This window comes from Corynebacterium sp. HMSC072D12 (assembly GCF_001813925.1).
GTDB classification, from domain to species: domain Bacteria; phylum Actinomycetota; class Actinomycetes; order Mycobacteriales; family Mycobacteriaceae; genus Corynebacterium; species Corynebacterium aurimucosum.
On the sequence record NZ_KV814380.1, the window covers coordinates 1 to 104,759 of the forward strand.

Below are 104,759 nucleotides of genomic sequence, written 5' to 3' on the forward strand. Positions count from 1 at the left end.
TAGGGTGTCCACTAAACGAGGGTAACCTCACTTTGAGCTCATACGTCGAAGAGGCGGTCCGCGCTGCCCTCAAGAAGGAATCCCGCATCAGTACCGAAGACACCCCCGTTAACCTGCCCTCCTTCGATTGCGGCGGACCGGCTCTAGTTGATCTCAGCGACAAAGAAGCTGTGTGGGCGGTGCTCGATGATCATTCCTGATGTCAACATTCTCGTTTATGCCTTCCACTCCGCTGCACCGCAACATAAACCCGCTCAACAATGGTTAAGTAGTGCTCTAAATCGACATGAAACAATTGGACTCCTGGATGTTGTGGCAACGGGCTTTCTTCGAGTCATGACGAACCACAAGCTTTTTCACAAACCACTTACCGCCCAGCAAGCGCTGACTGCACTCAATACCATTTTAGAAGCCCCAAACGGCACCCTTTTAAGCTCCAGCCCAGGAACCTGGACAACCTTCACTGAATTGGCGCGCTTGCACAAACTTAAAGCCAGCGACATCCCCGATGCCTGGATAGCTGCGGCCGTAATAGAAGAAGAAGCAACCCTACTGAGCCAAGATCAGGGCTTTGCCCGCTACCGAGATCTGCGCTGGCACCCGCTTCCAGAATGACAACAACAAAACGCAGAACCCGAGCCACCGGTGAAACGATGACTCGGGTTCTGTAGTTTGCGGAGACGAGAGGATTTGAACCTCCGGACCTACGCAAGTAAGTCAACTCCTTAGCAGGGAGCCCCATTCGGCCGCTCTGGCACGTCTCCAGCGATTCGCAATGAACCGTCCATCACTCTACCTGAGCGCTTCCCCTATGGACAAAATCGGGCTTCCCTATTCTTTCCCTGAAGCGCCGCATGCAGCTTGAGGGCCACGTAGAGAGCCGCGCAACGCCAGCCGTCATCCAGCACGCCGGGCCCGAGAATCTCACGCACGCGGTCTAGGCGGTAGTGCAGCGTGGCGCGGTGGATGTAGAGCGCATTAGCGGTCGCAGAAACGTTGCGGGAATGCTCAAAATAGGTCAGCAGGGTGTGCCAGTAGGAGTTGCGGGGGTCGTCGAGAAGCACCGCGGCATCCGGGCTCATCGCCACCACCGTCGCGGGGGTCAGCTCCCACCCGCGCAGCAGGCGCCACGCGCCGGCCTCCTCCCAGCGCAGTGAATCCTGGCCGCAGAGCTTGGCCACGTCCGCCATGAGTCGCGCCTGCGGGGCCGTCGGCGCCGAGCCGCGCGCCACTACCTCGGCGCCGGCGACAAGCGCGGCACTCTGTAGCTCCTCCATGAGGGCCTCGGTGTCCTTGTCATCGCGCCGGCACTCAACGAGCACGAGGGAATCATGAGAGTCCGCGACCAAGAAGGGCCGGCGCACCAACGGGCGGGCAAGTTCCACGGCCACCGCGCGCTGATCCCCCTCCACCAGCACGCGATGCACGGTCAGCTCGCCATCAGAGGGCAAAAGATCGCGCTCCCGCGCACCCGCCAGCGCGGCAGGATCACCGGTGAGCACCTCGCGAGCCAGCTCGCCGAGCTGTTGGGCGCGGGCGGCGAGGGGCGCATCGCGTTCGTCGATAAGCCTGGCTAGCGGAGCCGTTAAAGAACCGAGGCGGACCAGGGAAGCATCACCCAGCGCGGGCTCATCAATAATCCACAGGTAGCCCACGAGCCGATCCTCATGACGCAGGGGGATGACTACGCGGGCCAGCATGTCATAGCGCGGGTTGGCGGGCAGGCGAACCGGCAGCACAGCCTCTTGAATACCGAAGCTCAACATCCACGGGATCGGCTCTGGGGGCGGGGTGCGGTTAAGAATAGAGGCCGCACGGTTCTTATCGATGGCACCAATCTGGGCACTGGCGACAATCACCGCGATGGCGGGGGTAGTCACCTCGACGGAGCGCTGCAGGATCTGGGCGCATTCGTCGACGATATCCTGAATGCTCGTCAGCTGCGGGGGTGTCACTTTTGACATATGTCAAAGATACTTCCGAATATTGTCTAGTGACAAACAAAACTGTGGTGCGCAATAATCTCCTACAGTTCAATGACTCACGTCACAGATATACGTTCATGAAGGGCGTCTACATGACCACAACCAACAATTCCGTCAGGGCACAGGACGTTGTCGCCAGCGACAACGCCAGTACAGACGACGGCCTGCAGCGCGGCATGAAGTCGCGCCATCTGCAGATGATCGCTTTTGGCTCGTGCATCGGCACGGGCCTCTTCTTAGGCTCCGGCGCCTCCATCCAGGAGGCCGGTCCGGGTGTTATCGCCGCCTATGCCATCGGCGGTTTCATCATCTTCCTCATCATGCGCATGCTCGGTGAGATGGCCGTGGAGCACCCCGTCGCCGGCTCTTTTAGCGCCTACGCCCGCGAATACATCGGCCCCATCGCCGGCTTTGTCACTGGTTGGAACTGGTGGTTTACCACCATCGTTGTCGGCATGGTGGAGCTTACCGCCGCTGGCACCATCATGGATTTCTGGTTCCCCGGCATCCCGCACTGGCTCACCGCCCTCGTCGCTCTCGTCATCGTCACCGCCATCAACCTGGTGCACGTCGGCGCCTTCGCCGAGGCAGAATTCTGGCTTTCGCTCATCAAGGTTGCCGCGCTCATCCTCATGATCGTCGTCGGCGCGGCCATCATCTTTGGCCTCACCCCGGAGCCGGCCCTGGGCTTAAGCAATATCACCGAGCACGGCGGTTTCTTCCCCAACGGTGCCTCCGGTGTGCTCTTTTCCCTCGTCGCTGTTATTTTCTCCTTCGGCGGCATCATCTCCATCGGCACCGCCGCGGGCGAGGCGCAGGATCCCGCTAAAAGCCTGCCCAAGGCCATCAACAACGTGATCTGGCGCATCCTCATCTTCTACGTCGGCGGCATCGGCATCATCGTGCTGCTCGCTCCGTGGAACGAACTCGATACTTCCACCTCACCCTTCGTACGCGCGCTGAGCACCCTAGGTATCACGGCTGCCGCCACGGGCCTCAACCTCATCGTGCTCGTCGCCGCCGTCTCCGTGTTCAACACCATGACCTTCTCCGGCGCGCGCATGTTGCGGGATCTCTCCCGCGGCGGCCAAGCTCCGCCCTTCTTCAACTCCGTCAGCGCTAAGGGCGTGCCGGTTCGCGCCCTGCTCTTCAACTCCCTGCTCATGGGTTCTGCCGTGCTGCTTAATTTCCTCTTCGAGGGCAAAATCCTGATTGTTCTCCTCGCCATCATCGTGGGCGCGGAGCTCATCTCCTGGTCCGCCATCGCCGTAGCTCACCTGAACTTCCGCAAACGCTGCCCGGATGCTGCTTTCCGCGCGCCCCTCTACCCCATCGCTAACTACCTGTGCTTGGCCTTCTTCGCCCTCGTCATCGCTTTGATGTTCATGCTGCCGGACTACCGCACCGGTGCCATTGTCCTACCCTGTTGGATTGTGACCTTGGCACTCATCTGGCTGGGGAAGAAGCGCCACGACGCACGAAACACATAGAAAGGACCCTCTCATGCAGACCACCATTGGTGATTTCATCCTGGACCGCCTCAAGGCCATCGGTATTACTGAAATCATCGGCGTGCCCGGTGATTTCAACCTGAGCTTCCTCGAGCAGATCGAGGCCTCCGAGGGCATCCGCTTCGTCGGCGCCTGCAACGAGCTCAACGCCGCCTATGCCGCTGACGGCTACGCCCGCCAACGCGGCGTGGGCTGCCTGCTCACCACCTATGGCGTGGGCGAGCTTTCCGCGCTCAACGGCATTGCGGGCGCACGTGCCGAGCACGTCCCGCTGGTGTCGTTGGCAGGCGCGCCGCCGCAGTATGCGACCGAATTCCGCTGGAACCTGCACCACTCGCTTGCCGACGGCGACTTTGCCAACATGCTCGATTCCTTCGCGCCCTTCACCGAAGTGGCCACGCGCGTGTCCCCCATGAACGTGGTCGAGGAATTCGACCGCGCCCTGCATACCTGCCTGCGCGAGAAGCGCCCGGTCCACATCCAGATTCCTTCCGATATCACGCACCTGACCATCGAGGTCCCCGACGAGCCTTTCTCCACCAAGCTGGCACCGTCCGATCCGGAGCGCCTGAACACTGCCGCGGACTACGTGCTGGAGCACTTGGCGAAGGCCAAAGACCCGATCATCCTCATCGATCAGGACACCAACCGCCACGGTTTCACGGAGAAGCTCCGCGCCATCATCGACAAGGCCCAGCTGCCTTACTCCCAGCTTTCCTCCGGCAAGGCCATCCTGTCTGAGCGCCACCCGCTGTTCATCGGCACCTATAACGGTGCGGCCTCCGCACCAGGCGTGCAGGAACGCATCGAAAAATCCGACTTCCTGGTCACCACGAACCCGCGCTTCATCGAGGTCAACTCCGGCTCCTTCACCCACAACCTGGCCGACGCCCGCGTCTATAACTTCGGCGACCAGCACCTCAACGCCGACGGCGAGTTCTTCGTGGGCATCAATACGCTGGAGCTTCTCGACGTCCTCCTCGACCGCATCCAGGAAGCCGAGGCGTCGCCAAGCGCGGCCTTCGAACCCGAGCCCTTCGAGCCGAACCCGGATGCCCCGCTGACCCAGGAGCGCATCTGGCCGCAGATGCTCGGCTTCATCCAGGACGATGACGTGGTCATCGCCGAAGCCGGCACCTCCAACATTGGCTTGGGCCAGCAGCGCATGCCCGAGGGCGTGCAGTACATCAACTCCACCATCTGGGGATCCATCGGCTTTACCCTGCCGTGCGTCCTCGGCTCCCAGCTGGCCAACCCGGAGCGCCGCCATGTTCTCTTCATCGGTGATGGCTCCTTCCAGCTCACCGCCCAGGAGCTGTCCACCATCCTGCGCCAGAACTTGAAGCCCATCATCGTGTTGGTGAACAACGATGGATACACCATCGAGCGCTACATCCTGGGCATGGAACGCGAATACAACGAGATCCAGATGTGGGATTACACGGCTCTGCCGAAGGCCTTCATGAAGGACACCACGATGGAGTCCTACGTGGCCTCAACCGAAGGCGAGCTGGCGAAGGCCCTAGACGACATCGCTGCTCACCCAGAGCGCGGCGCCTTCCTTGAGGTGCGCCTTGATGCTTTCGACGCGCCGAAGGGCCTTCAGGCCTTCGGGCCGCAGACCGCTGACTTCGACTTCGGGCCTCGTGGGCCCCGCAACGCCTAAGGTAGAAAACATGATTCGACCAGACCTTTCCTCCCTGCCCGCCTACGTTCCCGGAAAGAACGCCGAGCACGCCTTGAAGCTCTCCTCCAATGAGGCAACTCAGGAGCCGCTGCCCGGCGCGCTCAAGGCCATGGAAGCTGCAGCCGCGCACGTCAACCGCTACCCGGATATGGGCGCGGTGGAAATCCGCAAGGCGCTCGCCGAAAACCTCGGCGTCACACCGGAGCAGGTCACCTGCGGCGCGGGTTCCTCCGCCATCTGCCAGCAGCTGGTGCAGATCACCTCGGTGCCCGGTGATGAGATTGTCTTCCCCTGGCGCTCCTTCGAGGCTTATCCCATCTTCGCGCAGGTCGTGGGCGCTACCCCGGTCAAGGTCCCGCTCACCGCGGATCACCGCGTGGACTTGGAGGCCATGGCGGCTGCCATCACGGACAAGACCCGCCTGATCTTCGTGTGCAACCCGAATAACCCCACCGGCTCCATCATCACCAAGGAGGAGCTCGACGCCTTCCTGGCCAAGGTCCCGAAGGACGTCATCGTGGCGCTCGATGAGGCCTACATCGAGTACAACCGCAACGACGCCGTCCCGCTGGCCACCGACTACGTCCACACTCACGACAACGTCATTGGCCTGCGCACCTTCTCCAAGGCCTATGGCCTGGCCGGCATCCGTTTAGGCTATGCCTTCGGCAACGCCGAGATCATCGAGGCGCTAAGCAAGGTGGCCATCCCGTTCTCCGTGAACTCGGTGGCACAAGCTGGCGCTGTGGCCTCGCTGGCCGCCCAGAAGGAGCTGCGTGAGCGCACCGACGAGACCGTGGAGCAGCGCGACCGCCTGGTGGAGCACTTCGCCGACTTTGGTGTGCCGGAATCCCAGGCCAACCACATCTGGCTCGCCGCCGACTCCATTGCGAAGCTGGGCTCCCCGCAGGACGTTGCTGCACAGCTTGCCGAGAATGACGTTCTCGTCCGCGCCTTCCCTGAGGGCGTGCGCATTTCCGTCACCACAGCTGAGGAAACCGACATCCTGCTTAAAGCCTGGGACGCTGCCTTCGCTGCAGAGGAGTAGTTTCCGCGTTAGAGTGCAGTTGTGAAGACATTTATCAATTTTGCACTCAACGTCATTGCCGTCGCGGTGGCCTTCTGGGCCGTGGTGGCGATTGTCCCCGGAATCGACATCGTCCCCGCTAGCACCCAGAATTTCCTGCTCATCGCGGCGGTCTTCATCATCGTCAATGAGGTCGTCACCCCGGTGCTCCGCTTCCTCGGCGCCCCGCTGACCTGCCTCACCCTGGGCCTCTTCGCGCTCGTCATCAACGGCGCGGTCCTGCTCCTCGTCAGCGCGCTGATGGATTCACTCGTCATCGACGGCTGGGGCGCCGCCATCATCGGCGCGATTGTTCTCGCGATCGTTTCCGGCGTGGTGAACTTCTTCACCAGCCCGCTGCGAACTCGACACTAACCCCCAGCGAAAGGCGGGAGGACGTCGACGCGGGAGGCGTCGGCAAGCACGGCGTCCTCGGTAGCGCTCGCACCATCCACCAGGAAGGTGCAGCGCTCCAGCACCTCCGCGAAGCTCATTCCGGCCTCGGTGCTGCCGGTATGCCGAGCACGCAACACGTCGAGCAACTCCCCCAGCGTCGCTGCCTGCGCTGTGTCCTGCGCGCGCCCCGCGGCGGCGCGGGCTGCGGCAAAGTAGCGTATGTCAACCATGGTTGCCACTATGCCAGCCTCCGTGACAGGAAGGAACCTGATGCGCACCTATGAGGAACACCTCGCCGCCGTTCGCGCGGCCCTTCCGCAACCCCGGGTGGTGTCCACTCCCCTGAACAGCGCCTTCGGCCGACGCGCCGCCGCGACGTACCGCGCCGAACACAACCTGCCGCCTTTCGATAATTCACAGATGGATGGCTATGCGCTGCCCACCACAGACGGTGGAACCTTCACCGTCGGCCGCACTATCGCGGCGGGGGATCCCCCGGGCTCGCTCGAGCAAGGCACCGCCCTGCCCATCATGACCGGCGCGAAAATCCCCGAGGGCACCGTCACCATCGTCCCCGTCGAGCACTGCGAGCCCCCACGCTTCCCGGAGGAAGGCGCCACGGTCACGGTGCCGGCAGCCCCTGAGCAGTTCATCCGCCGCGCGGGCTCCGACGTCAAGGCAGGCACAACGCTCATCAACGAGCACGCGCTTCTCGACGCCCCCTCCATCGCCACCCTCGCCTCCCAGGGCCTGACCGAGGTCCTCACCGTCGCGCCCGCCCGCATCCTCATCTGTACCGGTGGCGCTGAAATAGGTGGCGAAGGTGGGGCCACCATCCCCGATTCCAATGCGCCAATGCTCGCAGCTTTGGCCAGGCAGTATGGCATCGACGTGGCTGGCTTCGTGCGCACGAACGACGATCCTTCTGCCCTGCGCGCGGACCTCGCCGAAGCAGTCATTACCCACCGCCCCGATGTCATCGTCACCTCCGGTGGCATCTCCCATGGAAAATTCGAGGTCATCCGCCAAATCTTCGAAGAAGACGGCTGGTTCGGCCACGTGGCGCAACAGCCGGGTGGCCCGCAGGGCCTGTCCCGCCTTGGCGACGTCCCCGTAGTCTGCTTTCCCGGCAACCCCATCTCCACGCTGGTGAGCTTCCGCCTCTATTTGGCACCCGTCCTTGGCCATGCCTCAGAGCCGGTTCGCGCGCACCTTGTTGAATCCGCAGACGGACTCAACAACCGCGAGCAGTTCCGCCGTGGAACTATCAGTATTTCCGATGGCACAGCCCACGCCTCCTTCCTCGGCGGCACCAGCTCCCACCTAATGTCCCAGGCCATCGGCGCTAACGCCCTCATCCGTATCCCGGCTAACACGCAGCTTTCAGCCGGCGACCTCGTGGAGGTGTTCCCGCTCTCATGACCCGCCGCGCACTCGTTATTGTTGCCTCAACCCGCGCCGCCGCCGGCGAGTACGAGGACCGTTCCGGACCCATCTTGGTGAACTTCCTGCGTGAACAGGGCTTCGATACCCCGGAGCCTGTCGTCGTCGCGGACGCCGACATCGACTCCGCCCTGGCCACTGCCTTCACCGAATCTCCCTCCGTCATCCTCACTTCCGGCGGCACCGGCATCACACCGGATGACCGCACCGTCGAAGCACTCGCCCCACACCTCGAGCGCGAGCTCCCCGGCCTGGCCCACGCCTTCTACGCGCACTCGACCACCATTCCCACCGCGGCACTCTCGCGTACCGTTGCTGGCGTATCGCACAAAACCTTCGCCATGGCCCTGCCCGGCTCGACGGGCGCTGCCAAGGACGGCTGCGCGGTCCTCGAACCGGTACTTAACCACATCATCAACCAGCTGGAAGGCATCAATGAGCACTAACTTCGGCTTACTCGGCGCCCACATCAGCGCTGAGCCTATCTCAGCCCCCGACATCGCCACCGCTGAAACCGGCGCCGTCGTTTTATTCGACGGCATCGTGCGCAACCACGACTCCGGCCGGGGTGTGAAACTCCTGACCTACACCGCGCATCCCTCAGCCCAGCAGGAAATCGAGCGCGTGGCCGCTGAAGTCGCTGCTGCCTTCCCCACCGTGCGCCTCTGGTGCGCACACCGTACTGGCCCACTAGAAATTGGCGAGTCCGCCTTCCTCGTCGCCGCCGCCTCCGCGCACCGCAAGGACGCCTTCGAGGCTGCTTCGACCTGCGCCGACCGCGTCAAGGCGGAAGTCCCCATCTGGAAGGAACAGCTGCATACCGATGACACCACCACGTGGGTAGGCCTGGAATAAACAGTTGTATGCACTGTCGGAATTCGGTACGGACGGGAAATGGGCTTAGATCCAGAAAGTGAAAGCGCAATGCTCATAGCACTACTTCGAAAACTCCTAGCGGTTTGCGCTCTAGGCGTCTGTGCACTTGTCGTTTCTTCGTGCGCGCAAGAGCGTTCACAGACATCGAAATCTTTTGCCACTTGGGAATGGGGCGGGATCGCTAGGGCTGTCTCTGTGACTCCTTCCGTAAATAATCACAATTATGTTTTTGGAACGAGCACTGATGAGGTGGACTCTCTCGCTGAACTTGCATCGGTGTATAACCCTTCGATGGAGAGGCTCGGTGAAGGGTATGTGGCTCCAGATAAGGATCAATTGGTTGTCTTTGATTCAGATTTTCGCAAACAATCTGAGAAACCTCTCGCAGGTTTAGGTCTACCGACCCAAACAGCTTCTGCTGGTTCTGTGGACAATAAAGCAGCAGTGTTTGTTTTTAACGAAGGCATGAGCGATAGTCCGTATGCGAGCCGCATAGTGCTCGCAACTAAGGAATCTACAAGCACGGTAACTCGCGATAGGAGACCAGTCGCGTTAAGGGCTTGTACTGATGAAAAAGCTGTCTGGATAGAACGTGATGAAGATGACGGAAGCGGTTTAACGCTTGTGCGTATGGGAGTCGACGGGTTGTTGTCTGAATCTCGCCTTGATATACCTGCCGGAACAGTCGCATCCGAATACTTCTCTGCTCTTGGGTGCGGGAAAGAAAAATCATATATTTCTTTTCCTGACGATACTGGTGGTGCGTATGTTGTCTCGGTTGGTACCTCGAATGAAAAACCAACTTTAAAACACGAAGGAAATATCGAAAGGCTGCCGATACCAGGCGTAAATAGGTCCTCTCGCTACGAAGAAGGAAGCGTGTCGTACTTTACGAGTCGAGGAACGATCGTGGCACTTGATCTCGAGCGTCAGGAAGTTAAAGAAACTGAACCGCTAATCGGCGCAGATCGCCGTCCTGTATCTGCAACTATCGACGGCGGAAATCTATATATCGTGACTCAGCCGATTGAAGGTGCTGAGGAGCTTCGCGTACATTCTTTTACATTCAAAGACCCAGCTGCGGATAAGGATGGCGCGCATATCGCGAAGCTTAGCCAGCTTATGCAAGGTGGTACTGCAAAAGGTGCATACACAATTCCGATGTCTATTTACCCTTTCGATAAACGGACGGAATAATGCCTAGAAGAGCTTTATTTTCTGCTCTTTACCTCGCATGGAAATCGCAAGTCCACTGCCTGGCTGATGCGCCTAGCCGACATTTCTGACAAAGATGAACTCGTCATCAAGGTCAACACACTGGTGGCCATCAAGGGCGTGCATGACGTTCGAGTGAGCGTCGAGGTAGGACGAAGCACGATTCCGCCAGAGCTTAGAATATCGACACCAACCGGGATTGAAACCGAATTCTTTAATCAGAATCCACTGCAGGAAACAATAGAAATCAAGGCAAAAGTCTAGGAAAACTCGGAGCACTTCAGAATGAGTTCACGCTACGCACGTCAGGAAGCTCTCTGGGGAACCTCCACTCAGCAACGGCTTCACGCTTCAACCGTCGCCGTCATCGGCGCCGGTGGCTTGGGCTCGCCTGCCCTTCTCTACCTGGCAGGCGCAGGCGTGGGGCGCATCCTGCTTTTCGACGACGACACCGTCTCCCTCTCCAACCTGCACCGCCAAGTCATCCACAGCACAGCAACCGTAGGCCAGCCCAAAACCGAATCCGCCGCCGCGGCCTTGAACGCCCTCAACCCAGAGTGCACCGTCGAGCAGTTCTCACGCCTCACACCCGATACCGCCTTGGAGCAACTGCGCGGCGCTGACCTCATCATCGACGGCACCGATAACTTCTACTCCCGCCACCTGGCCTCCTGGGCCGCCCATGAGCTGGGCATTCCGCACGTGTGGGCATCGCTGCTGGGATACGACGCGCAGCTCACCGTCTTCCACTCCGGCCACGGCCCGGTCTACGAGGACCTCTTCCCCACCGACCCGCAGGTACCCTCCTGCTCACAGGCCGGCGTGATGGGACCGGTCGTCGGCGTGGCCGGCTCCGCCCTAGCCGTGGAGGCGCTTAAGCTCCTCACCGGCATCGGCACCCCGCTCATCGGTACGCTGGGCTACTACGATTCCCTCGTCGGGACCTGGGAATACATCCCCGTGCGCGCGAACGGCGCCACCCCGGCGCGCCCCGACAACCCCACCGACGTCCGCGAGATCCCTGAGGACGCCACGCTTATCGACGTCCGCACCGCCCCCGAACGCGCTCCCTCCCTCATCCCCGGCTCGCAGCATCTTCCGCTCGATGACATCCTCGCCGGCCACAACCCGCCCCTAGACCCCGCCGACCTCGCCGTCCTCTACTGCGCCAGCGGCCTGCGCTCCTCCCAAGCAGTCGAGGCCCTGCGCGCCCGTGGCTTCAGCAACGTCTACTCGCTGCGCGGCGGCATCGATGCCTGGCAAGAACACATTTCTGAGCTTGAGTCCGAAGCCGCTACCGCGCATCGCGGCGAAGTGGAGACCATCTCTCTGGATGACCTAGAGGCCGAGCAGGACCTGGACGACTAGCTTCGCGCCGCTCGCTATGAGATTTTCTAACCCCGTAGCCGGCAGCGTCACCTTCTCGACACCCCTGCCACATGGTCCCTTTAGTTTGGTCCCCATACTCTGGTCCCTACTCACCGCAAAGGGACCTTTTACCGTCAGTTTCCTGCGCCCAGATGGTCCTTTTGCTCAGTGAAAGGACCAAAGTAAAGAGACCAATTTGAAGGGACCATTTACAGCTCCCCTTCATCGACCAATCAGCCCCAAGAGTCCGCACTACTTGCCCCACAAAAGGTTCCCTTCACCAGGTTCTAGTCAGCTGGTTTGTTTGCACCCAAACGAACCATCTACCTAGGCGCAGATGGTTTACTTGCCCCCAAGCGAACCTTATGACTGGAACCATGTAAGAATCCGACTCCCGCAGCGCAACCAACAACAGGCAACCTTGTAAGCTCACTGCCATGAGAAGCCGCCAGTATTACGTCGCCACCGCTATCGTATGTGCTCTCACGCTGGTGTACATGCTGCTGCGCTGGGATTCGGTGCCTGATCCCATCCCGGTCCACTTCGATGGCTCGGGCAACCCGGACCGCTTCGAACCCAAGTCTTTCTTCAACGCCACCGCCTTGGTGTGGATCGGCGTTGTCTTCGCCATTGCACTGCCGCTGTGCGTGCCACCGGTCTCGCTGGCGCGAAAGACAACACGGGTTCCGGCGGAGTCAGCGCTTCCTTTCTCCGAGGCCACCGCACAGCGCGCGGAGCTGCTCGCTGAAAAGACCGCCACGTTCATCGCTCAGACAGTCCTCTCCATGACGACCTGCGTGTGCCTCACCGCGGTCTGCACGGTTGTACCGGACATCCCCTTCTCGGGCTTTCTCCTCGTGGCCGCGTGGATAGCCTTCACCCTGTTCATCATGATTCAAGGCGTCCGATTGACGCTGACATCTGCGAAGGCCGTGAAAGCCATACCAACCGACGATGATGAACAGGTTCGCAACGAAGCACTCCGCTTTGCCGGTGGCATGGGAGTCTACAAAGAACCTAAAGACCCGATGTGCATGGCAGTCTTTTCCACGAATCCTTCGAAGCTGCAGATCAACACCGCCCACGAACCGGGACGGCGCTACCTGTGGCGCATGGGCATTGCCCTTCTCGTATCCATAGCATTCTGCGTGCTCATCGCCGTACTCTAGATGCATGGAGCACCTGTTTGAGCGCGCACACTCGATTCTTTCTGATGCCACCCACGTTGAGGTGTTCACCGGCGCGGGTATGAGTGCGGATAGCGGCATCGCCACATACCGCGATGCGCAGACGGGCATCTGGGAGAACGTGGATCCGGTCGCGATGGCGTCGATAAGCGCATGGCGTAATGAACCAAAGCCCATGTTCGCCTGGTACCTGTGGCGCGCCCAGCTGGCGCAGCGGGCCGAACCCAACGCCGGGCACCGCGCGATTGCTGCCGCACGCGGCATGACGGTGACCACGCAAAATATCGATAACCTGCACGAGCGCGCCGGAAGCCAGGACGTGGTCCACCTACACGGCTCCCTATTCGCCTTCCGCTGCACCGACTGCGATACACCGTACGACGAGGACATTGCGCTGCCGAAGGAACCGGTCGAGAGCATCACTCCACCCGAGTGCCCCGTGTGCGGCGGGCTCGTACGCCCAGGCGTGGTGTGGTTCGGTGAGGCTTTGCCCAACGACGAATGGGCCGAGGCCGAACGCCGCATGTCCACCGCGGACGCGCTGCTCATTGTGGGCACCTCCGGCGTGGTCTACCCCGCTGCCGGCCTGCCGCAGATTGCCCACGCACGCGGCATCCCCATCGTGGAAGTCACCCCGCAGCCCACGGATCTCTCGCCGCTTGCCAGCGTGGTGGTCACCGCCACCGCAGCGGAGGCGCTGCCTCGCATTTTGGCGGGGCGGATCGATGGCAAAGACGAGTAGCAACCAGAAATCCCGCGACCCTTGCCCACCAAAATGTACAAGATGTACATTCGTTGTATGAAAACGATGTCAGTGGCATCCAGCCAGTTTCGCCAATCCCAAAGCCAAATTCTTGAAGAGGCACAGCACACGCCCGTCGCCATCACTAGTCGTGGAAGCCGGATTCGCGCTTTTGTCGTCTCTCCTTCATTTTTCGCCCGCGCAGTCGAAGCACTGGAAGATCGTGAGGATGTTCAGGCCGCTGAGATTGCCCGAGGAGAAGCCGCAGAGATTTCACACGAAGACCTCAAAAAAGAACTCGGACTCACCTAATCGCCTTCTATGGCTAACTCCACTTATCGAATCACCTATAAAGCATCCGCAGCCAAGGAATTACGCAAGCTCGACAGACCGACACAGAGGCGACTACTTGCTGCAATCGAAGACTTGGCCGTTACCCCTCGCCCTGATGGAGTAAAGAAGCTAAGAGCCTCAGACGACCTGTACAGAATTCGAGTCGGACACTATCGCGTAGTTTATGAAATCTTAGACGGAAAACTCGTGGTGCTCGTCCTGCGCATTGCTCACCGACGAGATGTTTACCGGAAATAGGTAAAATTCCTCTCAGATAAACAAAACCGGTTCCACCCTGCCAGAAGGTGAATACTCCACTTCGATCGGAAGATAGTTCTTACACAGCTAGATCGATGTCGTGCTCCTTAGCCTTTCCGTCTAGCACTTGCTCGTAAGACTCCAATAGCCGGCGAGCATTGACTGGGGAGCCGAAAAGATAATCAGTCTCTACCCACGCCGAATAGTTATCCTCTGACATCACGAAACCGCCTTCCTTACCACAACCATTATTCCCCCCGAGAGGAGATGAATCCATGCTCTACCTAGTTCCAGGAGCCTTAGCGGGAATCGTCTTTTATGTCATTCTCGCAGCAGTGAGCTGGGCTATCGAGAAAGCTTGGCCGCAATGCCACCTTGGAGCGCATAGCCGGTTGGTCATCCACTGCCTTGTCGCGATTGCATTTTCGATTTTCCTCGTCGTGGCTGGCGGCGGCGGAAACTCGGCCACCCACCTGCAAATTAGCGGATTCCTACTGGCAGGATGCGTTCTGAGCTTCGTTACAGCCGCATGGGACAGAAGCAAAGCCGCTACAAATGACCCCCAAAACAATTGGCGGAGGCGGCGGGATTTGAACCCGCGGTGAGTTTCCCCACGCTGGTTTTCAAGACCAGTGCATTCGGCCGCTCTGCCACGCCTCCTCGTCACGCGTCAGCATGCACCGCGCGCAACACGTTCAGAGTACTAGACTCCGCCGCGGGAGAAGAATTCGCCTCATCACGTTGTGCAAAGCGCAACCTACTGAAAGCCATTGCCGCATATACCTTGCTCTGGTTTACTCGGGCCTATGCAGACAGTCGATACCCTCATCATCGGCAGTGGCGCGGCCGGCCTTCAGGCAGCACTGGTCATGGTCCGCGCCCGCCGCAGTGTCCTCGTTGTTGATTCCACCACTCCCCGCAATCGCTTCGCCCACGAAATCCATGGTGTCATCGCCCTCGAGGGCACACCACCACTCGAGTTCCAGGAGCGCGGTAAGGAGCAGCTGCGCAACTACGGCGTACAGATCGTCAACACCACCGTGGATTCCGTCACCGATAATGACCGAACACTCACCGCCACATTGAGTAATGGAGATACCGTCGCGGCCCGCTCCATCATCGTCGCCAGCGGTGTGGACGACGTACATCCAAACATCCCGGGACTCGAAGAAAACTGGGCAGATACAGTCCTCCACTGCCCTTACTGCCACGGGTTCGAGGTCGCCGACAAGAAGCTCGGTGTTCTCTGCATCGGCGAGTTCTCCCTGCACCATGCAGCGCTCCTGCGCCAGTGGTCCAAGGACATCACCTTCTTCACCAACGGCATGAAGCTCACCGAGGAACAGCGCGCTGACCTGACCCGGCGGGGCATTGCGCTTGTCGACGGCCCCGTCACCGCCTTCCAGGACGGAAAAGTCCTGGTTGGGAGCACAACCCATGCCGTCGATGCACTGTTCTACATGCCTGTCCCTCACCCGCACGATGAGTTTCTCGCTGACCTCAACCTTGACCGCCACAGCCCGCCGTCGGGCATGGGCGGCAGCCTGATCAAAACGGGCCTCGCCGGTGCCACCAGCCACCCGCGCATCTGGGCGGTGGGCAACGTGGTCAACCCACCGGCACAGGTCGCGGTAGCGATGGGCGAAGCCAACGCCGCAGCCATCGCGGTCAATGCCTTCCTGGTCGAGGATGATTGGATTTAAGTACGGTGGTGTGGCATGAAAGCCATCATTCAGACCAATCTGGACGACCCGCACTCGCTGGAGTTGGGGGATGTCGCCACACCAGAACTAGCTGCCGGCGAAGTCCTCGTTAAAGTCAAAGCCGCCGGCGTAAACCGCGCCGACCTGCTCCAGGCCCGCGGGCACTACCCGCCGCCGCCGGGTGCTTCGGAGATTATCGGCCTCGAAGTCGCCGGTGAAGTCGTCGACGCAGGCGACACCGACGTCGCGGTTGGCTCCAAGGTCGGCGCGCTACTGGCCGGCGGCGGCTATGCCGAATACGTCGCCGTACCCAAGGGCCAACTGCTGCCCATCCCCAACGGCTATTCCTTTGCCGAGGCCGCCTCCGTCATCGAAGTGGCCTGCACCGTGTGGTCCAATATCGCGATGGAGGCGAAACTAAACAAGGGCCAAACCATCCTCATCCACGGCGGCGCGGGAGGTATCGGCACCTTCGCCATCCAGGTGGCGAAAAACCTCGGCGCCACCGTCGCGGTGACGGCTGGCTCGGACGAAAAACTCGAGACCTGCAAGGAACTCGGCGCGGACATCCTCATCAACTACAACGAACAGGACTTCGCCGAGGAACTGAAGAACCAGTGCGATGTCATCCTCGACATCATGGGCGCGAAGTACCTCAAGAAGAACCTCATCGCGCTGGCTAAGGGCGGCCACATGGTCACCATCGGAATGCAGGGTGGCACGAAGGCCGAGCTCAACATGGCCATCCTCCTCAACAAGCGCCTGACCCTGCAGGGCACCACGCTGCGCTCCCGCTCGTTGGAGGGCAAGGCCGCCATCGTTGCGGACACCGTCAAAAATGTCTGGCCCTGGCTAGAGAACGGCAGCGTCAAGCACCACCTGCACGCGACGTATGCGCTTGCTCGCGCCGCCGAAGCCCACAAAGCCCTCGACTCCGGCGAGGTCACGGGCAAGCTCGTCCTCGAGGTCTAAGCCAAAGACGCGACCACGCGGGTGAGGTGCTCGACGTCGTGATAGGTGCTAAACGGACTCAGCGAAACCGTAACGGCACCGCCAACCTCCTCCACACCCATCTCCGTAAGCAGTGGGGTGTGCGGGGCGATGGTAGTCACCAACCCATTATCGAAGAGGCGGCGGTGGATCACGTCCGCAGGCACATCGCGCACGGCGAAGGTCAGGCGCGGGAGGCGGTCATCGGAGGCGTCGGCTGCCGCTTCCCCCGTCACACCAAGGATGTGGACGGCCGGCAGCGTGCCCAACAGACTGTAGAGGTCCCCGGTGAGATCCTCCATATATCCCGCGAGGGCTTGCATCGAACGCGTCAGGCGCACGCGGCGCGAACCGCGCTCCCCGCCGGCGAGTTCCGCCACATGATCCACTAGGGGGCCAACGCCACCCGCCAAGCCCGCGGAAACCGGGCCAACGACAAGCTCATCGAGGCGACGGAACATCGCGGTATCGCGGAAGACCAGCGCTGCCATCTGCGGGCCACCGAGAGCACCCACATCCACGCCGAGGATATCCGCCCCAATCGCATCAAAGTCGAGGAGACGGTAGGGGGCGATCGAGGAGACGTCGACAAGCACCCAGGCGCGCGAACGCTCATGGACCGCATCGATGATCTCCGCGGCCGGTGTTACAGTGCCCAGCAGCTCGTGGGCGGCAGAAAAGGCGACAAAACGTGTAGAGCCATCCACCAGATCAGCGTATTGGAATGCCGGAAGCTCGCCAGTTCCCAAATCCGGCTGCGCCCACCGAATATCAGTACCCAGGTGTGCGAACGCGCTCGTAAACTCCGGAGAATCAAAACGGGAGAGCACCACCGAAGACTGTCGGCGCAACAGCGGGCGCAGTGCAACGCCCAAAGCCTGATACAGCACCGGCAGCGACGGGCCCAGGATGACCCGTTCCGCCGTCGCCCCCGTGAGATCCGCCACTGCCCGGCGCGCGGAAGCATACATGTCCGCCGCGTGGAGCTCTCCGGGGTCGTGGTGCGCCGAGTGCGCGCCCACGGCATCCTCCAGCGGTTTCACCGTGGCGGACATACGGAAAGAACGGGCAACGCCAGAGGCCACGCGTTCTGCAATCTGCGACGCGGCGTGCGCGTTCAGGTAGGTCCAACCATCGGACAGACCAGTGTAAAGACCTCGCACGCTGGCGACGTCATACTGTTCCGTCATGCTTCAACCCTTCCTCGAATCGTCCGATCGACTCCCTACTCTATACGCCCCACGTAAATCTTTCCTAACCCTCGATTTTCCCAGCTCGCTCGTGTTTTCCCAGGTTAAGGGCGTGTGTGTAGGTGTTTGGCGGAGGTGCGCGCTAGGGTGAAGGACGTGCAAGACAAGAAAAACCTGCGTGACGACGTCGCCCGCATGACCTCCGCGCCTGCACCCGGCGAGGAGCCGGCCTCGCGTTCCATGACCATGTCGGCGGCTTTCGCCGATCTGTTGCAAGGCGCGCGCCAGCGCGAGCTGTGGTTCAAGCTGGGCATCCAAGACATCAAGCAGCGCTACCGCCGTTCGGTGCTGGGTCCTTTCTGGATCACCATCGCAACCGGCGTGATGGCCGCGGCCCTGGGCCTGCTGTATTCCATGCTCTTCCAGATCCCGGTTGCAGAATTCCTGCCCCACGTGACCGTGGGCTTGATTATGTGGAACTTCATTTCGGGCGCCATTAAGGAAGGCTCGACAGTCTTCATCGACAACGAGGGCCTGATCAAACAGCTGCCCGCACCACTGTCGGTGCACGTCTACCGCCTAGTCTGGCGGCAAACCCTCTTCTTGGGCCACAACCTCATCATCTGGCTGCTGCTCATTCTTATCTTCCCGCGCCACTTGGGCTGGGAGTTCTTCCTGTTCATCCCGGCGCTAGGACTCTTCCTGGTTAACGGCGTGTGGGTAGCCATGTTCTTCGGCATCATCGCCACCCGCTTCCGTGACGTTGCCCCGCTGCTGGAGGCTCTGACCCAGCTGCTTTTCTACGTCACGCCGATCGTGTGGATGACCAACACCCTGAAGGAGCAGGGAGGTGCCGTGGCCAGCCGCGCGCGCATCGCTGAGATCAACCCGCTCTACCACTACATGGAGATCATCCGCGCCCCTATGATCGGCGAGCCCGTCGCCGGTTATCACTGGCTCATCGTCATCGGCTGTACCGTCGCCGGCCTGCTCATCGCCGGCCTGGCCATGCGCCAGTGGCGCTTCCGCGTCTCCTACTGGGTCTAGAAAGGATCGTCCATGGTTTCCATTGATACGTATAACGCTTGCGTGGACTTTCCCATCTTTGATGCCAAGTCCCGTTCTCTCAAGAAGGCGATGCTCTCCACGGCCGGTGGCTCCATTGGCAAGAATGACCAGAACGTGGTCATGGTGGAAGCGCTCAAAGACATCAACCTCCACCTGCGCGAAGGTGACCGGGTGGGCCTCGTCGGCCACAACGGCGCGGGCAAAACCACTCTGCTGCGCCTGCTCTCCGGCATCTACGAACCCACGCGCGGTGCTGCCGACGTCCGTGGGCGCGTCGCCCCCGTCTTCGACCTCGGCGTGGGCATGGACCCAGAGGTCTCCGGCTACGACAACATCATCATCCGCGGCCTCTTCTTGGGCCAGACCATCAAGCAGATGAAGGCCAAGATGGATGAGATCGCGGAGTTCTCTGAGCTGGGTGATTACCTCTCCATGCCGCTGCGCACCTACTCCACTGGTATGCGCGTGCGCCTAGCGCTGGGCGTGGTGACCTCCATTGAGCCAGAGATCCTGCTTCTCGACGAAGGCATCGGCGCCGTCGACGCTGCTTTCATGGCCAAGGCCCGCGTCCGCCTTCAGGACCTGGTGAAGCGCTCCGGCATCCTGGTCTTTGCTTCCCACTCCAATGACTTCCTGGCCCAGCTGTGCGATACCGCCCTATGGATCGACCACGGCCAGATCCGCTCGGTGGGCGAGGTCTCCGACGTCGTCGGCGAGTACGAAGGCCCTAAGGTGGGCCAGTACGTGCGGGATCTGCGTAAGCGCTTCGATAACGAGGAGAACGTTTAGCCCCTGCTACCTGCCTCGTTGACATATTGCGCGTCAATCATCCACGTTCCACGCTGTCGGAAGGCCGGAATGGTACCCCGCGCCGCCTTATTGGCGGCGACGGACCCAGAGACACCGTTAACCTTTGCCCATTCCGACAGGCGAATTACCCTCGGCGCGGTCAGCAGCGTGATGCGCTTGTGCAAGGACTCGACGAGTTGCCGCGCGATAAGTGTGCTCAATGCAGAAAAGTCCCCACTCACCGGGTAGCCACGGAACACTGGGTAGTAGTGGCGCTCTTTTCCCTTGTTCGGAATGATGATGGGCGGCGCCCCTAGCTCTAAGAGTTGTTGATTGATAATGACGCGCCCGATGCGCCCATTGCCGTCTGAAAAAGGATGGATGGTTTCAAATTCCGCGTGGAACCGCGCGATTCGGTCAACAAAGAAGTTAGTGTCCTCGTAGTATTCGGCAATGGCTGTGTCCACCAGCCTGTCCACGTATTCAGGGTTGGCTCCCATATGAGCGCCCACGCGAACCCACTCCCCCCTTCGACGAAAGCGCCCCGCCCAGTCGTCATTGATGCCGCGAAGCAACATACGATGCAGTCGCAGAATGAGGTTTGCATCGAGCTTACCGACGCCCCGAATAAGTTCCTCAGTCACGTCCGCCAGGTTTTTGGCTTCAAAAACTTCTCGTAAATCGTGCGGCCTAGCGGTAAACCCCGCCAAGATGTTCTCGGTCTCCTCCAAAGTCAGCGTGGAATTCTCAATGGCGTTCGAGTTATACACCGACTCCGCCACTTCTGCGCGTGCTATCTCCGCGACGGCCTCGGGGGCGTCCTCCCGCAACGCCGCATACCGATCAAGAAGAGCGTCGATTTTTGAGGCGGACCGCGCGTTAAGCATGCCAACATTCTACAAGTTTCCGTGAAATTGAGTGGAAACTCTCCCATTTTCACGATTTATTCCTCAAACTGCGAAGTTGGCTCCCAACATCGCGCGCAGTTCCTCACTCATCCCGGCCACAGCTACTTCAGGCCCCGGCTGGTAATCCTCCTTGCGCAACACGGCCTTGTTGCCTTCGATGGTGTAGCCCAGCTTGCGCGATACAGCCTGGGAAGCCGCGTTCCCCGGCTCCCACTCCGAGCGCAACCGGCGTGCGCCCAGGTAATCAAAACAGAAGACCGCAGCGGCGTGACGAACCTGCGTACCCATCCCGCGGCCCTGAAGGCGGTGGTAAATCCACGACCCCGTTTCCACCTCACCATTGTCAGCAAAGCTCTTGGCCCGCAGATCCACTGAGCCAATGACTTCACCATCAAGATGTACGCCGAAGTCGAGCGACCATTCTTCCGGGGACATCTGTGCGCGATGCGCCCACCGGAAACTCGGATCAGGCTTCTGCTTCAACCACGGGAACGTGTACTCCGGAAGCGGCTCGCCGAAAATCTCAGCGGCGCTAACCCCATGAATGGCGGCGATGTCACTATCGCGCAGCACCCGCAGACTCAGCTCACCCACGTGGATGGAAACCCGAAAAGGAGCCCACATTTCTTCAACGCTTCTCACGGTCATGAGATAACTGTACTTTGCGTAGAACTCACCTTTAGTCTCATGCACTGGAAATATGCATACCCCCTGTATGGGTGAATCACGAAAGAAACTTTTTCTATTTGCTTCTTTTCTCAGATCCTTTCAAGTTAAAATCGTCGCGAGCCTGAATCACAGGCACTGTTCTCTCTTAACCCTAAGGAGCCCTATCATGAAGCGTTTCGCCGCTGGCGTTGTAGCCGCTGCTACCGCACTGTCCCTGTCCACTGGTGTTGCCTCTGCACAGACCGAAGGCGATTGGGAAGACCTCGGCACCCTCGTCGGCGCTGGCATCGTCGCAGGCGTAAACGGCGTCTCCGAACCCCACGAGGGATCTGCCAAGATCAGCTCGGATGCCATCAAGGATATGGACTCTGACGCAGCTCGCGGCTCTGCTAAGGCTCATGTTGACTTCAACAAGTCTTCTTGGGAGAACGACGCCAAGAACGGCTACGCTCTGGGCACCACCGCTGACATCCTCTGGGGCGTTGGCATCGCCGCTGCCGTCCTCGGCGCTGCTTACACCGCAGTTCAGAACGGCCTCATCCCGGGCGTTTCCCTTCCGTTCTAATCTGAACGTATCAAGCTTTTAGCTTTGAACTTCTAGCTCCAGTCCTTTGAGGGCTGGAGCTTTTCGCTATCGCCTACTTTTGCATGGGCACTTTCTACACTTTCACTACCTCTTCACTTTCTCTACCTTTCTTCCAAGGAGAACCTCCATGAAGCGTTTCCCCGCCGCTGCCGTTGCTGCCGCTACCGCACTGTCCCTGTCCATCGCCCCGGCTACCGCCGCTGATAAGGGTTCTTCTGAGGTCTCCGAGGCCGAGGTCCTTGGCTACATCTTTACGCAAGGACTCAAGGAAGCCGTCGGTGGCGATGGCTTCGCCTCCTCCGTGGATTACGGCATCGAGAAGGGCGCTGAGGCTATCAGCAGCAAGGAAGGCAGCAGCACCCCTGAAGAAATCAAGGAAGGCCTAGAGACTGCCGGCTCCGCCAAGGATGTTGCCATGTCTTCCCTGAAAAATGACACCGCCAAGGAATACCCGGTGGGCACCACCGCTGAGATCCTCGTTGGCACCTCCATCGCCGCGATTGTGCTCGGCCTCATTGCTGGAGTGGTCAACGCTGTGAACTCCGGATTCATCAAGGTTCCGGGCTTCAACGCCTAAACCTTTGCCACCTCCATGTCACGCACCTGAGCGCCACAGGCGGGTGGCACAATAGAACCCATGACTGCCACCTTGTCCCAGGCCGGTACGACGGCCGCTGTGATCGTCACCCACCAGCGCGTGGAGCTGCTGCGCGCCTCCCTTGAGCAGGTGGTGAACCAAACGCACCCAGTGCAGTGGGTGATCGTGGTGGATAACGGTGCGGAGGCAGCAGTAGAGGAGCTCCTCCACGAACTGGCCGGCGAGCGCGGCGTCTACGTGCCTTCTGAAACCAACCTTGGCGGTGCGGGAGGCTTCGCGTTGGGCTTCCTGACGGCGTTGGCCCTCGGCGCGGACGCGGTGTGGTGCGCGGATGATGATGGCCGCCCAGCCGACCACCACGTGCTAGAGGAGCTCTACCGAGTTGCGGAAAACAACGCACTCCACGAAGTCTCCCCCGCCGTGTGCAATATCGATGAGCCTGCCAAGCTGGCTTTCCCACTGCGCCAGGGCCTGGTGTGGCGGCGCTACATGAGCGAGCTGGAGGGTGACTTTCTGCCCGGCATTGCCTCCCTCTTCAACGGCGCACTCATCTCCGCCGAGGCCATGGAGATCATCGGCGTCCCAGACTACCGCCTGTTCATCCGTGGTGATGAGGTGGAATATCACCGCCGCCTGGTCAACTCGGGTTTAAACTTCGGCACTGCGCTGACCACCAGCTACCTGCATCCGGATGGCTCCGATGAGTTCAAGCCCATCCTCGGCGGAAAAATGCACACGCAATACCCGGAAGGCGAGTTCAAGCGCTTCTTTACCTACCGCAACCGCGGCTACCTTCTGTGGCAGCGCGGCATGCGCAAGTTGCTACCACAGGAATTCGCACGTTTCGGCTGGTTCTTCCTAGTCCAGCAGCATGACGTCAAGGGATTCATGGAATGGCTGCGCCTGCACAACCGCGGACGCAAAGAAGACTTCCGCCGGCCCTAAAACTCAAAGGACTTGCGCGTGCTGCGGAAAATCAGCCACCGCTGCACAAAGAAATTAATCAGCGTTGCCGTGCCCTGGGCAATGACGAAAGCCACCGCCAGTGCCCAGGACGAAGGCCAGTCCAGCGTGTGGTCAAAGAAGGGAAAGGCCCAGCGATACAACAAAATGTTGATCGCATAGGTCATGGCGTAGGTGGCAAAGACCGCAACAAAGCGGCGCTTCGAGGCCCGCGCGTTGAAGGTCCACCGTCGATTCAACAAGTAAGCCACCAAAGTACCGACGGCAAAACCGACGGTCCGCGAGGCTACTTCGCCGAATAACGCTAAACCAATTTGAAAAAGCCAGGTCAGAGAGACGTCGATAAGCGCGGCAATGGCCCCCGTGATCGCAAACTTCGTGCCCTGCGCCTGCAGGGAATTCGACCGTGAGAGGCGTTCGGGCATGATTACTTTCCTTTGAAGATGAAGGCGCGCTGAATGGCGAAGTTAGTCACCGTGGCCACGCCCTGTGCAATGACGAAGGCAATGGTGTCCTTGAGCGCGCCGTCGAAGCCCAAGCTGATCAGCGGGGCGTTAAGCACCCAGTACAGGAAGTTTTGCACGGCGAAGGTGGACAAATACAGCAATCCCACGGCACCGGCTGTACGACCAGAAACTTGAGCACCAAAAGTCCAGCGTGCGTTGGCGATGTACGCCGCAATCGTTCCGAAGACCCAGCCAATCGCCTTCGCCAGGGAACGGTGTAGGCCTAGGTACGTCAGAAAGAGGGTAAGGCCATAATCGATCGCCGCTGTGAAAACACCGACGGATACGAAGCGCACGAGTTGGGTCTTCATGCTAGAAGTAGGTTCAGTCACGGCGAAATACTCTACCCGCGGACAAGGGCGCGGTAAATGTCCAGACGGTCCACGGGTGCGACGGCGTTTTCACCATAGGCGCCGAGAGACGAAAGCACCTTAAGCGAAGCCGAGCACAGCTCCCGAATTTCCGGGCCGCGTAGCTCCTCGCCATCATCGTCAACCCACCCCAGCGCGGCCATGGACGTCTCCGCTACGGAATCGGTTAATTCGCGCCCGCCCATGCAGGACAGTGCTAGAGCCATAGACCAAAAGGCGTCCTTGCCTTCGTTTGTTACTTCTCGCGGCAGAGTACGCAGCTGGCGGTACGCCCGAGCATCAATGCTGACTTCGCGATGCAAGTCCAAAGCTTGGAGGAGCGGAACGAAGTCATAGAGCCGGGTTCTTTCAATGAGCGCGCGGACGGGACTAACCACAAGATCCAGAACTTCATCAATCGTTTCCTGGCCTGTGAGCTCAGCATTCACGGCGGTGAGATCAAAGGGTGTGTGGAAAGAACCGGAACCGCCCACGCACAGGGCCTCCGGCGTGCCGTTATCGCGCGGATAGGTCTCCACCACGACTATCTCGAAATCCCACAGCCCCCAGGCATAATCAATCTGCTCGCCTTCGCGGCTTAAGAATTCGCGCACGGTATGGCTCGGATCGATTCGTTGGCCGCGGGCATCGGTATGTTCAAAAAAGTGCCACGGCGAATCCTCTTGAGGCAGTCCGAAGCAGACCTCGAGAATATGATGAAGCTCTTCCAGCGTGAGTGCGTCCGAGAAACCAATCTGACGGTGCACCTCGGCTTCCGCGCGGACGTTGGACACCTGACACAACAGGGTTCGAGCAGAATCACCACGTTTGGCGCGGACCTGCGCCAAATCTGTGACCTGTGAGCTCATGTGCCCCACCATACGCACTTTTAGTTGCGGGCGGTGAGCTCGCGCGCTTCGAGCTCGCTGAGAATGAAGACGATGGCAGCACTGATTCCACCCCAGACGGTCCACGGCTTTTCCACGCCGCGGCGGCGAATAAATCGGACCACGCTGTGCTCAGTCTTTATTGTGAGCCATCCGCCAAGCAGCAGAATGCCGAAGGCAACCGGGATCGCCCACGCGGGGACATCGGGAGTCTCCGGCTCCGGTTGCCCCTCGTGGCTCTCGGCATTAGTAATTGCCACGAGTGCACCAAAGCCTAAGAAAGACAGGACATAGGCGGACACGAGCGCAGTCTTATTCTTAATCCAGTCGGGGAAGGCAGTCATAATGCCCACAGCCGCGGCTTGGGTGATGCGTCCGGCGAGGGTGTCATCCAGCGCATAATTATCTTGCTTGGGAGAGGTCATACCGCCCCACCTTAGGCGGGCGGTAGGCTACCGTGCATGTACTCCTCTAAAAAAGAGCACCTCACCCCGGCACAGCGAGCAGCGCAAGATGAGCGCGCCGAGGAAGACAAGCGTCACGGTCACTTTCTGGCGACGGAACACACCTCGCTGCCGCTTAATGGTTTTATGACGCGGCTCATCGCCGAGGAACTGCCCATCCTCGATTCCACGTCGCGCGGCCGCGTCTATGAGATCCTGCGCGCCTATGAAGGCCCAGAAATTAGCTCCCAAGAAGAACTGCCGGAAGAAATCCGCGAGATCATGGATCTGTACTAATTCCGAACTAAACCCACACAACCGGACAGTACAAATGTTCCGTTTGCTTGGCTTTTGTACCTAATCTCACGTTTTCACTGCCGCCACAGGCACGACCGCCTAGGTAGTGTAGGAAACCGACCCATCACATCGAATCAAAGAGTAAGAGATGGAACTGCATACTACTGAGAAGTCCCTCCACGGTTGGGGCCGCACGGCGGCAACAACCGCCCACGTTTTGTCCACCCCGGACATCGACGTCATCAAGGCTGCCGTCGCCCAGGTGGCTGAGGACAATGCTGATAAGCCTTCCCACCTGCGCCGTGGCGTCATCGCCCGCGGTATGGGCCGCTCCTATGGCGACCCCGCGCAGAACGCCGGTGGCCTCGTCATCGACATGCAACCGCTCAACAAGATCCACTCCATCGATCCGGAGTCGGGCATCGTCGACGTCGACGGTGGCGTCACCCTCGACCAGCTCATGAAGGCCGCCCTACCATACGGCCTGTGGGTTCCTGTTCTGCCGGGTACCCGCCAGGTCACCATCGGCGGCGCTATTGGCCCGGACATCCACGGCAAGAACCACCACTCCGCCGGTTCTTTCGGTGACCACGTCGCCTCGATGGAGTTGCTCGTGGCAGACGGCCGAGTCCTCCATCTGACCCCGGAAGGCTCTGAGGATGACCCGAGCGGTGATCTTTTCTGGGCCACCGTCGGCGGCATGGGCCTAACCGGCATCATCCTGCGTGCCAAGATCAAGATGACGAAGACAGAAACCGCCTACTTCATCGCGGATACCGACCGCACGGATAACCTCGATGAAACCGTGGCCTTCCACTCCGATGGCTCGGAGCACAACTACACGTACTCCTCCGCGTGGTTCGACGTCATCTCCCCGGAACCAAAGCTGGGCCGCTCCACTATTTCCCGCGGCTCCCTGGCCACCCTGGAGCAGCTCGAAGAGCTCGCCCCGAAACTGGCGAAGGACCCGCTAAAGTTCAATGCCCCGCAGCTGATGACGGTTCCGGATATCTTCCCGAACTTCACCATGAACAAGCTTTCGCTCATGGCTATCGGTGAGGCCTACTACCTCATGGGCGCCCCGGCGCGTAACCAGGTCAAGAACCTCACGCAGTTCTACCAGCCGCTCGATCTCATCGGCGAGTGGAACCGCGGCTACGGCTCCAACGGCTTCCTTCAGTACCAATTCGTGGTGCCGACCGACGCCGTCGAGCCCTTCAAGGACATCATCCGCGACATGCAGCGCTCCGGCCACTACTCCGCGCTCAACGTGTTCAAGCTCTTCGGCCCGGGTAACAAGGCCCCGCTGTCCTACCCGATGCCGGGCTGGAATGTCTGCGTGGACTTCCCCATCAAGCCGGGCCTGGGCGCTTTCCTCGATGATCTGGATAAGCGCGTCATGGAATTCGGTGGCCGCCTCTACCTGGCCAAGGAGTCCCGCACCTCAGCGGAGAACTTCCACAAGATGTACCCGGGCCTCGAGGGCTGGCTCAAGACTCGCAACGACATCGACCCAACCGGCGTCTTCGCCTCCGATATGTCCCGCCGCCTCGAGCTGCACTAGAAAGGAATCACCTCATGCTGAATGCAGTAGGCCAAGCACAACACATCCTCCTTCTCGGCGGCACCTCCGAGATCGGCCTCGGCATCGTCGAGGAATTCCTCGAGCGCGGCCCGGCCAAGGTCACCCTGGCGGCTCGTGCGGACTCCCCGCGTATCGCGGATGCTCGCGCAACCATCGAGTCCCGCGGTGGCGACGTCGAGGTCATCGACTTCGACGCGACTGATTTCGAGGGCCACGGGGACGTCGTCAACCGCGCCTTTGAGCGCGGCGATGTCGACGTCGCCATCATCGCCTTCGGCACCCTCGGTGACCAGGAGGAACTGTGGCAGGACCAGGCCAAGGCAGTTGCCTCGGCCCAGACTAACTTCACCGCACCGGTTTCCCTCGGTGTCTTACTCGGCCAGAAGTTCCAGCAGCAGGGCCACGGCACCATCGTGGCGCTGTCTTCCGTCGCCGGCATGCGCGTGCGCCGCTCCAACTTTGTTTACGGCGCCTCCAAGGCCGGTGTCGACGGCTTCTTCATCAACCTCGGTGAGGCCCTGCGCGGCTCCGGCGCCAAGGTGCTCGTGGTTCGCCCAGGCCAGGTGCGCACCAAGATGTCGGCGGAAGCCGGCGAGGCTCCCCTGACCGTCAACGTCTCCGACGTGGCTAAGGCCACCGTCAAGGCGGTGCTGGATGGCAAGCAGTCCATCTTCGTGCACCCGCTGTTTGAGTACGTGTCCTTGGGATTCAAGTTTATCCCACAGGCGATCTTCCGGAAGCTGCCTTTCTAAAGTTCCGCTATGTCCACGGCGTATGGGAAACTACTTACATGACTGAGTCTCCCGCCACGTCGTCTATCTCCCCCACCGTGGAATATAACGTCGACCGCTTGACGCGTCGCGCCACTCTCGTGGGAATGGCCGCCGCCGCTGTAGGTGGCGGCCTTATCACGCTCATTGGTTTCTTCGCCTTCAAGACGGTCTCCCTTCCGGCGTTTAGTACGTCGATGGTGACCCGTGCGTTGAGCACGGCGGGAACTGCGCTCACCGTTCTCTTGGTGGGCGCGTTATGCGTGTGGTGGATTATTAGGCCGCGCCCCCGCTGGCGGACGTGGCTCACCACCGCTGTGTGTTATATCTCCCCAGCGCTGCTCACGCTGACCAGTATCGGCTTGCCCCTTTCGGCTTCCCGCCTGTGGCTCGACGGCGTCCAAGTCGACCAGGTATTCCGTACCCAATTCCTCACCCGCGCCACAGAGGCCAGCTCTTATGCGGACATGAACTACGAGGGCCTGCCTACCTTCTACCCGTTGGGCTGGTTCTGGATGGGCGGGCGGCTCGCGAACCTTCTCAACATGCCGGGCTGGGAGGTTTATCAACCGTGGAGCCTTATCTCCCTGGCCGTGGCCGGGTGCGTGCTAGTTCCACTCTGGCAACGACTCACCGGTTCGCTGCCAGTTGCCACCGCCATTGCGTTGACCACCATGGCGGTGACCCTGACCATTGGCGCTGAGGAGCCCTATTCCGCCGTCATCGCCATGGGCGTCCCGGCAGTGGCCGTCCTGTGCTCCCACGCTTTCTACAGGGCTTCCTGGTTCTCTACTGCCGCAATCGCTATCTACCTGGGAGTTTCTGCCTGCTTCTACACGCTCTACACGGGTGCAGTGGCGCTCACCATCGTCAGCCTCATTGCACTGGTCACCGGCGTCGCTGAGCGCACATGGGTACCCCTCGTGCACTTGGTCACCATCGCGGCCGGTTCCCTGGCCATCGCTGCGATCGCCTGGGCGCCCTACCTCTACGGGGTCCTGCACGCCACTGCCCCGCTGGAGTCCACCGCGCAGCATTACCTGCCGGAAGAAGGCACCCAAATCCCGGCGCCTTTCCTCTCGTTGTCCGTCATTGGCATCCTCAGCCTGATCGGCTTGATTTACCTCGTCATGCGCATCGACGAGCCCGAAATCCACGCTCTGAGCACCGCTCTTGTCGGCACCTACCTGTGGATCTTGGCCTCCATGGTCATGACCCTCGCCGGCAGCACGCTGCTGGGCTTCCGCCTAGAGCTGATCGTCGTGGTGCTTTTCGCTACGGCCGGCATCCTCGCGCTGGCCGACATCCGCCTCATGGGCCTGCCCACGCTCTACCCGGAAGGCTTCAGCGAGGTCACCAGCAAGCGCGTGACCCTAGCCTTTGCCATCCTCATGGGGCTTGGCGGTGTTTACTATGCCCAGCAGATCCCGGCAACGAACGTGACCGCCTTGGACCATGCCTATACCGATACCGACGGCTACGGGGAACGCGCGGACCGCTACACCAGCGATTCTTCCGCCAACTACGGCGAGATCCGCGAGTTCATCGATGCCCAGGGCTACGAGGCCAATGACACGGTTGTCCTGACCGATGAGAAGCTCTTCATGGCCTATAACCCCTACTACGGATTCAACGCCTTCACCAGTAATTACGCCAACCCGCTGGGAGAGTTCAGCACCCGCAACCTGCAGATCGAGGAGTGGGCTTCCAAGTCCTGGGAGCAGACTCCGGAAGAGTTTGCGAAGTCGCTTCAGTCCGCACCGTGGCGCGGGCCGGACGTCCTCATCTTCCGCGGCGACCTAGAAGAACCCGGCGATGGTTACAAAACGCACTTGGCGGAAGACATCTACCCCAACCAGCCCAACGTGCGCTACCGCGCGGTGTTCTTCAACCCAGAGGTCTTTGAGGAAGGTTGGAACACGCAACAAATCGGCCCCTTCGTCGTGGCGGCGCGATCTTAAGAAGCCAAGGCGGTGACGTAGACTGATCGCCGTGTCAGATCGGAAAACCTCTTCATTACGTGCACCGCAGTCCCTGCGACTCACCGCCATCATCGCTGGATTCATTGGTTTCCTGTGCTTCGTGGCGACGCCGCTACTGCCGGTGAACCAGACCCAATCCTCCTTCGATTGGCCCCAGCAGGGCTCCCTGCAGTCCATCAACGCCCCGCTCATCTCGGTGGCGCCGGAAGAAATTGATGCAGAGATCCCCCTGGAAGCCGTCGACAAGCTGCGCGACGGCCAGGACCTGCTCTACGGCACCGTGCCCCCGGAGTCCAAGAAGGCCTCCAATCGCGGCATGTTTGTCCGCGCCGGCGAGGGTGGCCTCTCGGTAACCAGCCTCGATGAGGTCATTTTCTCGCTCACAGCCGAGCAGGTGGCACAGCTACCAGAGGACGCCACCCTCAGCATCGCCTCCACGGAGGACGGGACCACCGTCTCCGTGGGCAAGCACAAGAAGACCACCGAGGAGGATCTGCGCCCGCAGGTCACCGGCGTCTACACCGAGATTGATGACACTCCGGAGAACCTCGCAGAGCTTGGCGACGACCTCCGCATCCACGTAGAGATCAACTCTCGGTTTACCTCCTCCCCGACACCGCTCAAGCTCATCGCCATGTGGCTGGGCCTGGCCATGGTGGTCATCAGCCTGGTCTGCCTGTGGCGGATTGACCGCCTCGATGGCAAACGCCTTGGCTTCATGCCCGAAACCTGGAAGCAGATCCGCCCGCTCGATGGCGTCGTGGCAGCTGTACTCGGCTGGTGGTACGTCTTCGGCGCCAATACCTCCGATGATGGCTTCATCCTCACCATGGGCCGCGTTTCCGATCACGCGACCTACATGGCGAACTACTACCGCTGGTACGGCGTCCCCGAGGCCCCGTTCGGCGCGCCGTACTACGACCTCGTGGCATGGCTGGCACAGTTCTCCAGCGCCTCCATCATCGTGCGCCTGCCCTCGCTCATCTCGGCGCTCATCATCTGGTTTGTTTTGTCGCGCGAGATGCTCCCGCGCTTCGGTACCCGCGTGAACGAGCGCCGCCTCGCGCACTGGACGGCCGCGTTCATGTTCCTAGCTTTCTGGCTGCCCTATAACAACGGCGTACGCCCAGAGCCCATCGTGGCCCTCGGTGTCATGTTGACGTGGGCTTCCTTCGAGCGCGCCATCTCCACCCAGCGCCTTCTGCCGGCAGCGGTGGGCACCATCATCGCCACCATCACCCTAGCCGCTGGCCCCACCGGCCTGACCGCGGTGGGCATCTTCCTGGTCTGCCTGCCCGCGCTGTTCCGCATCATGGGCACGCGCGCCCCCGAAGTCACCTGGCCGGCACTCATCGCCCCGTTCCTTGCCTGCGGCACTGCCGTCATGGTCGCCGCCTTCGGGGACCAAACATTAGCGTCAGTCATCGAATCGACGCGCGTGCGCTCCGCGGTCGGCCCGTCCCTGCCGTGGTACTCCGAGTTCGTGCGCTACTCCACGCTCTTCGAGCCCTCCGTGGATGGCTCCCTGACGCGCCGTTTCGCCATGTTCACCATGCTTTTCTGCCTGGCGCTCATCATCTACGCCTTCATCAAGAACCACCGCGTCGTCGGTGCGGAGGCAGATCCCACCAAACGCCTGCTGGCCATCATGGCGCTCTCGGCTTTCTTCCTCATGTTCACGCCGACGAAGTGGACGCACCACTTCGGTATCTACGCCGGTATCGCCGGCGTCATCGCCGCGCTCGGCTCGGTGGTCCTGTCCCAGATCGCCATGCGCTCCCCGCGCGCCCGGACCTTCTCCATCGCCGCGGTGATTTTCCTCCTCGCCATCTCCCTCGGCGGTTGGAACGCGTGGTGGTACGTGTCTTCCTTCGGCATCCCGTGGTGGGACCGCACCGTGCAGTTCAAGGCCATCGAGGCCAACACCGTGGTGCTCGCGATCGCCATGGTGGTCCTAGCGATTGGCCTCTACCAGTCCCTGGTTCACAGCTATCGCAAGAACAAGGCCGAAACCGCCGGCACCCTTGAGGAATTCGAGGCCGCCAACGCCGCCAAGGTTTCTCGCTGGGCAGGCGCCATGTCCGCACCGATTGCGGTGGCCTGCATCCTCATCGTGGCCTTCTCCTGCGCCTCCTTTGCCAAGGGCTACGTGGCCCAGGCGGATTCCTACTCCGTGGGCAAGGGCAACCTGGCGTCCCTGCGCGGCGATGTCTGCTCGCTGGCGGATGCCACCATGGTGGAAACCAACACCAACGAGGCTTTCCTCACTCCGGTCGACGGCGACCTCAAGGATTCGCTGGTTGACGAAGACGAGGATAACTTCGGTTTCGGCCCCAACATGATCAAGGAAGATATTGAGCCGGAGAACCTCAACTCGGCGTCGGTAGGCGCCATTGCCAACACCACCGGTGATGACTCGGCTGCTTCCAATGAGGAAACCACCGAAACAACCGAAGTCACCGATTCTTCCGCCGGTGGCGTGCGCGGAACGCTAGGCGTCAACGGCTCCGAGATGCACCTGCCCTTCAACCTGGATTACACAAAGGTCCCGGTCATGGGTTCCTACGATGAGTCGCAGCGCTCCACCGCCACCATCACCACCCAGTGGTACAACTTGCCGGAACCAGGAGAAAACACCCCTGTCCTCGCGGTCTCTGCTGCCGGCAAGATTTACCACCACGACGTCAACGGTGTAGAGCAGGAAGGCACCGAGCTCACCTTGGAGTACGGCACCCTCAAGAACGGCAAGGTCACCAACAAGGGTGAGGCCGAGCTTTCCGACGTCGGCGCGACCCCCAAATGGCGCAACCTCCGCATTGCTCTAGACGAGCTCCCGGAAGAGGCCAACGTTGTACGCCTCGTTGCGGTAGATGATTCCACCGATGAAGACGATTGGATGGCGTTTACCCCACCGCGCGTACCGGAGCTGGCCACCATCAACTCCCAGTTCGATTCCTCCACCCCGGCACTCCTTGACTGGTCCGTCGCACTGCAGTTCCCCTGCCAGCGCACCTTCGACCACTACGCCGGTGTGACGGAGATTCCGGAGTTCCGCATTCTTCCCGACGCCGCCGCGCAAACCTCCCTCACAGACTTCCAGTCCTTCTCCGGTGGTGGCGCGCTGGCAACCGCAGAGGCAGTGAACTACTCCTATGAGATCCCGAGCTACCTCAACAACGATTGGGCACGCGACTGGGGCGCCATTGAGAAGTACGAGCTGCGTACCAACTCCCGGGGCGAGGAACCGCTGAAGGCGGATATCGACCAGGAAGTCATCCAGCGCTCTGGCTTGTGGAAGAACTCCGAGATGAAGATTCGCCCGGAGGGCGAGCAGTAGCCCTACAGGAACTCGGCCGAATCTTTAATGCGCTGCCGCGCCACGGCCGGGGTGGAAATGCGGTGCATAGACACGTAGTCCGCGGTCTGTGCACCGGGAATCTCCACGCGTTCCGCAATCTCATCCTGCGTTGCGGTCTGGACCAAGATGTCAGAATAGGCTGCTGCCAGCGCCGCCTCGTCGAGGACGTACTCACCGCGGATGTCCTCCGGGAGCTTGGCCAGCGCGCCGAAGTCAGGGAAGGTGAGGAGGAGGGCGTCGGCAGGCACCAGCGCTGCGAGCGCCCCACCCGAGGAATAGCCCCACACCGTCACGCGCTCGGCACCGTGTTCGCGGGCATAATCGACGGCCGCCTGAACCGACTGAGCCATCTCCGCCACAGTGTGCTCGGGTGCCAACGGATAGTCGACATCAATGATGGTGGTTCCGGACAGCTGTGCTGCAGCAGCCACTTCGGGCCGCCACTGCATCTCTAGCGCCTTGCCGTCACCACGCCACCATCCGCCAGAGTGCAACGACACCGCCCAACGACCATTCTGCTCTGAAGGAACAAAGATCGCTCCCACCTCAGAGTCTTCAACACGTACCCCCTCCGTGAAGGCAGTACCAGGCAGCGAGTGATCCACTGCGGAACCCAGCACCATCATGGAGGCCTGCACGATGCGGTCCGGCAGCAACGCACAGTAGCGGTCCGCCTCCGGCGAACCTCCACCGGCCCACGGCGGGCGGAAGTCCGGCAGCGGGTAGTGCACCTCCATGTAGGAGGAGAGCTGCTCGAGCTGTTGTTCCGGACTTAGTTGGCGATCAGTACCACCGATATTCCACTCACTCATGGCCCCCAAGGGTACTACCAGATGGTGACGCGCTCCTCCGGTGCTAGACCACCCTCGACGTCAAAGGCCTCGTAGAATTCATCGATGTTTTCAGCGATGATGTTGCAACGGAACTCCGCCGGCGAGTGCGGATCAATGGCCAGGTACTGCGTGGCCATCTCCGGGCGGATGGCAGTGCGCCACACGCGCGCCCACGCCAGGAAGAAACGCTGCAGACCGGTGTACTCGTGCTCTGCCAATTCCGGCTCAGCGCCCTCAGCCTCAAAGGGCGTGACCTGGCCGTTGATGTCCAGGCCCTTGTCGGCGCAGTAGTTCTTGTAGGCCACCACGGCGATTCCTAGTCCACCCAGGTCACCGATGTTCTCACCCAGGGTGAAGCTGCCGTTGACGCCTGCGGAATCGGTGCCTTCCAGCACCTTCGGTACCTGCCCTTGGAACTGGTCCACCAGCTTCGCGGTCAGCTTCTCGAAGGCTGCACGGTCCTCCTCCGTCCACCAGGAGTTGAGGTTGCCCTGGCCGTCATACTGCGAGCCCTGGTCATCAAAGCCGTGGCCGATCTCATGACCAATCACCGCACCGATAGCGCCGAAGTTCTCCGCCGCGTCCGCCTCAGGGTTGTAGAAGGGCGGGCGCAGAATCGCTGCCGGGAAGGTGATGTCATTGACCACTGGATTATAAAAAGCATTGACCGTCTGTGGGGTTGCGAACCATTCATCGCGGTCCGCCGGCTTGCCAATCTTGGCCAATTCATAATCATGATTCCACGCATTACCCGCGCGCACATTGGCCACCAAGTCCGCTCCCTTCGGAGAAAACTCCAGGTCAGAATAGTCACGCCAGGTATCTGGATAGCCAATCTTGGCCTTGAACTGGGAGAGCTTCTCCAGCGCGCGTTCACGAGTAGCCGGAGTCATCCACTCCAGCTGCGAAATCCTCTCACGATAAGCGGCGGTAAGGTACTCCACCAGCTCATCCATCTCGGACTTCGAGGAGGGCGGGAAGTGCTTGTCCACGAAGACCTTGCCAATCTCCTGTCCCACCATGTTTTCCGCCAAGCCCACGGCGCGCTTCCAGCGGTCACGCTGCTCCGTGGCACCGGAAAGCTTGGTTCCGTAGAACTCGAAATTCTTCTTACCGATCTCCTCGGTGAGGTACGGCGCGCGCGAGAGCAGAATGTGCCACGTTGCCCACAGCTGCCAATCCGCCATGCGGCCGGCGGTAAACAGGCCCTCCAGGTGCTCGAAATAAGACGGCATCATAGCTACCGCACGGTGCTCGGGCAGTCCCCCGCCCTGCAGGATGGCGCGGGTGATGCTGGGCAGCTTGGCGACGTCCACCGGGTTATACGTCTTCACCGCATCACGCGAGGCCACCACATCCCAGTGGCCGGCCGCGATTTCTTTCTCTAGGTTTACGATACGCGTCGCGGCCGTCTCCGCGCCCAGTCCGAAGAGGCGGGCGGGATCTAAGAATCCCAGCATCGCCGCAACGTGCTTCTCGTAGTCAGCGAGCGTCTGCGCGTGGGCTTCCTCGCGGTAATAAGCCTCATCCGGCAGACCTAAACCGGACTGAATAATGTAGGCCACCGCCTCCTCGGCGCCGGAGTCCTTTTCCACCCAGAAGGTAACCGGGGCGCCAACGCCCTCGCGCTCCAGCACACCCAGGTTGTGGGCCAGCTCCTCCGGGTCCGCCGCCACCAGCTTGTCGAGGTCCTCGTCAAGCGGCGTCGTTCCCGCAGCATTGACTCCTTCTACATCCATGTGGGAGGAATACACGATCCCTGGGCGGCCCGTGTCTTCCTTAACGATGTCGTGGACGAGTTCCTCGGCTTCGTCGCGAAGCGCGTGAAAAGTGCCGTCGACGCCACGGTCATCGGGGATAACGTGGGACTCAATCCAGGGGCCATTAACAAACTGATACAGATCCTTCATGCACTTCACTCTATGTCAGAAGCACGCGTTAGTGTGGTGTGCATGACTTCTTATCGTTTCCCGCCAGCGAAGATGACGGGGCCGTTTTTCGCTGTGCTGGGAGTGACTCTCCTCGTGCTGGGCACGCCCGCCATCCTCAGCTTGGCACTGCCGGAACACGAGCCGGAAACAGAGCCAGTCGTCCTCGATGATCCGGAGTGGCATCAGCCCATCGACGGCGTCGAGTGCAGCGTTAACTACGATTCCGTGGCCAACCAGGCGTGGGACTGCGGCGACACCTTGGTCGAGGCCTATCTCACCTCTGATGTCGACGATGATGAGCTAGCCCTGCGCCGCGCCGTTCGCGCGACCACCTTCGGGTCGATGCCGAAGGAAAAAGTAGAAAACCAAGACGGCATCCTCGTCCTGCGAACGTATACGTACATCCCGGTCGTTGCCTTCAGCGTGGCCAAGGGAAACCTCAACTACGAGCTCGTCTTCTCGGATGGAAACCCAGAGGAATTCGCCGATCAATTTATGGAGGCCTTCAAGTGAGCAAGATCTTCCGCGTAACCCTGTGGGTCTTCATTGGCGTCTGCCTACCCGCCGCTCTTATCAATCTGTTGGGCTCCTTTCTCGTTGCCCCGCTCCCAGGCCTGATAAGCCTGCTGATCGGACTAGCCTTCCTAGCACTAGGCCTATACCTGTGGCGCCTCAGCCCGATGTGGGCCGCACCGGCCAAGGGCTGGGCCACTGCCAGCGTGCTGTGGGGAGGCGGCACCGCGGTATCTTTAGCGCTCCTCTCCGCACTGCCGTTCACCTCCCTCACCAAAGGTGTGGGCTGGGAAGAATCCATGATGTCCTGGTCCGGTGCTTATCCGGAGGAATTCGCCAAGGCCCTCGGCGTGGTCTTCATTCTCCTCAGCTTCCGCCAGCTCAACCGGCCCTGGCACGGCTTCATCGTCGGCGCACTCGTGGGCTGGGCTTTCGATGTTTTCGAGAACATCCTCTACGCCTCTCTCGGCGCCGTAATGCACCCGACGTCGGATTGGATTGGCATGCTGCAGATGTGGGGACTGCGCCTTGTGGCGGGACCAGGTCTGCACATGTCACTGACGGCCATCGCGGGCTTCGGCATCGCCTGGGCCATTTACGCTGCCCATAAAACTTGGTGGTGGCGTCTCGGCGTCGGCGTGGGCGCGCTTTTTGTTTCCTTTTGTCTCCACTTCGCGTGGAACTACATGTGGGAAGAAACCTGGCAGCTGATCACGCAGTATATCGTCGTCGCGCTCATCCTCTACCCCACCGTCATCGCCCTGGGTATTCGGGCCCACCGTCTGGCCAAGTCGGACGATACCTACTCGCACTCGCCGGGCTTAGCCAGCCTGCGGTGAATTAGTCGAATTGCCCCTGCAGCTCTGATGTCGCGCCCGAAGGATACTTTCTTTACTTCCGACAACGGCTACGCTTAGCATGCCTGCGATGAGCTCGGCACCGCCCGTTTTAGTTCCGCACATGCTCTATCGCGCGCGTCCTGTAGAGACGTCGGCAAGCCTGGCGCCTGTGGTGCAACCTCCACCGCTCCCAGCACATCCCCCGTGAGATCCGCGGGGGATCCATAAGTATTAGCCGCCACGCTATACCCAGGACCGAAAGAGGCACTAGCGTGAACCTGACGGTTGTCCGACCATCCAAATTTCGTTCCAATGATGCCCGGGATGCGTGCGGTGCCAAAGTCCTGGCGGTAGCCGTCGGATGCCGCAGGCGCTACCATCGCCATACCCTTCATGAGCGGCGCGGCAGCCGGATCGCCAGATATCGCCCCTATGAAGCGAGTGAGATCCTCCGTCGACGTCGTGGTATTTCCCCAGTAGCCATTGTGGTGAGTCTCTCCTAACCGATACTCCCCGATGATAGAGGGAATGGCCTGTGGATACTTCCGCTCCAAGTCACTGGCGGTGCCGTCCTCAGAAAAACGAATCATGTTCTCCACCCGCGCCTTATCCTCGAATGCGCCATATTTCAGCACCCACATACCGAGATACAGCTTCGCCAGGGAAAGCGCGGGGCGGGACTCGTGGCTATTCCCAGTGGAAACTGAATTTCCATCGGCATAACGCACGGTCATCTGGGTACGTGGTGGGACTTTTCCAGGATCGAAAGTCAAAGCCTGGGCAGAAGGCGCGGTGACGGCCGCCAGGGCAAGACCGACAATGAAGGAACGAGACTTAAACACTTGTATAGATTAACTCAAGTCACAGCTTTAACAGCTCTGATTGGAGATTTGGCGCCCTAAACCCCCACTGGAAATCTCGAATGTTCGTTTTATCTGGCGCTTACCCCACGACTTGTGTGGAGCACCAGTTTTCTCATTTACCCCTCTAATCACAACTTCTTTCCGCAGTATGGACTTCTCCAGAGATACCGAATAAGCTCTTATTTCGAAAGGGATTTCGAACGGTGGGGGTTCGTCCCGTCGCATTAACTCAGTCAAAAGAGGGGGTTGAAGTGTCTTCCACTTCAGACGTTGTTGTTCCCTATTTTTCTCATTCCAATCCGAACGACCCAGTATGTATGAAAGGCAAGGACATACGCCAAGCAGACTACGAGTTCTGGTCTAGCGTCCTTCCCGCCTTGGACGAAGATTCAGACACAGCGTGTATGCGCCTTGGGTTAAAGACCGGCAAAACGGCCGGGGCAGTTGCTCGCATAGTCATGGGGATTTACCGCCTTAGAGAACTCCCCCAGCTCAAGGCCCTACAAGATGCTTATTATTTGCTGGACCTACCTGCCTTGATTGCCATTGACCAGGTCATGGCTAAGCTGGGCCAGCCTTCCCCAGAGGTAGTGGCTGCCATCGATACTTCGTTGGCCCGTTGGTTTACTCCTACGAAGCCCAATCAGGCGTTTCCCAGCACTTCGCAGATTCGCCGCCGCATGCGTGATCTCGTCAAGGTTCATGATGACTCCATCGCGGTGGAAGATACGCGCCCGAAGAACCGGTATTCCATACTCACCCGCGCCCAGCGCGCCACCATCGAACTAGAGGTTGACAGCAGCATCGGGGTCATTATTCATGAGGCTATTAAGGCAGCGGCGGAAAAGTATGAAGTTTCTATGGCCGAGGCACTCATCCTCCTCATCACTGGGAAGGTAGAGCCAGAGGCTGCCCGAGTAGTACTCCACACTTATCAAGCTAATGACGTCGAGGATGCACCAGTATATGTAGAAGGCCATGGCTGGCAGGTGGGCAATATCCCCGCACAGGCCGTAACAAAAAGGGATTTAAGCACCAAGCCAGAGGCCTCCAAAAGCTACGGACCAAACACGATGGTGCGCAAATATGTTGAGGGCCGCGATGGCACCTGCCGTGCAGCTGGCTGCGGAATGCCTGCGTGGCTATGCCAGTTGGACCACCGTATTAACTACGCCGATGGCGGACCAACGCACCCGGACAACATGGTCGCGTTATGCCAGCATCACCACAACATGAAGACCGACGGACGGGCCTTTTATATTTTGGACCCGGATACCGGCGATGTGGTCTGGCTTTTCGAGGATGGCACGTGGGCGATCACAGAACCCTCCGGGCCACTAGCCCCTAAGAACAAGCGCTGGGCGCGAAGTGTGGCACAAGATATTGAGAGCTTCCGCGCCCGGAAACACCGTGAGGCTCAAGAACTTAAAGCTGAGCTAGACAAAGAACAACAAGAGGCCGCACACCACGCACCTACAGAAAAGGCAGAGAACAAGGAACCTGAAGGCGGTGAGGAAATCCCCTTCTAAGAAAGGTCCGTCGTTTAAAACGACGCAGTAGCCACCCCCTTACCAAGAATGGCGATTCTCAAAGCGGATCTTAATAGGCGCTGCCTCCCAGATCCGTTGCATCCAGCCCACACTCAGAAAGGACCACACGGTCGCCGCGGTGCGGGATGCCTTCTTCATCCCAATGGGCTTGGGCGGCCGAGGTGTGGGCGCGGCCATTGCTGTTGACCACCCGCCACCAGGGCAGATCTGCGCTTTTCGACATCACCCAGCCCACATATCGCGCGCCGACCCCCACCACTTTGGCGATCTCTCCGTAGGTGGAGACATTGCCAGCTGGAATGCGGAGAACGACCTCCGTAACCCTAGAGCTCGATGGGTTCTTCGGGGGCATCCTCAACCTCACACAAGGTAAGCGCCGCACCTGTGCAATCCTCGATCAGACACAGACGGCCGAATGGGGAATCGTGGGGCTCACGAATGATCTTTCCGCCGTTATCAATTACAGCCTTAGCTGCCTGGTCAATGTCCCGCACGCCCAGGTAGGTTTGCCAGAAACTCGGCAAGCCCTCCGCGTGCCAAAATCCGGCGAAGGCAGCGCCTTCTTCCTCCGCTACTGCGTAATGCTCATCACCACGGATTTCCCAGTTGAAGAGCTCGCCATAAAAGTCCAGCGCTGAGTGGAAATTCGCCGAAACCGTCAGCTCATGCCACACCGGAGTACCCGGCTCTCCGCCGGCGACGAAGCGGTCGAGCTCCGGCTGCGTCAAACCAAACATGGCACCACTGTTGTCCAGAACAAGCGCCAACGGCGCACCTAAAGCGAGGATCTTGCCACCGAGTTGTTCTACCCGGGCGCAATCCGCCTCCAAGTCGCGGGAAAGGAAATAAGTTGCCCAGGTGTCTTGGCCTGGGACAATCTCCGCGATGGGAAGGCCCTGCAGGCGGGCAATGCCGTCTTCGAATTCCCAACCCAACACGGCCGAGTAAAACTTTTCGGAGGCCTTCACATCGGAACTAGCCAGAGTAATCCAGTAGGGCATTCCTACTTCTGCTTCAAAAGCGGGCATTAGAGGTTCCTCCACTTCTCCGGGTCAAAGTCATCATCGGCGGTGGCCTCATCGAAATAATCGTCGTCGTCTTCGACGACGCGGGCGCAGGTGTCGGAGACACAGATGACGTCGCCAAGCACCAGCGTTGCACCGCGCTGCTTAGTGACTTCCCCATTGACGGTGACCTGGCCCTGCTCGATGAGTTCTTTGGCCTCACCCCCGGTTGCGACCAAGGAGGCCAATTTGAGGAACTGGCCGAGCTTGATGGATTCTCCCTTAATTGAGACTTCTAGCATGCTGACCAGCATACCCAGCTCAAAGCGCAAGGAGTCCCTCCGTCAGAATGATGACGCCAAGCAGGGCAAACACGACACCACTAAAGATATCGACACTGGCGGAGTTCTTCGCCATCCACTTCGACACCGCACGAGTACACAGCGCGACGCCAACGAAGATAATGAGGCTTTCGAGGATGAGCACTGAGCCCACCGTGGCATTGGCACCAAACCCCATGCCGGGGTCGATGAAATTGGCAAAGATAGCGCCGAAGAAGATCAGCACCTTGGGGTTGGAAAGATCGCTGACCAGGCCCATGCGGTACGCCGTGCCGAGTCTGATGATGCCATCCGGGGTGAACCCACGCGGTTGGGGATTCATAGTTGCCGGAGCACGACGCTCTTTGATGCCACCGCTAATGGCAGAAAAAGCCATCCATAGCAGATAGCTGCCGCCGGCAACCTGCAGCGCCACCAGGATTTCCGGGTGCGCCGAAATCAATGCGGTAAGCCCCGCTAGCGAAGCAACGGTCCACATCATCAAGCCGGTGGTGCTACCGATTGCGGCCCACACCGCCGCGCGCGTAGAGCGGGCGCCCAAACGAATAATCTGCACCACGTCTGGTCCCGGCGAAGCCATCGCCGCGAACCACACACCCATTAAGGCCACTATGGCGCTGAATGCCATCTAACACCCCCATACTCACATGCATTATTGCTAACACATGCCACTGTAGAGCGGGCTTCATCTGCAGCGAAACAGGTAACCTGGCCCTTTTTACACAATAAGCGCTGTACTGGCATCTCTCGGCGACAGTACAGCGCTTAGGGGATGTAGCACGAGGCTAAATTAGTGGTCAGCACCTCTTATGGACTGCTTGTGATCACGCACGGCCTCGCCCTCAGCGTAGAGCGGCATATCCGTGTTGGCTTTGTACCACTTAGCGTTGTTCGGCGCGAGCGGGGTGCGGCCAGCAATGAGGTCGGCAGCCTTCTCGCCCACCATCATGGTCGGGGCATAAATATTGCCGTTCGTCACAGACGGGAAGACGGAGGCATCAGCAACATAGAGGCCTTCAACGCCCCATACGCCCATGGTGTCCGGGTTAACCACGGCCATCGGATCGGACTCTGCACCCATCTTGGCAGTACAGGAGGGGTGCAGAGCGGTCTCGCCATCGTTACGGACCCATTCCAAGATTTCTTCATCAGTCTGAACGTCTGGGCCCGGGCTGAACTCGCGAGCACCAACCTCCTCCATAGCCTTGGTGTCCAGCAGAGAGCGGGCAACGCGCACGGCTTCGACCCATTCTCGGCGGTCCTGGTCAGTCTTCAGGTAGTTGAAGAGGATGGACGGCTTGTCGTGGATGTCCGCGCTCTTAATGTGGACATGGCCCTTGGTGTCAGAAAACATCGGCCCAACGTGCCATTGGAAACCATGCTTCACGTCGGCCTTCTGGCCGTCGTAACGCACCGCCATCGGCAGGAAGTGGAACATGAGGTTCGGGTATTCCTCGTTCTCATTAGAACGCACGAAGCCACCACCTTCGAAATGGGAGGTGGCAACAGGTCCCTTCTTAGTCAGCAGCCACTGCAAACCCATGAATGGCCAACGCCACTTGTCCAAGTACGGCTGGGAGGAAGCGGTGGACTTAGTCGTTTCATACTGGATATAGACCTCGAGGTGATCCTGCAGATTCTCACCCACACCGGGCAAGTGCTTGACGACGTCGATTCCGTGCTTCTCCAGAATCTCACGGTCACCAATGCCCGAAACCTCGAGCAGCTGCGGAGTATTGATAGCGCCGGCGGACAGGACGATCTTATCGGCGTATACGCGGTGAACGCCGCCCTTCCACTCGTACTCGACGCCGACGGCCTTCTGGCCTTCGAAGAGAACCTTGGTGGTAAAGGCACCGGTGCGGATCTCGAGGTTTTCGCGATCCAAATGCGGGTAAAGGTAAGCACGGGCAGCAGACCAGCGCTTGCCGTTCTTAATGTTGCGATCGAACGGAGCGAAGCCTTCCTGGCGGTAACCATTAACGTCATTAGTTAGGTTGTAACCAGCTTCCTGCACCGACTTGAACAGAGCCTGGAAAAGCTCGGAGGTTGCCGGGCCGCGGGAGAGGTACAGCGGGCCGTCATGACCACGGCGCGGGTCATTCGGCTCAGCCGCAGCGGCAGTCTCCATGCGGTTAAAGTATGGCAGGCAATGAGCGAAGTCCCACTTCTCCATGCCTGGGTTCATGCCCCACTTTTCGTAATCCATCGGGTTACCCCGCTGGAAAATCATGCCATTGATGGAGGAAGAACCACCGAGAACCTTGCCACGGGCATGGTAGACACGGCGACCGTTCATCTCTGGCTCTGGGTCGGATTCATACATCCAGTCATAGCTCTTTGCACCAATGGGGAAAGAGAAGGCAGAGGGCATGTGGATAAACAGATCCCACAGGGAATCGGGGCGGCCGGCCTCAAGAACCAGCACGCGAGTGTCCTTTTCCTCAGTCAGGCGTGCGGCAATAACAGAGCCGGCGGAACCACCGCCGACAACGACCACGTCACTTACTTCATCGGTGACTTTCTTCGCAGAACGCTTCTTGGCTAGCTTGTCCAAAATACCCATAAATCCCCTTCTTTCCATGATTTGTATGACATTTCCATACCGCACTCCGCGAGCGAGTCTACTATATTTTATGCACTATACTGCATTTATTTACATTGTCTCTTTCGCGAGGCCGCGCCCCAGCGTACACATCCTGTGGAGATTTTCCCAGATTAATGTATATTTGCGTTGTTCGGATGGACGTCTGAGGAGATGAAATCCGGAGTCTTGACCGCATAGCTACCCGGATATGATTCATTTCACTCATCTTTCTCTCGAGTGCTTTGTGAGCAGTCCGAGGCCCAGTGGATAAGAGACTCGGCATAAATCAACCAACGATAGGAGAAGTAGATGGCTAACCACGGCCCTCTCGACTCTGGGGATCCTTCCACGGCCCACGAGAGCAACGAAAACACTCTCGCCACGCCGACCGGTGGCACCCCCACTCAAACTAAAGAAGCCAAACGGCGCATCCCGCGCTACCAGGTACGAGCCCTCGTCGGCAGCTACAAGGCAGAAACCGGCGATGATGTGGGTGCGGGCGAAGTCCCTGTACCCAAGACGAATTGGCCAGTATTTATCATTTCCGGTCTACTGATCATCGCCATGGTGCTCTATGCCGGGTTCGGCCAAAAATCCGCCGCAGAAACCTTGGCCAACGTAACCGGATGGATCGGCAACAACCTCGGCTGGTTCTACGTGCTCACCGCCACCATCGCCGTTGTCTTTGTTCTGTATGTAGCACTATCCAAAGCAGGCGAGATCCGCCTAGGACCGGATCACTCACGCCCTAAATTCAGCACCTTCTCCTGGGTGTCCATGCTCTTTGCCGCCGGTATCGGTGTGGACCTCATGTTCTTTGCCGTGGCCGAACCGGTCACTATGTACATGGCACCGCCAGTGGGTGAAGGCGAAACCATGGAAGCTGCCAAGGAAGCCGTGGTCTACGCCATGTTCCACTACGGTCTGACCGGTTGGGCGTTGTACGCACTGATGGGTATGGCCTTCGGCTACTTTGCCTACCGCCTGAATATGCCCCTGGCTATTCGTTCCGCACTCTACCCGCTCATTGGCAAGCGCGTGCACGGCCCAATCGGCTCCGCAGTAGACATCGCCGCTATGCTCGGCACTGTTTTCGGTGTCACTGCTTCCCTCGGCATCGGCGTAGTGCAGCTTTCCTACGGTATCCACCTCATTTTTGGCATTGAGCAGGGATTCGGCCTCCAGGCCGCGCTCATCATCATCGCCATCTCGATTGCGACCCTCTCGGCCGTATCTGGTGTGGACAAAGGTATCCGCTTCCTGTCTGAGCTCAACGTGTACCTGGCCATTGCGCTAATGGTCTACATCGTTGTTTTTGGCAAGACCGCCTACCTCTTCGACGCCATCGTGACCAACGTCGGTGACTACGTGTCCAAGTTCCCCTCCTGGACCTTGGAGACCTTCGCCTTTGCCGAAGACCAAGCCAGCACTGATGCCTGGATGCAGGCCTGGACTCTGTTCTTCTGGGCCTGGTGGATCGCGTGGGCCACCTTCGTGGGCCTCTTCCTCGCCCGCATTTCTCGCGGCCGTACGCTGCGCCAGTTCATCTTCGGCACCCTTACCTTCCCATTCCTGTTCATCCTCATGTGGATGTCCTTTTTCGGCAACACCGCTTTGGATATGGTGCGCTCCGGCGACTATCCAGAGTTCGCAGAAAATGCCATTAACGTCCCTGAGCAGGGCTTCTACGATATGCTGCAGGAATTCCCTGGCTCTGCCATTGTCATCTTCCTGACCACCTTCATTGGCCTGCTTCTCTACATCACCTCTGCCGACTCCGGCGCACTGGTCATGTCCAACTTCACCTCGCGCATTACTGATAACCGCCAAGACGGCTCCCGCTGGCTGCGCATTTTCTGGTCCGTCACCGTCGGCGCTCTAACATTGGCCCTGCTGCAGATCGACGGCATCGCCACCGTTCAGTCCGCCACAGTGGTGATGGGACTTCCTTTTGCTTTCGTGGTGTATCTCATCATGTTCTCACTGTGGAAGTCCTTGCGTCTGGAAAGCATCCAAGCTGACGCCCGCAGCACCGCACTGCATGGAGTCATCTCTAGTCGTACCGAGCGCGAACCAGCTGATTCCAGCCTGTGGAAGAACCGCTTGGATCGAGCCAACACCTTCCCCTCTAAGACAGAGATGGAGACCTACCTACGCGACACCGCTACTTACGCTCTTGAGCAGGTTGCTACGCACATGCGCACCCGCGGCTACGACGCCATCTTGCTCACCAGCGAGCTTCCCGATGTCGAGCTGCCCCAGCTTGATCTTGAAGTGCGTCTCCACAATGAACGAAAGTTCCGTTATCAGCTCTTTCCCGTCGCCGCCGAGCGTCCAGACTTCATTGAAGGCGAAGGCGATGAGTACTACCGCCTCGAGGTCTACGATATGACCGGTTCACTGGGCTATGACGTTTATGGCTACTCTGGGAACCAAATCATCAATAACGTGTTGGATCTCTACGAACGCCACCTGGCTTTCCTATATATGCAACAAACCCAGCCGGGCGAATCCGATGTCTCCGATGGCGCCGAGCCTGAGCGCACCTGGCGCGAAGATAGCTAAGCTGGCGAATCCACAAGCCTCTATGAAAGAAAGGTTGCTTTTCACTTGAGCCCCCAGAACACTTTGTTCGACCCCACAACGACCGACCTCTTGAAGGGCGTGCACTCCGGCGGCTCGCCCAAGTCCCTTTTCATCAATGGCCAGTGGGAGGCTGCCCAGAGCGGCGAGACCCGCACCATCATCTGCCCCGCTGATGGCTCCACCGTGGGCCTCGTGTCCGAGGCTTCCGACGAGGACACCGAGCGCGCCATCAAGGTTGCCCGTGAAACCTTCGACAACGGCGAGTGGGCTAATACCCCGGCCGTCGAACGCGGCAAGCTGGTCATCCGCGTGGCCGATTTCATCCGCGAGCACAAGGAGCTCTTCGCCCAAGCCGAGTCCGCCGATACCGGCAAGCGCTACGAGGAATCCTTAGGCGATATGGATGATATCGCCAATGCCTTCGAGTTCTTCGGTACCCTGGCTCAGCACCAGGCCGGTCGAGTAGTCGACCCGGGTGACCCAAATGTTCGCTCCCGTATCGATGCAGAGCCGATTGGCGTCTGTGGTCTCATTACGCCGTGGAACTACCCGCTGCTACAGGTGTCCTGGAAGGTGGGTCCCGCACTGGCTGCCGGTAACACCTTTGTACTCAAGCAGGCCGAGCTCACGCCGCACACCGCCATGCTGCTCATGGCCGCACTCAAAGAATGTGGCTTGCCCGACGGCGTAGGTAACCTCATCACCGGCGCTGGGGCTAACTGTGGCAACCCGCTGTCCCAACACCCCGATGTGGACATGGTGTCCTTCACCGGTGGACTGGCCACGGGCAAAATTATCGCCAAGAATGCGGCCGAGACCGTCAAGCGCACTGCACTCGAACTCGGCGGTAAGAACCCGAACGTGATCTTCGCTGACGCTAACTTCGACGTCGCCGTGGACAACGCCCTCAACGGCGCCTTCTTCCACTCCGGACAGGTCTGCTCCGCGGGCTCCCGCATCATTGTCGAAGAGTCCTTGCACGATAAGTTTGTTGACGCCTTGGTGGAGCGCGCAAACAAGATCAAAATCGGTGGCCCTACAGATGAAAAGGCCGAGACCGGCCCCCTCATCTCCGCTGAGCACCGCGAAAAGGTTGCCGCTTATGTGGATAAAGCACGTGAGCAGGGCGCCAAGATCCTCACTGGCGGACGCGTCGCCACTAGCCAGGACACCACTGGACCGCATGGCACCGGCACGACTGACCTGGGGGCTGGCATTTACTATCTGCCCACCATCATTGATGGCGCGACCCGCGAGATGGACTGTGTCCACGACGAGGCCTTTGGCCCAACCGTAACCATCGAGACCTTCACCACCGAGGAGGAGGCCATCGCCATCGCGAATGACACCGAGTACGGCCTAGCGGGTGCGGTGTACACCGCTGACGCTGGCCGCGCCGAGCGCCTTGCCCGGGCCCTGCGCCACGGCACCATCTGGATCAATGACTTCCACCCGTACTTGCCGCAGGCAGAGTGGGGCGGCTACAAGCAGTCCGGTAACGGCCGCGAGCTTGGCCCCACCGGCCTAGCCGAATACCAAGAACACAAGCACGTGTACCAAAACCTGTCCCCTGCCGCGTGGGAGCAGTTCGGTTTACAGTAGTTCGTAGGAACAGATATCGCTAAGGCCCCGCGGTCCAGAAAAGAACGCGGGGCCTCAGTGGCAGGCACACACCACGGTTTAGCTTTGCGTGCGCGGCTTAATGGTCATGGTGTCAATGTTGACGTGCTCCGGCAGCGAGGCCACCCAACGCACGGCCTCAGCGATGTCTTCTGCGGTGAGGTTGAGCTCGCCGTCATACACCTGTGCGGCACGTTCGGTGTCGCCCCGAAAACGATTAAGGGAAAATTCTTCCGTGGCTACACGGCCCGGGTCGAGTTCGGTGACGCGGACACCGTGCTCCTCGATACGTAATGCACGAGAAATCACGCGCACGCCATGCTTGGCGGCGTTGTAGCCGGAGCCGCCCTCGTAAACGTTCCACCCGGCAACGGATCCCATGTTGATAATGAGCCCACCCCGCAGCTTCGGCATGAGGGCTTGGATCATACGGACAGTGCCGAGGACGTTGACGTCGTACATCCACTGCCAGTCCTCTACGGTGGTCTCCACGAGAGGTTCCAAGCCCTTCGCGCCACCGGCGTTGTTGACCAAGAGGTCCACGCGGTCGAGGTGGGAGACGAACTCAGCCACGGACTCGTCCGAGGTTACGTCGAGGGCATAGGCCTCGCCACCGATGTCCTTCGCGAGGGCCTCAAGGCGCTCTACGCGACGCGCACCGACGACGACATGCCAACCGTCGGCCGCCAACGCTCTTGCCGACGCCTCCCCGATCCCCGAGGACGCTCCTGTGACAACTGCTACCTTTTCCATGCGCCCTAGGATAGGACTTCTTCCAGCTCGGCGCAGATGTTTTCCACGATCTCGATCTTGAAGTCGGCCGGGGTAAAGGTGCCATCCTTCATGTCAGTATTGAGCGAGATATCAAGCTGAGTGCGCAGCTGCTTCATGGAGAAATTAGCCATGATGAGACGCCACGCCTCCACCGCGCGGATGCCGCCGCTAAAGCTATAGCCCACATAGGCAATCGGCTTGGCCACCCACTCAGCGCCCAAGGAATCGACGGCGTTCTTGAACGCACCCGGCACGGAGTGGTTGTACTCCGGGGTAACGAAGATATAGCCGTCGCAGGCATCAATGGCATCGGACCAAGCTTGGACATTCGGGTCCTCGTAATTTTTGTTTGCCGCCATAGGGATGACGGAAGAAGTGAGAATTGGAACGTCGAAGGCCTTGAGGTCAATGAGCTCGTAGTCAACGTCGCGACCTTGGGCCAGGTCAGTGACCCATTGGGCGATGGCCAGCCCGGCGCGGTCGTCGCGGGTAGAGCCAAGAATGATGCCGATTTTTGCCATAAATGTGCCTTTCACATTTTGTTAACGTGTCAACGTTTGAGCGTACGCCGATATGCTCACGCGATCGACATTTCCGCTCAACATGTTTATTCTTTTGCCATGTCACAGGAGAACTTGGCGGATCACGGATCCATTGAGCGCATGACCAGCGGGCAGTGGTTCATGCCCAGTGTCAACGAGGAGGTCAACGCCGAGCACCAGCGCGGATTCCGGTTGGTCAAAGAACTCAACGAGCTGCACAACACCGATCGCGACCGCGCGCACGACATCCTGCGCGCGCTGCTCTCCCCCGAGTCCGAAGTACCCGGCCTCCACACGCCGCTTAACCTGGAATACGGCCGCAACGTCACGGTTGGCAAAGGGGTGTTCATCAACTTTGGTGCGACAATCCAGGCGCAAGCGCCTGTAACCCTCGGAGACCGCGTCATGATGGGGCCGAACTGTTCGCTCATCACGGTGGGCCACCCCGTCAACGATCATGAGATGCGGGCGGAGGGCTGGGAAATAGCTAAACCTATCACCATCGGTGATAACACCTGGTTTGGCGCCAACGTCACGGTCCTGCCTGGCGTCACCGTGGGCAAGAACTGCGTCGTAGGCGCAGGCTCACTGGTGACCCGCGACGTACCGGATAACTCGCTGGTCCTGGGCTCACCGGGGCGCGTGGTGCGCAAGCTGGAGGACAACGAAGATAGGTGGGAGCGCCAAGATCTCGATGTTTGATCTCAAGGCAATCGGCAAGGGACTTCCCGTCCTAGAGACCATTGATTCGCTTCCTTCAGACGGCCACGTCGTGGTCCAGGCCCCGCCCGGCACCGGTAAGACCACGCTTATTCCACCGGCATTAGCGAACCAGGTAGAGGGCAAGGTTCTCGTCACCGCACCACGCCGCGTGGCGGTGCGTGCGGCGGCAAACCGCCTTCAGGAGTTGTCAGGCCAGCGCATCGGCTATGCGGTGCGCGGTGATTCCCGCAAAGGCGCGGACGTCGAGTTTGTTACCCCAGGTGTTTTGTTACGCCGACTGTTGCGGGATCCGGAACTTGAAGGGATTTCCGCCGTGGCCATCGACGAGGTCCACGAACGCCAGCTCGATACTGACCTCGTACTCGGTATGTGCTTAGAGTTGGCGCAGCTCCGCGATGACTTTCGGGTTATTGCCATGTCCGCGACTGTCGACGCCACCCGCTTCTCCCAGCTTATGGGGAATGCGCCGATCCATTCCACTGAGGCTGTCACGTACCCACTCGATATTTCCTATGAACCGATTCCGGGGCGCGCTGCGGGAGATCGAGACTTTTGGAAAGGCGTGGCGAGGGTTGCCGCGCGGCAGCACGAGTCCACGCTGGTCTTTGTTCCCGGCGTGCGCGAGGTCAACCTGGTGTGTGATGCACTGAGTGGCCATAACGTTTTTCCGCTCCATGGCCGCCAGACCACGCAAGAGCAGGATGCGGCGCTTTATACGCGCGAGCCGCGCATCGTGGTGGCGACGTCCATCGCGGAATCTTCGCTGACCGTGCCAGGCGTGCGCACCGTCATCGATGCCGGGCTATCCCGCGTGCCCAAGCGGGATGCGCAGCGCGGGATGAGTGGGTTGGTGACAGTGTCGACGTCGAAAAGCAGCGCCGATCAACGCGCCGGACGTGCCGGACGTGAGGCGCCGGGTACCGTCGTCCGCTGCTATTCGCAGGAGGATTACCAGCACTTTTCCCCGCACGTGATTCCAGAAATTCTTTCTGCGGACCTCACGCAGGCGGCACTGTTCATGGATAGTTGGGGCGCGGGACCGGATTTCCCCTTGCTGGATCCCCCACCGGGGCCCGCGCTTGCCGACGCCCACCGCACCCTAGATCTGCTCAACGCTGGCGAAGAGCTGGCGTTACTGCCAACGCACCCACGATGGGGAGCTGCCCTGCTCAAACATGGCTCCGGTGCCGCTGACACAATTGCCCGCCTGGATGATTCGGATCCGAAGCGGCTTGCCCGCTTGGTGCCCAACAAGGGTCCGGTGGACCCAGGCGTGGTGGTCGCTAGCGCCTTCCCGGAGTTCGTGGCTAAGCGCGTGGGCGACAAGGAGTTTTTGCTCGCCAGCGGTACGCGCGCGCGGTATTTCGAGGATGGTCACGACTGGTTGGCGGTGGCTGAGGTGTCGTTGGCGCGATCTGGAAACGCCATCATTCGTGAAGCAGTGCCCATTGCGGAAAAGGACGCACTCGACATCATCGGCGTGACCGAAGAGACGCGAGCATTTCTCGACGGTCCCAAGGTCCGTGGCATGCGCGTGCGTGCGGCAGGCTCCATCGTGTTGTCGGAAACCCCAGTGAAGGTCTCCGGTGATGAGGCGGTGGAGGCACTACGCAACTCCGGACAGGGTTTAAATCTGTTTCACTTCAGTGACAAGGCTCAAAACCTGCGGGAACGTATGCGTCATCTGCATAGGGCATACGGGAATCCGTGGCCGGACGTGGACGGCGATGATCTGAGCTGGCTGGAGCCGGAGCTGCATGAGCTGGCTGCCGGGAAGCGGCCAGACATGTACCCGGCGCTGCAGCGCTTGCTCCCCTGGCCCGAAGCTAGCCGCTTGGATGAGCTCGCGCCGGAACGGTTAGCGGTTCCGTCCGGACGTGCTGCGAGGATCGATTGGTCCGGCGAGCGTCCCGTGGTCTCCATCAAGCTGCAGGAATGCTTCGGCCTGGCTGAATCGCCCGAGTACTGCGGCCACCGCGTGCAATTCCATCTGTTGTCTCCCGCCGGCCGGCCACTTGCCGTCACCGATGATCTGGCGAGCTTCTGGTCCGGGCCCTATGCCGGCGTGCGCGCCGACATGCGCGGGCGCTACCCCAAACACCCGTGGCCGGAGGATCCATGGAACGCTGTGGCCACGGCGAAGACGAATTAACCCCACTGCTGCCAGGACAGGTACACGCTCATCACCACGACGAGTGCGAGAAGCGCATAGCGGATGAGCTTTGCACCACCGCCAAGCACAGTCCGCGCGCCCAGCTGCGCGCCAATGATATTTGCTGCCGCGAGAACTAAGGCGAGACCCCACACCACGTGGCCACCCACGATAAACACCACGAGCGCACCGACGTTGGTACACGTGTTGACCACTTTCGCCATCGCTGCGGAGGTGAGGAAATTCTGCGAGAAGATAGCGGTAAAGGCCATGATGAGGAACATGCCGGTGCCGGGGCCAAAGATGCCATCGTAGAAGGCGATGGCAGCGACAGCGGCTAACCCTGCCCACGTGCGCCAGCCGCCGCGGATTCCGTCGCCGCTGCCGAAGTCCGGGCGAAAGGCCACAAAGATGCCGACTGCCACCATAAGCACGATGATGACCGGCCGCATGACGTCCTTGTCCATGAGTGCGGCTGCTGTGGCCCCGAGTCCAGAGCACACCAGCGCGATGAGTCCCATGCGGATGAGCTCGCCCTTCGGCGGGCGAACCTTCTTGACGAGTGTTACGGCAGCAGAGGCCGTTCCAGAGACCGCCGCCACCTTGTTCGTGGCCAGGGCTGTGGCGGGCGCAAGCTGGGGTGCGACCGCCAGGATGAGCGGAATGAGCACAAGCCCGCCGCCACCAATGACGGCATCGATCCATCCGGCCGCGGTAGCGCCGATGGTGAGAATCGCCCAACCGCTTAATCCGAAATCCATGTCCATCATTAAACTCGATTCCATGTCTGTTCGTACGCGATGGGTCATCGTGGCCCCGGGGTCTGCAGCACTGGGGGCATTGTTTAGCTACCTTCACGTACCCGCAGCCTGGATCCTCGGCGCCATCGTGGTCTCGGGAGCCATGGCCTTGACGACGGGCAAAGAACTCGCCGTTAACGAGCACTTTTATTCTGTCGCCCGCGGGTTCATCGGAATGATGGCGGGCATACCACTGACCTTAGTTCCTGCCTCCACGCTCCTTGGCTTTGTGCCAGCCGCGGTGACGATGTCACTCATCACCGTGCTTATCGGTGTCGCCGGCGGCGTGCTGCTACACCGCTCACAGCCAAAAGATATTTCCTGGGAAACCGGAATCTTATCCATGCTGCCGGGCGGGGCCTCGCTCATGCCCGCGCTAGCCAGCGAACTCGGTGCGGACTACCGCTACGTGGCGCTGACGCAATACCTGCGCCTTCTGGCGGTGTCGGTGTCCCTCCCCTTGGTGGTCTCCTTGTTAGACGCCCCCGCGGGCAAAGGCGTCGACATGAGCGTTGACGGCGAGGTCACGTGGTGGATCGTGGGGTTGACGGTCGCCATCGCCGTGGTTGGTGAAAAGCTAGGCAAGCTGGTGTGTTTGCCAGCTGCTGCTGTTTTGGGGCCGCTCCTCTTGACCGTGCTGGTCGCCCAGGTTATTCCAGCCGGCCACACTTTGGAGCCGCTCTACGTCTTCAAGATCATGGCGTTTATGTCCATCGGCTGGGTCTGCGGTGGTGGGCTGTCGGTACCGGCACTGCGGGCCTTCACTAAGCAGCTACCAGCAACGATCCTCTTTATCATTGTCGTGATCGGCGTGTGCGCGCTCACTGCTGTGCCTTTGACCGCATGGCTGGACATCACCTACTTCGAGGCGTACCTCGCCACCTCACCCGGAGCGCTGGAGACCGTCCTCGCGCTCTCCGCGGAAGGCGGGGCGGGCCCCGCCGTGGTAGCCGTGCAAATTATCCGGCTCATCATCGTGCTGGTCATCGCGGGATATTTGCCCCAGATTTTGGGGCTATTCCGCCGCTAGTGGATAAATCACAGAGTCACTAGTGGATAAATCCAAGAGTCTAACAACTAGTCCAGAATTGTCTCGCGCAGAATCGACATCGGCACAGAACCTAGGGCCAATGCCTGGGAGTGGAAATCACGTACGTCCATGCCCTGCTCCACGGCAGCGTCGCGGGTCTGCTGCCACAGGCGCTGGCCCAGGGCATAAGACGGCGCCTGGCCCGGCCAACCCAGGTAACGGGTGACCTCGAAGGAGAGGTTGGCGTCATCCATCGCGGTGTTTTCACGCATGAAGGTCTTGACGTGGGACTTGTCCCAGACGCCGGACGCGGTGCACTCCGGCAACGCCTTGCCCAGGTGGAGTCCGATATCCACCACGACGCGGGCGGCGCGGAAGCGTTGGGCGTCGAGAAGCCCCATGCGGAAGCCCGGATCATCCATGTATCCCAGCTCCGCCATGAGTGCTTCAGCGTATAGAGCCCAGCCCTCACCGTGGCCAGAGTTCCACGTCACCGCACGGCGCCATAGGTTGAGGTCCGGCTGGGTCAGCGCGGCGCCAATCTGCAGATGGTGGCCCGGCGCGCCCTCGTGGTGGACGGTTGTCAGCTCCTGCCAGGTGTGGAAAAGCTCCTGGCCAGCCGGTACGGACCACCACATGCGGCCGGGGCGGGAGAAATCATCGGAGGGCGAGGTGTAGAAGATGCCGCCGGTGCCGGCCGGGTCGATACAGCACTCGATTTCTTTAACGGCCTCCGGGATGTCGAAGGCGTTGCCGTCGAGGTCCTTGATCGCGCGGTCCGCGGTGGACTGCATCCACTCCACTAGCGCGTCGGTGCCGTGCAGCTGGTAGCGCTCCTCTTCGTTGAGTTTGCGCATGGCCGCGCGCACGGTGACGTCGGAGCCGTAGAGCTCGTGGGCGATCTTTTCTTGTTCCGCCTTGATGGAGCGCACCTGGTCCATGCCCCACTCATAGGCCTCATCGAGGTCCACGGCATCGCCAACGAAAAGCTTGGAGAAGCGCTCGTAGCGCTCGCGGCCCACCGCATCCTGCGATGGTGCCTGCGGCTGCAGCTCGTTAGAGAGCCAATCGGCGAACTCGCCGAAGGCTTCCTTGGCCGCGTCCACCTCTGGGCCTTCAACGCCAAGGTCCTCGAGCATGGAGCCGGCGTCGGCAAGCCGCTCGCATTGCACGAAGACATCGGAGATCTGGCGCTGCGGCGCGACCATGCCACGCGAAGCCGCCTCGGTGAGGGACTCCTTGTAGCCGTTGAGCGAGGTTGCCACCTTCGACAGGCGCGAACGCAATACATCAAGCTGCTCCGGGGTGTCCTTCGGCATGAGCATGAGGGTGTCGCGAATGGTCTGCACCGGGGAGGCAATGTTGTTAAGGCAGCGGATGTCCTCACCGGCATGGTGCAGGTCAAGATCCAGGCAGAGACGGTCGCGCAAGACGGCGGCGGTGACGTAGTCCACCTCGTCAAAATCGTCGTCATCGTCGGATTCGTCGGTGGTGTCATCGAGGGCATCGAGATCCGCCATCATCTCACGAGTGCGATCCGCCACGGAGGAGTAGTACTCCGGGGAGAAATCTTCCAACTCACCGTCGAAGCCGGGAATTCCCCACGCGGTGGCATCGGTGGGCGTGAGCTGCGCGAGGTCGTGGACGAAATTATCGCACGACGCGTCCAGCAGCGAAGGCTGGCGCTCTGCGTTCTGGTCAAAACTCATAAGGGCGAAGTCTAACGAAGATCCAGGGGTTTGGGCCAACCCAGCGCCGCCTTATTTACCAGCTTGTTAGCTAATTGTTGCTCCACTTACTTCCCGGGCTTGTCCAGGATGTAAATTCGTTGAGCACTTCAGCAGGAGAGGGGTTCACCACGAGAGCATCGAGGAAGCGCTTCTGAACGAATCCCTCCTGCACCATTGCAGAGTACATTCTTATAAACGGCTGCCAGAATCCCTTCACGTCTACGAGACCCACCGGGCTATCCAGGTTCCCCAACTGTTGCAGGGTGAGCACCTCGGTGAGCTCCTCTAGAGTTCCCACGCCACCCGGCAGGCACACGAAGGCATCCGCGAGTTCCTCCATACGCGTTTTGCGCTGCGCCATGGTGTCCACGACTTCGAGTTTGGTTACCCGCTGGTGTGACATCTCGTAATCAACGAGCTGCCGCGGGATAACCCCAATGACGGTGCCGCCGGCGGCAAGGCAGGAATCTGCGACGATGCCCATCAGGCCTACGTCACCGCCGCCATAAACCAGGGTGAGGTTGCGCCGCGCGAGCTCCTCCCCCAAAAGGTGTGCGGCTTGGCCATAGGCTTCAGAGTTTCCAGCGGCGGAGCCGCAGTACACAGCAACAGAATCCATGAACACTACTCTAACGCAGGCACACTTCTAGACTATGATGTCTACTGAATCCCAATTTCTATTAGACAATGCGGTCTGCTGAATTTATACTTGCGCCATGATTAAATCTGGTCCCGTGTTCACTCGCCCCCGCACCCCAGCGGCGAAGTGCCTCCACATCATTCGACTCAACCCCGTTGTTACCCGCAGTGAACTTGTCGAAGCCACGGGACTCTCCCAGCCGACGATTACCCGCGCCACTGCCGCGCTGCTGGGTGCTGGACTGATTCGTGAGCGCACGGATTTGACGCAGTCCCGCGGCCGCGGGCGCCCCACCGTGCCCCTGGAAGTGGCGGATAATGATTGGATGCTGGTTGGTATTGCGGTTGGCACCGCCTTCACCCGCATCGCCTTCTTCGACACCAAGGGACGCACCCTGCGCGAGGAAGACGTGGCTACCCCGGTGTCGCGCTTAAGTGCAAGCGATGTTATCGAGCACATCATTGCTGGTGTCAACCGCCTGATGACCGGCCTGGATCGACGTTTGGTTTCAGTCGGCGTGACCACCTCCGGCAGCGTGAACGAAGCTGGACGCATTACCGCCCACAACCTGGGCTGGGACGAGATGGATATCGCCAGCCGTCTGGAGTACCAGTTCGGCGTTCCGGTTGTCGTGTCCTCCGTCATCCCTGCCATCCTGGGATCCGAGACGCAGTCTGCGGAGCTGGGCGCGGAGAAGCCCGTCATGGTGCTCTACGCGGATGACTCCGTTGGCGCCGCGCTGACCTTGGGCGATGAAATTGTGCAGCTCGAACTCGACGAAGCTGACGTCCTGGCCACGCAGGCGATGCTGAATGAGACCGGCGGAGACTCATTCCCAGACGTGGTGGCGAATGCTGATGAAGAAACGCGGGCGCTTCTCGACGACCGCGCGCGCTCCCTCGGGGCCACCGCTGCTGAACTTTTAACGCAGCATAAGCCCGATACCCTCGTAGTCGCCGGCGGCGCCTTCTCCGATGATCCGGCGGCCCCGAAGCTCTTTGCTTCCGCCGTGCGCCAGGCCACCGATCACCCAGTGGAGCTGCGCATGATTCCTTCGCACACCGAGATTGTTCGCGCCTGCACCCGCGCTGTAGCGCTTGATCCGCTGCTGCGCGTTCCGCTGGAGCTCGGCCGCGAGGCGAAAGCTGCCTAAAAGTAAACCGAGTCGATTCCCGTAAAAAGGTGGGCCTTGAGCCCGAGACGCTGGGCGGCGGTGACGAAGTCCGGCCGATCATCGAAGAAGTGCGTGTCCTTGGCCTGCGCGCCGAGGGCATCCACGGCCACGAGGTAGGCCTCCGGATCCGGCTTGGCTACCCCAATATCGCAGCTCAGCGTCACGGCGGCGCATTCCTTCAGCCAAGGCTGCGTCTGGCGGATCCGAGTTCCCAGAACCGTCGGAACATTCGCCAAAATGCCGACGCTATGCCCTTGAGCAATAAACCCTAGGACCGCGCGCACCATCTCTTCATCAGCGACCAACAGGCGCTCGGTGTCCAGTTCGGTCGCGTGGCTGACGTCAAAGGAGCTCAGTTCCGTCAGCGCGCGAATGCGGCCCCAATACTGCGCATCGCTCAGGTGCCCAGCATTATAGGCAGGGCGAAACTCCTCATAGATGGACCAAAAGTGCTCTACATTTTCGGGACGGAGGTAATCCTCCAACTCAGAGTTCCCGGCGGGCCGCATGAGCACGCCATAAAGGTCGAAGAGCAAACTTGCCATGCGCCCAGTGTAGCCAGACCGCACTAGCTCCAGTCAGCGTGCCCGCCACGAAGAGCGGGAGCGACAGCGTGCCCTGCGCCCACAACGTCGAGGTGGCCCCCACGAGGAACAAGCCGCCGACGCTAAACAGGGAGCGGCTCAGCGCCGTCGATGCCGCGGCGGCGCAGAGCAACAGTGCTAGACCCGCGAACGGGCCAAGCATCACGGCGAGAGCGAAGAAGAAGGTTCCCAGCGCCATGTTCGTTGCGGCCAGCCACGTGCCGCCGACCAATGCGATCACAAGGCCGGCCAGGGCACCGCAAATGAGCATCAGGCGCGTTGTAGTCATGAAAGAAATTCTCCCACCAACCGCAGAGGGCTGTGGGAGAATTCCTAGAAACTATATGGCTTCGTTACCGTTGCGCCAACGAACCATCGACGCGCAGCAGACCCGAGCCGTCATTGCCCACCAGCTTGAGCTGGTCAATGATTTCAGACACGGTGGACTCCTCCTCAACCTGCTCCTCGAGGAACCAGTTGATGAGGGCGCGGGAATCGAGATCCCCGGCGGCATCCGCGGTGCGGGCGATCTCCCGGATCTGCTCCGAGACCTTCTGCTCATGCGCGAGGGAGGCCTCAAAAGCATCAAGCGGGGTGGCGGCCTTGACGGAGCCGACCTGGATATCCTCCAACTCGACGCGGTAGCCACGGTCCAACAGGTGCTCGGCGAACTTCTGTGCGTGCTCGCGCTCTTCCTCTGCCTGCTTGAAGAACCAATCGCGCATACCCGGGAAGGACAGGTTGTCCATCTCGTAGGCCAGCTGGGTGTAAATCAGGGCTGCGCCGTGCTCGTTATTGACCTGGGCGTTGAGGAGCGTTTGCAGTTTCTCATCCATAAGAGTTAATCCTTTCGTGTGTTGTTCCCACAATACAGAAATTCTCTGGACGCGCTAGCAAGGCGATCTTAAGCAAACTCGCACGTCATAACATTTTTTCTGGTAGGTTTACCTAACCCAAACCAGAAATCCTCTGGTAGCGCGCGAGGCTAACGCCATCGAGGCCGCGGAATTCCACCGCTACTCCACGACTTGCGTACTTGTTTTCCACGGATTCAAGCACCGCCACGGTTGAGGCATCCCAGATATCGGCCTCTGAGAAATCCACAATGACCTTGTCCACCGGCAGGGTGTAATCGAAGGCGTAGACCAGATCGTTGGACGACGCGAAGAAGAGCTGGCCACGCACGGTGTAGACGTTGCCCTCCAGCTCCACCGACACCAGGTGCGCCACGCGGCGCGCAAAGGCCACCGAGGCGGTGAGGACGCCGAGGATCACACCGACCGCCAGGTTATTCGTGGCCAAGGTGCCAATCACCGTCACCAGCATGACGAGGGTTTCGCTCAGAGGCATGCGGTGAATCGTGCGCACCGAGCGCCAATCCACGGTGTGGTAAGACACCATGAACATGACTGCCACGAGAGCGGCCATGGGGATTTTTCCTACGGTATCCCCCAACACGAGGATGAGGACGAGGAGGAAGACGCCGGCGAGGAACGTCGACAAGCGCGTGCGCGCCTGGGATTCCTTGACGTTGATCATGGTCTGGCCGATCATCGCGCACACGCCCATGCCGCCGATGGCTGCGGCGAGCATGTTGCCGATGCCCTGTCCTACGGATTCGCGTGTCTTATCGGAATGGGTGTCCGTGAGGTCATCGACAAGCTTGGCGGTGAGCAGAGATTCCATGAGGCCGACCAGCGCCACGCCCAGTGCATAGGGAAGGCAGAGGAGGAGAGTGTCCTTCGTCCACGGCACATCCGGAATAATGAAGCCAGGCAGGGAGGTCGGAAGCTCACCTTGATCCGCGACGTCGGGAACCTGCCACCCAAAAATCACAGTCAGCACGGTGACAACCACGATCGCCATGAGCGGCGCGGGGATCACCGTGGTGATTCGGGGCCATACCACCATGATCAGCAGGCCCAAGGCGACGAGGACATACACCAGCCACGGCACGTTCCACAGATGGCTCAGCTGCGCGGTAAACATGAGGATACCCAGCGCGTTGACAAAACCCAGCATGACGCTGCGAGGGATGAAACGCATGAGCTTGGCGACGCCCAGCACTGCCATCACCACCTGCAGAATTCCCGCCATCCAGATGGTGACGAGGACGTAGTGCAGGCCATGCTCGTGGGCAAGTGGTGCGATGACCACGGCGACCGAACCCGCCGCGGCGGAGATCATGGCTGGGCGCCCGCCGGTGATGGCGATGGACATCGCCATGATGACGGAGGCGAAAAGACCCACCTTAGGGTCGAGTCCGGCGAGGATGGAGAAACTTAAAACTTCCGGGATGAGGGCGAGCGCAACAGCAAGCCCGCCAAACACTTCTTTACGGAAGCGGGCGGGCGAGTTGAAAGCCGCGCGGAAAGAACCGGCGGAGGCTTCTGACATTAATGTCCTTCCTGGAAAGAGCCATCGCGCGTGATGACCGGGAGGACGGACCATGCGAAGTTGATCCACTGGTCGGTCTTCTTCCACGAGAAGTCCGGCTCAAAGATGGTGGTCGGCTTCGTGTAGATCACCGCGGACTTGACCTCGGATGCGGTCTGCTCGAGCAGGTTGACCACGAGGTCGAGGGTCTTGCCGGAATCCGCCACGTCATCAACGACGAGGACCTTCTTGTCCTTGAGCGAGTCTGTATCTAGCTGCGGGTTAAGGAGAATCGGCTCCGGAAGGGTCTCACCGATATCGGTGTAGAACTCCACGTTGATAGCGCCCATCTCCTTGACGCCGATGGCGTAGCCAATAGCGCCGGCTGGGATCAATCCACCGCGGGCCACGCCCACGATGAGGTCCGGGAACCAGCCCGAATCCACGATTTCTTGGGACAGGAAGCGACTGGCCTCACCGAAGACCTCCCAGGTCAGGTTCTCGCGTTCCGGGTTCCACCACTCCGGGGTGCTCATCGTCTAGGTCTCCTTCGCCAGATTGTGCATTTCCCTCAGTTTAATCATCTCCCTCAGCGGAACGGAACCTCTGCCACCGTTCGCCGCAATTTGCGGGTGCGCAGCCGCTCTGGATTCTCCGCCAAGGCCTCCACCGCGCGCACCGCGCACATGACGTGGGCCTCCTTCGAATTCGAATAAAAGGCCTGCGCTTGGGCGGGAAGTTTAGGTACGGCGTGCAGGGGCAAATCAGAAACCGACAACAGCGTGCCGTACGGGATGCGGTAGCGGTAGCCGTTGGCGGCGAGGGTGCAGGATTCCATATCTACTGCCACTGCGGTGGAGTGGCGCAGCCATTCCCACAAGTCCCGGGAGGTGCGCCACTCCCAGTTGCGGTCATCGGTGGAGAGCACCGTGCCGGTGCGCATGAGCGAATTGTCTTTCCCATAGACCTCGTCGACGGCGGCCTCCAGCATGCGCTGGATCTCCGGGATAGCGGGAATCGGGTTGCTGGTGGTGACGGTGCCGTCGAGGATGTGGTCTTCGCGCTGATAAGCATTGCCCAGGATGAGGTCTCCGATGCGCATGCGGCCATCAAGCCCTGCGCAGTGGCCGATCATGATCCAGGCCTCGGGGCGCAGCACCGCGAGACAGTCCGTGATGGTCTTGGCGTTGGAGGGGCCGACGCCAATGTTGATCATCGTGATGCCATCGCCGCCGGCGGTGATGAGATCAAAACGTGGCATCTGGTAGCGGGAGGTGAGGGTGAGCCCGTCGACGTCGAGAAGCACCGCGTCATTGGGGTGGATGGTCTCTCCCGTGGGCAGCACGAGCGCGGTATAGCGCGAGTCTTCCCGGGCCAACTCGCGCAGGCCGAACTTAACGAACTCGGTGGTGTGCATGGCGTAGTTGGTGAACAGGATGTACTTCTGCACGGTGTCCACCTCGATGCCGGTGTAGTGCTCGATGCGGGCGCAGGCGATATCGAAGCGCTGCGGGCCAAAGTGAAAGAGTGGCTTTTCCTTCCCGTGGAAGGCTTTCCAGGCGCCGTCAACGATTCCGTCATGCACCGCATCGAGCGTGGGCCGGGGTATGTCGCCGCGGTCCTGGGGAATTTCTGTAATCCCCCGGATATATTCCGGCGGGATGCGCTCATCTGATTGGCCAACGTAAATATCGCAGGGATAGTTATTGGTGAGCCGTGTGAGCTGCTCTGTGAGGTATCCACGAATCAGCCATGGCTTTGATATCACCGCCGAGTAGCGGCCCTCTTGGTCCACGTCGCCGAAGGGTTCAGAGCGGTCGATGGGCGTCCACTGACGCACATGCACGGTGATCTTCGGGTAGACCACGTGGCGGTAGGCGTCGTGGTCCCCCGAGGCGAGTGCGTGACGTGCCAGCTCGCAAGAACTGTCATAGAGCTCGCTGAGGCGCGCAACCGCTTCGTTGACGGAGTGGACATGCTGCAGGTCGGTCATGCCCGCGAGTGTATCCATGAAAGAAGCCCGCCGCGGTGAAGCGGCGGGCCCTATCCCCATGACTAATCCGGTAGCGCGTGCGGTGTGGAGCTCACCGCCGGACCAAATTAGGCAAGCCTTAGCTTAGTACGAAAGTTGGATAGGGGTCAAGAGTAAACTGAAATTCCATGATCCCACTCCCCCTCGGTGCCCGCAGACGTCCGCGCGGCGTCTACGAAGACGACTGGTCCGCGCGTCCCACCGCAGAACGACCCTGGCCGGTTGTTTTGATCCACGGAACCTGCGACAGCAAGGGGATATGGCAGGTTCTCGCAGGAATGCTCCGCGCCGCTGGCTGGGCCACCTTCGCCCCTGACTACGGGACCCGCGCCACCGGCCCCCTGCAGGAATCCGCCCGGCAGCTCGACGCCTACGTCAACGCCGTCCGCACCGTTACCGGCGCTGAACAAGTAATCCTCGTCGGGCATTCACAAGGTGGGTTATTGGCTCGGTACTGGATGCGCATGCACGACGGCGCAGAGTGTGTACGGCACGTCGTCTGTATCAGTGCACCCAACCACGGCACGACCCAGGGTGGAATCGCCAGCCCCCTCTTTCGCAGCGAAAGGCAGGAGGAAGTGGCGCGCTCGCTTATCGACGCCTGGTTTGGCCCCGCCGGAATGCAGCAAGTAACCGGCAGCAAGATAATTGAGGACACGAACCGCGGCAGTGAGGTCGAACCCGGGGTGAGCTATACGTGCATCGCCACCCGCTCCGATGCCATCGTGGTTCCTCCCAACACCTGTTTCCTCAATGGCCAGCAGGTAAGAAATATCTATATTCAGGACATCGAGCGCCGCGCGATAATCCGCCACGAAGATATGCCCATGGATAAACGGGTCTGCCAGGTAATCCTCGAAGAACTGGAGCAACTCTAGAGTTCTAGCTCGTCCAGGATCGCATCGAAAGCCGGGCCCACTTGAGTGCGCCACAGGGTGTCTACGCGGTCATCCGCGCGTCCTGGCCCTCCATTGATGGTGGCTACGCGCTTGCCCTGTTTCTTGGCCTCCAGAACGAAGCGGAAGCCGCTCATGACCGCCAGCGAAGAGCCGGCTACCAGCAGGGAGTCAGACTCGTTGACCATCGCATAGGCGGCGTCCTTCTTATAGGTGGGGACGGGCTCCCCAAAATAGACCACGTCTGGCTTGAGGCGCTGTGAGCCGCACCGCACGCAGCCGGGCATGACAAATTCTTCGACCGCTTCGTGGCTGAGGGCAACGTCGCCGTCGGGGTTAACGTCCTCTTTGTTGACTGCCCAGCGTTGCAGATATGTCGGGTTGGCTGTGGCCGCGCGGGCGTCGTAGTCCGCGCGTGTTTCTTCGTATCCGCAGCTCAAGCACACCACGTGTTGCATGTCTCCGTGCAGGGCGATGAGGTTGCGCTGCCCGGCTTCTTCGTGGAGGCCGTCGACGTTTTGGGTGACAACACCCGTAAGGAGCCCGGCGCGCTCGAGTTCGACCAACGCGTAGTGCGTGCGGTTGGGGTGTGCAGCTTGCATGACCCGCCAGCCAACGAAAGCGCGTGCCCAGTAGCGGTGCGAGGCCTGCGGGTCGTGCAGAAACTCCTGATAGGTCATGGGGCGGTGGCGGCTGAGGGAGCCGTTCGGGCCGCGGTAGTCCGGCACGCCTGATTCCGTGGACACTCCCGCCCCGGTGAGGACCATGACGTTGCCGCGGCGCAGTTGCTCGGCGACGGCCTCCAGCGCCTGTTTTTCAGGAGTCGGCTCAGCGATCTCGGTGACGACGCGGGAAATCGAGCGCAGCGCAGACCGATGGGCGTGGGCAACAGCGGGATCCATGGTGCCCCAGCTTACGGAAGTGCCTCCTCATAAAGGTGGTCCGAGTCAAGCTCGCCGTGCCGCGAACAGCGCGCGTTCCAACCATCCGGGCGCACCTGCACCACCATGCGGCGCCCGCACAACTGGCAATAGCGCGGGACGTCCAGGCCGGCCGCGGCCGCCGGGTGCAAGGTGAATTCCTCGCTCAGTGGTTTCCCAGTATTGGGATGGAACAGCGGCTCCTCGCCGGCAAGGACGGCGGCGGCCAGTTCCGTCGAGTTTTTCATCAGAGCGCCTTGATGGGCAGGTCGATGCGGCCGAGCATGTCGACGTCCTTTTCAATCTGCTTGCCCAGCGTGGTCAGGTAGTTGCCGGCGATGATGGCGTTGATGCCGCCGAGGAGGCCCTTTTCGGTGCCGTCGTCACCGAGGGAGAGCTCGCGGCCACCCGCAAAGCGGAGAGTTACAGACGGCATGGCCAGGCGGAAGGCGGCCACGGCGCGCAGCGCCTCACCGAGCGGGACTAGGGGGTAGTCCGCGAACGGGGTGCCCGGGCGCGGATCGAGGAAGTTCATCGGTACCTCGCAAGGCTCGAGCTGGGCCAGTTGGTAGGCAAACTCGGCGCGATCCTCGAGGGATTCGCCCATACCGATGATGCCCCCGGAACAAATCTCCATGCCGACAGCACGCACGTTCTCGAGGGTTTCTTTGCGCTCCTCCCAGGTGTGGGTCGTGACCACGTTGGGGAAGAAGGACTTGGACGTCTCCAGGTTGTGGTTGTAGCGCTGGGCGCCCATGTCCTTAAGCCGCTGGGCTTGCTCGCGCGTCAGCGTGCCCAGGGATAGGGAGATTTCAATATCGACTTCATCGAGGATGGCCGGGATGGCCTCGGCAACCTGGGACAGGAGGTTCTCGTCTGGGGCCTTCACGGCCGCCACGATGCAGAACTCCGTAGCGCCGGTCTTAGCGGTCTTCTTGGCCGCCTCCACCAGCTCCGGGATGTTGAGGCGCGCGGCGCGCACGGGAGACTCGAACAGGCCTGACTGCGAGCAGAAGTGGCAATCCTCCGGGCAGCCGCCGGTCTTAATGGAGATGATGCCTTCCACGGACACGTCCGGGCCGCACCACTTCAGGCGGGTCTTGTGGGCGATGTCCGCGATCTCTTCCAGCTGCTCATCCGGGATCTGGAGAACCTGCAAGAGTTCTTCTTCGTTGAGGCCGATGCCCTGCTCCAGGGCCTTCTCGCGTGCGATGTCTACGATGCTCATGCGGGAAACATTACTTGAACACCGTTCAAGTTGTGGTAAATCTGCCGGTTTCATGTAGTCCGGACTAACCTCTAGGCCATGGATTCCACGCTCTACGACGACACCCTTGCACTGCTTCAGGAGCTTATTCGCAATGCCTGCGTGAATGACCTCACTCCGGATTCCGGCCACGAGGTCCGCAATGCCGACACGTTGGAGCGGTTTTTCGCAGGCACCCCGGTGGAGGTTCAACGCTATGAATCGCACCCCGGCCGCGTGACCATCGTGGTGACCGTTCCGGGTGACCCGGACAAGGAGCCGCTCACGCTCATGGGCCACACGGACGTCGTGCCCGTCGACCAGCCCAAGTGGACCAAGCCACCCTTCGACGCCGTCATCGAGGATGGCAAGCTCTACGGCCGCGGCGCGGTGGACATGCTCTTTATTACGGCGACGATGGCGGCGGTGACTCGCGATGTGGCTCAGCGCGGCAACCCCGGCGGCACCCTGGCGTTTGTGGGTATGGCGGACGAGGAGGCCCGCGGCGGTTTGGGCTCCATCTGGATGGATAAGCACCACCCGGAGGCCTACTCGGTGCGCAACTGTCTCTCGGAGACCGGCGGCAGCCACCTGCCCGGCGCGCTCGGCTTCAACGTCGGTGAGAAGGGCGCGGGCCAGCGCCGCCTGCACGTGCACGGCGATGCCGGCCATGGCTCGACGCCGTTTGGGAAGGACTTTGCCATCGTCAAGATTGGTGAAGTTGCTCGCCGCATCGCCGTCGCCGAGCCACCAGTGGCCACGGATGAGGTGTGGCAGGGATTCGTCAAGACCTTCCGCTTCGATCCCGCAACGGAGGCAGCGCTTCTCGACGGCTCCGCTGACGCCGCCGACTACGAAAAGTTCGGTAATTTGTCTGCCTACGCCCACGCCTTCTCGCACACGACGATTGCTCAAACGGTCCTGCGCGCAGGTGGTGCCATCAACGTGCTGCCCTCCCACGCCTACCTAGAGATGGACATCCGCCCCTTCCCCGGCCAGACCCAGGAGGAGCTTGATGATTTCCTACGTGAAGCGCTCGGCGATATGGCCGAGGAGGTAGAAATCGAGCACCTTATTACTGAGGACGCCACACAGTCCTCGACTGATACTGAGCTGTGGCGCTGCATTGAAGAGACCGCCCACGAATTCTTCCCGGATAAGGAAGTGCTGCCAGTGCTGGCGACGGGTGGTTCCGACCTGCGCGTGGCTCGTCGCCGCGGCGGCAATGCCTACGGTTTTGCACTGCATGCGGAGGATCGGGACATGGCCAGCGCAAACTCGCAGCTGCACAGCCACGATGAGCACCTCTACCTGGAAGACTTGGATTTGACTGTGAAGGCGTATTTTTCGCTGGTAAATCGTTTCCTGGCGCGTTAGGACTTGCGCAAACGTGTAAAAGCTGTGGCACAATGTGGCGCATGAGAAATAAGCTTGTCCTCTGCTCCGTTGCTGCTGCCATCGGCCTGTCCGCCCCTACCGCATCCGCCGACATGGTGGATGACTACCTGGCCAAGGTCCCTGCCGGCCAGATTTCCTGTGAGCAGGCCACCAAGTACTACACCAATCCGTCTGACTACAACAGCAAGAAGTCCCAGGCGCTGGCTGCTGCTAACTTCCACCCGCGTGGCGGCGAGATCCGCGACGCCGTCGCCCGCGCCGACGAGGCCATCGCGCGCTGCGGCCTGAACGGTGGCGGCAACACTGCTAACAATGGTGGTGCCCCAGCTAATAACACCGCCCCAGCTAACAACAATGCCCCTGCTAACAACGGTGGTGGCGCCCCGGCCAATAACGGCAATAATGCCCCAGCAAACAACGCTTTTCCGACCTTCCCGGTGACCATCGGCAACTTCACCTTCAACGTCCCGGACATTCTGGCGTACCTGAAGACCCTCGTCGAGGGCACCCCGCTGGCCCAGCTTTTGCCGTAGGCAGCTAGCTGAAATACGTCCCCGCGTGCAGCGCACAGCCTGAATTGAAGGCGTGCCCGCACGCGGGGCATTTATATGCCGAGTATTCGGCGTAGGTCATTGTTCGGCCGCAGGCCCCGCACATGACGCACAGCTCGTCCTTCGGCATGGGCCCGAAGTCATGGTCTGTCAGCTCCGCATGACACAGCGAACACGCGAACCATCCGCCGCAGGTGTGGCACTTGTTCGCAATGACGTCGACAAGCGTGTGCCAGTGACGGCACCGACCCTCCGCGTCGATGGCGCCGTGAATCTGTGTCATTAGCGCGTCAGCCCCCATATGATCTGCTCGTGCACGCGCGGATCATGGGGCAGCTGCCCGTGCTCGACGGGAGCGGATTCCACGTTGGCCACGTCCGCGCCCGGGACAGCGGTGAGCTCAGAGGTCCGATTTGGCGTCACGGTGTTATCCGCCGGCGAGTAGATGGACGTGTAGGTGACGCCGGGCGCGGTGTCCGGAAGCTGATTGAGATCCTCCATAAAGTCCGAGCCCTGCAACTGCTGGATGCCGGCGCTGGTGCCCAGGAAATCAACCACATCGGGCGCGATTTTGGCCGCCGTGCTGAGGGGTGTTGCTCTGTCACCCCACGTTGTCCCGTGGAAGTTCGCACCGATTGTAACCACTCGGTTCACTTCCTCTGCTGAGCCGTAGAGCTGCGTGAAGGTCTTGGTGTGCAGGCCGCCTTGGGAGAAACCGACGAGGTTTACTTTGTGTGCTCCGGTGACCTCACGGATGTGCTCAATGTGCCCGGCTATTTCGCGCCCTGAAGAATCCAGATCCGCAATACCCTTCATGTAGTCATAGGCATTCTGGTACGTGATGTCCTCGGCGCCGTAGTCGAAGGCCCACACGCACATGCCCTGCTCGGTGAGTTTTGGGATGAGATCATTCCAATCGGCCGCGTTGGCTGAGGTGCCGTGGAGAAGGACGACCGGCTCGGTGACCGAACCCGTGGGCTTACAGTCAGGATCATTGATGCCGAGTTCCTGCGCGGCGGAGGTCTCCATAGTCTGGGCATGCGCTGGAACAGGTGCAGCGGTGCCGAGGAGGATGGCCAAGAAAGCGCGCTGTAGAAAGCCGTTTTTCATGATGCACTAGCTTATCCTCCAAGGCTGGCCATTTACTGTGTGATTTCTGTGCGCATGTGGGGTGACGGCCACTAGCATGAAGGTGGATAGACAAAGGATCTGAAATGAAGCGACTTCTCTCTCTTGCCGCTGCGCTCTTTGTGCTCAGCGGCTGTTCCTCACTCGACGTTGAATCCACTCCTGAGAGTGAGACGTCACCAAGCACAAGCACCAGCGTTACTGAAACAGCAGAAGAGACCCCACGCCCCACCCTTCCCACTGCCGAGGAAAGCGCCGAAGATATCGGCGTGGATCAACCGCACGAAGAAGTCATCGGCTTCACCGAGGCGCCTGGTGTAGCGCAGCCTACTCCGATGGAGAAGACCATCGAATCCTGCGGTGACGTCTCACTGCACGAAACCGGAACCACATTCTTCAGCGATGGAACTTCTGGCTGGACGCAACAATGCGCCGACGAAATGATGGCCGCGAATCCCCCAGTGCAAGAGGCCGCCGCTATTTATGAAGCACCCGCCGTACAACAGAACTACGTTCACCCCGGCGCGTATTGCAATGGCGGTAGCGGCGTATCAAAGAAAGGTGTCCCGATGACGTGCGCGCCCGCTTCTGATGGCAGGATGCGCTGGCAAAGCGCTTAAGCCGGCGGTACACGCCTTCTCACGAACCTGTCACTGTCGTTCACGGTAAATAAGAGCGAAAAACTTCAGGCGGGCTCAGGTGGTGAATGCATCTATACAGCTAGGAGGTTGTGTAGATGTCAGGTGATGAGAAGCTGCGTGAGCGGTTTGTGAAGGCGTATCTGCATAATGCGCGTCCGGTGCCAGTGATCCTGAAGGAGTTGGGCGTCTCGAAGGTTCAGGCGAGGGCATGGCGCCAAAGCGAGGGGCTTAACCGTGCTCGGCTTCAGCGGAGTTTGGTTGACCAGCAGTATCAACAAGTTGTCGCTCTGGTTGAGAGTGGCCGATCTGTGCTCAGCGCAATTGAAGAGGTCGGGTTTCCTCAAAGTCTGGCTTATCGCTACCTTGCTCAGGACGGGTTGGAGCTTGTCCGAAGCAATCGCGGTGGAACGGCACAACCCGTCGACTCCTGGCATACACTGCTCAACCCTGACACCAACGCCGTGTCCACTACTCGGGGGACACCCCCGCCCACCTCGGCACTCAACCCTGCTGTGGGGGTTACTCGTAGCGGAGCGAGCTGAACATCCCGGTTTCCATGTGATAGGCGTTATGGCAGTGAAATGCCCACTCACCGGGGTTGTCAGCGATTAGGTCGGCGATCATGGTTTCACCGTGGCGGAGAAGGACGGTGTCCTTGCGTAGCCCGCCGCTGCCGGGCAGCGCCCACGTGTGGCCGTGGATGTGCATGGGATGGGGCATCATGGTCCTGTTGCGCATGACCATCCGCAGACGCTGGCCCTCCTGCACGGTCGCGGAGGAGGATTGGCCGTCGGTGAGAATGCTCCATTCATACGGCATCATCTGCCCGCCCAGGTCGATGCTGACTTCTCGGTCTGGTGTGTCCTCGGGCAGGAGTGCACGGTCTGCTGGCTTCAGGGAGGACAGAAGCAGTCCGGTGGACGACAACTCGGGGAAGTCGACATCGGGGTGGGGGGCCTGGCCGCCGGCGGTGCGGATGACGGCGAAGGCGCGGTCGTCCTTACCTACCGCTAAAGCCGTGAGCGGGAAGATGCCGTCGCCGAGGATGACCTCGACGTCGACACGCTCGCCCATCGACAGGTAGATCGATTCGGTCTCCCGAGGCTGGACAGGGAAGCCGTCGGTGTGGGTCACGGTCATGCGGTGGCCACCGAGGGCCACCTTGAAGATGGTGTCACCGCCGGAGTTGATAAACCGCAGGCGGGCCTTGTCGCCCGGGCGAGCCTCGAAGGTCCGGTGAGCACGGGGGATACGTCCGTTGATGAGGTAGTGCGGATACATCACATCGCCGGCATCCCCGCCCAGTACCCGGTCCGGGGTGCCGTGCATCATATGGCCGTGACCTCCCATCCCCTTCTTCCCGTTATGGTCGCCCGAACCCATTCCGGTGAGCTTGTCGAGCTCATCGTCGGGAGTGCCCTGAATGCCATCGACCCAGTCGTCGAGCACGATGGTCCACTCGACGTCCTGGTCCTCAGCGTCTTGCGGGTCACGGACGATCAGTGGGGCGTGGAGGCCGCGATCAAGCTGCAGGCCAGAGTGGGAATGGTAGAAGTAGGTGCCACCGTGGGGGACTTCAAAAACATAGGAGAAAGACTCGCCAGGTTCAATGGGGTCCTGGGTCATGCCGGGCACACCGTCGGCTGCGTTGTGGAGTGCGATGCCATGCCAGTGGATGGAGGTGCTCTCAGGCAGTTCATTGGTGATATCGACCTGGAGGACGTCGCCGGCGGTGGCCTCAATGGCCGCATCCCCGGTATCAGAGACGTATCCCCACGTCTTGGCTTCGATGCCGCCGATATCCAGAGAGAGGGGCCGGGCGGTCAGTGTCCGGCGCACCGTCGGCTCACTGAGCGCAGTGGGGGTGGGAGTGGGGCGAAGGGAGGGACCTAGTGCCGGGGCAGCGGGTCCAGGGTCGCTGGTGCAGGCGGTCACGGCCCCGGTGCCGGCGAGGACGAGCCCACCGAGCAGAAACTGTCGTCGGGAAAACGCGTTCGTCATGATTTAACCTTCCTTGGTGCAAGATTTCAGTGACACGGGAGACAGTCGCAGGTGAGGACCCTGCTGAGCCATCACGTCAGGCGCAGGTCTGTGACACAGGTGGCACCGTCGTCGGTGGTGGAAAACTCCGTGGTGCCGGTACGCCCCTGGTAGCTGACCTCAATCAGGCCGGTGACATCATCGGGAAGCCAGAAGCCAATAAACCCGTTGTCGAAGGTGGTTGTCGCCTCGTCCACCAGCACCTCACCGGTCGCCTCATCGGTGATCGTGACCTGGATATCCTCATTGTCGAGTTCCCCCAGGCAGGTCGTGAGGCTGTGGTAGAAGCAGTCGTGGGTGGAGGTGAGATAGGGTGCGATCGAGACATACGTCTGATTGTCGGGAAGATCGACCACGACTTCCTGGCCATCGCTCGAGAGCAGCAGTTCATCGGCACGCACTGAGGCGATCAGATCCGTGGGACGCTCAGTGACCTTCTGCCGGTCGAGGTGATCAATGATCTCCACCGCGTCCATGGCGGCCAGGCCATGGGTAGTCAGGAATGTATCCTGGGACACCGTCCCGTCGGCGGTGGGTTCCGGGTCGGCGGCCGAACACCCCGTGAGGGCGAGGGCAAGGGCGGCGGCTGCGATCGCTGCTCGTTTCACGTCAATCTCCTTGGATCGTGGTAAGACCGTGAGAAGACACCGTCTCAAGGTCGATGCCATACCTTTATCTAGCACGGGTGCCTGACGGACTAGAAATCAAAAACCCTGCTCACAGCCTTATAACAGGGTAAAAAAGGGGGTGGACTCAGTGGGCTGGGTCACCACCGGGACACCACCCCACAGCCGTAGGCGATGTCCTTCTACCCGCCCCGAGTATGCGGTGCAGGCAGTGAAATTCCTGGTGGCGCCTGCTGAACCGACGAGGGGAGGCGATGCCGTCGGCCCGGGGTGGGGCACAGGGGTGACGGCGGTCGAAGGGTGATGTTTGAAGATTTGATGAAGATTTCCCCGCCGGGCACTGAGCGAGGGTGGTATTCTCCCTGCCCGGAGCGATACTGGGGTCTATGACTGACTGCACACCGACCACCGCCACGCCCCCGGGGCGGGTGCTGGTCGTCGATGATGAACAACCCCTGGCTCAGATGGTGGCCTCCTACCTCATCCGGGCCGGCTTCGATACCCGCCAGGCGCACACCGGCACCCAGGCCGTGGACGAGACCCGTCGATTTTCCCCCGATGTCGTGGTGCTGGATCTGGGGCTGCCCCAACTCGACGGCCTGGAGGTGTGCCGACGCATCCGCACCTTCTCGGACTGCTACATCCTCATGCTCACCGCGCGTGGCAGCGAGGACGACAAGATCAGCGGTTTGACCCTGGGGGCGGATGACTACATCACCAAACCCTTTAGCATCCGGGAACTGGTGACCCGGGTGCATGCGGTGCTGCGCCGCCCGCGCACCAGCACCACCCCACCGCAGGTGACCACCCCCTTGATCGTTGGTGACCTCATCCTTGACCCCGTCGCCCATCAGGTGCGGGTGGGGGAGACGACCGTGGAGCTCACCCGCACGGAGTTCGAGCTGCTGGTTGCCCTGGCCCTGCGCCCCGGCCAGGTGCTGACCCGCCACGACCTGGTCACCGAGGTCTGGGACACCACCTGGGTCGGTGATGAACGCATCGTCGATGTCCACATCGGCAACTTGCGTCGCAAGCTCGGCACCGACACCCGGGGCCGGGGGTTTATCGACACCGTGCGTGGCGTGGGCTACCGGGTGGGGCAACCATGAATCACGGACCCGGCCTGACCTTCCGCTTCCTGGCCGCCCAGGTGTTGGTCGTGGTGATTAGCCTGCTGGTGGCCTCGGCCGTGGCCACGATGGTGGGTCCGACCCTGTTCCATGATCATATGTTGATGACCGGCCGGGAGGACCCCTCGCTGGAGCTGTTCCATGCCGAGCAGGCCTACCGGGGCGCCAACCTGATCACCCTGGCCGTCGCCCTGCCCACCGCCTTGATCAGCGCCCTGCTGGCCAGCCTGTGGTTATCGCGTCGTCTGCGCACCCCCCTGCAGGACCTCACCCGCGCCGCTACCAGCCTGACGGCCGGCAACTCCCGTATCCGCGTGCCCGCCGGAAAAGCAGGCCCCGAGGTCACCACCCTGGCGCATACCTTCAACACCATGGCCGACCGGCTGGAACACACCGAACAGGTCCGCCGCCAGATGCTCTCTGATCTGGCCCACGAAATGGGCACCCCCTTATCGGTGCTCACGGTCTACCTCGATGGTCTCCAAGACGGGGTCGTGGACTGGAATAATGCCACCCACACGATCATGGCTGACCAACTCACCCGCCTGACCCGGTTGATGGAAGACATCGACGATGTCTCCCGGGCCCAGGAACACCGGATCGATTTGGACCTGGCGGAGGAAGGGCTCGGGAATCTGCTCCATACCGCCGCTGCTGCCGCGGGGGAAGCTTATGCTGACAAAGGCGTCGATTTACAGGTCGAGACCATTACAGACACCGCCCGGGTGCTCGTGGACCGGCAACGCTTCGGCCAGGTGATGAGCAATCTCCTGTCGAACGCGCTACGGCACACCCCGGCCGGCGGGCAGGTCCGGATCAGCGTCCACCGACAGGGGGCTTCCACCGCACTCATCCACGTCGCCGATGACGGCGAGGGCATCCCACCTGACCAGCTCAGATACATCTTCGAACGCTTCTACCGGGGGGATGCCGCCCGCAGCCGGGACGACGCCGGGGCCGGTATCGGTCTGACCATCTCCAAGGCATTGATCGAGGCCCACGGCGGCACTCTCACCGCCACCTCCCCCGGACCCGGTCGCGGAGCGGTATTTGCCCTCCGCCTCCCGCTGTCCCCTCCCGACAGTGAGGAGGCTGCTCGATGACCACACCCTGCCCCGCGTGAGAGCCGTGCCCTCCACCCATTGAAAATATACCCCCGGGGGGTATATGCTAGCGAGCGTTACCGCATCCCACCGACCCGTAGGAGCTTTTCCATGATCACCTCCAAGCCCCGCCTCTTGCCGATGGCCTCCCACGGCTGCAGCTGTTGCGGACCTGCCTCTCGTGCCGACACCGCCTCCATCCCTGCCGCCAGCGACTCGTCAGCAGGAGCGTCCTCCCCTAGCTACCAGGTCACCGGCCTGACCTGCGGGCACTGCGCGAAAAGCGTGACCCAGGCCCTTCAGGCCCTCCCCCAGGTCGACGACGTCCAGATTGATCTCGCTGCTGGTGATGTTTCCACCGTCACGGTCACCGGTGTCGTACCTCCAGAGATGGTTCGCCGAGCCATCGAGGAGGCCGGCTACACCGTCTTATCCTGATCAGTTCACCCATCATCTCGACCCCGGCCGGGTTGAGCGAAAGGAACGTCATGAGCACTCCCCACCATTCCGGTGATCACCCCGCTCCGGAAACAGACCACACCTACCACCCGGATCATGCCAGCCACGAACACCACGCAGATGCCGGCACCCACGGCCAGGCGATGCCCCACGATCACCCGCATTCCGCCCCGGACGAAGACCACCACGTTCATGGTCACGGCGAACACGCCGGACACAGCACCGCAATGTTTCGAGACCGCTTCTGGTGGTCGCTGATTCTGTCCATTCCCGTCGTTATTTTCAGCCCCATGGTCGCCCACCTGCTCGGCTACCACCTCCCGGCATTCCCCGGATCCACCTGGATCCCCCCGGTGCTGGGCACGATCATCTTCGCCTACGGCGGAACGCCTTTCCTCAAGGGCGGATGGAAAGAACTGAAATCCCGCCAACCCGGCATGATGCTCCTGATCGCCATGGCCATCACCGTGGCGTTTGTCGCCTCCTGGGTCACCACTCTGGGGCTGGGCGGTTTCGACCTGGACTTCTGGTGGGAGCTGGCCCTGCTGGTGACCATCATGCTGCTGGGCCACTGGCTGGAGATGTCCGCTCTCGGGGCCGCGTCCTCCGCGCTTGACGCGCTGGCTGCCCTGCTGCCGGATGAGGCCGAGAAAGTCATCGACGGGACCACCCGTACCGTGTCCATCTCTGAGCTGGTCGTCGACGACGTCGTGCTGGTGAGGGCCGGTGCCCGGGTGCCGGCCGACGGAACCATCCTCGACGGAGCCGCCGAATTCGATGAGGCGATGATCACCGGCGAATCCCATCCCGTCTTCCGCGACACCGGTGACAAGGTGGTCGCCGGTACCGTGGCCACCGACAACACCGTCCGCGTCCGGGTGGAGGCTACCGGCGGGGACACCGCCCTGGCCGGGATCCAACGCATGGTTGCCGACGCCCAGGAGTCCTCCTCCCGGGCCCAGGCCCTGGCGGATCGGGCGGCGGCGTTGTTGTTCTGGTTCGCGCTGATCTCCGCTCTGATCACCGCGGTGGTGTGGACCATCATCGGCAGCCCGGACGATGTCGTGGTGCGCACGGTCACGGTGCTGGTCATCGCCTGTCCGCACGCCCTGGGCCTGGCGATTCCGCTGGTCATTGCGATCTCCAGCGAGCGGGCCGCGAAATCCGGGGTGCTCATCAAGGACCGGATGGCGCTCGAGCGGATGCGCACCATCGACGTGGTGCTCTTCGACAAAACCGGCACGCTGACCGAGGGTGCGCACGCGGTCACCGGTGTCGCCCCGGTGCCCGGTACTTCGGAAGGGCACCTGCTGGCCCTGGCCGCCGCCGCGGAGGCCGACAGCGAGCACCCCGTGGCCCGCGCCATCGTGGCTGCCGCGGCCGCACACCCGGAGGCCTCACGCCGCCCACTGCGCGCAACCGGTTTCACCGCCGCCTCCGGCCGCGGGATCCGGGCCACTGTCGATGGCGCTGAGATCCTCGTGGGTGGGCCGAACATGCTGCGCGAGTTCAACCTCACCACCCCGGCCGAGCTCACCGACACCACCAGCGCCTGGACCGGGCGTGGGGCCGGCGTGCTCCATATTGTCCGCGACGGTCAGATCATCGGTGCCGTGGCCGTCGAGGACAAGATTCGCCCCGAATCCCGCGCCGCCGTGAAAGCCCTGCAGGACCGCGGGGTGAAGGTGGCGATGATCACCGGCGACGCCCAGCAGGTCGCCCATGCTGTCGGTCAGGACTTAGGCATTGATGAGGTCTTCGCCGAGGTCCTGCCTCAGGACAAAGACACCAAGGTCACGCAGCTGCAGGGCCGGGGTTTGAGCGTGGCCATGGTCGGTGACGGTGTCAATGACGCCCCCGCTTTGACCCGCGCGGATGTCGGTATCGCCATCGGTGCCGGCACGGATGTGGCCATGGAATCTGCCGGGGTGGTCCTAGCCAGTGATGACCCGCGGGCAGTGCTGTCGATGATCGAGCTGTCCCAGGCCAGCTACCGCAAGATGATCCAGAACCTGATCTGGGCCTCTGGCTACAACATCCTCGCCGTGCCGCTGGCCGCCGGAGTGCTCGCCCCGATCGGGTTCGTGCTGTCCCCGGCCGTGGGCGCGATCTTGATGTCTGCCTCGACCATCGTGGTGGCCCTGAACGCCCAGCTGTTGCGCCGCATTGATCTAGATCCGGCTCACCTGGCTCCGACCGACGGGAAGGAGGAACACAGTGGGTCGATATCCCCCGTAACCGTTACTGACTGACCTTGTCTCTCGACCCCTAACTCACACCACCTTTGAAAGGAACGCTCATGAAACGCAGCATTACCCTCGCCGCCTTGGTACTGACCTCCACCCTGGCGTTGACCGCCTGCAGCGACGCCACCGACAACTCTGACGATGCCGACAGCACCAGCACCACGACGGCAACCGCAGAGACCAACGAGACCCACCAGGAAGACACCACCACTGCCGACGAAGAGCACGGCGGGCACGACCACCCTGCCGACGGCGGGGCACCGCCGGCAGGCATTGAAGAGACCGAGGATCCCACGTACCCGGTGGGCACCGAGGTCATCCTCACCGCTGACCACATGCCCGGCATGGACGGGGCCACCGCCACCATTTCCGGGGCTTTTGACACCACGACCTATTCGGTCAGCTACACCCCCACCGAGGGTGGGGCCCCGGTTACCGACCACCGCTGGGTCGTCCATGAGGAGCTCGTCGATCCGGGTCAGGCCCCCCTGCCCGACGGGGCGAGCGTTGTCCTGGATGCCGAGCACATGTCCGGCATGAAGGGTGCTGAGGCCACCATCGATTACTCCACCGAGGAGACGGTCTACATGGTTGATCTCACCGTCGACGGGATGACGATGACCAACCACAAGTGGGTCACCGAGAGCGAGATCCAACCCGCCGAATAGTCCACCCACCCTGAACCACGAGACCAGACAAGGCACCCGCTCCAGAGTCGGTCATCAATCGCTACCGACCATGCCGCAGCACACCAGCCACACACGGAACCTGCACGCCCACAAGGCCCACGCTGAGGTAGACCTTCTGTGCCACTGCTTCTCTTAGTCAGGGAAACATGCCCTGGAATGACCCTGGTGACAGGAGGTCATTCCAGGGCTTTGTCTCTGCCCACCGGCCAGTTCCTGGCGGGTGGATGAGACCTATATCCGGGTCGGTGGCAGGTGGTGCTACCTCTATCCGGTGATCACCGCCGGTGGCCAGACCCTGGACTTTTACCTCTCTCCGAAGCGGAACGTGGCCGCAGCGGAACGTTTCCTGGCCAAGACCGTCAGATCAAGACAACAATCAAGATGACTTATTGACACCATCGAAAACAAAAGTTCGAAAGCCGAGAGCGGGAGTTAGGATGTAAATCCCCACACTTGCAATCCTCGACCGCTCAAGTTCAGAAAACAAAGAAACCGGAGGTCACAAACCCTTTCGAGTTTGTGACCTCCGGTGTAGCAGTTTGTTGAACTGCTCAGCGTGCCCGGGGCGGGACTTGAACCCGCACGTCCTATAAGGACACTGGCACCTGAAGCCAGCGCGTCTGCCAATTCCGCCACCCGGGCAGGGTATTGATGTCTTGGCGACTAGCTAACCTTAGCACGCAGTCCAGCAGATTCTACAAATCCGCTGGCAAACCCGAACTTCCCAGGGAACTTTGCCGCGCGCGTCTACGTTAAGTCAAGGAAAGCACCCTATACTGATCGCTGCTATATCTCTCCCTGAAAACATCCCGAAAGGAGGACGGCCCTTCCTATGGCATTGCTAGATAAGCTCGCCAAGCTGGATTCTTCCCTGCAACGCGGACTGGACAACGGCATGGCCTTTGTCTTCGGCGGCAAGGTCGTCCCCGCTGAGATTGAGGAGCTTCTCAAGCAGGAGGCGCAGGACAATTTGTCCCGCGGTGATGATGGCAAGCTGTATAGCCCCAACGTCATGACCGTCGGCGTATCCTCCAAAGATATCGAGAACCTCTCCCAAGACCGGGGTGTTCCCAAGGATCTAGCTGATCAGCTCACCCGCTTCATCCGTAACAGTGGCTGGTCCCTCGCCGGGCCGGTCATCGTACGCATCGCGGAGGAGTCGGGACTGCGGACTGGGCAGTTGCGCGTGTCCTCCTTTTTGGATCACGAGCCCACCGAAGAAACCGGATTTGATGCGATTTTCCACCACGACCATGGTCAGGAGGACTCTATGACCCAGCCGCACAACGCCGACGAGGCCGCAACCACAGCCTTTATGGCGCCCACCCCGAACCAGCCGGCGCCGCAGGGGCCCGCGGTGACGCTTATGCTGCAGGACGGCTCCTCCCGCGTCTACCACGTGCAAGAGGGCTCCAACATCCTGGGCCGCAGCAACGACGCGGACCTGCGCCTGCCCGATACCGGTGTATCCCGCCAGCACGCGGAGATCACCTGGAACGGCCAGGACGCCGTGCTGGTGGACTTGCAATCCACGAACGGCACCACCGTGAACGACACCCCGATTGAGAACTGGCTGCTTGCCGACGGCGACGTGATCACCCTCGGCCACTCCCACATCGAGGTGCGCATCACCGGCCTTGAAAACCAAGGCTACTAAGCCGCCTCAGCAACTTTCCCAGATTTTTTAGCGTAAGGACTTTCCATGGATTCGATCGTGCTGCTCTCGCTGCGCATCGGCCTGCTGGTGTTGCTGTGGCTGTTCATCTTGGCCGCACTCAACGCCATGCGTCGCGATGCCAATAAGGCCGCCGGCGTCTACCAGGCATCGTCCCCGGTGAAGGGGGCCCAGAGGCGTCGCGAAGCGCCGCGTGAAATCACCATCGTGGACGGGCCGCTGCGCGGTTCCCACATGGAGCTAGGCACTCTTGAGGACTGTACGATGGGCCGCGCACAGGACTGTGACTTTGTCACTGGTGATGATTTCTCCTCCGGTCACCACGCCCGTTTGTTCCGCCGGGGCAGCGAGTGGTTCGTGGAGGACCTCGAATCCCGCAACGGCACCTTCGTTGGTGGCGTTCGCATTGACCAGCCAGAACGAGTCGGAGTCGGCTCCGATATCAAACTTGGCCGAACGACCGTGAGGTTGATGGCATGACTTTAAGCCTGACTTTTACTGCAGTGACGGACCGCGGACTGGTCCGCGAAAATAACGAGGATTCCGCCCACGCGGGCCCGCACCTGCTGATGTTGGCCGACGGCATGGGAGGCCACGCAGCCGGCGAGGTTGCTTCCACCACCATGGTGGAGCACATGGCCTCCCTCGAGCGCGATCCAGGCGATAATGACATGCTGGCGCTCCTTGGGGCCGCAGCGGAGGACGCCAATGCGGCGATCCGCGAGCACGTGGACGAGCACCCGGAGACCGAGGGCATGGGCACCACGCTGACCGCCCTGCTCTTTAACGGATCCGAATTCGGCGTGTGCCACGTGGGTGATTCCCGCGGCTACCGGCTGCGCGAGGGCAAGCTGACCCAGATCACCAAGGATGACACTTACGTGCAGTCCCTCGTCGATGAGGGCAAGCTCGATCCGGCAGATGTCTCCTCCCACCCGCAGAAGTCACTGATCCTCAAGGCCTATACCGGCCGGCCCGTGGAGCCGACGCTCTTTACGCTCGATGCTGAACCGGGCGACCGCCTCCTGCTGTGTTCGGACGGCCTGTCGGATCCGGTGACGGCCTCTACCATCGAGCAGGCGCTGAAGCAGGGCACGGTCGAAGAGGCCGCCACCACCCTGCGGGATCTAGCGCTGCGCTCCGGCGGACCGGACAACGTCACCATCGTGGTGGCGGAAGTCGTGGACGGTGAAGGCGACGACGCCGACCCCATCACCGTCGGTGCCGTCCAAGGCGTCGTCCCGGAACCAACGCACCCCGATTCTTCCGCGAGCCGCGCCGCGAAGCTTATCTCGTCCCCAAAAGCGCAAGCCGCTGAGGAGAAGCCCCAGGACGAACCACAGCGGCGGCCACAGCGAAGCCGGATTGGGTGGAAGGTCATTGCATGCCTGGTCATCATCATCGTGCTGGTCATCAGCGGCGGGCTCTGGATGAAAAGCTACCTGGGCAGCAACTACTACGTGACCGCCGATGAAGAAGGCGTCCTCACCATCCAAGAAGGCGCGGACTATGAGATCTTCGGCCGCCCGCTGCACCACACGTATCAGAATGCGTGCCTGAGCAAGGACAACGCGCTCAAGCTGGGGTACGGCGCCTGCGACGGTGATTTCGCACCGTTCGCACTGAAGGATTTGCCCGAATCCGAACGCGCTGCCGTGGGCAATCTGCCCTCCGGCTCCTATGACGAGGTGCAAACGCAGCTTTCGCAGCTTTCGGACAAGGCGCTCAAGCCCTGCCCGAAGGCGTCGAAGGACGAGAAAAACAAAGATGCCAAAAGCGAATCCAAAGGAAACTGCCGGGAGGTGAAGTAGATGAGTAAGTTCTTTTCCCGCGGCACCGAGTTCGGCCTGCTCGTGCTCGCCACCGTGGTCTTCGCCATCACCCTGGTCAGCCTCGAGTTATCGCAGGGCAACGTGCTGACCCTCGATGTCCTCTACCTCATCGGCGGTTTCATCGGCGTCTTCGCCGTCGCTCACTTGGTGCTCTGCTTCCTCGCGCCCTACGCGGATCAGCTCATGCTTCCCATCGTCGCGGTGCTTAACGGCACCGGGCTCATTCTGTTGAAGCGCCTCGACCTGGCGAATGGCGGCGGGCTGGCGGTGCGGCAGGTGATGTGGACCATCGTCGGCCTCATCCTCTTCGCGCTGGTGCTCATTCTCCTACGCGATCACCGCTCGCTGACCAGGTACTCCTATATCTTGGGTGCGCTCGGCCTGATCCTTCTCGCCTTGCCCCTCGTGTGGCCGCAACCGCCGGGCGTGGACGCTCGCATCTGGCTGTGGCTGGGGCCGTTTTCCATCCAGCCGGGCGAGTTCTCCAAGATCTTGCTGATCCTGTTCTTCGCCATGCTGCTTACCCAGAAGCGCTCGCTGTTCACGGTGGCCGGCTACAAGTTCCTCGGCATTTCTCTGCCACGCCTGCGAGATCTGGCTCCCATCCTGGTGATCTGGGGCATCGCGATTATCATCATGGGCATTTCCAATGACTTCGGTCCCGCCCTGCTGCTGTTTAGCACCGTGCTCGGCATGCTCTTTATGGCTACCAACCGCGTGAGCTGGTTGCTCATCGGCGTCATCCTCGTGGGTGTCGGCGGCTTCAGCATCTACCAGGTGTCGGACAAGATCCAGCAGCGCTTCTCCAACTTCTTGGATCCGCTGGGCAATTATGACTCCACCGGTTACCAGCTTTCTCAAGCACTGTTCGGTATGTCCTCCGGCGGCATTACCGGATCCGGCTTGGGCCAGGGCCACCCGGACATGGTGCCGGTGGCACATTCGGACTTCATCCTGGCTGGTATCGGCGAGGAATTCGGTTTGGTGGGCCTGGCTGCGGTACTCATCCTCTTCGCCATGCTCGTCTCCCGCGGTTTCCGCACTGCGCTGACCTGCCGCGATACCTATGGCAAGTTGGTGGCCTCGGGCCTGGCGCTTACGCTCGCAGTCCAGGTCTTCGTCGTCACCGGCGGCATTTCCGCCCTGCTGCCCATGACGGGTCTGACCACGCCGTTCATGTCCGCCGGCGGCTCCTCGCTCATGGCCAACTACATGTTGCTGGCCGTGCTGCTGCGTATTTCCAACGCGGCTCGTCGCCCAGCGCGCGAGCTCACCTCGAACGCGCCGAGTGATACGTCCATGTTCCCCGCCATCCAGGAGGCCACCCGATGAATAGATCGATTCGCCTCGTCTCCCTCTTTGCCCTCATCCTTACCGCCGTGCTCCTGGTGAACCTCACCGTGGTGCAGGCGTTTTCGACGGATAAGTACGCCCACAACCCCAAGAACGTTCGCGGCTACCTAGAAATGCGCACTACCCCGCGCGGCCAGATCTTCGCCGGCGATACGGTCTTGGCGCAGTCCACCGCGGATGAGAACGGCAATTACTCGCGTTCCTACCCCACTGATTCCCCAGCCTTTGCCGATGTCACCGGTTACCTCTCGGAGCGCTTCGGCGCCTCCCAGCTGGAGGCCTCGCAGAATGACATCCTCAACGGCAAGGACGACTCGCTGTTGGCACACAACTGGCTCGATATGCTCTCCGGCAAGCCGCAGAAGGGTGCCAACGTGGAGGTCACCATCGACCCAGCGCTGCAGCAGGCAACCTACGACCAGCTGGCCGGCCCAGGCTACAAAGGCGCGGCCGTAGCCATCCAGCCCTCAACGGGCAAGATTCTGGCCATGGCCTCCACGCCCAGCTTCAACGTCTCCGACCTCGTCGGGGACAACGCGGCCGAAACGTGGGATCAGCTGCAGAATCAAGAGGGCAATCCGCTCATCAACCATGCCACGCAAGACACCCTGCCCCCCGGGTCCATTTTTAAGATCATCACCACGGCCGCTGGCCTCAACAACGGCTTTAACCCGGACTCTACGCTGACCGGCGCGGCGTCCATCACGCTGCCGGATACGGTCACGGAGCTGACCAACGACGGCAACCGAGCCTGCGGCGGCGCGGAGAGCGTCACCCTACATACGGCCTTCGCGCTGTCCTGCAACACGGCTTTTGCGCAGATGTCGGAGAGCATCGGCGCCGATGAGCTGCGTAAATATGCGGAGGGCTTCGGCGTGGGTGAGAAGTACTCGCTCGGTGTGGAGACTTCCGCTGGTGCGCTGGGCGATCTTGGCGACGGCGCCCAAGTCGCCCAATCCACGATCGGCCAGCGCGACGTGACCATGTCCGCCCTGCAGGCGGCCATCATGGCCGGGACCATCGCTAACCAGGGCAAGCGCATGGAGCCCTACCTCATTAACCGCATCACCGATGCCCAGATGAATGAGCTTCGCACGACTCAACCACGTCAGGCAGCCGAAGCTGTCAGTGAAGAGACGGCCAACACCATCAAGGACCTCATGTTTGCCTCCGAGCACAGCACCTATGGCTATGACGGGAACGGTTTTGCCTCGAAGACCGGTACCGCCGAGCACGGCGAGGGCCTTGCCCCGCACGCGTGGTACGTGGCTTTCGACCCGGACAAGGACATCGCGGTGGGCGTCGTGGTCAAGGACGGCGGGCACCTTGGCCAGAATGCCTACGGCGGCCAGGTCTCCGCGCCCATCGGCCGCGCCATCCTGCGCGCATACGGAGGACAGCAATAGTGAGTAGTGCAGATAACAAGGAACACCTCCAAGCGCTGATCGGTGAGGACTATCAGCTGCAGTGGATCGTCGGCCACGGTGGCATGTCCACGGTGTGGCTGGCGGACGACGTCCGCAATGACCGCGAGGTCGCCCTCAAGGTCCTGCGCCCAGAGTTCTCCGATAACAACGAGTTCCTCTCGCGCTTCCGCAACGAGGCCAAGGCCGCAGAATCCATCGATTCCGAAAACGTCGTAGCTACGTACGACTACCGGGAGCTTGAGGACAACGGCCGCATCTTCTGCTACATGGCCTTGGAATACATTCGCGGAGAATCCCTGGCGGATCTCTTAGCCCGCGAAGGTGCACTGCCGGAAACGCTGGCCCTCGACGTCATGGAGCAGGCCTCCCACGGCCTGTCCGTGATCCACCACATGGGCCTAGTGCACCGCGATATTAAGCCCGGCAACCTCATGATCACCCAGAATGGGCAGGTCAAGATCACCGACTTCGGCATCGCCAAAGCCGCCGCCGCTGTGCCTCTCACCCGCACTGGCATGGTCGTCGGCACCGCCCAATACGTCTCCCCCGAGCAGGCCCAAGGCTATGAGGTTGGCCCGTCGTCCGACGTCTATTCGCTCGGTGTCGTGGGCTATGAAATGCTAGCCGGAAAACGCCCCTTTAGCGGCGATTCCTCAGTCTCGGTGGCGCTGGCGCACATTAGCCAGGCGCCGGAGCCCTTGTCGACGTCGATTAGCGCGCCCACCCGTGAACTGATCGGCATGGCCCTGCGCAAGGACCCGAACACCCGCTTCGTCGATGGCAACGAATTCACCAACGCGATCTCCGCCGTGCGCCAAGGCCAGCGTCCACCGCAGCCGAAATCCGCGGCGCTCGCGCCCGTCGCTGCCGAGCCTTCGCCCTCCGCGTCCACGGAAATGCTGGCCAACATGGCTCACCCCACCACGGTGCGTCCGGCCGTTTCTGCACCCCAGACGGAGGAGCGCCCCGCCAAGCAGGGAGGTTTCGGCACAGGTTTGCTCATCGCGGTGGCTATCGCGGCCCTCGTGGCGATCGGGTTCATGGCTTATAGGCTGTGGGGGAACACGACACCGACCCCACAGCCCACACCAACGGAGGTCATTGTGACCGAAACGGTGGAGCCGGAAACAACGGAAGAAGAGGAAACGGAAGCCCCTGAGACCGTTGAGATCACCACCGTGGAGGAGGAACCTACTCAAGTCACCGTCACCACGACGCACTCGGTTATCCCCTCCCCACCCACAACTGCGCATCGCACAACGCAACAGGAGCCACCCGCGCTCCCTACCGAGGAGACGCAACCGCAGGTCGATGACAGCCCACTGCCCGAACCCGAACTAGACTCACAGAACAACCCCACCGAAGAATCCGCACTACAGGGAGGCCAGTAACCCGCCATGGTCAGTGATCGGTACCACCTCCGCCAGTCCATCGGCTCCGGCGGCATGTCCGAGGTCTACGAGGCCGAAGACTCCGTCTTGGGGCGCACTGTTGCCATCAAGATGCTGCGCCCTGACATGGCGCGCGACGTTAACTTCCGTGAGCGTTTCCGCCGCGAGGCCCAAAACTCCGGCAAGCTCAACCACCCGAACATCGTCGCCGTCTTCGATACCGGCGAAAAGGACGTCGACGGCCTGATGGTGCCGTATATCGTCATGGAATACGTGCAGGGCCGCACCTTGCGCGACATCGTCCGCGAAGACGGCCCCATGTCGGTGGCGGAAGCCGCGCGCGTGCTCAAGCCGGTGGCGGAGGCCCTCCAGTCCTCCCATGAGGCCGGCATCATCCACCGCGATATCAAGCCGGCCAACATCATGCTGACCAACACAGGCCAAGTGAAGGTCATGGACTTCGGCATCGCCCGCGCGCTGGATGATTCCACGTCGGCGATGACGCAAACCTCTGCTGTCATCGGTACCGCGCAGTATCTTTCCCCGGAACAGGCCCGTGGCAAGCCTGCCGACGCCCGCTCCGACGTCTACGCTCTCGGCTGCGTCATGTATGAAACGGTCACTGGGCGCACCCCGTTTGAAGGTGAAACGCCCTTCGCTGTGGCCTACCAGCACGTGCAGGAGGATCCAACGCCCCCCTCGGAGCTCATCGACGAAGAGCTCACGGAGAGAGAGCGCCTTGGCGTCGACGCCGTCGTGCTCACGGCAATGGCCAAGCACCCGGCGGATCGCTACCAATCCGCCTGGGAGATGGGCGATGACCTTGACCGTTTGGCGCAGGGCCAGCTGCCGGAGGCGGCGCGCTCCCACGTCAACGACGAAGATCACCCCACCACGATGGTGGCACCCGTAGCCGCACAACACCGTGCGCCGGTGGCCTCCACCCGCCCTTCGGAGGACGAGGAATCCGGATCGGGCTTGAAGTGGCTGGCGGCCTTGCTCGCCGCTTCCCTCATCGCCATCATTGGCTACTTTGCCTGGGATTTCTGGGATAGCTCCCGCCAAGAGGCCCGCGAGCGCGAACAGGAGCAGCATGAAGCAGCTCAGCGCGCGAACATGGTCACTGTCCCGAAGGTGGCCAACCGCCCGCGCAATGAAGCGGTCGAAGAGCTGGAAAAGCTTGGTCTGCTGGTGACCGTCAACGAAGAACCCAGCCCCGATGTGCCGCGCGGCAAGGTCATCCGCGTCAACCCGGCGGAAGGATCAGAGCTGCAGAAGAATTCTTCGGTCACGCTGACAGTATCCTCTGGCAAAGAGGTCACCGAGGTCCCTGATATCACCGGCATGAAGCTGGATGAAGCTACCACTGCGCTGGAGGAAGCCGGCTTAGAGCTGAATACCGACGTGGAGCAGGTGAATGATGAGGCCCCCGCGGGCGAGATCATTTCCCAGAACCCAGCGGGCGGCGCGCAGCTATCCAAGGGTTCGAAGGTACGCGTCACAGTGTCCAAGGGCCAGAAGGAAGTCAGCGTCCCAGACGTCAGCGGCATGGATCGTGATCGCGCAGTGGACATGCTGTCCTCCATGGACTTTGACGTCACCGTGCATTCGGTGGATTCTGAGCTGCCGGAGAACCAGGTGCTCAGGGTTGTCGAGAAGGGCCAGAAGCTACCCAAGGGCAGCCAGGTCACCCTCGAGGTCTCCAACGCGATGCTCATCCAGGCACCAGATATTACGCATTCCACGCAGCAGGAAGCTGAATCCGCGCTGCGCGCCAAGGGCTGGTCCGGTTCCCTCGACGTGGGCGAACGCATCCCAACGTCGAACCCGATCGATAGTGACAAGATTGGGTGGGCGTCGGCAAGCCGCGGCGATGTCATCCGCAAGGATGAAACCATCCACGTCCGGTTCTGGGAGTTTGACCCGGCAGCACTGCTGCCGCAGTAGCTCTCAACGCCGCAGCTGCTAAGGTATCTCACAGATTAACCACCCCTATTCTTCGTGAAGGTGTAACAATGCCAAAGTCCAAGATCACGACGGAGGGCTCCGCACTCCCGCAGTCCTCCAGCTCTGCGACCAACCGCACCCCGGTCAAGATCAACTCTGAGGGAACCCCGAAGTGGTACATCGCCATCATGCTGGGCCTCATGCTCCTCGGCCTGCTCTGGCTGGTGGTCAACTACCTAGCGGGTGAGTCCATTCCGTTCATGCAGGAGCTGGGACCGTGGAATTACGGCATCGGCTTCGGCCTGGCCATCATCGGTCTGTTAATGACGATGGGCTGGCGTTAGTTTTCATCGCCACCGATGAGCTCCTCGAGGTTCTATAGCATCGCTGGCGTTGGCTGCATCATTTTGGTGATGCTCACCGTCACGGTGGATAAAAACTTCCTCACTCCCGGTGCACTCGTACTTGCCGGCCTCGGCGTTTCCCTGACGCCGCTGGCCATCCGCCGCCCACTTGCGGCGGCCTGCGGGTACGGTGCGCTTTTTGCGCTCGCAATGTGGTGCCCCGACTGGCGGTCTTTCCTCCTCTTGGCGTGGAGCCCCGTCATCGTGGGCATCGTGGCGTTTCGTACACGCTGGCTGTGGGCGCTTCCCCCAGCGGTGGTGTACACATACCTCGTCACAACGGATCCTTCGATTAATTATCTGCCCGATTTCGACCCGTTAAACCTGTCGACACCACTCATCTTGTATGCGGTGTCCATCGTCATTGGGGCCGCGCTACGCAAAACCCGGGACCAGCGTCTTGCCGCCGAGCAGCGCGCCGCCCAGCAGCGCGAGGCGCTGATGACCGCCCTTCATGATTCGGTGGCTGCGACCTTGACCTCCGTGGTCATGCGCTCCGAAACCTTGGCGTTAACCCAAACGGATCCCTCCGCGGCTGACTCCGCGGAAGCGATTGCTAACGACGCCCGCCGAGCCATGGGCGAAGTCCGCGACCTGCTACGCGTGATGAAGAATGAGAGCGTGACTCAGGGAGTTAAGTCCTTGGAAGAAGACCTCGACACCATGGTTAGCTTCCTGAGCAGCCACGGCTTCCACTGCGAAGCACAGATCAATGTAGGCAAGAACGGTGAGCTTGCGCTACCGGAAAAGCTCTCCCTCGTGTTCTCTGAGCTCGCCATCAACATCCTCAAGTACGCTCGCCCTGAATCCCGTGTGAGCATCGAAGCCACCGGCAGCTCCAAGTCCATCGACCTCGTGATCACTTCCGAGATTGCAGCGCAACAATCACGCCAATACATGACGACGAATCTGGGTTTGGGGGAAATCGCCCGCCGCGTTCGCCGAATGCACGGCAGCTTCGGCAGTGGCAAAGAAGGCGATCACTGGATCACACGCCTTTCTCTTCCCACTGCCCACCTAAGAAAAATATAGTAAGCTTGCCCGGTAACCCGCCGATTCTTAGATTCCACAAGGTTAGTAGACATGCGTACTTCCCTCGCCGTTGCCGCCGCAGCTCTCGCGCTGTTTTCCGCGCCAATCGCCAGCGCTGCTGAGGCTCCTGCTGAAACCACCGTTGACACCGCTACTGAGAACACTGAGTCCACCGGATTCACCTTCTACAAGTCTTTCGCGGGCGAATTCACCGACCACTTCCGTTGCTCCAACAACCCCCAGCTCTGGTGGTGCCGCTAAACTGTTGCCATGAGCATTCGGGTTTTCCTCGTTGATGATGATGAGCTCGTTCGCTCGACGCTCCGCGTCTATTTCCAGACCACCGAGGACATCTCGGTGGTCGGTGAGGCAACCAACGGCGCCGATTGCTTAGACCAGCTTGAAGAAGCCAAGCCGGACCTCGTCCTCGCCGATATTCACATGCCGCACATGGACGGCATTACGCTGCTCAAGCACCTTAACTCCGGACCGAATCCCCCGACGTTTTTGGCGGTGACCGCCTTCGACTCGGATGACACGATGCTAAAGATCCTGCGGGCGGGCGGCGCGGGCTATATCTTGAAGAACCAACGCCCGCGCTCCATCATTGAGGCGGTCCGCGCCGCCGTGGAGGGTGGCACCGTCGTGGCACCCGCCGCCATGCACCGTTTGGTCGACTACATCGGTGAGCCCGCCACCCCACGCGATCCCGTCGCCGCCGCCATTGAGAGCCACGAGCTTCACGACGCCGAAATAGCCGTCCTCAAGCTCCTCCTCGCCGGCAACTCCAATTCAGAGATCGCCGCCGCCACCCACTATTCCGAGTCCGCCGTGAAGAAGCACGTCTCACGCCTCATCACCATCTTCGGCGCCAGCACGCGCCTAAACCTAGTGACGAAGATTCTGGGTGGCACTGGTTCCTAGTCCGAACTTCACTCTAGCGACAGAACCCCTTTTCGTAATACGATTGCGGTTATGAAAACCATCAATGGACAACCGATTAGCGAAGAGCAAGTTGATGAATGGGTAACGGAAGCCGAAAAGGGTTACGACGTGGAGACTCTTCGTACTCGGGGGCGGAAACCCCGCGACAACCAGGCCGCAAAGATTGTCTCGATTCGCCTTTCGCCCAATGAAATTGCGGACCTGGATAAGTATGCCGCAACCCATGGATGGTCTAGGTCACAGGCAATCCGTGAAGCATTAAGAAAAGCCATTTAAAGAAAATGGAGACCCTTAAGCAGTACCGCGCTCTGCTCGATTAACGGGCTTCTCCCCCAAATGGCGGAGGCAAAAGATTGCCTGCTTAGGCGATGTTTCTCATGCCCCTGATCAATATCGTCAGAGGTATGAACACCGCATTCACTGCTCGAGACATCACCGTCTCCTTCGCCGGACATGAGGTTGTCCACGGCGCGAACCTGACGGCATCTCCCGGACGGATCACCGCTTTGCTTGGTCCGAACGGCGCCGGCAAATCCACCACGCTCCGGGCTGCCCTCGGGTTGGTCAAAGCCACCGGAACGAAGCACATCAATGGCACCATCGGGCTGCTCCTCGACGATGGCGGCCTCGTTAGCAGTCTCACCGGGCGTCAGCATCTCCAAGCAATGGCGAGGCTATATGGCGTCGATAAGCATCGAGTGCAAGAAATTTTAGAGCTGGTCGATATGTCGCACCGATGCGACCGGCAGATCAAAACCTACTCGTTAGGCATGAAGCGTCGTATAGCGCTAGCGGGAGCTCTGTTACAAAATCCCGACATCATCATCTTGGACGAGCCGTCTTCTGGTCTTGATCCTGACGGCATTCGTTGGTTAGGGGAAGTCTTGTGTGCGGAAGCTTCCCGTGGGAAGGCAATTATCATGGCAACCCATCATCTGGCTGAAGCAGCCGCAGTCGCCCACGACGTAGTCATCATTTCTCGTGGTCACACCACATTCACAGGCGTTCTCAGTGAAATCCCCGACCTTGAAGCCACCTACTTCGCCCACACTACGAAAGGCTAGACGTGAAATCCGAGTTTTATACCCTTCGTCACCTCCCGAACGTGCGAATCGTCGCCATACTCGCAGTTATGATGGCGGGCATCAGCGCTGTCCTGCAGTGGGCACTTCCGTTCCTTTTGAAAATTGACCCGCCACAAGTCGGTGACAGTCCTACGGGCCAACAGGTGCAGGCGCTTATCGACGGCTCCGACCCCACGACGTCCAGTTTCCAATTGGCCGCCCTCGACATCACAGGTTCTGGCCAGTCGACAGGCATTTCAATCTTCCTCATCGCCATTGTTGCACTCACAATCACCGCAGCTAGCTACCCATTTTCCAGCGGTGCAGTGGTGTGGAAGGTGGTTGGCGCTGGTTCGCGTATGAAATGGGTGCGTTCTTTGATCACGGTTGTACTTAGTACCGTCCTCCTAGTGTGCGCGGGAGCCTGCGTTCTTAACTCACTGATCGCACTGGTTGCGGCTCCGATGAATGATGTTTCACTGGTTGCTTCTGCTTCTAACGTCGCCGTCGTGTGGCTTCGGGGCAGCTTGGCGGTGCTACTACTGACCCTCGCGATCATCGGTGTCGTCTTAGCCATACGGAGGATCGGTCCAGCCATCGGCGTTATTGTCGCAGTGTTAATGGCAGGAGTGATCTTGGGAACTATCGGCGTCATGGCCGGGTGGGAACCGTATTTTTACAGTTGGCTTCCTTCTTCTGCTGTGTCAATTGCTGGTGGACAGGGGGCAACGCAGACTATGAATCCATGGGTAGGTATAGCTGTCCTTGCCGGCTGGTCGGTTGTGAGCATGGGACTTGGGCTCACCCGCTTTCACCGGGCAAATCTTTAACATGGACTACATGGATCGCCTTTCAGCCAGAGACATCGCTCTCGCTGTCATCGTTCTAGCCCTTGACCTCGTTGGGTTCCTGGTGGCTAGCTCGATGGACCCAACCCCCTTCAATACCGCATTGTCTCCAGCGCAGTTCTGGCTGATTCTTGGTGCCATCATTGCCAAAGGCATCCTCCTACTGTGGCGCCGTAAATTTCCCTTAAGCGTCCTACTCGGGATTTCTGCTACTGAGCTCCTGTGGTCCCTCTACTGTCTCGTCACCGCAGACCACAGCCTCGGCTATAACGGTATCGCTGCCTCGGTGGCTGCGTTTTCGCTAGCGCTGCACACGAAGTCAAAAACCCGCGACTCTATTTCCCTCATTATCTCGGGTCTCATTGTCGGCACCCTCCGCGCCATTGCCATGCCACCGCTGGGAGGAATCGAGCCTCCACTTTTTACTCTGCTCACAGCCCTGGGCTGGATGCTCCCCCTCATTGTGCTCTTTGCTATTGGACTCGCTGTCCGCAATAACCGCGAGCTCACCGCATCCCTCGCCCGCCAAGCAGAACTCGCTGAGGAAAACGCCGTTATCGAAGAGCGCGCCCGCATTGCGCGGGAGCTTCACGACACCACCGCCCATCACCTCTCAGCCATAGCCATCCAAGCTCAAGCCGCACAGGCATGCATCGATGTCAACCCCATCGCTGCCAAAGAACATCTCCAACACGTGACCTCGTCGACGACGAAGGCACTCCAGGATGTCCGCGCGACCGTTGGCAAGCTCTCGGTTTCCGATGCCGAAATACACCGCATCCCTCAGCCGACAAATTTACCTGCGCTAATTTCGGAAGTTCGCGCTCTGGGACAGGTAGTAACGTTTTCGGACACTTCCCACTTGTCGGAGGGCGAGTTGATTGCGGCTTATCGAATCACCCAAGAAGCTCTGACAAATGCCCGCAAACATACAACAGGCGCGCCTGTTGATGTCATGCTGAGCGATGATGAACTGCGGATCATCACCCGCGGCGCTTTCACGCATAGCCCCACGGGCCGTGGCACCATCAGCATCCAAGAGCGCGCCCGTGCTGTCGGTGCAACCGCTTTCAATGAACCTACCGAAGATGGTTGGCTGGTGCTCATTACCTGGAGGAAGCCATGATTCGAGTCTTGTTAGTTGATGACCAACCTCTGATCAGACAGGGATTAAAGGCAATCTTCGAGGCCACCGGAGAGATCCAAGTTGTGGCTGAGGCAGCTTCTGGAAATGAGGCTATAGCGGCTGCTAAAGCACGCGACATTGACGTGGTGTGCCTCGACATCCGCATGCCTGACGGGGACGGTATCTACGCGACCACGGAGATTAACAAGCAAGACAATCCCCCAGCAGTCATCGTGATCACGACCTTTGACCTAGACGGATACGTCTTTGGCGCCCTCGAAGCCGGTGCCTGTGGCGTCATGCTGAAAGACTCCCCAATGACCGACCTCATTCAAGGCGTCAAACACGCGGCCTCAGGTGAAGGCATGGTCGACGCTGCGGTTACTAAAAGGGTGATTGCGGAATTTGGTCGGCGGAAAGCGCGGGCCACGGTAGATTCAGCCCTACTCACGCCGCGCGAACTCGAGTGCGTACGGGCCCTGGGTAAAGGATTGACCAACATCGAAATCGGGCGCGAGCTGTATTTGGAGCCTTCTACGGTCAAGACTCATTTGTCATCTGCGATGGCCAAAGTGGGAGCTAGTTCGCGAGTACAGCTCGTGATCTGGGCATTTCGCGCAGGAGTGGTGAGCTAACTAGGGTGAGCGATTCCCAACACCACCCCGCAACCGGAGCACTGTTAACACCTTGGGTACAAAGTTATCCACAGGGTGGGGATAACTCTGTGGAAAACGAATTCCACAGCTTTTCTCCACACCCTGTGGATAAGTGTTTTCACGCTTCCCACAGCCCGCACAAAAACTTCGAATACAACCGATTAAGCTGCTGATCTGCGATTATCTTGGCGCACACGTTCGGTAAATTACAAAAATGTAGTTATCCACAATGTGGATAACTTATGTGGAATTCTTTCGCACAAAGGTTTTGGTGGATAACACACCCGAGTTATCCCCAAAGCCCAGCTCGCAGCGCCGCTAACACGGCTACCACGACAGCAATAAGCCATATCCCCAGCCACCGCAGCCACGCACGTTGGCGAAAGAGGAATGGTGCCAACAGCAGTCCTGTGAGCAAGCCACCCAAGTGCCCCCACACGGAGACATTCTCCGCCACGAAGCTGTAGATAACGTTGGCCACCACGAGGACGATGGGCGCGCGCAGGTCAAGACCGCGGCTGCGGTACACACCAATGAGTAGACCCATGAGCGCGAAGAGGGCACCGGAGGCGCCCACCGTAGGTGTGCCGTAATCCATCCACAGCACTGCGGCGGAAGAGCCCACGATGGAGATGAGATAGGCCGCCACATACAGAGCACTGCCCAGGGCGCGTTCTACTTCCCTGCCCACAAAGAACAGCATCACCATGTTGACCAAGAGGTGCCCGGCGTCGAGATGCATGAAGCCCGCGGTAATGACAGTTGTGGGGTGTGCGGACACGTCAGGGCCCCACAGCGTCCAGTCTTGGGCCAGCATGCTGCGATAGTAGGGCGCGGAGAGGGACGAGCCTTGAATGGCCGTGGCACACCAAGCACCGATGCACAGCACCATGAGCACCAGGGTGGCCGGTGCTGATTTCAGATAGTTCTTCACGCAGACTCCTAAAACAACGAGCCCGCCACCACTTCACGTGGCAGCGGGCTCGGATGAAAAGCTAAGAACGCTTAGGCGATCTCGATGGACTCGATGACAACGTCCTCAGCCGGACGGTCCATGCGGTCGGTGGAGACCTTCGCAATCTTGGACACGACTTCCTGAGAAGCCGCATCGGTGACCTCACCGAAGATGGTGTGGTGGTTGTTCAGGTGCGGGGTCGGCGCCACGGTGATGAAGAACTGGGAACCGTTGGTGCCCGGGCCGGCATTCGCCATGGCCAGCAGGAACGGGCGGTCAAACTGGAGCTCCGGGTGGAACTCATCCTGGAACTGGTAGCCGGGGCCGCCACGGCCGGTGCCAGTCGGGTCACCGCCCTGGATCATGAACTGGTCGATGACGCGGTGGAAGATAGCGCCATCGTAGAACGGGCCAGACTGCTCACCCTTGGCGTTCTGGGTGGTGTAGTCCTTCTCGCCCTTAGCCAGGCCGATGAAGTTCTCAACGGTTACCGGTGCGTGGTTACCGAACAGGTCGATAACAATGTCACCGTAGTTGGTGTGCATCGTTGCAGTTGCGGTCTTCTGAGTCATGCCAGCCATTGTATGGAAATTTCCACCAATGCGTTGTTCCGGCGCGACGCTGTCAGCGATCTGCGTAGGGTTACAAGCATGATTCGCGCCATTCTCTTCGATCTCGATGACACCCTCATGGACCACACCGCCGCGATGCATGCGGCCGTTGAGGAGTGGCTGCCGGGCGGGCACCACAAGCGCTTCGCCGAGATTGAAAGGAAATGGTTCGCCGCCTACGAGCGCGGCGAGGTCACCCACCAAGGCCAGCGCGTGGAGCGCTGCCGCGAGTTCCTGGGGCGCCCAGAGATGACGGAGCAGGAGGCACTGGCGGAATATGCCAAGTATTTGGCCGCGTATGAAAAGCACTGGCAGGCGCTTGATGACGCCCTCCCTACCCTCGAGCACGTCCTGTCCCGCGGCCTCAAAGTGGGCGTTTTAACGAACGGGGCTCGTGAAATGCAGGAGGGCAAGCTCAAGGCGGGCGGGCTCGACCTGCCAGGCGTTGAGCTCTTTCCCACCGTGGAGATGGGCCACCCGAAGCCGCACCCAGAGGCCTACCTCGAAGCTTGTCGGCACTTAAGGGTGGAACCGGGCGCCACTCTCATGGTGGGCGATTCGGTGGCCAATGATGTCGAAGGCGCCCGTGACGCGGGTCTCAAGGCACTGCACTTCGATAGGGGCGGAAACGGAGACATCGCCGCGCTCAGTGAGCTGACGGCGATGGACTTCGTTTAAATCAAGAGAAGTTTAAATCAAGAGATTTAAACTTAGAGGCTGGCGCGGACCTCGTCCCGGGCGAGGACCAGGTTGCGCAGGGAGGCCTCGGTCTCCTCGTAGCCGCGGGTCTTCAGGCCGCAGTCCGGGTTGACCCACAGGCGCTCGACCGGCACGTTCTTGAGCGCCGCGCGGATGAGCTCGGCCATCTCCGCCACGGACGGGATGCGCGGCGAGTGGATGTCGTAGATGCCCGGGCCGATCTCGGAGTGGAACTTCTCATCGATATCCTCCAGCAGCTCCATGCGGGAGCGGGCCGCCTCGATGGAGGTGACGTCGGCGTCGAGGCCGGCGACGGCGTCGATGATCTGGCCAAACTCCGAGTAGCAGAGGTGGGTGTGAATCTGGGTGGTCGGCTTGGCCTCGAGCGCTACGAGGCGGAAGGAACGCACCGCCCAGTCGAGGTAGGCCTTGCGGTCCTGCTCGCGCAGCGGCAGCAACTCGCGCAGGGCGGGCTCGTCGATCTGGATGATGTCAATGCCGGCCTCCTCGAGGTCGCGGACTTCGTCGGCCAGCGCCACGCCGAGCTGGTCGGCGGAGACGGACTGGTGAACATCATCGCGCACGAAGGACCAGGCCAGGATGGTCACCGGGCCGGTGAGCATGCCCTTGACGTGCTTCTCGGACAGGGACTGCGCGAACTTGGCCCACTCGGTGGTCATGGCCTTCGGGCGGGAGATGTCGCCGACGACGATTGGCGGACGGGTGCAACGGGAGCCGTAGGACTGGACCCAGCCGTTCTCGGTGACGACGAAGCCGTCGAGAAGCTCGGCGAAGTACTGCACCATATCGTTGCGTTCCGGCTCGCCGTGGACGAGGACGTCCAAGCCCAAGCGCTCCTGCAGCTCGATGACGGACTTCACCTCGTTGCGCAGTGCCTCGGTGTAGTCGGCATCGGAGAGCTCGCCCTTGCGGTGTGCGGCGCGTGCGGCGCGAATTTCAGCAGTCTGCGGGAAGGAGCCGATGGTGGTGGTGGGCAGCTGCGGCAGGCCGAGGGCTTCCTGGGCCTTGTTGCGCTCGGCGAACTCCGGCTGACGCTGAACCTGGCCCTCCGGCAACTGCGCAGTGCGATCCTGTACTGCCTGGTCATGGGTGCGGGAGGACTCGGCGCGGGTGCGCACGGCGCGGTCAGCCTGAGCATAAGCCTCTGGGGCATCGAGCGGGCCGGCGGCGAGTGCTACGACCTCGCGGATCTTCTCATCAGCAAAAGCGAACCAGGTGGCGACGTCCACCGGCAGGGAGGTTTCTGCCTCCACGGTGTGCGGCACGTGCTGCAGGGACACGGAGGTGGTCACGGAGACATCCGCGCCCAGGGACTCCAGCTTCTCGCGCAGGTCGCGGAGGTTGGCGGCCCAGACGTTGCGGCCGTCGACCAGGCCGGCGGAGAGGTGGGTGACCTCGGCGAGCTTGGCCACACGCTCGAGGTAGGAGGTGTCTAGGGCCAGAGTGCCGACGGAAAGATCCACCTGGACTGCTTCCGGCTGCAGCTCGGCGACAGCGTCGAGGCCAGCGTTGAGGGAACCATAGGGCGTGGTCAGGTAAACCTGCGGGCGCTTCTCCGCGCCCAGGATGCGGCCATAGGCGCTCTTGAGTGCGGCGGCCAAGGTGGCGTCGTCAGCGGCGGCGAGGTCGGCGACCAGGGCCGGCTCGGCGAGCTGGATCCATTCAACGCCGGCGTCGTAAAGCTCAGCCAGGACGGTGAGGTAGGACTCGACTGCCTGATCGAGGTGGTCCAGGGGCTGCTTGGTGGCGCCCTCAGCCTGCTTGGACAGGGCCAGCAGAGTCACCGGGCCAACGAGGACCGGGCGCACAGTGTGGCCGGCGGCGCGGGCCTCCTCGACGATCTTCAGCACGCGCTGCGGACGGGCGCTAAAGGTCTGGTCATCGGTGATCTCAGGAACAATGTAGTGGTAGTTGGTGTCGAACCACTTGGTCATCTCCAGCGGCGCCGTGTCCTTGTTACCGCGGGCCAGGGTGAACTCATCATCGAGGCTCTCGCCCTGGGCAGCGCCCACGGTCAGCGCGGTCTCGAGGACGTGGTCGTAGTAAGCAACGTCGGCCGGGATGGCGTAATCCTCAGTGAGGCCCAGCTCCTTGAGGCGGGCATAGGTGTCAAGGCGCAGGGAGTGCGCGGCGGACTCGAAAGTCTCGGCGTCGATCTTGCCGGACCAGTAGGACTCCAGCGCGCGCTTGAGCTCGCGGTGGGCACCGACGCGCGGGTAGCCCTCAATCGTGGCCTTAGGGAAGGATGCGGTCATGGGATGACTCCAATTCGATGTAGCAGGTCAGTCGTGATGTCTGGATTGTTGTGCGTGTAGATGTGCAGCCCGTCGGCGCCGGCGTTCATCACCGACTTCGCCAGCTTGGCCGTAATCTGCATGCCGATTTCTTTCTCTTCCTCGGGGGAGGTCGCTGCCGCGAGCTGGTCGAGGACCTTGGTCGGCCCATCCAACCCGGACAGCTGGCACATTCGCTCCACCCGGGCGCGGCTCGTCATCGGCATGATCCCGGGGATGAGCGGAATGCGCACACCTGCCAGCCGGGCACGCTGGGCAAAGCGGACGTAATCCTCCGCGTCGAAGAAAAGCTGGGTGATGGCGAAGTCTGCGCCGAGGCGCTGCTTGGCCAAAAGGACGTCGATATCCTCGTCCGGTGTGGCGGACTCGGCGTGGCCGTTGGGATAGCAGGCCACGCCCACCGCCAAGCGGCCGGCTGCCAAGCGCGCCACGCGGTCGGATTCCCAGCGGCGGATGAGCCGGACCAGGGAATCGGCGTGCGGCAGGTGACCTTCGGGCATGCCGCCCTCCGGAAGGTCGCCGCGGAGGGCAAGGAGGCCGCGCACGCCGGCGTCGACCAGCGTGTCGATCCAGCCAACGAGCTCTTCCTCTGTGCCGGCGGTGCAGGCCAGGTGGGCCAAGGGACGCATCGCTGTATCGCGTGAGATCTTCTCAATGAAGGCTGCGGTTCCCTCCAGCCACCCAGAGCGCTGGGAGCTGGTGACGGCGATGTAATCAGGGTTATACGCGGCGAGCATGGCGAGCAAGCGGTCAATCTTTGCAGCGTCCGCATCATGACGCGGCGGGATCACCTCGAAGGAGAGAGCGGTACGCTTAAGCTCCTTGGGCGTATCTTCGCTGATTTGGTCTAGTGGTGCGGATGCGGAAAGTCGCGGGGACATGCTCACCTCCTCTGCAGGTTATCGTTGTTTATCTTCGATGTTGATGTCCCAAAACGTACCAAGCTGTCCATTTTGAGCGAAAGGCTTTTTTCTTTGGTAATACCTTTAGAACCCAGTCAGCTGCACCGTTAGCCCATAGCGCTAGTGAATAAAAACCCGGCCCATCCGTACAAAGCTGTCTATTTTCTTTGGACAGCTCGCCACCTGGCGCATCTGGTGGCGGGACCTGCGCGCCACCACTACGCTGAAAGGGAGTACCCAGCGCTAACGCGGGCGCGCATATACAGTGCCCCGCCGAAAAGTCACTTCAGTATTGACGTAAAGGAGCACCTAAACCCATGAACCCCGCCGCCCTGTCCACCGCCATCAGCGCCACCTCCGCCCTGGTGGAGCGCCTCAAGGAACGCCGCGACGAGAAGGCCCGTGAGGCCTACTCCGTCCTGGAGACCGCCGCCGCCCGGATGGAAGAGCGAGATGGCGAGTGGTTCCCGGAGGCCCGCCGCGAAGCGGGCGCCGTAACCAAGGCCGCGCATGCCCGCCTCGAGCGCACCCTCGAACAGCTCAAGGAGCGCAGCGAGGAAACCACCGAGAAGCTCTCTGAGGCTGCATCAGAGGCCCAGGATAAGGCCTCCAAGCAGTGGAAGAAGACCCGCAAGCAGGCGGAAAAGAAGGCCTCCAAGGCCCGCAAGCAGGCCAAGAAGAAGGCGTCCAAGGCTGAGAAGAAGGCGCAGAAGCAAAGCGCTAAGTTGCAGAAGAAGGCCCGCCGCCTCGGTGGCAAGGACAAGAAGAAGGGCTCAAAGATCTGGCTGATCTCCGCGCTCATTGCCGCCATTGCTGCCATCGGCGGTGGCATCTACTACTTCTTCACCCAGAAGAAGGAGAAGGAATCCGCCGTTCCGCCGCGCGTTGAGGACTTCTCCTCCCCGTCCGCGCCGCAGGGCTCCACCTTGGTCTACACCTCCACCACCGAGGACGATGCCACGCATGGCTCCGACTTGGCTGAGGAGGGCGTCGTCGAGCGCGACGAAGAGCTGCTGGGCTCGCTGGATGAGCAGCTGGCCAAGCACCGCGAGGAAGAAACCGCTATTCAGGACGCCGTCGAGACCGAAATTGAGGTCAGCAACGCCGACAAGAAGGATGCCGACACCTCCCGCATCACCGATGATCACGAGTCCGAGGGCAAGCACCGCCTCCAGACCGAGGACGAGAACTAAACCCCCATCCTTGGGGTGCACGTTTAGTTGCCTTGATCTCACTTCTTTGCCCCCGCGCGCCCGACCTGCTTGAATTGAAGGATAATCGGCATCGATCTTTAAAGATCGGTGCCCGCGCGCTGTTTTGCGCGGGAAGCCCTATCAACAGCAGCCAAGGAGATCAGGCATGAGCTTTGAGTCGCTCGTAGTCAAGCTCAAGAGCGGGGAGACCTTTTATTTCCCCGCAGGTGCCGTGAGCGGCGATCCGTCCACCCGCGTGGATAACCTACGCTTTGCCATCGAAAACGGCACACAGTTTAGCTCCGTCGATGATTATGGAGTCGACCGCGAATTCAACGGCTATGACGTGGAGAACTACCACCTAGCTTAAATTCCCACAGTGAGTCATTGATCGTAATCTGAATCACTCCCTTATGCGTTGTGCGCTATAGGATGAGTTCTTATGACTCACTACCCCCGCATGCGGACGTGGTCGTGGTACCTCCCCGATGAGCCCCCGTCCGGGGAGGTCTCCCTCACTGAGACCACCGACTTCTCCCGGCCCGGCACCGCCACGTGGCGGCTGCTTGGTGCCCAACGCACCGGCGTTATCGGCATCTTCGTTGCCGCCCTCATCAACGCTCCGCTGGGGGCGTTGGTCTCCGTCATCATCGGCCAGACCACGCAGTATGCCTTTTCCGATCCCTCGTGGCGCACCGTAGCCCTGCCGCTTGCGGCCACGGCGATCCTCCTCTTCATCGCCTATATCTGCGAGGCCACGGCAGATGCGTTTACTGATCTGAGTCAGGCCCGCACCACGCATACGCTGCGGCTGAACTTGCTGGATAAGCTGCTGGGCGCTTCTACCGCAGGCATAAGCCCCGGCCGGCTACTCAACACGATGGATGAGGATTCGCACTACATTGGCCAGCTCAAGCAGATCCTCAACTTCCCACTGGTCATGGTGGGCTACCTCTTAGGCGCAGTGGTCAGCCTCGCCCCGATTTCCTGGCAGGTCTCAGCTGTACTGCTGGTTGGCGCGCTCGCCACCGCGCTGGCCTCCTGGGCCACCACGAAGCCGCTGACTAAGATTGCCGCGCGCCGCCGCCAGCTGGAGAACACCGCGTTGTCACTCGCTACGGACTTTGCGCAAGGTTCACGCGTGATTAAGGGCCTCGGCGCCAAGGAGATTTCCCGCCAACGCTTTTCCGACGCCGCCCAGGACTCCTTGGGTGCCATGCTCCGCGAGGCCAAGCTTTCCGCCCTCATGGCCTGGCTGCGCCAGATGGTTCCCGCGTCCTTTGCCGTGGGCATTCTTGCCTGGACCTCCTGGGAAACCTTCGAGGGACGCATCGCCCCCGGCGGGATGATGGCGATTACCATGCTCGTCCCGCCCGCGCTCACAGCATTAGGTGTCTCTCTGGGCCTGCTCACTGAAAACTGGGCGCGGGCTCGGGCCTCCGTGGAGCGCGTTGGCGAACTGCTCGGCCAGCTTTCTTCCAATACCACCGAGGCCGCCGGCACGCCCATCGACCTCTCCCCAGGCTTGCACGTGTGGATGCCCATCACCAACGAGGGGCGCAGCACTGTGGATTCCTGGGTGCGCTACCTCCATGAGCAGGGTGCCTTGTGCCCACCGCACCGCATCTCCGTGTTGGAGGGCACCCTGCAGGACAACGTCGATCCGCTCCGCAGTGCTAGCGCTACGCAGCTTCACGACGCCCTCCACGCCTCCGCCTGCGAGGATATTGTTATCCGCCTCGGTGGGCTTGGGCCCAACGGCGAGCTGCCCACCGCGCCCATTGGTGAGGCCGGCCTCAACCTCTCCGGTGGCCAGCGTCAGCGCGTCGCGCTGGCCCGCGCGCTCGCTGTGGACCCAGAAGTTCTCCTGCTGGACAACCCCACGACGGGGCTGGATTCGTTGACCCTGGCGGACGTGGCCAAGCGCGTGCGTGAGCTGCGCGCTGGCAAGATCACCGTGATCATTACATCCGCCTCCACGTGGGCAGCCAACGCCGATGAGGTGGTGGAACTATGAGCCCTGCTCACAAGACCACCAATGACAACCGCGCAGATGCCCTAGCTCCCGCCTCACCGAGGGAGTGCCTCCGTTTTCTGAAGACCCTGCCCAGTGCCCCGAGCAGGCTGGGCATCGCCCTCTTCTTTGTGCTTTTTAGCATCACAGTCATCATGATGAACCTGGTCTCCCAGGTGCTCGGGCGCGTCGTCGATATCATCCAGGGCGTGGAGGTCCCCGTCCTGGGTACGGGCCGCGCAGCCATGGTGGGCGCGCTGGTTATTATCGCCGTGGGCTACCTCGTGGAGGTCACTGGCCGCACCGTGGGCCGCTACCTGGTTACCTCCACTACCCGCCGGCTCTCGGTGGATCTGCGCACGTCAGCGCTGGATTCCACCCTCGGTGCTCCCGTGCCGGCCGTCATGGAATTGGGCACCGGCAACATCATTACGCGCCTGTCCAAGGACATCGACACCGTGGTTATGACGATCTCCATGATGGGTGATCGCCTCGTACTCACACTCTTCATGCTGCCGCTGACCGCGCTCATGATGGTCTTCATCCACCCCGCCTATGCGCTCCTCTTCATCGCGGTGAGTTGTCTGCTCTATCCCTTCATCCGCGGCACCATGCGCGATATCCCCGCCGTAGCCAACGAGGTGTCCTCGGTGGAGGCCTACCGCAACAACGTCCTGCTGGACACCATCCGTGCATTGGAGACCCTCCGCCAGTTCTCCCTGAAGGACTGGGCCCATGCACGCATGGAGCGCTATTCCTGGGACACGGTGCAGGCCTGGGGTGATAAGGTTCCGCTGATCAACCGCATCCTGGGCCAAGGCGCCCTGGCCTTTGCGGTGTTGCTCTTGGGATCGGTCCTCATGTCCGTGCCCATGGTGATGTGGGAATGGTTGACCCCCGGTGAGGCCACCGCCGCGGTGCTGCTGGTGATGCGGCTGGAGATCCACGTCTTCAACATCCTCTTCTTCGCCGGCGAGATCCAGCATTCCGTGACGTCTCTCGGCCGCGCGGTGGCGCTGGCGACCCTGGCGAACAACGCTGGCGCTCCAGACCTCAAGGACACGCCCCGGCTCACCTCCGCGCCGGCCATCACCATTGATCACCTTTCCTATTCCTATCCCGGTGGGGCGCCCGTGCTTGACGACGTCTCCCTCACCCTCACCGCCGGCACCACCACTGCCCTGGTGGGTACGTCCGGTGCGGGTAAGTCCACGCTCGCCGCCCTCGTGGCGGGCCTGCAGTACCCTTCGGCGGGGAGCATCAGCCTCGATGGCATCGATACCGCCACCGTGCCGAACACGTGGATTACAGAGCACGTCGCGCTCATTACCCAAGAGGTCCATCTCTTCTCCGGCACCTTGCGCGAGGATCTGTTGCTGGCCAAACCTGACGCCAGCGATGAGGAGCTATGGCAGGCGCTTAACACCGTGGGCTTGGATGAACATTCGCGGTGGCTGCCTCAGGGCCTGGATACGAAGATTGGCGCCGGCAACGAGGAGATCGGTGCGGAGGCCGAGCAGCAGCTTTCTCTGGCTCGCATGATTCTGCGCCAGCCGCCGGTGCTCATCATGGATGAGGCGACTTCCGAGGCCGGTTCCGAGCACGCAGAAGTGCTCGAAGACGCCGCTAGAGCAGTCACGAAGAGCCGCACTGCGCTCGTCGTTGCCCACCGCCTGGACCAAGCCCGCGAGGCCGACCGCATCATCGTCATGGAACAGGGTCAGATCGTCGAGGATGGCACCCACACCGAGCTCATCGATCTGGGCGGGCGCTATGCCTCGGCCTATGCCCAGTGGGAGCATGGTAAATAGCCCGCGTCCTACCATGGAAACTATGCATCTTCTTTCCCTCACTGAAGCTGACCGTACCTACCTGGCCCGTATTAACTTTCTCGCCGATACCTTTGGCGATGAGCACAAGGAGCTTCCTGCGGGCTTCGAGGAAGGCTTTGACTACTACCTCGGCAGTTGGGAGCCTTCCCGTGGAGGTTTCATCGCCTGGGAGGGCCACGTCCCTGCCGGTGGCGTGTGGCTGAACTGGGGAACGGCGCAACGCCATGGTTTTGGCCACGTTATTGAAGGCATCCCGGAGCTCGCCCTAGCCGTGGAACCTCGCTTCCGCAGCCAGGGAGTAGGCACCCTGCTTATCGACGCCGCCACCGAACTCGCCCGCGAGATGGGCGCCCCGGGTATCTCACTGTCGGTGGCTAAAGATAATGACCGCGCCCACCGTCTCTACCTGCACCTTGGCTTCGAGCCGGTGGGCGAAAGCGATGGCCACATCATCCTGGTCAAGCGCTTCAAGGCCGCCGAATAAGTCAACCCCCGGCAAAGCGGCTTAAGGGACATTTCGTGTGGATAAACC

Annotated in this window: 108 protein-coding genes, 3 tRNA genes and 1 pseudogene; 69 read left to right on the forward strand and 43 right to left on the reverse strand. The window is 60.9% G+C overall.

Annotation, left to right across the window (positions count from 1 at the left end; genetic code table 11):
* On the forward strand, positions 1-200 hold a 200-nt coding region (locus HMPREF2943_RS00010), incomplete at its 5' end, for a hypothetical protein (RefSeq protein ID WP_070710412.1).
* The gene (locus HMPREF2943_RS12055) at positions 187-615 is read left to right on the forward strand and encodes a TA system VapC family ribonuclease toxin (protein ID WP_083276414.1); all 429 of its coding nucleotides are present in this window, start codon (positions 187-189) and stop codon (positions 613-615) included. The genes HMPREF2943_RS00010 and HMPREF2943_RS12055, both read left to right, overlap by 14 nt.
* 60 nt (positions 616-675) lie before the next feature.
* On the opposite strand, the gene HMPREF2943_RS00015 is transcribed toward HMPREF2943_RS12055, so the two are convergent.
* A tRNA-Ser gene (locus HMPREF2943_RS00015) sits at positions 676-764 on the reverse strand.
* A gap of 45 nt (positions 765-809) precedes the next feature.
* A complete protein-coding gene (locus HMPREF2943_RS00020; RefSeq protein WP_070710415.1) occupies positions 810-1,964 on the reverse strand; it encodes a PucR family transcriptional regulator in 1,155 nt (384 codons plus the stop codon).
* A 113-nt stretch (positions 1,965-2,077) separates the two neighbouring features.
* On the opposite strand from HMPREF2943_RS00020, the gene HMPREF2943_RS00025 reads away from it, so the two are divergent.
* The 4 genes from HMPREF2943_RS00025 to HMPREF2943_RS00040 are packed head-to-tail and all read left to right on the forward strand — an operon-like array spanning position 2,078 to position 6,624.
* The gene (locus tag HMPREF2943_RS00025) at positions 2,078-3,475 is read left to right on the forward strand and encodes an amino acid permease (RefSeq protein ID WP_083313821.1); all 1,398 of its coding nucleotides are present in this window, start codon (positions 2,078-2,080) and stop codon (positions 3,473-3,475) included.
* A gap of 13 nt (positions 3,476-3,488) precedes the next feature.
* Complete coding sequence (locus tag HMPREF2943_RS00030; protein WP_070710417.1) at positions 3,489-5,162, forward strand: alpha-keto acid decarboxylase family protein; 1,674 nt, start codon at positions 3,489-3,491, stop codon at positions 5,160-5,162.
* A gap of 10 nt (positions 5,163-5,172) precedes the next feature.
* Positions 5,173-6,231, forward strand: coding sequence for a histidinol-phosphate transaminase (gene hisC, locus HMPREF2943_RS00035; protein WP_070710419.1), 1,059 nt, complete (start codon positions 5,173-5,175; stop codon positions 6,229-6,231).
* A gap of 21 nt (positions 6,232-6,252) precedes the next feature.
* The gene (locus HMPREF2943_RS00040) at positions 6,253-6,624 is read left to right on the forward strand and encodes a phage holin family protein (RefSeq protein ID WP_070645473.1); all 372 of its coding nucleotides are present in this window, start codon (positions 6,253-6,255) and stop codon (positions 6,622-6,624) included.
* Here HMPREF2943_RS00040 and HMPREF2943_RS00045 read toward each other — a convergent pair.
* On the reverse strand, positions 6,621-6,875 hold the full coding sequence (locus tag HMPREF2943_RS00045; protein ID WP_070710521.1) for a MoaD/ThiS family protein: 255 nt from the start codon (positions 6,873-6,875) through the stop codon (positions 6,621-6,623). The two genes, HMPREF2943_RS00040 and HMPREF2943_RS00045, sit on opposite strands and share 4 nt — an antisense overlap.
* A 40-nt stretch (positions 6,876-6,915) precedes the next feature.
* On the opposite strand from HMPREF2943_RS00045, the gene HMPREF2943_RS00050 reads away from it, so the two are divergent.
* The 10 genes from HMPREF2943_RS00050 (at position 6,916) to HMPREF2943_RS12060 (ending at position 14,067) form a co-directional block, all read left to right on the forward strand.
* Positions 6,916-8,067, forward strand: coding sequence for a molybdopterin molybdotransferase MoeA (locus tag HMPREF2943_RS00050; protein WP_070710421.1), 1,152 nt, complete (start codon positions 6,916-6,918; stop codon positions 8,065-8,067).
* Entirely contained in the window at positions 8,064-8,534 is a 471-nt protein-coding gene (locus HMPREF2943_RS00055; RefSeq protein ID WP_070710423.1) for a MogA/MoaB family molybdenum cofactor biosynthesis protein, read from the forward strand. The genes HMPREF2943_RS00050 and HMPREF2943_RS00055 overlap by 4 nt, the downstream gene beginning before the upstream one ends.
* Positions 8,524-8,943, forward strand: a complete 420-nt coding sequence (locus HMPREF2943_RS00060; protein ID WP_070710425.1) for a molybdenum cofactor biosynthesis protein MoaE — start codon at positions 8,524-8,526, stop codon at positions 8,941-8,943. The genes HMPREF2943_RS00055 and HMPREF2943_RS00060 overlap by 11 nt, the downstream gene beginning before the upstream one ends.
* Before the next feature lie 216 nt (positions 8,944-9,159).
* Positions 9,160-10,161, forward strand: coding sequence for a hypothetical protein (locus HMPREF2943_RS12325; RefSeq protein WP_141756066.1), 1,002 nt, complete (start codon positions 9,160-9,162; stop codon positions 10,159-10,161).
* Between the two features lie 66 nt (positions 10,162-10,227).
* Positions 10,228-10,443 carry a hypothetical protein gene (locus tag HMPREF2943_RS00070; RefSeq protein ID WP_070444330.1) on the forward strand — a complete coding sequence of 72 codons (216 nt, stop codon included), beginning with the start codon at positions 10,228-10,230 and terminating at the stop codon, positions 10,441-10,443.
* Positions 10,444-10,464: 21 nt separating this feature from the next.
* Positions 10,465-11,547: a ThiF family adenylyltransferase gene (locus HMPREF2943_RS00075; protein ID WP_246817235.1), complete on the forward strand. Its 1,083-nt coding sequence runs from the start codon at positions 10,465-10,467 to the stop codon at positions 11,545-11,547.
* Positions 11,548-11,984: 437 nt separating this feature from the next.
* Positions 11,985-12,716, forward strand: coding sequence for a DUF1648 domain-containing protein (locus HMPREF2943_RS00080; protein WP_070710427.1), 732 nt, complete (start codon positions 11,985-11,987; stop codon positions 12,714-12,716).
* Positions 12,717-12,720: 4 nt separating this feature from the next.
* Positions 12,721-13,476, forward strand: coding sequence for an NAD-dependent deacylase (locus HMPREF2943_RS00085; RefSeq protein WP_070710429.1), 756 nt, complete (start codon positions 12,721-12,723; stop codon positions 13,474-13,476).
* Positions 13,477-13,533: 57 nt separating this feature from the next.
* Complete coding sequence (locus HMPREF2943_RS00090; RefSeq protein ID WP_371325752.1) at positions 13,534-13,788, forward strand: type II toxin-antitoxin system Phd/YefM family antitoxin; 255 nt, start codon at positions 13,534-13,536, stop codon at positions 13,786-13,788.
* Positions 13,789-13,797: 9 nt separating this feature from the next.
* Positions 13,798-14,067, forward strand: coding sequence for a type II toxin-antitoxin system RelE family toxin (locus HMPREF2943_RS12060; RefSeq protein WP_083308526.1), 270 nt, complete (start codon positions 13,798-13,800; stop codon positions 14,065-14,067).
* Positions 14,068-14,146: 79 nt separating this feature from the next.
* Here the strand turns inward: HMPREF2943_RS12060 and HMPREF2943_RS12440 are convergent, their stop codons facing one another.
* Both HMPREF2943_RS12440 and HMPREF2943_RS00100 read right to left on the reverse strand, forming a co-directional pair.
* On the reverse strand, positions 14,147-14,287 hold the full coding sequence (locus HMPREF2943_RS12440; RefSeq protein WP_168163677.1) for a type II toxin-antitoxin system Phd/YefM family antitoxin: 141 nt from the start codon (positions 14,285-14,287) through the stop codon (positions 14,147-14,149).
* A gap of 352 nt (positions 14,288-14,639) precedes the next feature.
* Positions 14,640-14,727, reverse strand: a tRNA-Ser gene (locus HMPREF2943_RS00100).
* Positions 14,728-14,873: 146 nt separating this feature from the next.
* Here HMPREF2943_RS00100 and HMPREF2943_RS00105 point away from each other — a divergent pair.
* Positions 14,874-15,770: an NAD(P)/FAD-dependent oxidoreductase gene (locus HMPREF2943_RS00105; protein WP_070710431.1), complete on the forward strand. Its 897-nt coding sequence runs from the start codon at positions 14,874-14,876 to the stop codon at positions 15,768-15,770.
* A 15-nt stretch (positions 15,771-15,785) separates the two neighbouring features.
* On the forward strand, positions 15,786-16,742 hold the full coding sequence (locus HMPREF2943_RS00110) for an NAD(P)H-quinone oxidoreductase (protein ID WP_070710433.1): 957 nt from the start codon (positions 15,786-15,788) through the stop codon (positions 16,740-16,742).
* Here HMPREF2943_RS00110 and HMPREF2943_RS00115 read toward each other — a convergent pair.
* Complete coding sequence (locus HMPREF2943_RS00115) at positions 16,739-17,950, reverse strand: aminotransferase class V-fold PLP-dependent enzyme (RefSeq protein ID WP_070710435.1); 1,212 nt, start codon at positions 17,948-17,950, stop codon at positions 16,739-16,741. The genes HMPREF2943_RS00110 and HMPREF2943_RS00115 overlap by 4 nt on opposite strands.
* A 195-nt stretch (positions 17,951-18,145) precedes the next feature.
* Between HMPREF2943_RS00115 and HMPREF2943_RS00120 the strand changes: the two genes are divergently transcribed.
* Complete coding sequence (locus HMPREF2943_RS00120; RefSeq protein ID WP_070444741.1) at positions 18,146-18,997, forward strand: galactan export ABC transporter permease subunit Wzm/RfbD; 852 nt, start codon at positions 18,146-18,148, stop codon at positions 18,995-18,997.
* 12 nt (positions 18,998-19,009) lie between these two features.
* Positions 19,010-19,807, forward strand: coding sequence for a galactan export ABC transporter ATP-binding subunit Wzt/RfbE (locus HMPREF2943_RS00125; protein WP_070710437.1), 798 nt, complete (start codon positions 19,010-19,012; stop codon positions 19,805-19,807).
* Here HMPREF2943_RS00125 and HMPREF2943_RS00130 read toward each other — a convergent pair.
* Together HMPREF2943_RS00130 and HMPREF2943_RS00135 are read right to left on the reverse strand one after the other, a co-directional pair.
* Positions 19,804-20,694 carry a Fic family protein gene (locus tag HMPREF2943_RS00130; RefSeq protein WP_070710439.1) on the reverse strand — a complete coding sequence of 297 codons (891 nt, stop codon included), beginning with the start codon at positions 20,692-20,694 and terminating at the stop codon, positions 19,804-19,806. The two genes, HMPREF2943_RS00125 and HMPREF2943_RS00130, sit on opposite strands and share 4 nt — an antisense overlap.
* A 63-nt stretch (positions 20,695-20,757) precedes the next feature.
* Entirely contained in the window at positions 20,758-21,363 is a 606-nt protein-coding gene (locus HMPREF2943_RS00135) for a GNAT family N-acetyltransferase (protein WP_070444348.1), read from the reverse strand.
* A 187-nt stretch (positions 21,364-21,550) separates the two neighbouring features.
* On the opposite strand from HMPREF2943_RS00135, the gene HMPREF2943_RS00140 reads away from it, so the two are divergent.
* The 3 genes from HMPREF2943_RS00140 to HMPREF2943_RS00150 all read left to right on the forward strand — a co-directional run bounded on the left by HMPREF2943_RS00140 (position 21,551) and on the right by HMPREF2943_RS00150 (position 23,513).
* Positions 21,551-21,949: a hypothetical protein gene (locus tag HMPREF2943_RS00140; RefSeq protein ID WP_070444350.1), complete on the forward strand. Its 399-nt coding sequence runs from the start codon at positions 21,551-21,553 to the stop codon at positions 21,947-21,949.
* A gap of 148 nt (positions 21,950-22,097) precedes the next feature.
* The gene (locus HMPREF2943_RS00145) at positions 22,098-22,547 is read left to right on the forward strand and encodes a hypothetical protein (RefSeq protein WP_070710441.1); all 450 of its coding nucleotides are present in this window, start codon (positions 22,098-22,100) and stop codon (positions 22,545-22,547) included.
* A 60-nt stretch (positions 22,548-22,607) separates the two neighbouring features.
* On the forward strand, positions 22,608-23,513 hold the full coding sequence (locus tag HMPREF2943_RS00150; protein WP_070444354.1) for a galactofuranosyltransferase GlfT1: 906 nt from the start codon (positions 22,608-22,610) through the stop codon (positions 23,511-23,513).
* Here HMPREF2943_RS00150 and HMPREF2943_RS00155 read toward each other — a convergent pair.
* From HMPREF2943_RS00155 to HMPREF2943_RS00170, 4 genes are read right to left on the reverse strand one after another with little or no spacing between them, the layout of a single operon-like run.
* The gene (locus HMPREF2943_RS00155; RefSeq protein WP_070644679.1) at positions 23,510-23,956 is read right to left on the reverse strand and encodes a GtrA family protein; all 447 of its coding nucleotides are present in this window, start codon (positions 23,954-23,956) and stop codon (positions 23,510-23,512) included. The two genes, HMPREF2943_RS00150 and HMPREF2943_RS00155, sit on opposite strands and share 4 nt — an antisense overlap.
* A gap of 2 nt (positions 23,957-23,958) precedes the next feature.
* Positions 23,959-24,348 (reverse strand): GtrA family protein, encoded by a 390-nt coding sequence (locus HMPREF2943_RS00160; protein WP_070710443.1) that lies wholly within the window; start codon positions 24,346-24,348, stop codon positions 23,959-23,961.
* A 32-nt stretch (positions 24,349-24,380) separates the two neighbouring features.
* Complete coding sequence (locus tag HMPREF2943_RS00165) at positions 24,381-25,256, reverse strand: plasmid pRiA4b ORF-3 family protein (RefSeq protein ID WP_070710445.1); 876 nt, start codon at positions 25,254-25,256, stop codon at positions 24,381-24,383.
* A 20-nt stretch (positions 25,257-25,276) separates the two neighbouring features.
* Complete coding sequence (locus tag HMPREF2943_RS00170; RefSeq protein ID WP_070710447.1) at positions 25,277-25,699, reverse strand: hypothetical protein; 423 nt, start codon at positions 25,697-25,699, stop codon at positions 25,277-25,279.
* A 36-nt stretch (positions 25,700-25,735) separates the two neighbouring features.
* Between HMPREF2943_RS00170 and HMPREF2943_RS00175 the strand changes: the two genes are divergently transcribed.
* From HMPREF2943_RS00175 to HMPREF2943_RS00195, 5 genes are all read left to right on the forward strand, one after another.
* Positions 25,736-26,014 (forward strand): hypothetical protein, encoded by a 279-nt coding sequence (locus tag HMPREF2943_RS00175; RefSeq protein ID WP_070644676.1) that lies wholly within the window; start codon positions 25,736-25,738, stop codon positions 26,012-26,014.
* A 148-nt stretch (positions 26,015-26,162) separates the two neighbouring features.
* Positions 26,163-27,578, forward strand: a complete 1,416-nt coding sequence (locus tag HMPREF2943_RS00180; protein WP_070710449.1) for a decaprenylphosphoryl-beta-D-ribose oxidase — start codon at positions 26,163-26,165, stop codon at positions 27,576-27,578.
* Between the two features lie 14 nt (positions 27,579-27,592).
* The gene (locus HMPREF2943_RS00185; RefSeq protein WP_070710451.1) at positions 27,593-28,351 is read left to right on the forward strand and encodes a decaprenylphospho-beta-D-erythro-pentofuranosid-2-ulose 2-reductase; all 759 of its coding nucleotides are present in this window, start codon (positions 27,593-27,595) and stop codon (positions 28,349-28,351) included.
* A 38-nt stretch (positions 28,352-28,389) separates the two neighbouring features.
* Entirely contained in the window at positions 28,390-30,330 is a 1,941-nt protein-coding gene (locus HMPREF2943_RS00190) for a galactan 5-O-arabinofuranosyltransferase (protein WP_070710453.1), read from the forward strand.
* 31 nt (positions 30,331-30,361) lie between these two features.
* On the forward strand, positions 30,362-33,688 hold the full coding sequence (locus tag HMPREF2943_RS00195; RefSeq protein WP_070444370.1) for an arabinosyltransferase domain-containing protein: 3,327 nt from the start codon (positions 30,362-30,364) through the stop codon (positions 33,686-33,688).
* Positions 33,689-33,690: 2 nt separating this feature from the next.
* Here HMPREF2943_RS00195 and HMPREF2943_RS00200 read toward each other — a convergent pair whose 3' ends face one another.
* Positions 33,691-34,521 carry an alpha/beta hydrolase gene (locus HMPREF2943_RS00200; RefSeq protein ID WP_070644672.1) on the reverse strand — a complete coding sequence of 277 codons (831 nt, stop codon included), beginning with the start codon at positions 34,519-34,521 and terminating at the stop codon, positions 33,691-33,693.
* Positions 34,522-34,535: 14 nt separating this feature from the next.
* On the reverse strand, positions 34,536-36,452 hold the full coding sequence (locus tag HMPREF2943_RS00205) for a M13 family metallopeptidase (RefSeq protein ID WP_070710455.1): 1,917 nt from the start codon (positions 36,450-36,452) through the stop codon (positions 34,536-34,538).
* Between the two features lie 42 nt (positions 36,453-36,494).
* Between HMPREF2943_RS00205 and HMPREF2943_RS00210 the strand changes: the two genes are divergently transcribed.
* Together HMPREF2943_RS00210 and HMPREF2943_RS00215 are read left to right on the forward strand one after the other, a co-directional pair.
* On the forward strand, positions 36,495-36,986 hold the full coding sequence (locus tag HMPREF2943_RS00210) for a hypothetical protein (protein WP_070644670.1): 492 nt from the start codon (positions 36,495-36,497) through the stop codon (positions 36,984-36,986).
* Complete coding sequence (locus HMPREF2943_RS00215; RefSeq protein ID WP_070710457.1) at positions 36,983-37,825, forward strand: PrsW family intramembrane metalloprotease; 843 nt, start codon at positions 36,983-36,985, stop codon at positions 37,823-37,825. Before HMPREF2943_RS00210 ends, HMPREF2943_RS00215 begins: the two co-directional genes overlap by 4 nt.
* 74 nt (positions 37,826-37,899) lie before the next feature.
* Here the strand turns inward: HMPREF2943_RS00215 and HMPREF2943_RS00220 are convergent, their stop codons facing one another.
* Complete coding sequence (locus tag HMPREF2943_RS00220; RefSeq protein ID WP_141756067.1) at positions 37,900-38,667, reverse strand: hypothetical protein; 768 nt, start codon at positions 38,665-38,667, stop codon at positions 37,900-37,902.
* A gap of 272 nt (positions 38,668-38,939) precedes the next feature.
* On the opposite strand from HMPREF2943_RS00220, the gene HMPREF2943_RS00225 reads away from it, so the two are divergent.
* A complete protein-coding gene (locus HMPREF2943_RS00225; protein WP_070710461.1) occupies positions 38,940-40,217 on the forward strand; it encodes an HNH endonuclease signature motif containing protein in 1,278 nt (425 codons plus the stop codon).
* A gap of 70 nt (positions 40,218-40,287) precedes the next feature.
* Here HMPREF2943_RS00225 and HMPREF2943_RS00230 read toward each other — a convergent pair whose 3' ends face one another.
* The 5 genes from HMPREF2943_RS00230 to betA all read right to left on the reverse strand — a co-directional run bounded on the left by HMPREF2943_RS00230 (position 40,288) and on the right by betA (position 44,149).
* The gene (locus tag HMPREF2943_RS00230) at positions 40,288-40,590 is read right to left on the reverse strand and encodes an MGMT family protein (protein ID WP_070710463.1); all 303 of its coding nucleotides are present in this window, start codon (positions 40,588-40,590) and stop codon (positions 40,288-40,290) included.
* The gene (locus HMPREF2943_RS00235) at positions 40,562-41,266 is read right to left on the reverse strand and encodes a VOC family protein (protein WP_070710465.1); all 705 of its coding nucleotides are present in this window, start codon (positions 41,264-41,266) and stop codon (positions 40,562-40,564) included. The genes HMPREF2943_RS00230 and HMPREF2943_RS00235 overlap by 29 nt, the downstream gene beginning before the upstream one ends.
* Entirely contained in the window at positions 41,266-41,544 is a 279-nt protein-coding gene (locus HMPREF2943_RS00240; protein ID WP_210384562.1) for an RNA-binding S4 domain-containing protein, read from the reverse strand. Before HMPREF2943_RS00240 ends, HMPREF2943_RS00235 begins: the two co-directional genes overlap by 1 nt.
* A gap of 19 nt (positions 41,545-41,563) precedes the next feature.
* Entirely contained in the window at positions 41,564-42,211 is a 648-nt protein-coding gene (locus tag HMPREF2943_RS00245) for a LysE family translocator (RefSeq protein WP_070710466.1), read from the reverse strand.
* A 162-nt stretch (positions 42,212-42,373) separates the two neighbouring features.
* Positions 42,374-44,149 carry a choline dehydrogenase gene (gene betA, locus HMPREF2943_RS00250; RefSeq protein ID WP_070644663.1) on the reverse strand — a complete coding sequence of 592 codons (1,776 nt, stop codon included), beginning with the start codon at positions 44,147-44,149 and terminating at the stop codon, positions 42,374-42,376.
* Positions 44,150-44,479: 330 nt separating this feature from the next.
* Between betA and betT the strand changes: the two genes are divergently transcribed.
* Together betT and HMPREF2943_RS00260 are read left to right on the forward strand one after the other, a co-directional pair.
* Positions 44,480-46,735 carry a choline BCCT transporter BetT gene (gene betT, locus HMPREF2943_RS00255; protein ID WP_070644662.1) on the forward strand — a complete coding sequence of 752 codons (2,256 nt, stop codon included), beginning with the start codon at positions 44,480-44,482 and terminating at the stop codon, positions 46,733-46,735.
* 45 nt (positions 46,736-46,780) lie between these two features.
* Positions 46,781-48,358, forward strand: a complete 1,578-nt coding sequence (locus HMPREF2943_RS00260; RefSeq protein ID WP_070710468.1) for an aldehyde dehydrogenase family protein — start codon at positions 46,781-46,783, stop codon at positions 48,356-48,358.
* Positions 48,359-48,436: 78 nt separating this feature from the next.
* Here HMPREF2943_RS00260 and HMPREF2943_RS00265 read toward each other — a convergent pair whose 3' ends face one another.
* Together HMPREF2943_RS00265 and HMPREF2943_RS00270 are read right to left on the reverse strand one after the other, a co-directional pair.
* Positions 48,437-49,129 (reverse strand): SDR family oxidoreductase, encoded by a 693-nt coding sequence (locus HMPREF2943_RS00265; protein ID WP_070645002.1) that lies wholly within the window; start codon positions 49,127-49,129, stop codon positions 48,437-48,439.
* A gap of 5 nt (positions 49,130-49,134) precedes the next feature.
* A complete protein-coding gene (locus HMPREF2943_RS00270; protein ID WP_070444398.1) occupies positions 49,135-49,671 on the reverse strand; it encodes an NADPH-dependent FMN reductase in 537 nt (178 codons plus the stop codon).
* Between the two features lie 99 nt (positions 49,672-49,770).
* Here HMPREF2943_RS00270 and HMPREF2943_RS00275 point away from each other — a divergent pair, with 99 nt between their 5' ends.
* Together HMPREF2943_RS00275 and HMPREF2943_RS00280 are read left to right on the forward strand one after the other, a co-directional pair.
* Positions 49,771-50,394, forward strand: a complete 624-nt coding sequence (locus HMPREF2943_RS00275) for a sugar O-acetyltransferase (protein WP_070710470.1) — start codon at positions 49,771-49,773, stop codon at positions 50,392-50,394.
* Positions 50,387-52,567, forward strand: a complete 2,181-nt coding sequence (locus tag HMPREF2943_RS00280) for an ATP-dependent RNA helicase (RefSeq protein ID WP_070710472.1) — start codon at positions 50,387-50,389, stop codon at positions 52,565-52,567. The genes HMPREF2943_RS00275 and HMPREF2943_RS00280 overlap by 8 nt, the downstream gene beginning before the upstream one ends.
* Here HMPREF2943_RS00280 and HMPREF2943_RS00285 read toward each other — a convergent pair.
* Positions 52,564-53,334 carry a TSUP family transporter gene (locus HMPREF2943_RS00285; protein ID WP_371325753.1) on the reverse strand — a complete coding sequence of 257 codons (771 nt, stop codon included), beginning with the start codon at positions 53,332-53,334 and terminating at the stop codon, positions 52,564-52,566. The genes HMPREF2943_RS00280 and HMPREF2943_RS00285 overlap by 4 nt on opposite strands.
* A gap of 16 nt (positions 53,335-53,350) precedes the next feature.
* Between HMPREF2943_RS00285 and HMPREF2943_RS00290 the strand changes: the two genes are divergently transcribed.
* Positions 53,351-54,397, forward strand: coding sequence for an AbrB family transcriptional regulator (locus tag HMPREF2943_RS00290; protein ID WP_246817237.1), 1,047 nt, complete (start codon positions 53,351-53,353; stop codon positions 54,395-54,397).
* A 47-nt stretch (positions 54,398-54,444) separates the two neighbouring features.
* On the opposite strand, the gene HMPREF2943_RS00295 is transcribed toward HMPREF2943_RS00290, so the two are convergent.
* Both HMPREF2943_RS00295 and HMPREF2943_RS00300 read right to left on the reverse strand, forming a co-directional pair.
* Positions 54,445-56,106: a DUF885 domain-containing protein gene (locus tag HMPREF2943_RS00295; RefSeq protein WP_070710476.1), complete on the reverse strand. Its 1,662-nt coding sequence runs from the start codon at positions 56,104-56,106 to the stop codon at positions 54,445-54,447.
* A 70-nt stretch (positions 56,107-56,176) separates the two neighbouring features.
* Positions 56,177-56,746, reverse strand: a complete 570-nt coding sequence (locus tag HMPREF2943_RS00300) for an LOG family protein (RefSeq protein ID WP_070710523.1) — start codon at positions 56,744-56,746, stop codon at positions 56,177-56,179.
* A 97-nt stretch (positions 56,747-56,843) separates the two neighbouring features.
* Between HMPREF2943_RS00300 and HMPREF2943_RS00305 the strand changes: the two genes are divergently transcribed.
* Complete coding sequence (locus HMPREF2943_RS00305) at positions 56,844-57,920, forward strand: ROK family protein (protein ID WP_070444410.1); 1,077 nt, start codon at positions 56,844-56,846, stop codon at positions 57,918-57,920.
* On the opposite strand, the gene HMPREF2943_RS00310 is transcribed toward HMPREF2943_RS00305, so the two are convergent.
* The 6 genes from HMPREF2943_RS00310 to amn form a co-directional block, all read right to left on the reverse strand.
* Complete coding sequence (locus HMPREF2943_RS00310) at positions 57,917-58,486, reverse strand: HAD-IA family hydrolase (RefSeq protein WP_070444412.1); 570 nt, start codon at positions 58,484-58,486, stop codon at positions 57,917-57,919. The genes HMPREF2943_RS00305 and HMPREF2943_RS00310 overlap by 4 nt on opposite strands.
* On the reverse strand, positions 58,428-58,814 hold the full coding sequence (locus tag HMPREF2943_RS00315; RefSeq protein WP_070444414.1) for a hypothetical protein: 387 nt from the start codon (positions 58,812-58,814) through the stop codon (positions 58,428-58,430). The genes HMPREF2943_RS00310 and HMPREF2943_RS00315 overlap by 59 nt, the downstream gene beginning before the upstream one ends.
* A gap of 64 nt (positions 58,815-58,878) precedes the next feature.
* Complete coding sequence (locus HMPREF2943_RS00320) at positions 58,879-59,361, reverse strand: ferritin (RefSeq protein WP_070444417.1); 483 nt, start codon at positions 59,359-59,361, stop codon at positions 58,879-58,881.
* A 112-nt stretch (positions 59,362-59,473) separates the two neighbouring features.
* Entirely contained in the window at positions 59,474-60,922 is a 1,449-nt protein-coding gene (locus HMPREF2943_RS00325) for a SulP family inorganic anion transporter (protein WP_070710478.1), read from the reverse strand.
* Entirely contained in the window at positions 60,922-61,437 is a 516-nt protein-coding gene (locus HMPREF2943_RS00330) for a phosphoribosyltransferase (protein WP_010188260.1), read from the reverse strand. The genes HMPREF2943_RS00325 and HMPREF2943_RS00330 overlap by 1 nt, the downstream gene beginning before the upstream one ends.
* Positions 61,438-61,490: 53 nt before the next feature.
* Complete coding sequence (gene amn, locus HMPREF2943_RS00335; RefSeq protein WP_070710481.1) at positions 61,491-62,894, reverse strand: AMP nucleosidase; 1,404 nt, start codon at positions 62,892-62,894, stop codon at positions 61,491-61,493.
* Between the two features lie 167 nt (positions 62,895-63,061).
* Between amn and HMPREF2943_RS00340 the strand changes: the two genes are divergently transcribed.
* On the forward strand, positions 63,062-63,811 hold the full coding sequence (locus tag HMPREF2943_RS00340; protein WP_070710483.1) for an esterase/lipase family protein: 750 nt from the start codon (positions 63,062-63,064) through the stop codon (positions 63,809-63,811).
* Here the strand turns inward: HMPREF2943_RS00340 and HMPREF2943_RS00345 are convergent.
* The 3 genes from HMPREF2943_RS00345 to bioB are packed head-to-tail and all read right to left on the reverse strand — an operon-like array spanning position 63,808 to position 65,977.
* Positions 63,808-64,731: a Sir2 family NAD-dependent protein deacetylase gene (locus HMPREF2943_RS00345; RefSeq protein WP_070710485.1), complete on the reverse strand. Its 924-nt coding sequence runs from the start codon at positions 64,729-64,731 to the stop codon at positions 63,808-63,810. The two genes, HMPREF2943_RS00340 and HMPREF2943_RS00345, sit on opposite strands and share 4 nt — an antisense overlap.
* Positions 64,732-64,742: 11 nt before the next feature.
* The gene (locus HMPREF2943_RS00350) at positions 64,743-64,997 is read right to left on the reverse strand and encodes a biotin synthase auxiliary protein BsaP (RefSeq protein ID WP_070710487.1); all 255 of its coding nucleotides are present in this window, start codon (positions 64,995-64,997) and stop codon (positions 64,743-64,745) included.
* The gene (gene bioB, locus HMPREF2943_RS00355) at positions 64,997-65,977 is read right to left on the reverse strand and encodes a biotin synthase BioB (protein WP_070444432.1); all 981 of its coding nucleotides are present in this window, start codon (positions 65,975-65,977) and stop codon (positions 64,997-64,999) included. The genes HMPREF2943_RS00350 and bioB overlap by 1 nt, the downstream gene beginning before the upstream one ends.
* 78 nt (positions 65,978-66,055) lie before the next feature.
* On the opposite strand from bioB, the gene HMPREF2943_RS00360 reads away from it, so the two are divergent.
* Both HMPREF2943_RS00360 and HMPREF2943_RS00365 read left to right on the forward strand, forming a co-directional pair.
* Positions 66,056-67,372, forward strand: coding sequence for a M20/M25/M40 family metallo-hydrolase (locus HMPREF2943_RS00360; RefSeq protein ID WP_070710488.1), 1,317 nt, complete (start codon positions 66,056-66,058; stop codon positions 67,370-67,372).
* Between the two features lie 41 nt (positions 67,373-67,413).
* Entirely contained in the window at positions 67,414-67,926 is a 513-nt protein-coding gene (locus HMPREF2943_RS00365; RefSeq protein WP_246817238.1) for a hypothetical protein, read from the forward strand.
* Between the two features lie 4 nt (positions 67,927-67,930).
* Here the strand turns inward: HMPREF2943_RS00365 and HMPREF2943_RS00370 are convergent, their stop codons facing one another.
* Together HMPREF2943_RS00370 and HMPREF2943_RS00375 are read right to left on the reverse strand one after the other, a co-directional pair.
* The gene (locus HMPREF2943_RS00370; RefSeq protein WP_070525004.1) at positions 67,931-68,227 is read right to left on the reverse strand and encodes a CHY zinc finger protein; all 297 of its coding nucleotides are present in this window, start codon (positions 68,225-68,227) and stop codon (positions 67,931-67,933) included.
* A complete protein-coding gene (locus HMPREF2943_RS00375; protein WP_070710490.1) occupies positions 68,227-69,054 on the reverse strand; it encodes an esterase/lipase family protein in 828 nt (275 codons plus the stop codon). Before HMPREF2943_RS00375 ends, HMPREF2943_RS00370 begins: the two co-directional genes overlap by 1 nt.
* A gap of 104 nt (positions 69,055-69,158) precedes the next feature.
* On the opposite strand from HMPREF2943_RS00375, the gene HMPREF2943_RS00380 reads away from it, so the two are divergent.
* Positions 69,159-69,692 (forward strand): lipoprotein, encoded by a 534-nt coding sequence (locus HMPREF2943_RS00380; RefSeq protein ID WP_070645047.1) that lies wholly within the window; start codon positions 69,159-69,161, stop codon positions 69,690-69,692.
* A 540-nt stretch (positions 69,693-70,232) separates the two neighbouring features.
* On the opposite strand, the gene HMPREF2943_RS00390 is transcribed toward HMPREF2943_RS00380, so the two are convergent.
* Together HMPREF2943_RS00390 and HMPREF2943_RS00395 are read right to left on the reverse strand one after the other, a co-directional pair.
* Entirely contained in the window at positions 70,233-71,714 is a 1,482-nt protein-coding gene (locus HMPREF2943_RS00390) for a multicopper oxidase family protein (RefSeq protein ID WP_070710492.1), read from the reverse strand.
* A gap of 71 nt (positions 71,715-71,785) precedes the next feature.
* Positions 71,786-72,361 (reverse strand): CueP family metal-binding protein, encoded by a 576-nt coding sequence (locus HMPREF2943_RS00395; protein WP_070710494.1) that lies wholly within the window; start codon positions 72,359-72,361, stop codon positions 71,786-71,788.
* A 404-nt stretch (positions 72,362-72,765) separates the two neighbouring features.
* Here HMPREF2943_RS00395 and HMPREF2943_RS00400 point away from each other — a divergent pair, with 404 nt between their 5' ends.
* From HMPREF2943_RS00400 to HMPREF2943_RS12070, 6 genes and pseudogenes are all read left to right on the forward strand, one after another.
* Entirely contained in the window at positions 72,766-73,488 is a 723-nt protein-coding gene (locus HMPREF2943_RS00400) for a response regulator transcription factor (RefSeq protein WP_083313816.1), read from the forward strand.
* Entirely contained in the window at positions 73,485-74,612 is a 1,128-nt protein-coding gene (locus HMPREF2943_RS00405; protein ID WP_070710496.1) for a sensor histidine kinase, read from the forward strand. Before HMPREF2943_RS00400 ends, HMPREF2943_RS00405 begins: the two co-directional genes overlap by 4 nt.
* A gap of 111 nt (positions 74,613-74,723) precedes the next feature.
* Entirely contained in the window at positions 74,724-75,050 is a 327-nt protein-coding gene (locus HMPREF2943_RS00410) for a heavy-metal-associated domain-containing protein (RefSeq protein ID WP_070710498.1), read from the forward strand.
* A gap of 50 nt (positions 75,051-75,100) precedes the next feature.
* Positions 75,101-77,323, forward strand: a complete 2,223-nt coding sequence (locus HMPREF2943_RS00415) for a copper-translocating P-type ATPase (RefSeq protein ID WP_070710500.1) — start codon at positions 75,101-75,103, stop codon at positions 77,321-77,323.
* Between the two features lie 47 nt (positions 77,324-77,370).
* Entirely contained in the window at positions 77,371-77,985 is a 615-nt protein-coding gene (locus HMPREF2943_RS00420; protein ID WP_070710502.1) for a YdhK family protein, read from the forward strand.
* A 226-nt stretch (positions 77,986-78,211) separates the two neighbouring features.
* Positions 78,212-78,373 (forward strand): annotated as a pseudogene (locus tag HMPREF2943_RS12070) (DDE-type integrase/transposase/recombinase); the annotation flags it as partial.
* Positions 78,374-78,563: 190 nt separating this feature from the next.
* Here the strand turns inward: HMPREF2943_RS12070 and HMPREF2943_RS00425 are convergent.
* A tRNA-Leu gene (locus HMPREF2943_RS00425) sits at positions 78,564-78,648 on the reverse strand.
* A 190-nt stretch (positions 78,649-78,838) separates the two neighbouring features.
* Between HMPREF2943_RS00425 and HMPREF2943_RS00430 the strand changes: the two genes are divergently transcribed.
* The 16 genes from HMPREF2943_RS00430 (at position 78,839) to HMPREF2943_RS00500 (ending at position 93,685) form a co-directional block, all read left to right on the forward strand.
* On the forward strand, positions 78,839-79,663 hold the full coding sequence (locus tag HMPREF2943_RS00430; protein WP_070444456.1) for a DUF3662 and FHA domain-containing protein: 825 nt from the start codon (positions 78,839-78,841) through the stop codon (positions 79,661-79,663).
* Between the two features lie 45 nt (positions 79,664-79,708).
* Complete coding sequence (locus tag HMPREF2943_RS00435) at positions 79,709-80,161, forward strand: FHA domain-containing protein FhaB/FipA (protein ID WP_070444458.1); 453 nt, start codon at positions 79,709-79,711, stop codon at positions 80,159-80,161.
* Positions 80,158-81,492, forward strand: a complete 1,335-nt coding sequence (locus HMPREF2943_RS00440) for a PP2C family protein-serine/threonine phosphatase (RefSeq protein WP_070710504.1) — start codon at positions 80,158-80,160, stop codon at positions 81,490-81,492. Before HMPREF2943_RS00435 ends, HMPREF2943_RS00440 begins: the two co-directional genes overlap by 4 nt.
* A complete protein-coding gene (locus HMPREF2943_RS00445) occupies positions 81,493-82,845 on the forward strand; it encodes an FtsW/RodA/SpoVE family cell cycle protein (protein WP_070710506.1) in 1,353 nt (450 codons plus the stop codon).
* On the forward strand, positions 82,842-84,272 hold the full coding sequence (locus tag HMPREF2943_RS00450; protein WP_070444464.1) for a penicillin-binding transpeptidase domain-containing protein: 1,431 nt from the start codon (positions 82,842-82,844) through the stop codon (positions 84,270-84,272). Before HMPREF2943_RS00445 ends, HMPREF2943_RS00450 begins: the two co-directional genes overlap by 4 nt.
* A complete protein-coding gene (locus HMPREF2943_RS00455; protein WP_070444466.1) occupies positions 84,272-85,684 on the forward strand; it encodes a serine/threonine-protein kinase in 1,413 nt (470 codons plus the stop codon). The genes HMPREF2943_RS00450 and HMPREF2943_RS00455 overlap by 1 nt, the downstream gene beginning before the upstream one ends.
* Positions 85,685-85,690: 6 nt before the next feature.
* Entirely contained in the window at positions 85,691-87,631 is a 1,941-nt protein-coding gene (pknB, locus tag HMPREF2943_RS00460; RefSeq protein WP_070645091.1) for a Stk1 family PASTA domain-containing Ser/Thr kinase, read from the forward strand.
* A 68-nt stretch (positions 87,632-87,699) separates the two neighbouring features.
* Entirely contained in the window at positions 87,700-87,975 is a 276-nt protein-coding gene (crgA, locus tag HMPREF2943_RS00465; RefSeq protein ID WP_010188168.1) for a cell division protein CrgA, read from the forward strand.
* 15 nt (positions 87,976-87,990) lie between these two features.
* Positions 87,991-89,067: a sensor histidine kinase gene (locus HMPREF2943_RS00470; protein ID WP_070444470.1), complete on the forward strand. Its 1,077-nt coding sequence runs from the start codon at positions 87,991-87,993 to the stop codon at positions 89,065-89,067.
* 51 nt (positions 89,068-89,118) lie between these two features.
* Positions 89,119-89,328: a hypothetical protein gene (locus HMPREF2943_RS00475; protein WP_070710508.1), complete on the forward strand. Its 210-nt coding sequence runs from the start codon at positions 89,119-89,121 to the stop codon at positions 89,326-89,328.
* A 9-nt stretch (positions 89,329-89,337) separates the two neighbouring features.
* A complete protein-coding gene (locus HMPREF2943_RS00480; RefSeq protein WP_070710510.1) occupies positions 89,338-89,991 on the forward strand; it encodes a response regulator transcription factor in 654 nt (217 codons plus the stop codon).
* 51 nt (positions 89,992-90,042) lie between these two features.
* Positions 90,043-90,288: a ribbon-helix-helix domain-containing protein gene (locus HMPREF2943_RS12075; RefSeq protein ID WP_083315630.1), complete on the forward strand. Its 246-nt coding sequence runs from the start codon at positions 90,043-90,045 to the stop codon at positions 90,286-90,288.
* A 128-nt stretch (positions 90,289-90,416) separates the two neighbouring features.
* Positions 90,417-91,076, forward strand: coding sequence for an ABC transporter ATP-binding protein (locus tag HMPREF2943_RS00485; RefSeq protein ID WP_070710525.1), 660 nt, complete (start codon positions 90,417-90,419; stop codon positions 91,074-91,076).
* 2 nt (positions 91,077-91,078) lie between these two features.
* Positions 91,079-91,906, forward strand: a complete 828-nt coding sequence (locus tag HMPREF2943_RS00490; RefSeq protein WP_070710512.1) for a hypothetical protein — start codon at positions 91,079-91,081, stop codon at positions 91,904-91,906.
* A gap of 10 nt (positions 91,907-91,916) precedes the next feature.
* A complete protein-coding gene (locus HMPREF2943_RS00495; protein ID WP_070716730.1) occupies positions 91,917-93,050 on the forward strand; it encodes a histidine kinase in 1,134 nt (377 codons plus the stop codon).
* Positions 93,047-93,685 carry a response regulator transcription factor gene (locus HMPREF2943_RS00500; RefSeq protein WP_070710516.1) on the forward strand — a complete coding sequence of 213 codons (639 nt, stop codon included), beginning with the start codon at positions 93,047-93,049 and terminating at the stop codon, positions 93,683-93,685. The genes HMPREF2943_RS00495 and HMPREF2943_RS00500 overlap by 4 nt, the downstream gene beginning before the upstream one ends.
* A 310-nt stretch (positions 93,686-93,995) precedes the next feature.
* Here HMPREF2943_RS00500 and HMPREF2943_RS00505 read toward each other — a convergent pair whose 3' ends face one another.
* On the reverse strand, positions 93,996-94,640 hold the full coding sequence (locus tag HMPREF2943_RS00505) for a rhomboid family intramembrane serine protease (RefSeq protein ID WP_070645102.1): 645 nt from the start codon (positions 94,638-94,640) through the stop codon (positions 93,996-93,998).
* A 71-nt stretch (positions 94,641-94,711) separates the two neighbouring features.
* A complete protein-coding gene (locus tag HMPREF2943_RS00510; protein WP_039672975.1) occupies positions 94,712-95,242 on the reverse strand; it encodes a peptidylprolyl isomerase in 531 nt (176 codons plus the stop codon).
* Between the two features lie 69 nt (positions 95,243-95,311).
* Here HMPREF2943_RS00510 and HMPREF2943_RS00515 point away from each other — a divergent pair, with 69 nt between their 5' ends.
* Positions 95,312-95,950, forward strand: a complete 639-nt coding sequence (locus HMPREF2943_RS00515; protein WP_070645105.1) for an HAD family hydrolase — start codon at positions 95,312-95,314, stop codon at positions 95,948-95,950.
* A gap of 32 nt (positions 95,951-95,982) precedes the next feature.
* On the opposite strand, the gene metE is transcribed toward HMPREF2943_RS00515, so the two are convergent.
* Positions 95,983-98,247 carry a 5-methyltetrahydropteroyltriglutamate--homocysteine S-methyltransferase gene (gene metE, locus HMPREF2943_RS00520; protein WP_070710518.1) on the reverse strand — a complete coding sequence of 755 codons (2,265 nt, stop codon included), beginning with the start codon at positions 98,245-98,247 and terminating at the stop codon, positions 95,983-95,985.
* Positions 98,244-99,167 (reverse strand): methylenetetrahydrofolate reductase, encoded by a 924-nt coding sequence (locus tag HMPREF2943_RS00525; RefSeq protein ID WP_070444484.1) that lies wholly within the window; start codon positions 99,165-99,167, stop codon positions 98,244-98,246. The genes metE and HMPREF2943_RS00525 overlap by 4 nt, the downstream gene beginning before the upstream one ends.
* Before the next feature lie 338 nt (positions 99,168-99,505).
* On the opposite strand from HMPREF2943_RS00525, the gene HMPREF2943_RS00530 reads away from it, so the two are divergent.
* The 5 genes from HMPREF2943_RS00530 (at position 99,506) to HMPREF2943_RS00550 (ending at position 104,711) form a co-directional block, all read left to right on the forward strand.
* Positions 99,506-100,381: a hypothetical protein gene (locus tag HMPREF2943_RS00530; RefSeq protein WP_070645111.1), complete on the forward strand. Its 876-nt coding sequence runs from the start codon at positions 99,506-99,508 to the stop codon at positions 100,379-100,381.
* A gap of 166 nt (positions 100,382-100,547) precedes the next feature.
* The gene (locus HMPREF2943_RS00535) at positions 100,548-100,751 is read left to right on the forward strand and encodes a hypothetical protein (protein WP_070533568.1); all 204 of its coding nucleotides are present in this window, start codon (positions 100,548-100,550) and stop codon (positions 100,749-100,751) included.
* Positions 100,752-100,823: 72 nt separating this feature from the next.
* Positions 100,824-102,398: an ABC transporter transmembrane domain-containing protein gene (locus tag HMPREF2943_RS00540; protein WP_070710520.1), complete on the forward strand. Its 1,575-nt coding sequence runs from the start codon at positions 100,824-100,826 to the stop codon at positions 102,396-102,398.
* Positions 102,395-104,206 carry an ABC transporter ATP-binding protein gene (locus HMPREF2943_RS00545; RefSeq protein WP_070645116.1) on the forward strand — a complete coding sequence of 604 codons (1,812 nt, stop codon included), beginning with the start codon at positions 102,395-102,397 and terminating at the stop codon, positions 104,204-104,206. Before HMPREF2943_RS00540 ends, HMPREF2943_RS00545 begins: the two co-directional genes overlap by 4 nt.
* A 13-nt stretch (positions 104,207-104,219) precedes the next feature.
* Complete coding sequence (locus tag HMPREF2943_RS00550) at positions 104,220-104,711, forward strand: GNAT family N-acetyltransferase (protein ID WP_070444494.1); 492 nt, start codon at positions 104,220-104,222, stop codon at positions 104,709-104,711.
* Positions 104,712-104,759 lie beyond the last annotated feature (48 nt).

Excerpts from the sequence above, each read along its gene's own strand:
- HMPREF2943_RS12055 (WP_083276414.1), top strand. The coding sequence starts at position 187 with ATGATCATTCCTGATGTCAACATTCTCGTTTATGCCTTCCACTCCGCT.
- HMPREF2943_RS00020 (WP_070710415.1), bottom strand. The coding sequence starts at position 1,964 with ATGTCAAAAGTGACACCCCCGCAGCTGACGAGCATTCAGGATATCGTC.
- HMPREF2943_RS00025 (WP_083313821.1), top strand. The coding sequence starts at position 2,078 with ATGACCACAACCAACAATTCCGTCAGGGCACAGGACGTTGTCGCCAGC.
- HMPREF2943_RS00030 (WP_070710417.1), top strand. The coding sequence starts at position 3,489 with ATGCAGACCACCATTGGTGATTTCATCCTGGACCGCCTCAAGGCCATC.
- hisC (WP_070710419.1), top strand. The coding sequence starts at position 5,173 with ATGATTCGACCAGACCTTTCCTCCCTGCCCGCCTACGTTCCCGGAAAG.
- HMPREF2943_RS00045 (WP_070710521.1), bottom strand. The coding sequence starts at position 6,875 with ATGGTTGACATACGCTACTTTGCCGCAGCCCGCGCCGCCGCGGGGCGC.
- HMPREF2943_RS00050 (WP_070710421.1), top strand. The coding sequence starts at position 6,916 with ATGCGCACCTATGAGGAACACCTCGCCGCCGTTCGCGCGGCCCTTCCG.
- HMPREF2943_RS00055 (WP_070710423.1), top strand. The coding sequence starts at position 8,064 with ATGACCCGCCGCGCACTCGTTATTGTTGCCTCAACCCGCGCCGCCGCC.
- HMPREF2943_RS00060 (WP_070710425.1), top strand. The coding sequence starts at position 8,524 with ATGAGCACTAACTTCGGCTTACTCGGCGCCCACATCAGCGCTGAGCCT.
- HMPREF2943_RS00070 (WP_070444330.1), top strand. The coding sequence starts at position 10,228 with ATGCGCCTAGCCGACATTTCTGACAAAGATGAACTCGTCATCAAGGTC.
- HMPREF2943_RS00075 (WP_246817235.1), top strand. The coding sequence starts at position 10,465 with ATGAGTTCACGCTACGCACGTCAGGAAGCTCTCTGGGGAACCTCCACT.
- HMPREF2943_RS00080 (WP_070710427.1), top strand. The coding sequence starts at position 11,985 with ATGAGAAGCCGCCAGTATTACGTCGCCACCGCTATCGTATGTGCTCTC.
- HMPREF2943_RS00085 (WP_070710429.1), top strand. The coding sequence starts at position 12,721 with ATGGAGCACCTGTTTGAGCGCGCACACTCGATTCTTTCTGATGCCACC.
- HMPREF2943_RS00090 (WP_371325752.1), top strand. The coding sequence starts at position 13,534 with ATGAAAACGATGTCAGTGGCATCCAGCCAGTTTCGCCAATCCCAAAGC.
- HMPREF2943_RS12060 (WP_083308526.1), top strand. The coding sequence starts at position 13,798 with ATGGCTAACTCCACTTATCGAATCACCTATAAAGCATCCGCAGCCAAG.
- HMPREF2943_RS12440 (WP_168163677.1), bottom strand. The coding sequence starts at position 14,287 with ATGTCAGAGGATAACTATTCGGCGTGGGTAGAGACTGATTATCTTTTC.
- HMPREF2943_RS00105 (WP_070710431.1), top strand. The coding sequence starts at position 14,874 with ATGCAGACAGTCGATACCCTCATCATCGGCAGTGGCGCGGCCGGCCTT.
- HMPREF2943_RS00110 (WP_070710433.1), top strand. The coding sequence starts at position 15,786 with ATGAAAGCCATCATTCAGACCAATCTGGACGACCCGCACTCGCTGGAG.
- HMPREF2943_RS00115 (WP_070710435.1), bottom strand. The coding sequence starts at position 17,950 with ATGACGGAACAGTATGACGTCGCCAGCGTGCGAGGTCTTTACACTGGT.
- HMPREF2943_RS00120 (WP_070444741.1), top strand. The coding sequence starts at position 18,146 with ATGACCTCCGCGCCTGCACCCGGCGAGGAGCCGGCCTCGCGTTCCATG.
- HMPREF2943_RS00125 (WP_070710437.1), top strand. The coding sequence starts at position 19,010 with ATGGTTTCCATTGATACGTATAACGCTTGCGTGGACTTTCCCATCTTT.
- HMPREF2943_RS00130 (WP_070710439.1), bottom strand. The coding sequence starts at position 20,694 with ATGCTTAACGCGCGGTCCGCCTCAAAAATCGACGCTCTTCTTGATCGG.
- HMPREF2943_RS00135 (WP_070444348.1), bottom strand. The coding sequence starts at position 21,363 with ATGACCGTGAGAAGCGTTGAAGAAATGTGGGCTCCTTTTCGGGTTTCC.
- HMPREF2943_RS00140 (WP_070444350.1), top strand. The coding sequence starts at position 21,551 with ATGAAGCGTTTCGCCGCTGGCGTTGTAGCCGCTGCTACCGCACTGTCC.
- HMPREF2943_RS00145 (WP_070710441.1), top strand. The coding sequence starts at position 22,098 with ATGAAGCGTTTCCCCGCCGCTGCCGTTGCTGCCGCTACCGCACTGTCC.
- HMPREF2943_RS00150 (WP_070444354.1), top strand. The coding sequence starts at position 22,608 with ATGACTGCCACCTTGTCCCAGGCCGGTACGACGGCCGCTGTGATCGTC.
- HMPREF2943_RS00155 (WP_070644679.1), bottom strand. The coding sequence starts at position 23,956 with ATGCCCGAACGCCTCTCACGGTCGAATTCCCTGCAGGCGCAGGGCACG.
- HMPREF2943_RS00160 (WP_070710443.1), bottom strand. The coding sequence starts at position 24,348 with ATGAAGACCCAACTCGTGCGCTTCGTATCCGTCGGTGTTTTCACAGCG.
- HMPREF2943_RS00165 (WP_070710445.1), bottom strand. The coding sequence starts at position 25,256 with ATGAGCTCACAGGTCACAGATTTGGCGCAGGTCCGCGCCAAACGTGGT.
- HMPREF2943_RS00170 (WP_070710447.1), bottom strand. The coding sequence starts at position 25,699 with ATGACCTCTCCCAAGCAAGATAATTATGCGCTGGATGACACCCTCGCC.
- HMPREF2943_RS00175 (WP_070644676.1), top strand. The coding sequence starts at position 25,736 with ATGTACTCCTCTAAAAAAGAGCACCTCACCCCGGCACAGCGAGCAGCG.
- HMPREF2943_RS00180 (WP_070710449.1), top strand. The coding sequence starts at position 26,163 with ATGGAACTGCATACTACTGAGAAGTCCCTCCACGGTTGGGGCCGCACG.
- HMPREF2943_RS00185 (WP_070710451.1), top strand. The coding sequence starts at position 27,593 with ATGCTGAATGCAGTAGGCCAAGCACAACACATCCTCCTTCTCGGCGGC.
- HMPREF2943_RS00190 (WP_070710453.1), top strand. The coding sequence starts at position 28,390 with ATGACTGAGTCTCCCGCCACGTCGTCTATCTCCCCCACCGTGGAATAT.
- HMPREF2943_RS00200 (WP_070644672.1), bottom strand. The coding sequence starts at position 34,521 with ATGAGTGAGTGGAATATCGGTGGTACTGATCGCCAACTAAGTCCGGAA.
- HMPREF2943_RS00205 (WP_070710455.1), bottom strand. The coding sequence starts at position 36,452 with ATGAAGGATCTGTATCAGTTTGTTAATGGCCCCTGGATTGAGTCCCAC.
- HMPREF2943_RS00210 (WP_070644670.1), top strand. The coding sequence starts at position 36,495 with ATGACTTCTTATCGTTTCCCGCCAGCGAAGATGACGGGGCCGTTTTTC.
- HMPREF2943_RS00230 (WP_070710463.1), bottom strand. The coding sequence starts at position 40,590 with ATGCCCCCGAAGAACCCATCGAGCTCTAGGGTTACGGAGGTCGTTCTC.
- HMPREF2943_RS00235 (WP_070710465.1), bottom strand. The coding sequence starts at position 41,266 with ATGCCCGCTTTTGAAGCAGAAGTAGGAATGCCCTACTGGATTACTCTG.
- HMPREF2943_RS00240 (WP_210384562.1), bottom strand. The coding sequence starts at position 41,544 with ATGCTAGAAGTCTCAATTAAGGGAGAATCCATCAAGCTCGGCCAGTTC.
- HMPREF2943_RS00245 (WP_070710466.1), bottom strand. The coding sequence starts at position 42,211 with ATGGCATTCAGCGCCATAGTGGCCTTAATGGGTGTGTGGTTCGCGGCG.
- betA (WP_070644663.1), bottom strand. The coding sequence starts at position 44,149 with ATGGGTATTTTGGACAAGCTAGCCAAGAAGCGTTCTGCGAAGAAAGTC.
- betT (WP_070644662.1), top strand. The coding sequence starts at position 44,480 with ATGGCTAACCACGGCCCTCTCGACTCTGGGGATCCTTCCACGGCCCAC.
- HMPREF2943_RS00265 (WP_070645002.1), bottom strand. The coding sequence starts at position 49,129 with ATGGAAAAGGTAGCAGTTGTCACAGGAGCGTCCTCGGGGATCGGGGAG.
- HMPREF2943_RS00270 (WP_070444398.1), bottom strand. The coding sequence starts at position 49,671 with ATGGCAAAAATCGGCATCATTCTTGGCTCTACCCGCGACGACCGCGCC.
- HMPREF2943_RS00275 (WP_070710470.1), top strand. The coding sequence starts at position 49,771 with ATGTCACAGGAGAACTTGGCGGATCACGGATCCATTGAGCGCATGACC.
- HMPREF2943_RS00280 (WP_070710472.1), top strand. The coding sequence starts at position 50,387 with ATGTTTGATCTCAAGGCAATCGGCAAGGGACTTCCCGTCCTAGAGACC.
- HMPREF2943_RS00285 (WP_371325753.1), bottom strand. The coding sequence starts at position 53,334 with ATGGACATGGATTTCGGATTAAGCGGTTGGGCGATTCTCACCATCGGC.
- HMPREF2943_RS00290 (WP_246817237.1), top strand. The coding sequence starts at position 53,351 with ATGTCTGTTCGTACGCGATGGGTCATCGTGGCCCCGGGGTCTGCAGCA.
- HMPREF2943_RS00295 (WP_070710476.1), bottom strand. The coding sequence starts at position 56,106 with ATGAGTTTTGACCAGAACGCAGAGCGCCAGCCTTCGCTGCTGGACGCG.
- HMPREF2943_RS00300 (WP_070710523.1), bottom strand. The coding sequence starts at position 56,746 with ATGGATTCTGTTGCTGTGTACTGCGGCTCCGCCGCTGGAAACTCTGAA.
- HMPREF2943_RS00305 (WP_070444410.1), top strand. The coding sequence starts at position 56,844 with ATGATTAAATCTGGTCCCGTGTTCACTCGCCCCCGCACCCCAGCGGCG.
- HMPREF2943_RS00310 (WP_070444412.1), bottom strand. The coding sequence starts at position 58,486 with ATGGCAAGTTTGCTCTTCGACCTTTATGGCGTGCTCATGCGGCCCGCC.
- HMPREF2943_RS00315 (WP_070444414.1), bottom strand. The coding sequence starts at position 58,814 with ATGACTACAACGCGCCTGATGCTCATTTGCGGTGCCCTGGCCGGCCTT.
- HMPREF2943_RS00320 (WP_070444417.1), bottom strand. The coding sequence starts at position 59,361 with ATGGATGAGAAACTGCAAACGCTCCTCAACGCCCAGGTCAATAACGAG.
- HMPREF2943_RS00325 (WP_070710478.1), bottom strand. The coding sequence starts at position 60,922 with ATGTCAGAAGCCTCCGCCGGTTCTTTCCGCGCGGCTTTCAACTCGCCC.
- HMPREF2943_RS00330 (WP_010188260.1), bottom strand. The coding sequence starts at position 61,437 with ATGAGCACCCCGGAGTGGTGGAACCCGGAACGCGAGAACCTGACCTGG.
- amn (WP_070710481.1), bottom strand. The coding sequence starts at position 62,894 with ATGACCGACCTGCAGCATGTCCACTCCGTCAACGAAGCGGTTGCGCGC.
- HMPREF2943_RS00340 (WP_070710483.1), top strand. The coding sequence starts at position 63,062 with ATGATCCCACTCCCCCTCGGTGCCCGCAGACGTCCGCGCGGCGTCTAC.
- HMPREF2943_RS00345 (WP_070710485.1), bottom strand. The coding sequence starts at position 64,731 with ATGGATCCCGCTGTTGCCCACGCCCATCGGTCTGCGCTGCGCTCGATT.
- HMPREF2943_RS00350 (WP_070710487.1), bottom strand. The coding sequence starts at position 64,997 with ATGAAAAACTCGACGGAACTGGCCGCCGCCGTCCTTGCCGGCGAGGAG.
- bioB (WP_070444432.1), bottom strand. The coding sequence starts at position 65,977 with ATGAGCATCGTAGACATCGCACGCGAGAAGGCCCTGGAGCAGGGCATC.
- HMPREF2943_RS00360 (WP_070710488.1), top strand. The coding sequence starts at position 66,056 with ATGGATTCCACGCTCTACGACGACACCCTTGCACTGCTTCAGGAGCTT.
- HMPREF2943_RS00365 (WP_246817238.1), top strand. The coding sequence starts at position 67,414 with ATGAGAAATAAGCTTGTCCTCTGCTCCGTTGCTGCTGCCATCGGCCTG.
- HMPREF2943_RS00370 (WP_070525004.1), bottom strand. The coding sequence starts at position 68,227 with ATGACACAGATTCACGGCGCCATCGACGCGGAGGGTCGGTGCCGTCAC.
- HMPREF2943_RS00375 (WP_070710490.1), bottom strand. The coding sequence starts at position 69,054 with ATGAAAAACGGCTTTCTACAGCGCGCTTTCTTGGCCATCCTCCTCGGC.
- HMPREF2943_RS00380 (WP_070645047.1), top strand. The coding sequence starts at position 69,159 with ATGAAGCGACTTCTCTCTCTTGCCGCTGCGCTCTTTGTGCTCAGCGGC.
- HMPREF2943_RS00390 (WP_070710492.1), bottom strand. The coding sequence starts at position 71,714 with ATGACGAACGCGTTTTCCCGACGACAGTTTCTGCTCGGTGGGCTCGTC.
- HMPREF2943_RS00400 (WP_083313816.1), top strand. The coding sequence starts at position 72,766 with ATGACTGACTGCACACCGACCACCGCCACGCCCCCGGGGCGGGTGCTG.
- HMPREF2943_RS00405 (WP_070710496.1), top strand. The coding sequence starts at position 73,485 with ATGAATCACGGACCCGGCCTGACCTTCCGCTTCCTGGCCGCCCAGGTG.
- HMPREF2943_RS00410 (WP_070710498.1), top strand. The coding sequence starts at position 74,724 with ATGATCACCTCCAAGCCCCGCCTCTTGCCGATGGCCTCCCACGGCTGC.
- HMPREF2943_RS00415 (WP_070710500.1), top strand. The coding sequence starts at position 75,101 with ATGAGCACTCCCCACCATTCCGGTGATCACCCCGCTCCGGAAACAGAC.
- HMPREF2943_RS00420 (WP_070710502.1), top strand. The coding sequence starts at position 77,371 with ATGAAACGCAGCATTACCCTCGCCGCCTTGGTACTGACCTCCACCCTG.
- HMPREF2943_RS00430 (WP_070444456.1), top strand. The coding sequence starts at position 78,839 with ATGGCATTGCTAGATAAGCTCGCCAAGCTGGATTCTTCCCTGCAACGC.
- HMPREF2943_RS00435 (WP_070444458.1), top strand. The coding sequence starts at position 79,709 with ATGGATTCGATCGTGCTGCTCTCGCTGCGCATCGGCCTGCTGGTGTTG.
- HMPREF2943_RS00440 (WP_070710504.1), top strand. The coding sequence starts at position 80,158 with ATGACTTTAAGCCTGACTTTTACTGCAGTGACGGACCGCGGACTGGTC.
- HMPREF2943_RS00445 (WP_070710506.1), top strand. The coding sequence starts at position 81,493 with ATGAGTAAGTTCTTTTCCCGCGGCACCGAGTTCGGCCTGCTCGTGCTC.
- HMPREF2943_RS00450 (WP_070444464.1), top strand. The coding sequence starts at position 82,842 with ATGAATAGATCGATTCGCCTCGTCTCCCTCTTTGCCCTCATCCTTACC.
- pknB (WP_070645091.1), top strand. The coding sequence starts at position 85,691 with ATGGTCAGTGATCGGTACCACCTCCGCCAGTCCATCGGCTCCGGCGGC.
- crgA (WP_010188168.1), top strand. The coding sequence starts at position 87,700 with ATGCCAAAGTCCAAGATCACGACGGAGGGCTCCGCACTCCCGCAGTCC.
- HMPREF2943_RS00470 (WP_070444470.1), top strand. The coding sequence starts at position 87,991 with ATGAGCTCCTCGAGGTTCTATAGCATCGCTGGCGTTGGCTGCATCATT.
- HMPREF2943_RS00475 (WP_070710508.1), top strand. The coding sequence starts at position 89,119 with ATGCGTACTTCCCTCGCCGTTGCCGCCGCAGCTCTCGCGCTGTTTTCC.
- HMPREF2943_RS00480 (WP_070710510.1), top strand. The coding sequence starts at position 89,338 with ATGAGCATTCGGGTTTTCCTCGTTGATGATGATGAGCTCGTTCGCTCG.
- HMPREF2943_RS12075 (WP_083315630.1), top strand. The coding sequence starts at position 90,043 with ATGAAAACCATCAATGGACAACCGATTAGCGAAGAGCAAGTTGATGAA.
- HMPREF2943_RS00485 (WP_070710525.1), top strand. The coding sequence starts at position 90,417 with ATGAACACCGCATTCACTGCTCGAGACATCACCGTCTCCTTCGCCGGA.
- HMPREF2943_RS00495 (WP_070716730.1), top strand. The coding sequence starts at position 91,917 with ATGGATCGCCTTTCAGCCAGAGACATCGCTCTCGCTGTCATCGTTCTA.
- HMPREF2943_RS00500 (WP_070710516.1), top strand. The coding sequence starts at position 93,047 with ATGATTCGAGTCTTGTTAGTTGATGACCAACCTCTGATCAGACAGGGA.
- HMPREF2943_RS00510 (WP_039672975.1), bottom strand. The coding sequence starts at position 95,242 with ATGGCTGGCATGACTCAGAAGACCGCAACTGCAACGATGCACACCAAC.
- HMPREF2943_RS00515 (WP_070645105.1), top strand. The coding sequence starts at position 95,312 with ATGATTCGCGCCATTCTCTTCGATCTCGATGACACCCTCATGGACCAC.
- metE (WP_070710518.1), bottom strand. The coding sequence starts at position 98,247 with ATGACCGCATCCTTCCCTAAGGCCACGATTGAGGGCTACCCGCGCGTC.
- HMPREF2943_RS00525 (WP_070444484.1), bottom strand. The coding sequence starts at position 99,167 with ATGTCCCCGCGACTTTCCGCATCCGCACCACTAGACCAAATCAGCGAA.
- HMPREF2943_RS00530 (WP_070645111.1), top strand. The coding sequence starts at position 99,506 with ATGAACCCCGCCGCCCTGTCCACCGCCATCAGCGCCACCTCCGCCCTG.
- HMPREF2943_RS00535 (WP_070533568.1), top strand. The coding sequence starts at position 100,548 with ATGAGCTTTGAGTCGCTCGTAGTCAAGCTCAAGAGCGGGGAGACCTTT.
- HMPREF2943_RS00540 (WP_070710520.1), top strand. The coding sequence starts at position 100,824 with ATGACTCACTACCCCCGCATGCGGACGTGGTCGTGGTACCTCCCCGAT.
- HMPREF2943_RS00545 (WP_070645116.1), top strand. The coding sequence starts at position 102,395 with ATGAGCCCTGCTCACAAGACCACCAATGACAACCGCGCAGATGCCCTA.
- HMPREF2943_RS00550 (WP_070444494.1), top strand. The coding sequence starts at position 104,220 with ATGGAAACTATGCATCTTCTTTCCCTCACTGAAGCTGACCGTACCTAC.